The 113756-nt window shown below is 44.3% G+C and carries 112 protein-coding genes and 11 tRNA genes (1 of these 123 only partly in view); 56 read left to right on the top strand and 67 right to left on the bottom strand.

Annotation, left to right across the window (positions count from 1 at the left end; translation table 11 throughout):
* The coding region (locus tag G6R11_RS07410) for an integrase core domain-containing protein (RefSeq protein WP_163132426.1) at positions 1-243 on the top strand (243 nt) is incomplete at its 5' end.
* 40 nt (positions 244-283) lie between these two features.
* Here the strand turns inward: G6R11_RS07410 and G6R11_RS07405 are convergent.
* From G6R11_RS07405 to G6R11_RS07380, 6 genes are all read right to left on the bottom strand, one after another.
* Positions 284-1519 (bottom strand): cystathionine gamma-synthase family protein, encoded by a 1236-nt coding sequence (locus G6R11_RS07405; protein ID WP_163132425.1) that lies wholly within the window; start codon positions 1517-1519, stop codon positions 284-286.
* A gap of 93 nt (positions 1520-1612) precedes the next feature.
* Positions 1613-2755 (bottom strand): beta-aspartyl-peptidase, encoded by a 1143-nt coding sequence (gene iadA / locus G6R11_RS07400; RefSeq protein WP_163132424.1) that lies wholly within the window; start codon positions 2753-2755, stop codon positions 1613-1615.
* 52 nt (positions 2756-2807) lie between these two features.
* Entirely contained in the window at positions 2808-3527 is a 720-nt protein-coding gene (locus G6R11_RS07395) for an ABC transporter permease (RefSeq protein ID WP_163132423.1), read from the bottom strand.
* Between the two features lie 9 nt (positions 3528-3536).
* Entirely contained in the window at positions 3537-4235 is a 699-nt protein-coding gene (locus G6R11_RS07390) for an ABC transporter permease (protein WP_163132422.1), read from the bottom strand.
* Between the two features lie 57 nt (positions 4236-4292).
* Entirely contained in the window at positions 4293-5057 is a 765-nt protein-coding gene (locus G6R11_RS07385; protein ID WP_163132421.1) for a transporter substrate-binding domain-containing protein, read from the bottom strand.
* Between the two features lie 59 nt (positions 5058-5116).
* Positions 5117-5887 carry an ABC transporter ATP-binding protein gene (locus G6R11_RS07380; RefSeq protein ID WP_016403704.1) on the bottom strand — a complete coding sequence of 257 codons (771 nt, stop codon included), beginning with the start codon at positions 5885-5887 and terminating at the stop codon, positions 5117-5119.
* Positions 5888-6736: 849 nt separating this feature from the next.
* On the opposite strand from G6R11_RS07380, the gene G6R11_RS07375 reads away from it, so the two are divergent.
* The 4 genes from G6R11_RS07375 to G6R11_RS07360 all read left to right on the top strand — a co-directional run bounded on the left by G6R11_RS07375 (position 6737) and on the right by G6R11_RS07360 (position 12339).
* Positions 6737-8278 carry a DUF3360 family protein gene (locus G6R11_RS07375; protein ID WP_163132420.1) on the top strand — a complete coding sequence of 514 codons (1542 nt, stop codon included), beginning with the start codon at positions 6737-6739 and terminating at the stop codon, positions 8276-8278.
* Between the two features lie 125 nt (positions 8279-8403).
* Positions 8404-10686 (top strand): formate C-acetyltransferase, encoded by a 2283-nt coding sequence (pflB, locus tag G6R11_RS07370; RefSeq protein ID WP_163132419.1) that lies wholly within the window; start codon positions 8404-8406, stop codon positions 10684-10686.
* Positions 10687-10776: 90 nt separating this feature from the next.
* Positions 10777-11517 carry a pyruvate formate lyase 1-activating protein gene (pflA, locus tag G6R11_RS07365; protein ID WP_163132418.1) on the top strand — a complete coding sequence of 247 codons (741 nt, stop codon included), beginning with the start codon at positions 10777-10779 and terminating at the stop codon, positions 11515-11517.
* A 24-nt stretch (positions 11518-11541) separates the two neighbouring features.
* Positions 11542-12339: a putative RNA methyltransferase gene (locus G6R11_RS07360; protein WP_163132417.1), complete on the top strand. Its 798-nt coding sequence runs from the start codon at positions 11542-11544 to the stop codon at positions 12337-12339.
* On the opposite strand, the gene yfbV is transcribed toward G6R11_RS07360, so the two are convergent.
* Positions 12327-12788 (bottom strand): terminus macrodomain insulation protein YfbV, encoded by a 462-nt coding sequence (gene yfbV, locus G6R11_RS07355; RefSeq protein ID WP_163132416.1) that lies wholly within the window; start codon positions 12786-12788, stop codon positions 12327-12329. The two genes, G6R11_RS07360 and yfbV, sit on opposite strands and share 13 nt — an antisense overlap.
* A 304-nt stretch (positions 12789-13092) precedes the next feature.
* Here yfbV and G6R11_RS07350 point away from each other — a divergent pair, with 304 nt between their 5' ends.
* Both G6R11_RS07350 and pta read left to right on the top strand, forming a co-directional pair.
* Entirely contained in the window at positions 13093-14295 is a 1203-nt protein-coding gene (locus G6R11_RS07350; protein ID WP_163132415.1) for an acetate kinase, read from the top strand.
* Positions 14296-14362: 67 nt separating this feature from the next.
* Positions 14363-16498 carry a phosphate acetyltransferase gene (gene pta, locus G6R11_RS07345; RefSeq protein ID WP_163132414.1) on the top strand — a complete coding sequence of 712 codons (2136 nt, stop codon included), beginning with the start codon at positions 14363-14365 and terminating at the stop codon, positions 16496-16498.
* 66 nt (positions 16499-16564) lie between these two features.
* On the opposite strand, the gene G6R11_RS07340 is transcribed toward pta, so the two are convergent.
* The 8 genes from G6R11_RS07340 to G6R11_RS07305 form a co-directional block, all read right to left on the bottom strand.
* The gene (locus G6R11_RS07340) at positions 16565-17131 is read right to left on the bottom strand and encodes a hypothetical protein (RefSeq protein ID WP_163132413.1); all 567 of its coding nucleotides are present in this window, start codon (positions 17129-17131) and stop codon (positions 16565-16567) included.
* 1 nt (position 17132) lies between these two features.
* Entirely contained in the window at positions 17133-17648 is a 516-nt protein-coding gene (locus G6R11_RS07335; RefSeq protein ID WP_163132412.1) for an RNA polymerase sigma factor, read from the bottom strand.
* Positions 17649-17725: 77 nt separating this feature from the next.
* A complete protein-coding gene (locus G6R11_RS07330) occupies positions 17726-18631 on the bottom strand; it encodes a DoxX family protein (protein ID WP_163132411.1) in 906 nt (301 codons plus the stop codon).
* 395 nt (positions 18632-19026) lie between these two features.
* On the bottom strand, positions 19027-19380 hold the full coding sequence (locus G6R11_RS07325) for a P-II family nitrogen regulator (RefSeq protein ID WP_163132410.1): 354 nt from the start codon (positions 19378-19380) through the stop codon (positions 19027-19029).
* Complete coding sequence (locus tag G6R11_RS07320) at positions 19370-20167, bottom strand: DUF1538 domain-containing protein (RefSeq protein ID WP_163132409.1); 798 nt, start codon at positions 20165-20167, stop codon at positions 19370-19372. The genes G6R11_RS07325 and G6R11_RS07320 overlap by 11 nt, the downstream gene beginning before the upstream one ends.
* Positions 20164-20898, bottom strand: a complete 735-nt coding sequence (locus tag G6R11_RS07315) for a DUF1538 domain-containing protein (protein ID WP_163132408.1) — start codon at positions 20896-20898, stop codon at positions 20164-20166. The genes G6R11_RS07320 and G6R11_RS07315 overlap by 4 nt, the downstream gene beginning before the upstream one ends.
* 112 nt (positions 20899-21010) lie before the next feature.
* Positions 21011-21892, bottom strand: coding sequence for a class I SAM-dependent methyltransferase (locus G6R11_RS07310; protein WP_163132407.1), 882 nt, complete (start codon positions 21890-21892; stop codon positions 21011-21013).
* Positions 21882-22937 carry an AI-2E family transporter gene (locus tag G6R11_RS07305; protein WP_163132406.1) on the bottom strand — a complete coding sequence of 352 codons (1056 nt, stop codon included), beginning with the start codon at positions 22935-22937 and terminating at the stop codon, positions 21882-21884. The genes G6R11_RS07310 and G6R11_RS07305 overlap by 11 nt, the downstream gene beginning before the upstream one ends.
* A gap of 100 nt (positions 22938-23037) precedes the next feature.
* Between G6R11_RS07305 and G6R11_RS07300 the strand changes: the two genes are divergently transcribed.
* Complete coding sequence (locus tag G6R11_RS07300; RefSeq protein ID WP_163132405.1) at positions 23038-23517, top strand: 2-amino-4-hydroxy-6-hydroxymethyldihydropteridine diphosphokinase; 480 nt, start codon at positions 23038-23040, stop codon at positions 23515-23517.
* On the opposite strand, the gene G6R11_RS07295 is transcribed toward G6R11_RS07300, so the two are convergent.
* Positions 23476-24189 (bottom strand): SDR family NAD(P)-dependent oxidoreductase, encoded by a 714-nt coding sequence (locus G6R11_RS07295; protein WP_163132404.1) that lies wholly within the window; start codon positions 24187-24189, stop codon positions 23476-23478. The two genes, G6R11_RS07300 and G6R11_RS07295, sit on opposite strands and share 42 nt — an antisense overlap.
* A gap of 85 nt (positions 24190-24274) precedes the next feature.
* Between G6R11_RS07295 and G6R11_RS07290 the strand changes: the two genes are divergently transcribed.
* On the top strand, positions 24275-25177 hold the full coding sequence (locus tag G6R11_RS07290; protein ID WP_163132403.1) for a TIGR01777 family oxidoreductase: 903 nt from the start codon (positions 24275-24277) through the stop codon (positions 25175-25177).
* Between the two features lie 82 nt (positions 25178-25259).
* Here G6R11_RS07290 and G6R11_RS07285 read toward each other — a convergent pair whose 3' ends face one another.
* A complete protein-coding gene (locus G6R11_RS07285; protein WP_205472659.1) occupies positions 25260-25943 on the bottom strand; it encodes a DNA-3-methyladenine glycosylase I in 684 nt (227 codons plus the stop codon).
* A gap of 220 nt (positions 25944-26163) precedes the next feature.
* On the opposite strand from G6R11_RS07285, the gene G6R11_RS07280 reads away from it, so the two are divergent.
* Both G6R11_RS07280 and G6R11_RS07275 read left to right on the top strand, forming a co-directional pair.
* Positions 26164-27138, top strand: coding sequence for an acetylxylan esterase (locus G6R11_RS07280; RefSeq protein WP_163132402.1), 975 nt, complete (start codon positions 26164-26166; stop codon positions 27136-27138).
* The gene (locus tag G6R11_RS07275) at positions 27131-27859 is read left to right on the top strand and encodes an esterase family protein (protein ID WP_163132401.1); all 729 of its coding nucleotides are present in this window, start codon (positions 27131-27133) and stop codon (positions 27857-27859) included. The genes G6R11_RS07280 and G6R11_RS07275 overlap by 8 nt, the downstream gene beginning before the upstream one ends.
* Positions 27860-27923: 64 nt before the next feature.
* Here G6R11_RS07275 and G6R11_RS07270 read toward each other — a convergent pair whose 3' ends face one another.
* Genes G6R11_RS07270 through G6R11_RS21690 form a run of 3 tightly spaced genes read right to left on the bottom strand, consistent with a single transcriptional unit; the run spans position 27924 to position 28782 of the window.
* Positions 27924-28295: a hypothetical protein gene (locus tag G6R11_RS07270; RefSeq protein ID WP_163132400.1), complete on the bottom strand. Its 372-nt coding sequence runs from the start codon at positions 28293-28295 to the stop codon at positions 27924-27926.
* Positions 28295-28507, bottom strand: a complete 213-nt coding sequence (locus tag G6R11_RS21970) for a T6SS effector amidase Tae4 family protein (RefSeq protein WP_370525643.1) — start codon at positions 28505-28507, stop codon at positions 28295-28297. Before G6R11_RS21970 ends, G6R11_RS07270 begins: the two co-directional genes overlap by 1 nt.
* A gap of 8 nt (positions 28508-28515) precedes the next feature.
* Complete coding sequence (locus G6R11_RS21690; protein ID WP_205472651.1) at positions 28516-28782, bottom strand: hypothetical protein; 267 nt, start codon at positions 28780-28782, stop codon at positions 28516-28518.
* Positions 28783-29045: 263 nt separating this feature from the next.
* On the opposite strand from G6R11_RS21690, the gene G6R11_RS21875 reads away from it, so the two are divergent.
* Positions 29046-29315: a P-loop NTPase fold protein gene (locus G6R11_RS21875; protein ID WP_255494564.1), complete on the top strand. Its 270-nt coding sequence runs from the start codon at positions 29046-29048 to the stop codon at positions 29313-29315.
* A 5-nt stretch (positions 29316-29320) separates the two neighbouring features.
* Positions 29321-30496, top strand: a complete 1176-nt coding sequence (locus G6R11_RS07260; RefSeq protein WP_255494562.1) for a P-loop NTPase fold protein — start codon at positions 29321-29323, stop codon at positions 30494-30496.
* 42 nt (positions 30497-30538) lie between these two features.
* Here the strand turns inward: G6R11_RS07260 and G6R11_RS07255 are convergent, their stop codons facing one another.
* From G6R11_RS07255 to G6R11_RS07245, 3 genes are all read right to left on the bottom strand, one after another.
* Positions 30539-31543 (bottom strand): GTP-binding protein, encoded by a 1005-nt coding sequence (locus G6R11_RS07255; RefSeq protein WP_163132399.1) that lies wholly within the window; start codon positions 31541-31543, stop codon positions 30539-30541.
* Positions 31544-31564: 21 nt separating this feature from the next.
* Positions 31565-32026: a Fur family transcriptional regulator gene (locus G6R11_RS07250; RefSeq protein ID WP_163132398.1), complete on the bottom strand. Its 462-nt coding sequence runs from the start codon at positions 32024-32026 to the stop codon at positions 31565-31567.
* Positions 32027-32222: 196 nt separating this feature from the next.
* The gene (locus G6R11_RS07245; RefSeq protein WP_163132397.1) at positions 32223-34082 is read right to left on the bottom strand and encodes a TIGR00341 family protein; all 1860 of its coding nucleotides are present in this window, start codon (positions 34080-34082) and stop codon (positions 32223-32225) included.
* Between the two features lie 441 nt (positions 34083-34523).
* Here G6R11_RS07245 and G6R11_RS07240 point away from each other — a divergent pair, with 441 nt between their 5' ends.
* From G6R11_RS07240 to G6R11_RS07230, 3 genes are all read left to right on the top strand, one after another.
* Positions 34524-35318, top strand: coding sequence for a transporter substrate-binding domain-containing protein (locus tag G6R11_RS07240; RefSeq protein WP_163132396.1), 795 nt, complete (start codon positions 34524-34526; stop codon positions 35316-35318).
* Positions 35319-35417: 99 nt separating this feature from the next.
* Positions 35418-36365 carry an amino acid ABC transporter permease gene (locus tag G6R11_RS07235; RefSeq protein ID WP_163132395.1) on the top strand — a complete coding sequence of 316 codons (948 nt, stop codon included), beginning with the start codon at positions 35418-35420 and terminating at the stop codon, positions 36363-36365.
* 19 nt (positions 36366-36384) lie between these two features.
* A complete protein-coding gene (locus tag G6R11_RS07230; RefSeq protein ID WP_163132446.1) occupies positions 36385-37110 on the top strand; it encodes an amino acid ABC transporter ATP-binding protein in 726 nt (241 codons plus the stop codon).
* A gap of 90 nt (positions 37111-37200) precedes the next feature.
* On the opposite strand, the gene G6R11_RS07225 is transcribed toward G6R11_RS07230, so the two are convergent.
* On the bottom strand, positions 37201-38067 hold the full coding sequence (locus tag G6R11_RS07225; protein WP_163132394.1) for a LysR family transcriptional regulator: 867 nt from the start codon (positions 38065-38067) through the stop codon (positions 37201-37203).
* Between the two features lie 155 nt (positions 38068-38222).
* On the opposite strand from G6R11_RS07225, the gene G6R11_RS07220 reads away from it, so the two are divergent.
* Both G6R11_RS07220 and G6R11_RS07215 read left to right on the top strand, forming a co-directional pair.
* Entirely contained in the window at positions 38223-38945 is a 723-nt protein-coding gene (locus G6R11_RS07220; RefSeq protein WP_163132393.1) for a sulfite exporter TauE/SafE family protein, read from the top strand.
* Between the two features lie 166 nt (positions 38946-39111).
* Positions 39112-39603: a VOC family protein gene (locus tag G6R11_RS07215; protein WP_016403935.1), complete on the top strand. Its 492-nt coding sequence runs from the start codon at positions 39112-39114 to the stop codon at positions 39601-39603.
* Between the two features lie 78 nt (positions 39604-39681).
* On the opposite strand, the gene G6R11_RS07210 is transcribed toward G6R11_RS07215, so the two are convergent.
* Positions 39682-40185 (bottom strand): nuclear transport factor 2 family protein, encoded by a 504-nt coding sequence (locus tag G6R11_RS07210; protein WP_163132392.1) that lies wholly within the window; start codon positions 40183-40185, stop codon positions 39682-39684.
* 98 nt (positions 40186-40283) lie between these two features.
* Here G6R11_RS07210 and G6R11_RS07205 point away from each other — a divergent pair, with 98 nt between their 5' ends.
* Positions 40284-41168 carry a LysR family transcriptional regulator gene (locus G6R11_RS07205; RefSeq protein ID WP_163132391.1) on the top strand — a complete coding sequence of 295 codons (885 nt, stop codon included), beginning with the start codon at positions 40284-40286 and terminating at the stop codon, positions 41166-41168.
* A gap of 255 nt (positions 41169-41423) precedes the next feature.
* Here the strand turns inward: G6R11_RS07205 and G6R11_RS07200 are convergent, their stop codons facing one another.
* The 5 genes from G6R11_RS07200 to G6R11_RS07180 all read right to left on the bottom strand — a co-directional run bounded on the left by G6R11_RS07200 (position 41424) and on the right by G6R11_RS07180 (position 46203).
* Positions 41424-42092, bottom strand: a complete 669-nt coding sequence (locus G6R11_RS07200) for a hypothetical protein (RefSeq protein ID WP_163132390.1) — start codon at positions 42090-42092, stop codon at positions 41424-41426.
* Between the two features lie 208 nt (positions 42093-42300).
* Positions 42301-42897, bottom strand: a complete 597-nt coding sequence (locus G6R11_RS07195; protein WP_163132389.1) for a tyrosine-type recombinase/integrase — start codon at positions 42895-42897, stop codon at positions 42301-42303.
* Between the two features lie 242 nt (positions 42898-43139).
* Positions 43140-44321: an anaerobic sulfatase maturase gene (locus tag G6R11_RS07190; RefSeq protein WP_240352414.1), complete on the bottom strand. Its 1182-nt coding sequence runs from the start codon at positions 44319-44321 to the stop codon at positions 43140-43142.
* Positions 44322-44436: 115 nt separating this feature from the next.
* Positions 44437-45030, bottom strand: a complete 594-nt coding sequence (locus tag G6R11_RS07185; protein ID WP_163132387.1) for a response regulator transcription factor — start codon at positions 45028-45030, stop codon at positions 44437-44439.
* Complete coding sequence (locus G6R11_RS07180) at positions 45031-46203, bottom strand: GAF domain-containing sensor histidine kinase (protein ID WP_163132386.1); 1173 nt, start codon at positions 46201-46203, stop codon at positions 45031-45033.
* Between the two features lie 168 nt (positions 46204-46371).
* On the opposite strand from G6R11_RS07180, the gene G6R11_RS07175 reads away from it, so the two are divergent.
* The 9 genes from G6R11_RS07175 (at position 46372) to G6R11_RS07135 (ending at position 56607) form a co-directional block, all read left to right on the top strand.
* The gene (locus G6R11_RS07175) at positions 46372-47892 is read left to right on the top strand and encodes an arylsulfatase (protein WP_163132385.1); all 1521 of its coding nucleotides are present in this window, start codon (positions 46372-46374) and stop codon (positions 47890-47892) included.
* A 176-nt stretch (positions 47893-48068) separates the two neighbouring features.
* Positions 48069-49028 (top strand): MoxR family ATPase, encoded by a 960-nt coding sequence (locus tag G6R11_RS07170; protein ID WP_163132384.1) that lies wholly within the window; start codon positions 48069-48071, stop codon positions 49026-49028.
* A 15-nt stretch (positions 49029-49043) separates the two neighbouring features.
* Positions 49044-49958 (top strand): DUF58 domain-containing protein, encoded by a 915-nt coding sequence (locus G6R11_RS07165; RefSeq protein ID WP_163132383.1) that lies wholly within the window; start codon positions 49044-49046, stop codon positions 49956-49958.
* Positions 49959-49965: 7 nt separating this feature from the next.
* Positions 49966-50442 (top strand): DUF4381 domain-containing protein, encoded by a 477-nt coding sequence (locus G6R11_RS07160; RefSeq protein ID WP_163132382.1) that lies wholly within the window; start codon positions 49966-49968, stop codon positions 50440-50442.
* Complete coding sequence (locus G6R11_RS07155) at positions 50436-51431, top strand: VWA domain-containing protein (protein ID WP_163132381.1); 996 nt, start codon at positions 50436-50438, stop codon at positions 51429-51431. The genes G6R11_RS07160 and G6R11_RS07155 overlap by 7 nt, the downstream gene beginning before the upstream one ends.
* Positions 51424-53010, top strand: a complete 1587-nt coding sequence (locus G6R11_RS07150) for a VWA domain-containing protein (protein WP_163132380.1) — start codon at positions 51424-51426, stop codon at positions 53008-53010. The genes G6R11_RS07155 and G6R11_RS07150 overlap by 8 nt, the downstream gene beginning before the upstream one ends.
* Positions 53007-54323, top strand: a complete 1317-nt coding sequence (locus G6R11_RS07145; RefSeq protein ID WP_163132379.1) for a BatD family protein — start codon at positions 53007-53009, stop codon at positions 54321-54323. Before G6R11_RS07150 ends, G6R11_RS07145 begins: the two co-directional genes overlap by 4 nt.
* Positions 54324-54423: 100 nt before the next feature.
* Positions 54424-54801 (top strand): hypothetical protein, encoded by a 378-nt coding sequence (locus G6R11_RS07140; RefSeq protein ID WP_205472649.1) that lies wholly within the window; start codon positions 54424-54426, stop codon positions 54799-54801.
* A 114-nt stretch (positions 54802-54915) separates the two neighbouring features.
* The gene (locus tag G6R11_RS07135) at positions 54916-56607 is read left to right on the top strand and encodes an alkaline phosphatase family protein (protein ID WP_163132378.1); all 1692 of its coding nucleotides are present in this window, start codon (positions 54916-54918) and stop codon (positions 56605-56607) included.
* 184 nt (positions 56608-56791) lie between these two features.
* Here G6R11_RS07135 and G6R11_RS07130 read toward each other — a convergent pair whose 3' ends face one another.
* A complete protein-coding gene (locus G6R11_RS07130) occupies positions 56792-57388 on the bottom strand; it encodes a tyrosine-type recombinase/integrase (protein ID WP_163132377.1) in 597 nt (198 codons plus the stop codon).
* Between the two features lie 603 nt (positions 57389-57991).
* On the opposite strand from G6R11_RS07130, the gene G6R11_RS07125 reads away from it, so the two are divergent.
* Positions 57992-58738, top strand: a complete 747-nt coding sequence (locus tag G6R11_RS07125) for a hypothetical protein (protein ID WP_163132376.1) — start codon at positions 57992-57994, stop codon at positions 58736-58738.
* Between the two features lie 57 nt (positions 58739-58795).
* Entirely contained in the window at positions 58796-60259 is a 1464-nt protein-coding gene (locus G6R11_RS07120) for a hypothetical protein (protein ID WP_163132375.1), read from the top strand.
* A gap of 325 nt (positions 60260-60584) precedes the next feature.
* Here the strand turns inward: G6R11_RS07120 and G6R11_RS07115 are convergent, their stop codons facing one another.
* From G6R11_RS07115 to gltX, 8 genes are all read right to left on the bottom strand, one after another.
* Positions 60585-61580 carry a GGGtGRT protein gene (locus tag G6R11_RS07115; RefSeq protein ID WP_163132374.1) on the bottom strand — a complete coding sequence of 332 codons (996 nt, stop codon included), beginning with the start codon at positions 61578-61580 and terminating at the stop codon, positions 60585-60587.
* An 11-nt stretch (positions 61581-61591) separates the two neighbouring features.
* A complete protein-coding gene (locus G6R11_RS07110; protein WP_163132373.1) occupies positions 61592-62284 on the bottom strand; it encodes an iron-sulfur cluster assembly scaffold protein in 693 nt (230 codons plus the stop codon).
* A 134-nt stretch (positions 62285-62418) separates the two neighbouring features.
* Positions 62419-62820, bottom strand: coding sequence for a hypothetical protein (locus G6R11_RS07105; protein ID WP_163132372.1), 402 nt, complete (start codon positions 62818-62820; stop codon positions 62419-62421).
* 130 nt (positions 62821-62950) lie between these two features.
* Positions 62951-63026 (bottom strand) — tRNA-Ala (locus tag G6R11_RS07100).
* A 21-nt stretch (positions 63027-63047) separates the two neighbouring features.
* A tRNA-Ala gene (locus G6R11_RS07095) sits at positions 63048-63123 on the bottom strand.
* A 142-nt stretch (positions 63124-63265) separates the two neighbouring features.
* Positions 63266-64963 carry a fused response regulator/phosphatase gene (locus tag G6R11_RS07090; RefSeq protein WP_163132371.1) on the bottom strand — a complete coding sequence of 566 codons (1698 nt, stop codon included), beginning with the start codon at positions 64961-64963 and terminating at the stop codon, positions 63266-63268.
* A complete protein-coding gene (locus tag G6R11_RS07085) occupies positions 64963-65274 on the bottom strand; it encodes an STAS domain-containing protein (RefSeq protein WP_163132370.1) in 312 nt (103 codons plus the stop codon). Before G6R11_RS07085 ends, G6R11_RS07090 begins: the two co-directional genes overlap by 1 nt.
* A 611-nt stretch (positions 65275-65885) precedes the next feature.
* On the bottom strand, positions 65886-67373 hold the full coding sequence (gene gltX, locus G6R11_RS07080) for a glutamate--tRNA ligase (RefSeq protein ID WP_163132369.1): 1488 nt from the start codon (positions 67371-67373) through the stop codon (positions 65886-65888).
* 229 nt (positions 67374-67602) lie between these two features.
* On the opposite strand from gltX, the gene G6R11_RS07075 reads away from it, so the two are divergent.
* From G6R11_RS07075 to G6R11_RS07055, 5 genes are all read left to right on the top strand, one after another.
* A tRNA-Val gene (locus G6R11_RS07075) sits at positions 67603-67678 on the top strand.
* A 146-nt stretch (positions 67679-67824) separates the two neighbouring features.
* Positions 67825-67900, top strand: a tRNA-Val gene (locus G6R11_RS07070).
* A gap of 47 nt (positions 67901-67947) precedes the next feature.
* A tRNA-Val gene (locus G6R11_RS07065) sits at positions 67948-68023 on the top strand.
* Between the two features lie 48 nt (positions 68024-68071).
* Positions 68072-68147, top strand: a tRNA-Val gene (locus G6R11_RS07060).
* Between the two features lie 48 nt (positions 68148-68195).
* Positions 68196-68271: transfer RNA gene (locus G6R11_RS07055), tRNA-Val, on the top strand.
* A 394-nt stretch (positions 68272-68665) separates the two neighbouring features.
* Here the strand turns inward: G6R11_RS07055 and G6R11_RS07050 are convergent.
* Positions 68666-69004: a hypothetical protein gene (locus G6R11_RS07050; RefSeq protein ID WP_163132368.1), complete on the bottom strand. Its 339-nt coding sequence runs from the start codon at positions 69002-69004 to the stop codon at positions 68666-68668.
* A 66-nt stretch (positions 69005-69070) separates the two neighbouring features.
* On the bottom strand, positions 69071-69994 hold the full coding sequence (locus G6R11_RS07045) for a DUF1989 domain-containing protein (RefSeq protein ID WP_163132367.1): 924 nt from the start codon (positions 69992-69994) through the stop codon (positions 69071-69073).
* Between the two features lie 169 nt (positions 69995-70163).
* Here G6R11_RS07045 and G6R11_RS07040 point away from each other — a divergent pair, with 169 nt between their 5' ends.
* The gene (locus G6R11_RS07040) at positions 70164-71039 is read left to right on the top strand and encodes a LysR family transcriptional regulator (protein WP_163132366.1); all 876 of its coding nucleotides are present in this window, start codon (positions 70164-70166) and stop codon (positions 71037-71039) included.
* A gap of 12 nt (positions 71040-71051) precedes the next feature.
* On the opposite strand, the gene G6R11_RS07035 is transcribed toward G6R11_RS07040, so the two are convergent.
* From G6R11_RS07035 to smc, 10 genes are all read right to left on the bottom strand, one after another.
* Positions 71052-71987 (bottom strand): homocysteine S-methyltransferase family protein, encoded by a 936-nt coding sequence (locus G6R11_RS07035; RefSeq protein WP_163132365.1) that lies wholly within the window; start codon positions 71985-71987, stop codon positions 71052-71054.
* 91 nt (positions 71988-72078) lie between these two features.
* On the bottom strand, positions 72079-72801 hold the full coding sequence (locus tag G6R11_RS07030; RefSeq protein WP_163132364.1) for an ABC transporter substrate-binding protein: 723 nt from the start codon (positions 72799-72801) through the stop codon (positions 72079-72081).
* 136 nt (positions 72802-72937) lie between these two features.
* Complete coding sequence (locus G6R11_RS07025) at positions 72938-73378, bottom strand: DUF411 domain-containing protein (protein WP_240352413.1); 441 nt, start codon at positions 73376-73378, stop codon at positions 72938-72940.
* Positions 73359-73952, bottom strand: coding sequence for a cytochrome c (locus G6R11_RS07020; RefSeq protein WP_163132363.1), 594 nt, complete (start codon positions 73950-73952; stop codon positions 73359-73361). Before G6R11_RS07020 ends, G6R11_RS07025 begins: the two co-directional genes overlap by 20 nt.
* A gap of 84 nt (positions 73953-74036) precedes the next feature.
* Positions 74037-74417: a hypothetical protein gene (locus G6R11_RS07015; RefSeq protein ID WP_163132362.1), complete on the bottom strand. Its 381-nt coding sequence runs from the start codon at positions 74415-74417 to the stop codon at positions 74037-74039.
* A 109-nt stretch (positions 74418-74526) separates the two neighbouring features.
* Positions 74527-75837 carry a hypothetical protein gene (locus tag G6R11_RS07010; protein ID WP_163132361.1) on the bottom strand — a complete coding sequence of 437 codons (1311 nt, stop codon included), beginning with the start codon at positions 75835-75837 and terminating at the stop codon, positions 74527-74529.
* Positions 75838-76060: 223 nt separating this feature from the next.
* Entirely contained in the window at positions 76061-76903 is an 843-nt protein-coding gene (focA, locus tag G6R11_RS07005; protein ID WP_163132360.1) for a formate transporter FocA, read from the bottom strand.
* 168 nt (positions 76904-77071) lie between these two features.
* Positions 77072-79081, bottom strand: a complete 2010-nt coding sequence (gene ligA / locus G6R11_RS07000) for an NAD-dependent DNA ligase LigA (protein WP_163132359.1) — start codon at positions 79079-79081, stop codon at positions 77072-77074.
* 71 nt (positions 79082-79152) lie between these two features.
* Entirely contained in the window at positions 79153-80139 is a 987-nt protein-coding gene (gene zipA / locus G6R11_RS06995; RefSeq protein ID WP_163132358.1) for a cell division protein ZipA, read from the bottom strand.
* Positions 80140-80159: 20 nt separating this feature from the next.
* Positions 80160-83585 (bottom strand): chromosome segregation protein SMC, encoded by a 3426-nt coding sequence (gene smc, locus G6R11_RS06990; RefSeq protein ID WP_163132357.1) that lies wholly within the window; start codon positions 83583-83585, stop codon positions 80160-80162.
* 102 nt (positions 83586-83687) lie between these two features.
* Between smc and cysZ the strand changes: the two genes are divergently transcribed.
* Together cysZ and G6R11_RS06980 are read left to right on the top strand one after the other, a co-directional pair.
* Positions 83688-84449, top strand: a complete 762-nt coding sequence (gene cysZ / locus G6R11_RS06985; RefSeq protein ID WP_163132356.1) for a sulfate transporter CysZ — start codon at positions 83688-83690, stop codon at positions 84447-84449.
* The gene (locus G6R11_RS06980; RefSeq protein WP_163132355.1) at positions 84449-84745 is read left to right on the top strand and encodes a hypothetical protein; all 297 of its coding nucleotides are present in this window, start codon (positions 84449-84451) and stop codon (positions 84743-84745) included. Before cysZ ends, G6R11_RS06980 begins: the two co-directional genes overlap by 1 nt.
* Positions 84746-84750: 5 nt before the next feature.
* Here the strand turns inward: G6R11_RS06980 and G6R11_RS06975 are convergent, their stop codons facing one another.
* Together G6R11_RS06975 and G6R11_RS06970 are read right to left on the bottom strand one after the other, a co-directional pair.
* Positions 84751-86217 carry an HD-GYP domain-containing protein gene (locus tag G6R11_RS06975; RefSeq protein ID WP_163132354.1) on the bottom strand — a complete coding sequence of 489 codons (1467 nt, stop codon included), beginning with the start codon at positions 86215-86217 and terminating at the stop codon, positions 84751-84753.
* A gap of 188 nt (positions 86218-86405) precedes the next feature.
* Positions 86406-87686, bottom strand: a complete 1281-nt coding sequence (locus G6R11_RS06970; protein WP_163132353.1) for an alpha/beta fold hydrolase — start codon at positions 87684-87686, stop codon at positions 86406-86408.
* Positions 87687-87951: 265 nt separating this feature from the next.
* On the opposite strand from G6R11_RS06970, the gene cysK reads away from it, so the two are divergent.
* From cysK to G6R11_RS21870, 9 genes are all read left to right on the top strand, one after another.
* Positions 87952-88920, top strand: coding sequence for a cysteine synthase A (gene cysK / locus G6R11_RS06965; protein WP_163132352.1), 969 nt, complete (start codon positions 87952-87954; stop codon positions 88918-88920).
* 414 nt (positions 88921-89334) lie between these two features.
* Positions 89335-89592 carry an HPr family phosphocarrier protein gene (locus tag G6R11_RS06960; protein ID WP_163132351.1) on the top strand — a complete coding sequence of 86 codons (258 nt, stop codon included), beginning with the start codon at positions 89335-89337 and terminating at the stop codon, positions 89590-89592.
* 51 nt (positions 89593-89643) lie between these two features.
* Complete coding sequence (gene ptsI, locus G6R11_RS06955) at positions 89644-91371, top strand: phosphoenolpyruvate-protein phosphotransferase PtsI (protein ID WP_163132350.1); 1728 nt, start codon at positions 89644-89646, stop codon at positions 91369-91371.
* A gap of 44 nt (positions 91372-91415) precedes the next feature.
* Positions 91416-91925: a PTS glucose transporter subunit IIA gene (gene crr, locus G6R11_RS06950; RefSeq protein WP_163132349.1), complete on the top strand. Its 510-nt coding sequence runs from the start codon at positions 91416-91418 to the stop codon at positions 91923-91925.
* Positions 91926-92082: 157 nt separating this feature from the next.
* A complete protein-coding gene (locus G6R11_RS06945) occupies positions 92083-92448 on the top strand; it encodes an ArsC family reductase (protein ID WP_163132348.1) in 366 nt (121 codons plus the stop codon).
* 4 nt (positions 92449-92452) lie between these two features.
* Positions 92453-93595, top strand: coding sequence for a succinyl-diaminopimelate desuccinylase (dapE, locus tag G6R11_RS06940; protein WP_163132347.1), 1143 nt, complete (start codon positions 92453-92455; stop codon positions 93593-93595).
* Positions 93588-94277 (top strand): M15 family metallopeptidase, encoded by a 690-nt coding sequence (locus G6R11_RS06935; protein ID WP_163132346.1) that lies wholly within the window; start codon positions 93588-93590, stop codon positions 94275-94277. The genes dapE and G6R11_RS06935 overlap by 8 nt, the downstream gene beginning before the upstream one ends.
* Positions 94277-94978 (top strand): hypothetical protein, encoded by a 702-nt coding sequence (locus G6R11_RS06930; RefSeq protein WP_163132345.1) that lies wholly within the window; start codon positions 94277-94279, stop codon positions 94976-94978. The genes G6R11_RS06935 and G6R11_RS06930 overlap by 1 nt, the downstream gene beginning before the upstream one ends.
* Before the next feature lie 66 nt (positions 94979-95044).
* On the top strand, positions 95045-95191 hold the full coding sequence (locus tag G6R11_RS21870; RefSeq protein WP_163132344.1) for a DUF2897 family protein: 147 nt from the start codon (positions 95045-95047) through the stop codon (positions 95189-95191).
* A 35-nt stretch (positions 95192-95226) separates the two neighbouring features.
* Here G6R11_RS21870 and G6R11_RS06920 read toward each other — a convergent pair whose 3' ends face one another.
* Together G6R11_RS06920 and bamC are read right to left on the bottom strand one after the other, a co-directional pair.
* Positions 95227-95613: a hypothetical protein gene (locus tag G6R11_RS06920; protein WP_163132343.1), complete on the bottom strand. Its 387-nt coding sequence runs from the start codon at positions 95611-95613 to the stop codon at positions 95227-95229.
* Between the two features lie 186 nt (positions 95614-95799).
* On the bottom strand, positions 95800-96987 hold the full coding sequence (gene bamC, locus G6R11_RS06915) for an outer membrane protein assembly factor BamC (RefSeq protein WP_163132342.1): 1188 nt from the start codon (positions 96985-96987) through the stop codon (positions 95800-95802).
* A gap of 234 nt (positions 96988-97221) precedes the next feature.
* Between bamC and G6R11_RS06910 the strand changes: the two genes are divergently transcribed.
* A complete protein-coding gene (locus tag G6R11_RS06910; protein ID WP_163132341.1) occupies positions 97222-97749 on the top strand; it encodes a glycine cleavage system protein R in 528 nt (175 codons plus the stop codon).
* Positions 97750-97773: 24 nt separating this feature from the next.
* Positions 97774-98238, top strand: coding sequence for a thioredoxin-dependent thiol peroxidase (gene bcp / locus G6R11_RS06905; protein ID WP_163132340.1), 465 nt, complete (start codon positions 97774-97776; stop codon positions 98236-98238).
* Here bcp and G6R11_RS06900 read toward each other — a convergent pair whose 3' ends face one another.
* Positions 98239-99327 carry an AI-2E family transporter gene (locus tag G6R11_RS06900; RefSeq protein ID WP_163132339.1) on the bottom strand — a complete coding sequence of 363 codons (1089 nt, stop codon included), beginning with the start codon at positions 99325-99327 and terminating at the stop codon, positions 98239-98241.
* 10 nt (positions 99328-99337) lie between these two features.
* Entirely contained in the window at positions 99338-99565 is a 228-nt protein-coding gene (locus G6R11_RS06895; RefSeq protein WP_163132338.1) for a sulfurtransferase TusA family protein, read from the bottom strand.
* A 129-nt stretch (positions 99566-99694) separates the two neighbouring features.
* On the opposite strand from G6R11_RS06895, the gene G6R11_RS06890 reads away from it, so the two are divergent.
* Genes G6R11_RS06890 through G6R11_RS06880 form a run of 3 tightly spaced genes read left to right on the top strand, consistent with a single transcriptional unit; the run spans position 99695 to position 101893 of the window.
* Positions 99695-101134: a M48 family metalloprotease gene (locus tag G6R11_RS06890; RefSeq protein ID WP_163132337.1), complete on the top strand. Its 1440-nt coding sequence runs from the start codon at positions 99695-99697 to the stop codon at positions 101132-101134.
* 20 nt (positions 101135-101154) lie between these two features.
* Positions 101155-101505, top strand: a complete 351-nt coding sequence (gene arsC / locus G6R11_RS06885; protein ID WP_163132336.1) for an arsenate reductase (glutaredoxin) — start codon at positions 101155-101157, stop codon at positions 101503-101505.
* Positions 101498-101893 carry a DUF2069 domain-containing protein gene (locus G6R11_RS06880; protein WP_163132335.1) on the top strand — a complete coding sequence of 132 codons (396 nt, stop codon included), beginning with the start codon at positions 101498-101500 and terminating at the stop codon, positions 101891-101893. The genes arsC and G6R11_RS06880 overlap by 8 nt, the downstream gene beginning before the upstream one ends.
* Here G6R11_RS06880 and hda read toward each other — a convergent pair.
* The 3 genes from hda to upp all read right to left on the bottom strand — a co-directional run bounded on the left by hda (position 101890) and on the right by upp (position 104326).
* Positions 101890-102594: a DnaA inactivator Hda gene (gene hda, locus G6R11_RS06875; protein WP_163132334.1), complete on the bottom strand. Its 705-nt coding sequence runs from the start codon at positions 102592-102594 to the stop codon at positions 101890-101892. The genes G6R11_RS06880 and hda overlap by 4 nt on opposite strands.
* A 70-nt stretch (positions 102595-102664) precedes the next feature.
* On the bottom strand, positions 102665-103660 hold the full coding sequence (locus G6R11_RS06870) for a DUF2066 domain-containing protein (protein ID WP_163132333.1): 996 nt from the start codon (positions 103658-103660) through the stop codon (positions 102665-102667).
* Between the two features lie 39 nt (positions 103661-103699).
* Complete coding sequence (gene upp / locus G6R11_RS06865; RefSeq protein WP_163132332.1) at positions 103700-104326, bottom strand: uracil phosphoribosyltransferase; 627 nt, start codon at positions 104324-104326, stop codon at positions 103700-103702.
* Between the two features lie 173 nt (positions 104327-104499).
* Between upp and purM the strand changes: the two genes are divergently transcribed.
* Both purM and purN read left to right on the top strand, forming a co-directional pair.
* The gene (purM, locus tag G6R11_RS06860; protein ID WP_163132331.1) at positions 104500-105540 is read left to right on the top strand and encodes a phosphoribosylformylglycinamidine cyclo-ligase; all 1041 of its coding nucleotides are present in this window, start codon (positions 104500-104502) and stop codon (positions 105538-105540) included.
* A gap of 8 nt (positions 105541-105548) precedes the next feature.
* Positions 105549-106190 (top strand): phosphoribosylglycinamide formyltransferase, encoded by a 642-nt coding sequence (gene purN, locus G6R11_RS06855; RefSeq protein ID WP_163132330.1) that lies wholly within the window; start codon positions 105549-105551, stop codon positions 106188-106190.
* Positions 106191-106253: 63 nt separating this feature from the next.
* Here purN and G6R11_RS06850 read toward each other — a convergent pair whose 3' ends face one another.
* On the bottom strand, positions 106254-107018 hold the full coding sequence (locus G6R11_RS06850; RefSeq protein ID WP_163132329.1) for a class II glutamine amidotransferase: 765 nt from the start codon (positions 107016-107018) through the stop codon (positions 106254-106256).
* A gap of 37 nt (positions 107019-107055) precedes the next feature.
* The gene (gene lpcA / locus G6R11_RS06845) at positions 107056-107631 is read right to left on the bottom strand and encodes a D-sedoheptulose 7-phosphate isomerase (RefSeq protein ID WP_152779719.1); all 576 of its coding nucleotides are present in this window, start codon (positions 107629-107631) and stop codon (positions 107056-107058) included.
* Positions 107632-107846: 215 nt separating this feature from the next.
* Here lpcA and fadE point away from each other — a divergent pair, with 215 nt between their 5' ends.
* Both fadE and G6R11_RS06835 read left to right on the top strand, forming a co-directional pair.
* The gene (gene fadE, locus G6R11_RS06840; RefSeq protein ID WP_163132328.1) at positions 107847-110318 is read left to right on the top strand and encodes an acyl-CoA dehydrogenase FadE; all 2472 of its coding nucleotides are present in this window, start codon (positions 107847-107849) and stop codon (positions 110316-110318) included.
* A gap of 131 nt (positions 110319-110449) precedes the next feature.
* The gene (locus G6R11_RS06835) at positions 110450-111976 is read left to right on the top strand and encodes an HD domain-containing phosphohydrolase (RefSeq protein ID WP_163132327.1); all 1527 of its coding nucleotides are present in this window, start codon (positions 110450-110452) and stop codon (positions 111974-111976) included.
* Between the two features lie 93 nt (positions 111977-112069).
* On the opposite strand, the gene G6R11_RS06830 is transcribed toward G6R11_RS06835, so the two are convergent.
* The 5 genes from G6R11_RS06830 to G6R11_RS06810 all read right to left on the bottom strand — a co-directional run.
* A tRNA-Asp gene (locus G6R11_RS06830) sits at positions 112070-112146 on the bottom strand.
* Positions 112147-112185: 39 nt separating this feature from the next.
* Positions 112186-112262 (bottom strand) — tRNA-Asp (locus G6R11_RS06825).
* Between the two features lie 23 nt (positions 112263-112285).
* Positions 112286-112362: transfer RNA gene (locus tag G6R11_RS06820), tRNA-Asp, on the bottom strand.
* Positions 112363-112398: 36 nt separating this feature from the next.
* A tRNA-Asp gene (locus G6R11_RS06815) sits at positions 112399-112475 on the bottom strand.
* A gap of 146 nt (positions 112476-112621) precedes the next feature.
* Positions 112622-113756: the 3' portion of a TIGR03503 family protein gene (locus tag G6R11_RS06810; protein WP_163132326.1), read on the bottom strand. The gene runs 143 nt beyond the window's last position; only the last 1135 of its 1278 coding nucleotides appear in the window; its start codon lies beyond the right edge, outside the window — the gene reads right to left on this strand; the stop codon is at positions 112622-112624.

Genomic DNA, 113756 nt, shown 5'->3' with positions numbered 1-113756 from the left:
AACCAAATTCGACCCTCGATGACAGACGGTTATGATTGCTACCAAAATGCGTTGGCGGAAAGGATAAACGGAATACTGAAGCAGGAGTTTTTACTGTACCGATGTAAAACGCTTAAAGAAATGAAGATACTTGTAAAAGAATCGATAGCGATATACAACGCTATGAGGCCGCATCTGAGTTTAAATATGAAAACGCCCAATCAGGTGCACAATAGAAAAGGCCAGCTACTGGAGCTGGCCTAAAAATCGTCAACCTATCTTAGGACGGGTCATACTTTCTTTACTAGGAACTCGCTAATGCTTGCTCAAAGTCGCTGAGCAAGTCTTCAGTATCTTCAATACCAATTGAGCAGCGAATCATTGTTTCGCTAATCCCTGAGGCTTGACGCGCCTCTAAGCCCATTTCAAAGTAAATGGTTTGAGCCACAGGCAAGGCTAAGGTGCGATTATCACCTAAATGAGTAGCGTTAATCACAATGTTGGTTTTATCCAAAAACTCTGCGCAGTCGATGCCATCCACTAAATCAAAGCTCACCAAAGCGCCATAGTGCTTAAACAGCTCACTTGCTCGTTTATGCTGAGGGTGCGAGACCAATCCTGGGTAATAAACCTTAGCCACCTTAGGGTGTTCATCTAGCATCTTGGCTAAGGCTAAAGCATTAGCGCATTGACGTTCCATACGAAGTGCCATGGTTTCGGCGCCTACCGATAATAAATGCGCCGCTTGTGAGCTCAAGGCACCACCAAAATCTCTTAGGCCTTTTTTCTTGATTTGGTTGATTCCCCACATACTTGGATCGCCACTACGATAGCCTTCAAAAATATTGGGGAAAGTACTCCAATCAAATAAGCCTGTATCACTTACCGAGCCCCCCAGAGCATTACCGTGGCCACCAACATACTTAGATAAAGAAGTAATGATTAAGCTGGCACCTACCGATTTAGGCTGAAAGAGGTAAGAAGAAGTTAAAGTATTATCTACTACGTAAACCAAACCTCGTTGCTCACATAGCTCGCCAATTCCCGCTAAATCTACAATCTGAGTGGCAGGATTAGCAATGGTTTCAACAAACACCATTTTGGTGTTGTCTTGGCAAGCCTGTTCCACCGCTTCGCTACTGGTGGCATCAACCAAGGTCACCTCAATGCCATAACCTTTTAGTGTGCCAAATATGCTGCTGGTATTACCAAACAAGAATCGACTCGCAACAATGTGGTCGCCGGCTTTTAGCAAGGTTAAAAACACGGTACCAATGGCTGCCATGCCAGTACCAAATACTAGGCTGGCAATACTCTCGTCGAGCATGGCTATTTTGCGCTGTAAGTAATCAAGCGTAGGCGTTGATTGACGTGCATAAGCATGGCCAACTTGCTTGCCTTGAAAGACATCCACCAAGTCTTGGGTGGCGGCGTATCCATAAGGTACTGAGTTATGAATTGGCGCGTGAACAGCACCATCTTCTACGCCAGCTAAACGGTCGCAGTGAACCAGCTGAGTTGTGAATCCTTTAAAGCTCATAGGGCTACTTCTAGTAAAAACTAAGTGGCGCTATTATGCCTTAGCCAAGGCTTAAAAACGAGCAGCCCTTAGCGGGAGTCTCTTTGGAAAATACTACTTAGCCCAAATGCTCTTACCCATAGCAAATACTTGTTTGACATCTAAGGACTGCTGGTCAAGTACCACTAAATCAGCGTCAAAGCCCACCGCTAATTGACCTTTGTTTTTTAAGCCCAAAATCTTCGCTGGATTGCTAGAAATCACCGACAAAGCGATCTCTAAGGGCACTTGATTTGCCTGAACCGCCTCTTTAGCTGCTAAATACAAACTGTCTAACTTACCGGCTTGCATCCCCACTAACTCGCCCGCTTCATCAAACAGCGGTAAACTGGCATTGGCGTCTGAACTAAAGCTCACTCGTTGCCATGCAAGCCCTTGATCAACAATCGTTTTTAAAGCCTGAGCACAGCTTACTTCTCCGTCTTCGATAAACTGAGGGATTGTGCTGCTGGTAAAATCAATAGCCCCGCCTTCCTCTAGAAAGGCTAAAGCATCAGCAAATAGCTCAGCGTTACGGTTACAGTGCGTTGGGTAAAGCTGAGTTATCGACAAATCAGATTGTTCAACAATTTGCCTTAATAGCGCCAATTTTGTTTTGCCATCACCTACGTGGAAAAAACTAATACCTTTTTTACCCGCCAGTAAACCTGCGACACGCGCCTCTGCAACTACTTCTGTAAAAGCTTGAACCGAAGCCTGGCTAGCACGATGATCGGCAATGGCTATCTCTCCTACACCAATCATCTCTGGAATTAATACAATATCTTGCTCAATGCTTCCTGTGATAGTTTTAACCGGCAGGTGATAAGAACCGGTATAGCAATAGCAGCTTAAGCCCATTGCGCTTAACTCTCGTGCTTTACCTAAAACTTGCGCGGGCGTTCTAGTAACACTGTCGGTCCCTAGTGCACCTACCAAGGTGGTGACCCCTGTGGGTGCCGCGTCCTCAAAACTAAGTTCAGCAGTACGATAGCCAAAACCGCCTTCACCACCGCCACCAGTAAAGTGGACTAAGGCATCAACAAAGCCGGGGGCTAGAATGTTGCCTGATAAATCAATGCTGTCTACCAAGTCATGACTAGCCTTAAGCTCGATATTAGGTGCAACTTGCAAAATGCTGCCGTTAGCCAACAAAACATCCATTAAGCCTAAGCTTTCTGGCGCGTATACCTGAGCATTTTTAAGTAAAGTGAGCATAGCTATCTTCTTAATTCAAAACAAAAAAGGGGCCTAGGCCCCTTTATAAAACTTAACTTAGCGGCCGTAAATGGCGATGCCAGCGTTTTTCCCAATGCTTAAAGCCAAACACCAGTAAAAAGGTTACCGACAAGTAGATAAGCGCGGCGAAAGTAAAGGCCTCAAAGGGAGCGTAATACTTAGCATATACGTCACGCGCAGCACCGGTAAGGTCAATAATAGTTACCACACTGGCGATGGAGCTAGCGTGCAACATAAAGATTACTTCGTTACTGTATGCTGGCAACGCGCGGCGCAGTGCGCTTGGCAAAATAATTCTACGCATCGCTTTACCGTTAGACATGCCGTAAGCCTTCGCCGCTTCAATTTCACCTCGCGGTGTGGCAACAATGGCTCCACGGAAAATCTCCGTAGTATACGCAGCAGTGTTCAATACAAAAGCCAATAGACAAGGATAGAATGCTTCGCGAACTACCGGCCAAAACATTGAATCTTGAATGCCCTCAATGTAAGTCACACCGTAATAAATGATGTAAAGCTGAATCAGTAAGGGAGTACCACGGAATACGTAGGTAAATATCCAAACACTACGACTAATCAATACGTTGTCCGAGGCGCGCATAATGGCCAAAGGAATCGCTAGTATTAACCCCAGAATTAGCGATAAAAACACAAGTTGAACGGTCATAACTAAACCGTCCCAATACCCTAACACCGTGGTTAAGGTGAATATGTCGTTGTTGGCGAGCAAGTTCTCGATAGTTTCATACATAAGACGCGCTTACCTCACCGTGCCAGCACTAAAACGAATTTCTAATCGCTTCAGAAAAATTTCGGAAACACTAGTAAGTGCTAGATAAACAAAGGCAACCGGAATAAAGAATAAAAACGGTTCGTGTACCGCACCCGCTGCTTCTTTCGCTAGGCGCACCATGTCGGCTAAACCAATCACCGATACCAAGGCAGTGGTTTTAACCAACACCAACCAATTGTTACCAATACCGGGAATTGCGTGACGCATCATTTGCGGTACCGTGATACGGCGAAACACCTGTAAACTGCTCATGCCGTAAGCTTTTCCTGCTTCTATCTGGCCATTGTCTACCGCTAAAAAGGCGCCGCGGAAGGTTTCCGCCATGTAGGCACCAAATATAAATCCAATAGTAGTTACACCCGCAACAAACTCATTAATATTGATGTAGTAATCGATATCGTAGTTGTCGTATAACCAATCAGAAAACACATTCATCATGATTTGAGCGCCAAAGAAAATAAGCAGCATTAACACCAAATCGGGCACACCGCGAATCACCGTGGTGTAAACCACAGCAACGCCATTAGCAATACGGTTTTTTGATAAACGTGCCACCGCTGCCAACATGCCTAAAATTAGCGCTACAGCCAATGATAAGAAGGCAACTTCGATAGTGACTATCGCCCCCATAAATATTGAAGGGCCGTAACCATGAAGATCTAACATAATGAGTCTCTTAGAAAGTTAACCCGAGCAATGCTCGGGTTAATGGTAGTGCAAGGCTTACTTTTTAATACTGTAATCGAAGTATTTGTCGTTAATTTTGTCGTAAGTACCGTTAGATTTAACAGTCGCTAAAGCTTTGTTGAACATTTCAATCAGTTCGCCATCACGCTTACGAGCAGCAACACCAACACCTTCACCAAGTTGTACGTTGTCACCTAGAACTTTAAAGTCTGAACCTTTATCAACTTCTAAGATAGTGCTAACACCTACTGGGAAATCGATAACTACTACGTCTAAACGGCCACCGTGAAGGTCAACAACTAAGTCATCACCGGTTGTGTAACGTTTAATGTCAGCCACTTTAGAGTAGTTGTCAGTTGCGTAGGTATCTTGAATAGTACCGCGCTGAACACCAACACGTAGACCTTTTAGTGTATCTGGGTTTGCTGGGTCAACTTCGCTGGCTTTAGGGCCAAAGAAACCGGTAGGAGTATTGTAGTAAGGTTCTGAGAACAATACCTTTTTAGCACGGTCTTCGTTAATAGACATTGAAGAGAAAATTGCATCGTACTTACGTGCTAGTAGGCCAGGAATGATGCCATCCCATGCTTGAATTACCCACTCACATTTAACCTTCATTTCTTCACAAACCGCGTTACCTAGGTCAATTTCGAAACCAGTTAGTGAACCATCAGGTGCTTTGTACTCAAATGGTTCGTACGGTACGTCTACGGCTAAACGAACTACTTCCCAGTCTTTTGCTTCAACAGCTGTAGTACTTAGTGCAACTGCACCAATCATCGCGATTAATGTTTTTTTCATTTTTTACTCCGTGTTGTTTGCTTTAAGCGAATTAACGCTTGTCTTCCATAGTTATAATTTTAGTATTTTGGGGCTAGAAATTGCTTCATGCGCTCAGAATCTGGATTTTCGAATACTTTTTGTGGCGAACCTCGTTCTTCCACTATGCCTTGATGTAGGAATAACACCTGGTTGGATACGTCACGCGCAAAAGCCATTTCGTGGGTCACAACCAACATCGTGCGCCCCTCTTCTGCCAAACTACGCATCACTTTAAGCACTTCACCCACCAATTCAGGGTCAAGCGCCGAGGTTGGCTCATCAAATAGCATTACTTCGGGGTTCATGGCTAAGGCGCGAGCGATTGCTGCACGCTGCTGTTGTCCACCCGACATGTGAGCAGGGTAATAATCTTTACGGTCGTGCAAACCTACCCGCTCTAACAAGCCTTCAGCTTGCTCAATAGCTTCTTTCTTTGGAATGCCCAATACATGAACCGGCGCTTCAATGATGTTTTCTAATACGGTCATGTGAGACCAAAGGTTAAAGCCTTGAAACACCATCGAGAGTTTAGAGCGAATGCGTTCAACTTGTTTATTGTCGGAAGGTAAACGTTCACCATTGCGTAAGTGCTTGAAGCCAATCTTTTCACTGTGCAGTGCAATGTCACCTTGAGTGGGGATCTCAAGTAAATTCATGCAGCGTAAGAAGGTGCTTTTGCCAGAGCCAGAAGAACCAATGATGGAAATCACATCGCCTTTGTTAGCGGTAAGGTCAATACCCTTAAGTACTTCGTTATCGCCAAACACTTTGTGGATATTTGATGCTTCTAGTGCAGCCACATCACTCATATTTTATGTTTACCTTGTTAATGACTGCCTAAGCAACCAGCCTTGTTTCCTAAGGCGCGTAGTTATTGTTAAATAATTTGTTACACGTTCAACCCAACGAAAAGTATCATCGCAAAAGACAAAACTCAACATTTTATGGGGCAATTGGCGCTCTTATGATTACAAAACACCCTATTAAGCGATTTTATTAGCATCTTTATATTCAACCTGTATGCATAGATACGCTATTAAGCGCCCACGCGACGAATTTAATTTCAGTTTTAGAATTTTAGCTCGGTTTTTATAGATAATATGCCTTTTAGTGTAGTTTGCGGGCACAGCCGCATTTGCTGTTGCATAATTGTAAAATGCAGCGTAATTCTTAGTGATGATTAAGTGAGCCAGCTCTCATTACTTAGACCACAAATTTAGTAAGTAAATTACAGAATAAGGCCATCAACTACGATTACCTTCGGCTTTAAGCCACAAATAAGTAGTAAAATTACACAAATTATGGGCTTTTTTGACACAGATCAAATTCCAGATCTTGCTTACTTTGATACAATTTTGCTATCGAAAATAGCAGGTAGATGTTGTGGTTAAGAACAACAAAATAAGCGGCCAAAGTATTACCAACACCAATTTTCATCATTGCCAATTTTTTTGTTTCTTTCATATTTCTTTAATACAGTTAATCACTACAATTTTGAACTTTAGCTGCATACTGTTATTTCACACTTTATACTCACTATCCTTATATGTTGTTCGTCCCATTGAGACGATTATCGCGAGTGAGAAGGATCTCAGGCTTAACACACATAGTTAAGCATCTGCGGTTTACCGGTTTTTATATTTGTTTTTGAGGAAACTATGTCTAGTAACAACCACCAGTCTCAAGACGAAGAACTGAGCTATTCAGAAGCGCACCGCCCGGCTTCTGAGTTTGAAACTCGTTCCGACTACTTAGACCACGAACTAAAAATCATGAAGCCTCGTCGCTGGGGCTTAAATTTGCCAGGTCGTGACTTCCGCTTCGAATGGGAAGATTTGGTGCCAGCCATTGCCGGTACTATTGGTATTATTGCGATGTACTCTGCGGTAATGATGGCCTGGGCTGATGGCTTAACCGAGCGTTGGGACCACATCAACCTAGGTACTGAGTTTGCGATTGAAGTAGCGCGTGTAGAAATGCTTATCCCTGCGTTACTGTTCTGTGTATTGGCATCGGGAATATTCAATCCACGGGCTAACCTTGCGGGTAACCACGGCCCAATGATTCCATTGATTGGCGCAATCGCTTTAGCGGGTGCCCACCCACTTGCCCTAGCAATTTTGTTAGGTGTATTTGGTTTACTGCTTAGCTTCTTTAAAGGTGGTTCTAAACTGGTGAACTTAACCAGTGAAGGTGTTGCTGGCGGCTTACTGGTATTCCTTGGCTTTGGCGGCACGATGTCGATGATCGGTGACATCCAGTCTTGGTCTAAGGGGCTAGAATCAGTTGACGCAGGTATTGCTGCAGGTGAGATGGGTTACGTTGGCTTAGTAGTATTAGCCGCTACCATCGTACTTTACGCATTCTTGGCAAAAATTGGTAAACGTTGGTTAGCGATTCCAGCTTGTGCGGTTATGGGCCTTGCAATTGCTTTAGCCTTTGGCGCTGGTTTTGACCTTACCTTTAAGACCGAAATGGGCTTACCTAACTTAAACCCAGTTTACTGGTGGGGTTCTACTGAACAAGGTTGGCAGCTAGGTTTACCTAACGCAGAACACTTTATTGCTTCGTTACCATTTGCAATTTTAGCGGTAGCAATGTGGTCACCAGACTTCCTTGGCCACCGTATTTTCCAAGAACTAAACTACCCACGCGGTACTGACAAAGTATTAATGGATGTTGATGACACCATGACAACCTGTTCAGTTCGTCAAATCGTAGGTACTGCTGTAGGTGGTGGTAACATCACATCTAGCTGGGGTACTTACATGATCCCTGCTGCTATTGCTAAACGCCCTATTCCTGGCGGCGCAATTTTGCTTGGTTCATTATGTATCATCATTGCAATACTTGGCTTCCCAATGGATGTTGCAGTATGGCCTCCAGTAATGAAGATTGCTTTATTAGTAGGCGTGTTCTTACCGCTACTAGAAGCAGGCATGCAAATGATTAAAGACACCAAAGATTCACAATCTGCTGGTATCTGTATCTTTGCAGCAGCAGTAACTAACCCGGTATTGGCTTGGGCTCTAACTATGTTGCTTGATAACAATGGTCTAATCGGCGATAAAGAACGTCCGAAAAAACTATCTCTTGTAGACCGTATTGTTATCCCTGCAACCGTATTGTTGATTTGTTTTATCGCCATGATGGCGGTAGGTATGTTGGAAGGTAAATACGGCATTCCAGCATTGTTATAGTTTTAAATTTTTACCTCTTGGAACAGGCGCTATACTTGTTCCAAGGGAACTAGATAGTAGCTCTTTAGCTATCTGTTAAACCATAGAATATTCATTTGTATACCAACTTATAGGTGGGACAAAAAATGGCAGAGAAGAACGATGTTTTTGCTAGTGCTTGGACTGGTTTTAAAACCGGCGAATGGCAAAATGAAGTTAACGTTCGTGACTTTATTCAAACTAACTACACTCCATATGAAGGCGATGAGAGCTTTCTAGCTGGAGCAACCGAAGCTACGGATCAGCTTTGGGACAAAGTTATGGAAGGCATTAAAGAAGAAAACCGCACTCACTCGCCGGTAGACTTCGATACTTCAGTAATCTCAACCATCACCGCTCACGATGCTGGTTACATTAACCAAGATTTAGAGCAAATTGTTGGTCTACAAACTGAAGCGCCACTAAAACGTGCGATTATCCCTAACGGCGGTATTCGTATGATTGAAGGTTCTTGTAAAGCTTACGATCGCGAATTAGATCCAATGGTAAGCAAGATTTACACTGACTACCGTAAAACCCACAACCAAGGTGTATTTGACGTTTACACTGGCGCTATCATGAAGTGTCGTAAGTCAGGTGTACTAACTGGTTTGCCAGATGCTTATGGCCGTGGTCGTATTATTGGTGATTACCGTCGCGTAGCACTTTACGGTATCGACTTCTTGATGGCTGACAAAGTTAAGCAGCACCGTTCTTTAGAAGGTGACTTTGTAAACGGTTCTGACCTAGCTTCTACGATGCAGCTTCGCGAAGAAATCAGCGAACAGCACCGTGCACTAGGCCAAATTAAAGAAATGGCAGCTAAATACGGCTGTGATATTTCTCGCCCAGCTGAAAATGCAAAAGAAGCAGTACAGTGGACTTACTTCGGCTACCTAGCTGCAGTTAAATCGCAAAACGGCGCTGCAATGTCGTTTGGTCGTACTACTACTTTCTTAGATGTGTACATTGAGCGCGATATCGCTGCTGGCACACTAACAGAAGACGAAGCGCAAGAATTAGTAGACCACCTAGTAATGAAGCTACGTATGGTTCGTTTCCTACGTACGCCTGAATACGATGATTTGTTCTCTGGTGACCCAATCTGGGCAACTGAGTCTATCGGTGGTATGGGTACTGACGGTCGTACACTAGTAAGCCGTACAGCCTTCCGTTTCTTGAATACGCTATACACAATGGGGCCTTCTCCAGAGCCGAACATTACTGTTCTATGGTCTGAGCAACTACCTATTAACTTCAAGAAATACTGTGCCAAGGTATCTATCGATACTTCATCTATCCAGTATGAAAACGATGACCTAATGCGTACTGACTTCGACAACGATGACTACGCAATTGCTTGTTGTGTATCGCCAATGGTTGTTGGTAAACACATGCAGTTCTTCGGCGCTCGCGCTAACTTAGCTAAAACCCTTCTATACGCAATAAACGGCGGCGTAGATGAGAAGCTTAAGATCCAAGTTGGCCCTAAATCTGACAAGATCACTGACGAAGTTCTAAGCTATGACGACGTAATGGGTCGCCTAGACACCTTTATGGATTGGCTAGCAGAGCAATACGTGACCGCACTAAACTGTATTCACTACATGCACGACAAGTACAGCTACGAAGCTTCATTAATGGCACTTCACGATCGTGACGTTCGCCGTACAATGGCTTGTGGTATTGCTGGTCTATCGGTTGCTGCTGACTCATTGTCTGCTATCAAATTTGCTAAAGTTAAGCCTATTCGTGACGAAGACGGTATTGCTACCGACTTTGAAATTGAAGGTGATTACCCTAAATTTGGTAACAACGACGACAAAGTAGATGATATTGCTGTTGACCTAGTAAACCGCTTCATGACTAAGATACGTAAGCTTAAAACTTACCGTGACGCGATTCCTACTCAGTCAGTTCTTACTATTACTTCTAACGTTGTTTACGGTAAGAAAACAGGTACTACTCCAGATGGTCGTAAAGCAGGTGCTCCATTCGCTCCTGGTGCTAACCCAATGCACGGCCGTGATGAGAAAGGTGCAGTAGCCTCATTAACATCAGTAGCTAAACTGCCATTTGCTAACGCACAAGACGGTATCTCTTACACCTTCTCTATCGTGCCAAATGCACTAGGTAAAGATGACGATACTCAGAAGTCTAACTTAGCTGGCTTAATGGACGGTTACTTCTACCACAACGCTGACGTTGAAGGTGGTCAACACTTAAACGTAAACGTAATGAACCGTGAAATGTTGGTTGATGCGATGGAAAATCCTGAGAAATACCCTCAGCTTACCATCCGTGTATCGGGTTATGCAGTACGCTTTAACTCGCTAACACCAGAGCAACAACAAGACGTAATTACTCGTACTTTCACACAAAGTATGTAATTGAACGTTAAGTAGTTCTGCTTAGCAGAGACTACGGTTATAATTAACCTTGCCCAAGTTTTTGGGCAAGGTTTTTTTTTGGAGAAACAAATGTCAAAGATTGGGCGAATTCATTCTACTGAGTCTTGCGGAACCGTTGATGGACCAGGGATCAGGTTTATTGTATTTATGCAGGGTTGCTTAATGCGCTGCCAATATTGCCATAACCGTGATACTTGGGATTTACACGGTGGCAAAGAAGTCAGCGTTACCGAACTAATGAGTGACCTTACCCCCTATCGACGTTTTATGAATGCCAGTGGTGGTGGCGTAACTGCCAGCGGTGGTGAAGCAATTCTGCAAGCTGAATTTGTGCGGGACCTATTCCGAGAATGCCAAGCGCAAGGTATTCATACCTGCTTAGACACTAACGGATATGTACGCAAACATACCGATGTTATTGATGAGCTATTAGATGTCTCTGATTTAGTCATGCTCGACATTAAGCAAATCCACGATGACGTGCACCAAGACCTCGTAGGTGTTAGCAATAAACGTACTCTAGACTTTGCCCGTTACTTACACAAAGTTGGCCAAAAAACCTGGATCCGCTATGTAGTTGTGCCCGGCTTCACCGATGATGAAAAGTCTGCCCATGACTTAGGTGAGTTTTTAGCCCCGTTCGACAATGTAGAAAAAATTGAGCTCTTGCCTTATCACGAACTAGGCAAGCACAAATGGACAGCCATGGGTGAAAACTACCCGCTTGCAGGTGTTAAACCACCTAGTAAAGACACCATGGAAACCATAAGCGGTATACTAAAACAGTACCACGATAAAGTTATTTATTAATGGCACTGCGAGATTAAGCCTTAGATGATTATCTGCCCAATTTGTCAGCACTCTTTAAGCCTGCAAGATAAACAATGGTCCTGCGACAATGGCCATTGTTTTGATCAAGCAAAAGAAGGTTATACCAACCTGCTGGCGGTTCAACACAAACACTCAAAACAACCTGGCGACAGCAAAGCGATGCTGCAAGCAAGGCAAAACTTTCTCAATCAAGGACATTTTGAGTTTTTGGCAAACGCTATAAACCAAGTCATCAGCCAATATTCTGTCCAAAGTATTGTTGATCTGGGTTGTGGAGAGGGTTACTACACCCAAGCAATTCAAAGACAACAGAGTAACACAAACCCTGTGATAGGCATTGATATTGCGAAAGACGGCATTCGCATGGCCGCTAAGCGCTGTAAGCAGGCGCAATTTTTTGTCGCCAGCAACCATCGCCTGCCCATTGCCGATAACAGTATCGACTTTACGGTGAGAGTATTTGCGCCTAGTGATAACCAAGAGTTATTACGCATCAGTAAGGCTAAGTCTTACTTACTTAAAGTAGTCCCTGGGGCTATGCACTTATCTAAACTTCGTACTCTGTTGTACAAAGATCTTCAAGCTCACTCGGAGCAAGCCGAAGCTATGGCAGGTTGGCATTTATTGGAACAACAAAAAATCGCCCAAACAAGCCGCTTAAACCAAGCAGATATGAACGCATTATGTATGATGACACCCTTTGCATGGAAGAAAAACAAAGAGTTGGAACAGCATCTTGAACTAAGTGATAAGTTCGAAATGGACTTTGAATTTGTATTACAATTATATCAGCGAGACTGATCGCTAAAATCGTCAGTTAACACAAAACTCTTATCAAAACGTTTGAAAGCTTTTCGCAACAAATCTGCTAACTCTGCATAACGAGGTTGAGTAACAGCGGGGGCAATACTCTCACCAGCCTCGGCCAACTTGTGATGTAAGTCACGATACCAAGTAGCAAGGCTTGGTGGAAGTTGCGAATTTGCACGACGCCCCAACCAATACAAACCATGTAAAGGCATTAAAAAGATCACCATCGCCATCATTACAGATTGTGGTAATATTTCAGTCAAATTAGCCATGTACGGCATCATTACCGTAACCACAGCAATCGCAGGCATGGTTTTCATCGCTAGTGAAGTAGCAAAAATAACACGATTCTCAGGAAAGATAGGGGCCAGTACACGCTGATTAGGCCAGCGTTTCATGTATTCACGACCATCATTTAACATTTCAGAGAATTTGCCCATGGGCACCTCAACACTCAAAATTGACTTAAACCAATAAACTTGTAATTTTTTTACATTATTAGCTAGTTATTAGTATGACATATATGAATAGAATTTGCTTTCGGTTATCATTACCCCGGCAAACGGTTTCATATAGATCAGCTTATTTGTTAAGTGTAGCTTGATTGAGACCAAGGCACTAGGTCAAATCTAATTTGCCTTAGTCAGAGACTGAAAATCTGAAACGAAAAACGTGTCTCGCAATGCCCGACGTTTTTTCTTTCACTGTCTATAATTGAACAAATTCAACAACAGGTGTCTATAAATGAGCAACAAGCTGGTACTCGTTCTTAACTGTGGTAGCTCTTCACTTAAATTTGCAGTTCTTAATGCGTTAAGTGGCGAAGAGATTATTTCTGGTTTAGCAGAATGCTTTAATTTGGAAGATGCGCGCCTTAAATGGAAAGCGCAAGGTGAGAAAAACGAATCAAGCCTAGGTGCTTATGCATCTCACCGCGAAGCCATCGAATTCATCGTTAAAAATATTCTTGAAGCTAACCCAGAAATCTTAAACGACATCGTTGCAATTGGTCACCGCGTTGTTCATGGCGGTGAAAAATTCACCAAATCAGCAATCATTGATGAAGCGGTTGTAGAAGGTATCGAAGCCTGTTCTGGTCTTGCGCCTTTACATAACCCTGCGGCTTTAATCGGTATTCGAGCAGCTCAAGCTTGTTTCCCTAAACGTCCACACGTTGCGGTATTTGACACGGCTTTCCACCAAACTATGCCAGAAAGCTCATACTTGTACGCGCTACCTTACAAGTTATACCGCGAAAAAGGCATCCGCCGTTACGGCATGCACGGTACCAGCCACTTATTTGTATCTCGTGAAGCTGCGGCCGTGTTAGAACAGCCAATCGAACAAACTAACGTTATTACCGCTCACCTAGGTAATGGCGCTTCAATTTGTGCAGTTAAAAACGGTAAGAGCTTTGATACCAGCATGGGCTTAACTCCGTTAGAAGGTTTGGTAATGGGTACCCGCAGTGGCGACATTGACCCAGCCATTATCTTCCACCTTGTTGATCGCGAAGGTTACACCCTAAAAGAAGTAAACAACATGCTGCACAAGCAGTCTGGTTTAATGGGCTTAACCGAAGCAAGCAGTGATTGTCGTTACGCCGAAGACGGTTATGGCGAAGGTAAAGAACCAGCGATTCGTGCGATGAACGTATTCACCTACCGCCTAGCGAAAAGCATTATGTCTTACGCAGCCTCAATGGACGGTAAATTAGACGCCTTAGTATTTACCGGTGGTATTGGTGAAAACTCAGCGCTAGTTCGTAAACTTACTATCGAAAAGCTAGCCCTATTAGGCTTTAGCTTAGATGAGCAAGCAAACTTGGATGCACGTTTTGGTAATTCAGGTAACATTGGCACTAGCTCAAGCCGTCCAATCTTAGTTATTCCAACTAACGAAGAGATGGTAATTGCACAAGATGCAGTGGCGTTAACTCAAGCTTAATGCAGATTCTTATCAAGGCTGAGTAATACTCAGCCTTGTTCTATCACTTAACTTAAGAGGTACAGCCGTGGCTCGTACAATTATGTTAATCCCAGTTGGCGTTGGTGTTGGTGTAACATCCGTCAGCCTTGGTATGGTTCGCGCTATGGAACGTAATGGCGTAAACGTGAACTTTTTCAAACCTATCGCGCAGCCTAAAACGCGTGAGAAAGGTGCCGAACGTTCTACCGCTATTATCCGTCAAGCTTCAAACATTATTCCTCCAGAGCCTTTCACCCAGGCTTACGCAGAAAACCTCATCAGTGCCAACCAAATCGACGATTTACTCGAAGGCATTGTAGCGCGTTTTAACTCTGCAACTTCTGGGGCTGAAATTGTAGTAGTTGAAGGCTTAGTACCTACCTCAGAGTCGCCTTATGCAACCAATGTGAACTACGGTATTGCCAAGGCATTAGACGCTGACATGGTGTTTGTGACTAATCCGGGTAGCGATACTTCTCAGCAGCTAAAAGAGCGCATGGAAATTGCCTGTAACAACTTTGGCGGCTTGAAGAACAAACGCATTATTGGCTGCATTATTAACAAAGTTGGCGCGCCAATCGACGAGCACGAAATTACTCGTCCAGATCTGACCGAAATGTTCGATAACAAATCAGATCATTCAACCAACCTTGAAGTACTGCAAATGTTTGGCAAAAGCCCATTGCGTATCTTAGGTTGTGTACCTTGGAATGCACCGCTTGTTGCACCTCGTGCCCGAGACTTAGCTAACCACTTAAATGCCACCATCATTAATGAAGGTGACATGGATACCCGCCTAGGTCGCGTAACCTTCTGTGCGCGCAGTATTCCAAACATGGTTGAGCACTTTAATGCAGGCAGCTTGTTGGTAACGTCTGGCGACCGTTCAGACGTGATTGTATCGGCCTGTCTAGCAGCCATGAACGGCGTTAAGATTGGTGCCCTACTGCTTACTGGCGGTTACCAACCAGAGCCACAAGTACTTAAGTTATGTGAAGGTGCATTTGCTACAGGCTTGCCTGTTATGCTTATCAATTCAAATACTTGGCAAACTTCATTAGCGCTTCAAAGCTTTAATGCTGAAATCCCAGTAGATGACTCTCAACGCATCGAACTAGTACAAGATTACGTAGCTGGTCACATCGACAAACATTGGATTGAATCGCTGACTGCTATTTCAGCTCGCGCCCGTCGTTTATCGCCACCAGCTTTCCGTTACCAGTTAACCGAAATGGCACGCAACGCTAACAAGCGTATCGTGTTGCCAGAAGGCGAAGAGCCGCGCACTATCGCTGCTGCAGCTATCTGTGCCGAACGCGGTATTGCTCGCCCAGTATTGCTAGGTAACCCTGACGTTATTCAGCGTACTGCAAGTCAGCAAGGTGTTGTACTTGGTGAGAATGTGGAGATCTTCAACCCTGAAGAGATCCAAGGCAAATACGTTGCGCCAATGGTAGAGCTGCGTAAAGGCAAAGGCCTTACCGAAGTTGTTGCCAAAGAGCAATTAGAAGACAACGTAGTACTGGGTACTATGATGTTAGCCAACGAAGAGGTAGACGGTTTGGTATCTGGCGCGGTTAACACCACAGCCAACACCATTCGCCCACCGCTGCAGTTAATTAAAACCGCACCGGGCTACAACTTAGTAAGCTCTATCTTCTTTATGCTGCTACCTGACCAAGTATTGGTTTATGGTGACTGTGCGATTAATCCAGACCCAAGCGCAGAGCAATTGGCAGATATTGCCATTCAATCTGCGGAGTCTGCAGTTGCCTTTGGTATCGAGCCACGTGTTGCTATGATTTCTTACTCTACCGGCAGCTCAGGCTCTGGTTCAGACGTAGAGAAAGTGCGTGAAGCTACCAAAATTGCTAAAGAGCGTCGCCCTGAGCTAATCATTGATGGTCCGCTTCAGTACGATGCAGCAATCATGGAAAACGTTGCTAAAAGCAAGGCGCCTAACAGCCCTGTAGCAGGTAAAGCTACCGTGTTTATCTTCCCAGATTTGAACACCGGTAACACCACCTACAAAGCTGTACAACGTAGTGCCGACCTAATCAGTATTGGTCCTATGCTGCAAGGCATGGCTAAACCTGTGAACGATTTGTCACGTGGTGCATTGGTAGACGACATTGTTTACACCATCGCACTAACTGCAATTCAAGCAGGCCAAAGCAAGTAAGCTTATTATTAAGCAATAAAAAAGCCGATCTAGCGATCGGCTTTTTTGTGTCTGTTGATTAGATAGCTAAATAGCTAAACCAATAAGTAAGCCCTTTTCTTGCCATACTTTTACTTTAACACCGTCTACTTCTAGCTCTTTTTTCTTGGTGATATTTAGCCATTCTTCGGGTAACTTGGCTTGATAAAAAGTGTGTATTTGCAAGCTTTGGCGATTTCTTACTTTTAACTGTGCGGCAATTCGGCCGTCAATGCTGCAGTAGCGCCCACCGATTAGCTCCCACTTTTCCTTGTCTAATCGCTGCGATTGAATCAGCTTAAAATCTAAACGATTAAGGTGCTTTTGAATGTCGTTAATTGATGAAGACATAACTTCCATTTGCATCTGGCTGTTATGGTTATAAGCAATTTCTTTCGAAATAGCGGAATAATTAATGCCGGCAAAAAATGCCAAGTAGACAGTCACGGCCAACACACAAGAAACCGCCGTCGCCCAAGCCCATTGGCTTCCATCAAATTGCTTACTTCTGGCTAGGCCCTGCAATTTATTTACTTGTTTCTTAGAAAGCTGCAGCTCTTGAAAGTAATCTCGAGTTAGCTGCTTAAAGCTGCCATCTTGCGCACTAAAGCTCATCCTAAGAGACCTCCTCAATCAAGTGACCAAACTCATCACTTAAACGCTTTTTCAAGCGGGAAACTCTGGATAACAATGTGCCGCGGGCCACGCCGCTAGTGGTAGCAATTTCTTGAATGCTAAAGCCTTCTACCGCCCACAAATATAAAAGTTCGCGCTCATCTTCAGACAAACGTTCCATTACCAAGCCCACATGCTGCTGGTCAATAAGCAACAGCTCCATATCTTGTAGGCTCTCTTCCACAATAGTAGCGTCAATATACTGGTCTTCATCCACCACCAACTCGAGCTTCTTACGGCGAAAGTTGTCGATAAATTCGTTGCGAATCACTCGCATCATAAAGGGTTTAAGAGGTTCTGGCGGAGGATCTTTTTGCAGCACTTTTTCGCAACAGCTTTGCAATAGGTCATAGGCCTGCTCACTATTGTGGCATAGTGAAAAACTATAGCGATATAACTGGTTAAGCAGCGCGTCCGAAAATACCGGCCGGGCCTTACGTTTAAACAATTTCAGCATGCTATCTTACTGCTAACTATCCAGCAGACATTCCTTTGTTATTCAAGTAACTCGGCGCTTTCGCGCCGAACAAGCTATCACTTACTCACTGCACGGTTAAACAAGTAGTAAGACCTCACTCTGAGCAACATGTCTTGCAAACTAAAGCGGTTTCCTCCACCCAGTTTTGCTAACACTATGGCTGCCGCAGCTAAAGCAAACTCTCGTTTAACTCCGTTCAAGTTCTTAATCAGTGACTTATCGATAGAGAACTTCTGAAGCATAAACCAAATCATCACTAATACGCAGGCTACAGCTCCCATTTTTAGAGTTTTACCATGAGCAAAAATGAAAATTAGGCCCAAAACCAATAAAACCAGCTGATGAGTAGCGAAACTGGGAATTTTTGCATAACCTGCGAAAAAGCCAGCCACGATAAAAGTCACACCTAAGGAGAAGCGTAACAACAAGCCTAAAGTTTGCCAGTCTTGTGTTTTTGTACTCACCAAACCACGCTTACTACGCAGGCGTTCATCGATGCTTAACGCACCAGCTCCTAGGTTAAACAACACAAACATCATGCCCGAAAGGCTAATATCCCTAATCTGCACAAATATCGCTGGTGAAGTATAAGTGCTTACACCTACCGATGCACCAGGTACGGTATCAACGGGTAGCGAAACCACAAAGGTCCACAGCAAAAATCCGTAAAATAAGGCCAATGGCCTAACTAAAAAACCTGCAGCCAAAGCAACACCCGAAAATAACTCAAAAGCAGATAAGGTGGTTAGAAATGCCCAAGGGCTTAAGAATCCAGCAGAAAACAAATAATCTTGAAATAACTCATTAATATAACCCGTGGCTCCCATGTAGTTGGCCACCATTGCTGCTTCAGCACTTGGGTCTAACAACAAGCTTAGTTTTGAGCTACCACCAATAATAAACACTAAACCTAAGCCTACTCGCAACCACAAAGCTGCGTTGTCTAATTGTTTTGGTTCCATCTTTTTCCCTTTCCATTAATGACTTTGCTTAGCAGTAACGAATCAGCAGCGGCTTTGATTGCAGCTTTCTCAACTATTTTTTATTTTGTCACTAGTAAGTAGAAATTTATGTAGGGCTATAGAAGCCGGAAGGTAGAGAAGTGATAGAGCTTACAAATAATTTACCGCTAACAGTTTTCAGTAGAATGCAACTATTAAAATACCACCACAAATCATCGCTTCTTTTTTAGACAACAGAAAAAAGTCATATAAAACAATAAGATATTAATAAACAGTGGTTTCATACACACTTTAATCCACAGAATGTGTGGATAAGAAAATCAAAACACAACAGTTATGCACAGAGGTAGACAATTATTGAGCTCTGAATAACTATTTATTCACATTTAACTTGCTTACTCTTCATCTATTGGTACTTTATGTGTTAATGCCTGAATTTGATGGGCTACGCCAACCGCTTCTTCTACGTCTAGCAAAACAGCGATCCCCTGCCCCTCTTCTTGGTCAAACTCAGCCACCGCGCTAATGGTATTTAAAATAGGTTTGGCTAGGTGGCTCTCTACCACAAACAGCAATACGTCCCGCTGCGCTTCTAAATTCAAACCAAAAAAGGTCTTTTTGCGATGTACTCCTTCACCTCGCGCATTGTTAATTACCGTTGCACCAGTCGCGCCTGCAGCGCGAGCAGAATCTAGCACCAAGGTGGTTTTTTGGTCATCAACAAAGGCAAGAATCAATTTAAATTTCATCGTCATCTCCTGACAAACTAGAACTTGCTAAGAAACTAGTGACTTGCGCATAAGCAAGCACCGAAATGATTGGAAATAAGCTGGCAAAAGCAATTAAGCCAAAACCATCAAGCAAAGGGCTGCGCCCAGGTACTGATTCAGCTAAACCTAAACCTAGCGCGGTAACTAAGGGCACTGTAACCGTGGACGTTGTCACCCCACCGCTATCATAAGCCAAGGGGATAATCGCTTTGGGTGCAAACAGGGTTTGAATAACAACCAGTATATAGCCGGCAATAATGTAGTAATGCAGCGGGTCACCTACCACTATCCGGTAACTGCCTAAGGCTAAGCCTAGCGCCACACCAATCGCCACCGAGATCCGCAAACCTCCTATGGATACCGCACCGCCAGACACGCCATTGGCTTTTATCGCAACGGCTAAAAGGGAGGGCTCAGCGATAGTGGTACTAAAACCGATTGCCGCTGAAAACAAGTAAATCCAGGCATAAGCGGCCCAGTGTTCAGAGGCGATATACACCGAAGATTCTTCTAAGCCCAAAAACTCCGCGCTGGTGAGTTGCTTCGCCATAGATTGTCCCAGAGGAAACAAGGCCTGCTCCAAGCCCAGTAAAAACAGCACCATGCCCAGCACAACAAAAGCAGTACCTAACAACAACTGTTTTGGCTGGTTAATTGGCCTTTTAATAACTAAGTATTGAAACACCAATATAGTCACCACAATGGGGAAAATATCTCCCAAGGTAGCAAATAGAGTTTCTAAAAACCTTACGCTTGCGCTAATCAATAGACTATCCCGTAAAGCATCACAAACATCATTGGCGTTAGCGAAGCTAAAGCAATTAAACCAAAACCATCGAGCAAGGGATTACGGCCTTTAATGGCCGATGCCAAACCTACCCCTAAGGCAGTCACTAGCGGTACAGTAATGGTTGAGGTAGTTACCCCGCCGGAGTCATAGGCAATGCCAATTATTTCTTGTGGGGCGAACATGGTTAGCAACACAATTAGCATGTAACCGCCAATAATAATTAGATACAGTGGCCAGCCTTTTATAATTCGCACTACACCAATCACAATGGCTAAGCCAACGGCAAAGGCCACGCTTAGGCGCAACCCTGCAGCATACTCCTGCATGCTAGTTTCGGTATTTTCGATGTGTTTTGCTTCAGCGGCGACTTCAGCGGCTTCTTTAGCTACCGCCACCAGCGCCGGTTCGGCGATGGTAGTGCCAAAGCCTAAGCAAAATGCAAAACTTAGCAATGCCAATAAACTGCCTTTGTTAGCAAAGGCATGGGCGAGGTTTTCACCTATGGGAAACAAGCCTAACTCTAGGCCCATTACAAAAAAGCTTAAGCCAACTATCACCATTACCGCGCCAGCCAAAATACTCAAAACATTGGGCAAACTACTGTCGAGTACTCCCCATTGAAAAAACAGCACAACTACAACGATGGGCGAGATATCGCGAAGACTTTTAAGTAACGAAGAAAACAGGTGAGAAAAACGAAACCCCATATACGCTCCTTGTATTAAACCTTTGAATCAAAGGCTTAATACAAGCTTAGCAGAGCGTTAGTTTTCGCTTAGGTGCAAAGGCTAATAAAGGGCTAAATTGTGATATTTGTAGTTAGATTTGGTTTTGGAATATCAGTACTTTTAAACCATCATCGAGGCTTTTTTCTTGGACTGTGGCTGGCCTTTCTAGAGTTTCAAGCCACTTAAGCTGCGGCGCTTCACTCGCGACTGCATCCAACAAAAAGTCTCGGCTTAACCAAGGCGCATTTAAACACAGCATTGCTATACCGTTTTCACTTAACAAACTAGGTAGCTGGCGAATGATACGTGGGTAGTCTTTTTCTACTAAAAAGCTGCCTTTTTGCATCGACGGTGGATCGGCAATCACCAACTCATAAGGACCATGTTTACGCAGCTTACCCCAAGACTTAAACAAATCATGACCAAAAAAGCGCGCCTTTTTGTCATCTAACTGATTAAGACGCAAGTTATCGCGACCAACACTTAGCGCAGCTTTGCTCATATCAATATTCACCACCGACTTAGCACCGCCTGCAATGGCTGCCACGGCAAAGCCACAAGTATAAGAGAATAGATTAAGTACTTGCTTAGCCTCGGCATGCTGCTTCACCCACTCACGCCCTTTGGCCATATCCAAGAAAATGCCAAAGTTTTGATGGGTGCCTACTTCAACCTTGTAACGCAATCCAAGCTCACTCACCTCGGTAGGTGTTTGCTCACAACCCCATAAGTGATTCACCGGTGCCATGGCTTGGTCTCGCTGTTGCAAAAATATACCTTCAACCAAAGGTTCTGCACTTAGCTGCTGAACTAATTGATTAATTAGCTCATCACTTAAAGGGGCATAAGCAACAATCAACATTACCGGTGGCAGCCATTCAATGTTGAATGACTCAGCCCCTGCTATGCAGTGGCCACGGCCATGCACCGCGCGTAAGGCTTGTTGATTAAGTACAGGCAACTCAAGCTTCATCTACAGGTTCACTCTTTTTCTTTAGTTCGTCAGGGTGGCTAAGGATACGCGAGAACCAGTGTCCACTGTTACTCGATTCCAAACCAATTTTAATAATCATGGTCAGCGGCACCGACAACAACATACCTACACTGCCAAACAACCATCCCCAGAAGATTAACGACAGCACCACCACCAGAGAAGAAAGGCCTAAACCTTTGCCCATAATGCGCGGCTCTACAACATTGCCCATCACCAAGTTTACCGACACATAAAGGCCGGCAACCGCTAAGGCCTGACTAGGCCCCAGCTGCAATAAGGCCAGTAATACTGGCGGAATAGCCGCAATCAGTGAGCCCACGTTAGGAATGTAATTAAGCAAAAAGGCCAAAATCCCCCACAGGATTGCATAGTCTAAATCCAACAGGCTAAGCACAATGGTGATGGGAATAGCGGTAAACAAGCTAATTAAGGTTTTAACGGCAATGTAGCTATTTACCGCTTTAAGAAATTTATTCACCTGAGACATTCGCACGCCGGGATTATGAATGGCGTCGTGCATTCGCTGCGGCATGGTATCGGCTTCAAGCAACATAAAAATGGTAACCAGCAATATAATGAAAATATTGGCTGCGGCACCGCTTAAGCCAGTTAAGGTATTAGCAAACAAACCTAAAATAATCCCAGGGTCGAAGTAGTCGGTCACCACGCCCATCGACAGTTCAATATCAAATCGTGCGGCAAACTCGGTTAAACCGGCCAGTTGCACCAATAATTGTTCTCGATATATGGGAATTGATGCTCGAAAGTCGCTAATAGAACTGCCTACAACGCCTGCTAGCAGCAAGATTAAACACACAATCAGCATTAATACCAAGAACACCGACAGCACTCGAGGGATCCGAAGGCGAGTTAAAAAATTAACAATGGGACTAGCGATGATGGCAATAAACATCGACATTAAAAACGGAATTAATACCGGTGTTGCAGCTTTAAGCCCAGCCAACAAAACCACTAAAGCAGCCGCGGTTACCAAGCCATGGCGCATTGAGGTGGGTTGATTCACCACTCACTCCTAGAAATAACTGATTATGCTCAGCAGTTTAGCTTGCATAAGCGCTGGCGAAAAGGCTAAATAAAATTGAAACGTAAACAGGAGCAACCAGATGTTTTACTTATGCAGCCTTGGCAGCAACATTCAACCACATGAACATCTGCCCGCCGCGCTGTGCCAACTAAGTGAACGCTTGCACACTCTCACCATTAGCTCGTTTATTGAAACCACACCTTGGGACATGCAAACTGAGCATAAATTTGTCAATGCCCTTGGCTGGTTTGAATCTAAGCAAAGCCCCAGCCAACTAAAGCAATTTTTTAATCAGCTTGAAGCTAGGCATGGGCGTAACCGCAGCGATCCGCTCTCTAGCGCTAAAGACAGAAGTCTAGACATTGATTTAATTGGGCCGGTAGAACAACAAGCTGCCCTAGCCTATTTAGAGATAGATCCCTTTTTGCATTTGTTACAACAACAACTGTTTGCAACACCGGCTAAAACGCTCGCTGATGCCCTAGCAATAAACCTGCAGCTTAGCCCAGAGCGCTGCTTACCATTGGGTGAGCGACCTACCACCATCCACTTTAATTGAACAACCGGTTAAGTATTCATTATTAATTAGCAATTTTATGGTTTGCCACACAGGCTCTATGCCGCCCTCTTTGGCTAAGGGTGTTTGTGCCAATACTCGATCACGGTGCTGCTGATCATGTTCTTCTAAAAACAACATTGGCCCAGGTTCTATTCCATTCACCCTTACCTCGGGTGCCCAATGGCAGGCATAGGCTTTAAGCATGTTAGCCAAACCCGCTTTTGAGGCGCAGTAAGAGCGAAACTTAGCATGGGGTTGCTGAGCATAAATATCGCTCATCACCACCACGCAACCCTTAGCCTTACGCAAGGCTGGATACATGCATTCGTTAATCAGCTTTGGCGCTAACATATGCACCGCATACATGGCATCAAAAAAATTGGCTTGCTCCGCGGGGCTATGGCTTGGCTCATCACTCACAAATAGCGAGGCGTTATGAATCAATACATCCAGGCTTTCACACTCACTTGGTAAACGTTCAACAAAGCTTAATAGCTGGTCACGTCGGCTAAAATCGGCTTGTATTAGAATTACACCTAGCTCTCTTAGCTCGGCTAGCTCTGCGCGCTCACTTCGATATTGACCGATAACCCGATAACCTAAGCCAACAAACTGATGTGCAAGAAAAAAACCTAAACGCCGACCGACTCCCGTAATCAAAACCGTCTTCATCTTGCTTCCCATCCCCAAAAACTCTGCTATTGTTAACTAAATCAAAGAGTAACATGGCTAGCCCTGACAAGGACTGCTCAAAATTATGAAAATACTACTTACCGGTGGAACTGGCTTCATCGGCAGCCGCTTAGTAAAACATCTTCAATTTAGTCATGAACTGACGATATTGTCACGCAACCCGATTAAGGCTTACCAAAAACTAGGCCACAATTTACTGGCGATTCCTTCCCTTAAAGATCTCAACAACCTTAACGAATATGATGCTGTTATTAACCTAGCTGGCGAACCCATTGCCAACAAACGTTGGAGTGAACAACAAAAAAAGCGCATTTGCGATAGTCGCTGGGTCTTGACCGAACAACTAGTTGAGCTATTTGCCCAAAGTGACCAGCCACCTCAAACCTTCATCAGTGGCAGCGCCATTGGCTATTATGGTGAACAAGGCCAACAAGATGTAGACGAAGCCAGCATTATTGAAGACGACTCCTTCCCTCACCAAGTTTGTAAAACTTGGGAGCAAATCGCACTAAAAGCGGCGAATGAAAATACCCGCGTTTGTGTATTACGCACCGGAGTTGTTATTGGCATAGAAGGTGGAGCTTTGGCTAAAATGCTGCCAGCCTTTCGCCTAGGTTTAGGCGGCCCTGTGGCTAATGGGCAACAGCAAATGTCGTGGATTCATATCAGCGACATGGTTGACGCGATTATATTTTTGCTCAATCACCAGCAGTGCCACGGCGCTTACAATCTAACCTCGCCAAACCCAGTAACTAATCAGCAGTTTAGCCAAGCACTTAGCAAGCAACTCAACCGCCCTTGTGTGTTTCGCGCCCCAGCTTGGGTGCTAAATACTGCCATGGGTGAAATGGCCAGCCTAATCACTGGTGGACAAAAGGTATTGCCTAAGCGACTCAGTAACGAAGGTTTTAACTTTCGCTACAAAGAGCTAGACCACGCCTTCAAAGAAATATTGCTACGCCGCTAGCGCCAAAAGCCTATAGATAAATAACAATAAGCCCAGTTAAGCTGGGTTTGTGTTGTTTTTTCAACGCGAAATACTGTGGGCCTTATAAGTAGTTCTCACCAATTGAGTAAGCCACGGTTTGGCTAATAGCTGCCAAGGGCAAGCTACTTTGTAACTGCCAGCCGTTAAACACTTCTTGCACCGCTTTTAGCCCTTTTATGCTGGTTGGCGCTTTGTTCACCACACCACGATTAACTAAATAGGCCACCACATCGTTAGACAAAATAAAGGTGTCTTTACCCATGCGGCGCAAGGCATAAGACGCTGAGTTACCACCTAGGCGTGCACCTTGTTTTTTAAGCAATAACCATAAACCCACAATGTCGTCGCTTGGCCACTGAGCCACGAACTTGCCAAAGCTGCCATGCTCTTTAGCTAGATCTAGAATCATTTGAGCATTGTGAGGCACGGTTATAATTTTTTGCCGATTACGAATAATGCTGGCGTCGTTACATAAGCGCTCAATGTGGCTGTCATCCAACATCAGCATTTTCTCTGGGTCAAAATCGAAGAAAGCTTGTTCAAAATTAGGCCATTTATCTTCCACTACTCGCCACACAAAGCCAGATTGGAAGATGGTTTTAGTAAAAGCCGACAACCAACGGTCATCGCTTATACCTGCTAAATGTTCGCTACTTAAAGGCGTGCTAAGTAAGTGCTGCAAGGCTGCGTCACCACCTTTTCGCTCAGCCGCTCGTTGCCAAATAGAAGAAAAGTCTTCAACCACAATCAATCCTTATTTATAAAATCAGAAGATGCCTAAGCGAGAAATAATACTAAACCGTTTTGGAGCTACAGGCTAAAGCCTTTAGTTAGCCATTTCATCAGCAACAAGCATAGCGCCTCACCACGACTGATTCGACCACACTGACAAAAATATTTAACATTAGAAATTTGTAACATAAAAGCGTTATAGTTTTCATAAACCTAAATGAAGATAGCGAAATATGCCCAGCAAACTTAAACATGAATTTGAGTTTGAGCCAGACTACGGATACACCCTAAGCCAACTTAAAGCGCTGCGCCCTAATGATCGGCCCAGAGGCTTTAAAAGCTTTTGGCAAAACAAGTATCAACATGCTCTGCAAATTAGGCCCGATGTCGCTATTCAAGATTGCCACCAAGACTCGCCAAACTGGCGCATTTTTAAGTGCTATTACAACTCAACTAAGCAAATGCGTTGCGGCGGCTGGTTGCTGCTTCCCCACTCGGGTGTAATAAGCCAAGCCATCATTAGCGCCCACGGTTATGGCAGTATAGAGCAAGTAGACTGCCAAGTGCCGCTTGCCAATACAGCAGTATTAATGCCTTGCTCACGGGGCATAGGCCTAAGTGCCAAAGCGCCAATTTCAGACAACCCAATGTGGCACGTATTACATAACATTCAAGATAAAGAACGCTACATCATTGGCGGTTGTGTTCAAGATTTATGGTGTGGTGTCAGTGCCTTGCTGCGCCTGTTTCCACAAGTTGCCGACAGAATAGGTTTAATGGGCAGTAGCTTTGGTGGCGGGCTAGGTATATTCGCTAGCGCCTTTGACCCACGTATTCAGCGTGCTCATTTTCATGTTCCTACCTTTGGCAATGTGGCGCTGCGTTTAAAGCTGGCTACCCATGGCAGTGGCAAGGCATTACAAGACTTTTACCAACAGCAACCAAAACTCGCCTTAAGCACCCTGCGCTACTTTGACTCAGCTACAGCAGCTACTTATTTAAACTGCCCTAGCCATTGGGCGTTAGCTCTGTTCGACCCATTTGTCGCGCCGCCGGGGCAATTCTCAGCCTACAACAATGCCCCTAAACCTAAGCAGTTAGCCGTGCTAAGAGCCGGACATTTCGAGTACCCCGAACAACAGCAACAGCGCGAACAACTTAATCAACAACTCAGTGAGTTTTTTGGTGAACTAAGTAAGTATGAATAGAGAATATCATCGTTGGTGGAGCCCTAACCTGCACCGCGATATGGAGCTATTGGTATTTGGCCATGCGGGCGCCAAAGTGCTGGTGTTTCCCACTCGTGGCGGGCGTTTTTATGAATACGAAAACCTAGGGCTAGTTAACTCAATCGCCCACAAAATTAATGCTGGGCAACTGCAATTATATTGCGTAGACAGCATAGACATAGAAAGCATGTACTGCTTTTGGGCCCACCCTGCTGGGCGTATTCAACGCCACCAGCAATACGAAGAATACATACTGCGCGAAGTACTGCCCTTAATGGCGCAAAAAAATGATCACCCTTGTACCATTTCTCACGGCTGTTCACTGGGTGCTTTTCATGCCGCCAATATAGTATTTCGCCACCCTCACCTGTTCAACAAACTAGCCGCGTTTTCTGGCCGTTTCGACCTCACTTGGCAGGTAGAATCTTTTAGTGATTTATTCGAAGGCTTTTATGATGACAGCGTATATTTCCACACACCTACTCATTATCTGGTTAACCTAAACTGCCCCCAGCGCTTAGCTGCACTGGCCAATACCGACTTACTGTTTATTATTGGTAATCAGGATCCCTTCCTGCAAAACAATCACGCCCTAAGCCATATTCTTAACCAAAAAGGCTTAAATCATAGAATGATCGAATGGGAAGGCCGTGCTCATCGCGGGCGCTATTGGCGACAAATGGTGCCGCTGCATCTATAAAAGAGCACTATCTCTAAACACGAAAACTTGAGAGCCAATTTTGGAATGCACCCAGACTCATTGTTTAGCGCTCATCTTTAGCAAATATTTTATTGGCACTATCAAGAAAGCTCTTATCGACATCCAAAACGAAGCACTTGCCCAGTTGTAAATCAAGGTTTTGCTTAGTGCTAATTTCAGGAGAGTATTCTTTTACCAACATAGCTAAATCTTGATACTTGTCCGCTGAATATGTACTCATTTCTACAATACCAGAGCTTATTTTCCTAATATCGGTAGTGTCATAACCTTGTGATTTAAAGTACCAAAACAAACAATTTGAGCGAGCAAAGCTTAAAACTGAGTTATCGAGTTGACGTTGTTCTGATGAAACAACAGAAGAAAAACCAATCGTGCTAAGCGTTATTGCTAGTAGCGCGCATTTAGCAACCTGCATTATGAAGCCTCCCAAAAACTGATTTTATGAGAAGCATCTCCATAACCTTGATATACGCACTCCTTTCCATTCCAAAGATCTGCATGACCTGTCGCATCCGACCACCCATGAACTTCAAATATAATTATCCCTTTTCTCCCGGAAAGTGCGGCATCATATTCGGAAGGCAAAAACGTTTCCGGCTTCCCATATTTTTCCGTAAGGTATTTGATCAGAATCTTTACCCTAAAAATATACCAGTTTTATTTTTCCCAGAAGAAACTTGGCCTTCATATTTTCCATTCGGACCAACGGCTTTGTAAAAAGGTATCTTATGCAGAGAACCTGAACCATTTAGAGCTTTTGACACTCGAGTGGCACAAGCATTACCAAATATACCCATGTCATAATTTAACTCTACCTTCCCCCCAATTTGCTTAAATACCGTTGATGCCGGTAAGGAAGGGTAATTGGAACTCAACACGTCCCAACTAGGTAATTTAGCCATCTCTTTTTCATCCTTAATTTATTCAAAAACAACAATTACAACCACTTAACAGAACACTACCCTTAAATGACATTTCAATCAATATAAGATTATGTTGTAACTTGATGTTCGCCAATAGAGAGCTTCATAGTTGAAATAAAGTTAACCACACATCAGTAGGCAAATTAAACGACTAACTATAAAGTAAAGGGACTTTGCTCTTTCTCTACAAAGAGGTAGCATCCAATAGTGACTAGGTAATCAATTGTTGGTGAAACAACTCAATGTTAAAGCTGAACACTAAAAATGCTAAGTTTTACAATTGGCAAAAAACATACAATTTCGATAACTGTAAGCTAAAAAGAAAAAGCTACGGAGACTTCTTATCCAATTACATTACTGGTGAAAGGGACGGCTTCGTCCTAAATCTAAATGGTGCATGGGGTACTGGAAAAACCGAGTTTCTCAAGCGCTTCTATACTAAACTGCTCCGTAAGCAGCACCCTGTTATTTATATTGACGCTTGGGAAAGCGACTTCTCCAAAGACCCTTAACCGTAGTGACTAGTGAACTATTAACTCAGTTAGAGCAATTCAACGACGATATCGGTTCACAGGCAAGTGCTCAATCATTGAAGCTCTTTCTAGGCAAGGCACTCAAAGGGTCTTTAGTAGGCCTAGCGGGCATTGCTAGCGCTAAACTTCTAAACGACTCTAATATTGGAATGGAAACAGTTAAAGAACTATTGGAAGATGATTCAGATACTTTTAGAACACAGTTAACTAAAGATTATTCGGAACAAATTGAAGCTATAAAACAAATTCGTTTAGGCCTTGAGCAACTAGCAGAAGTTCTAGAAATCAATTTTTCAGCAAGCCTTCCCGTAGTCGTATTAGTTGATGAGCTTGATCGTTGTAGACCAACCTATGCAATAGAAATGTTAGAGGTAATTAAACACTTCTTTTCTACCAAAAACTTCGTATTTGTAGTTGCTACCGATACAGAACAACTCTGTCACTCAATCAAAGCAGTGTACGGAAACGACTTTGCGTCCCTTCAATATTTAAAACGTTTCTTCGATAGAAAAGCAAACCTACCAGAACCTGATATTGAGCACTATTTAAGTAACAAGGAGTTCAATTATCCTGACTTGGAGATTTTTCCTTATTTCTCCTATACAGCAACAAACAGTGTTAACAAACACCTCGCAATTTTGGCGAAAGCTTATGGCCTACAAGTTAGGGACATAGACCAATTGGTAAACAAAGTAGACGCTTGCTTAAGAACCGTTGAGGCTTTAAAACGAAAGAAAAATGAAGCCCAACATATAAACATAGTCGCGTTGATTATTGGCTTAATAGAACAAGATCAAGGCTTAGAGTCATATAATGAACGAAGCAATTATATTACTCCCAAATCACAATTTGTTTTCGTCAATAAGGATATCATCCCTGGCTTGTCACTAAAGGATTGCATTAGCAAATCGCTAAGCTGTGTAGTACTAAAGCAGGGAACAATTAAAGGCCCCTTTGGAAGAGATATCTCTCACCATTACTTACCGAGGGGAGATGACTTGGGTTTAAGCCAGTCCAGTTCAACGCCTGAAGAAAAACACTGGTGGATAATGTCTCTTTCTAAAAATACCGCAGCCTTTAACGAAGAAATACCTAATAGCAAATACTGGCTATGGGAAGATCTCAAAGGCCTGATCGAATTAGCTGGTAAACTAGAGTGAATTATCAGTGAAACCTCAAGCAGCGGTTTTGTTTATTCCCACCTACTCCACTAAACACTCTAACAATCTTGCCTCTAGGTTGTCATCGAGTTTATCTGCTATCACCTCTATGCGGCTTTCTAGGCAGTCATCTAGCTCGGCTTCGCTTAGGCCGTCGCTGGTGTAGTTGTAGCCAAATACGCCGCTGCTGGTGATAAACACCGCTTTAATCCGCTCTACTTTTAGGCTGAGTAATAACAAACAGAGCTTCTTGCGGTCGAATACTTTATTGGGCGCAAATCGCCAACCAATGCTATTAAACCCTTCGCCTTGATTGCTAGCTTTTAAATAACCACTGTCGGGAATAGTTAACTCAGAGGCTAGCGGTTTATCGCTTCCATGATGATGGTGATGATGATCATCTGGAGCGTAATTACTGCTTGTTGTTCCTTTTAAACAGCCAATGTCTATCATACCATTTTTGCTAAACAGAACTTGTGTGCCATCGCGGCCCTGCTGTACCACGTAGTCTCGAAGTTGCTGCTGTTCATCGCCTTGGTAAAGATCTAACTTGTTGCCAATCACGGTGTCGGCAATGGCAATTTGTTGGTTAAAGGTATCGTGGCTGGTGTAACGTGAATCGCTTAGGTTTCTAGCATCAACAAGCGTAATGGTTTTATTTAACGACAATACCTGCTGGTAATACTTAGACGACAGCACTTCCAGCACTTCTTTAGGATGGCCCAAGCCTGTAGGCTCAATCAGCAACCTATCTGGCGTAGATTCACTGAGCAGCTGATTTAAGGCAATTTGCATCGGCAAACCTGCGGCGCAGCACATGCAGCCACCGGGCACTTCACGAATATACACCTGTTGCTGCTGGTGTTGGCCTTGCAGCAAGGCGCCATCAATACCAATTTCGCCAAACTCATTCACTAGTATCGCCCAGCGCTCGTTGTCGGGTTTATTGCGCATTAGCTGCAAAATAGCCGAGGTTTTACCTACGCCCAAAAAGCCGGTAATAATATTGGTGGGTACGGCGCTGATGGTTTGGCGCTTACTGCTCATGTTGTGTTCCAGGTCTTAGGGTTAAGCGGCTTGGTTCAAGCAGTCATCACAAACACAGTTCATTTCTAACTGTTGGCTTACTAGAGTAAAACCCGCTTGTTGAGCGTTTTGCTTTAGCTCGTCGATGGTTGAAGCTGCAATGGTGATTTCTTTTACTTTATTGCATTTTCCACAAATCAGAAATTGCGGTACCCCATGGCCATGGCTGCAGCAAATATGGGCGCAAGCAACGTATTTATTGGCCAAACTAAGCTTGTGCACTAAATGCTCGGTTTCTAAAAACTCAAGAATACGATAAACAGACATGGCGGGAATGCTTTGGTCGAACAGCTCTTTGCAGTGTTCGATCAGCTCATAGGCCGACAGCGCTTTATTAGACTGCACCAATGCCGACAGTACTTGTTTTCTCTTCGTCGTTAAGCGCACACCACGTTGCTTACAATGCTGTTCGGCATGTTGAATAACGCTATCTATTTGCATCATATGAATACTCAAACTCTGTTTTGCTGGTTTCGAAACCGCTTAACGAAATGATACATTGCAACATTGCAACATAACAAGCATTCAAGGCTTATTTTCTGTTTCTGCCGGCCGTTTAGCCCTGTTTAAAGCTGCGTTAAACAAGGCTAAATGTGCTTGAGCAAGTGACTAAGCTTTGGCAATTGCAACAATGAGCTCACTAGCGCCGAATGATGATGGAAGCTTCTAGCTCAAAATCGCGGCCAAGCTCTTGCTTGATGCGCTCTTTAAGTGTGTCTAATTGCTGGTCGTTAAGTGATTTCTTACTGACGAGTTGCAGGCGTAAGGTAAGTGGTTTAGTGCTTTGAGCGCGCACTGTGCGCAGCAATACTTCATTAAAGGTTTTACCTTGTAAGCGCTGCACTATTTGCGCCTCTTCCGATAGGCGATTAAAGCTAAACACTAAAGGAATACTTACTAAGGCCACTGCCAACAGGGCGATGCTCAAACCTTTTTTAGCCCGAGTAAACGGGGCAAAGCCTAAGGACAAAAAGGTTAAAGCCGCCGAAAATACAATGCCGGCTAAGTTAGTTAAAAAAAGCAAAAAGGCCCCAGAGGCAACCCCAATATTAAGCCAGCCTAAACCAATACCGGTTACCGCCAAAGGCGGCACCAAGGCAACTGCAATCGCCACCCCAGCCAGACTTTTAGCCGCGTCAATCCTTGCGTGGGCATAGGCTCCAGCAATGCCCGAGATAATTGCTACGCCTAAATCGAGCAAATTGGGGCTTAGCCGCGCCGAAATCTCTGGCGTAATGACTTCCATGGGAATAACAAAGCTCGCGCAGGCAGCAAAGCTTAAAGCAACACAAAGGCCGGTAAACAAGGTTCTGATACTAGCAGTCATTAAACTGGGATCTTGTCGGGTGAGCGCCATAGACAGCGAGATAATGGGCGCCATTAACGGGGCTAGAATCATCGCGCCGATAATCACCGGAGCAGAGCTGGCATAAAGACCAATGGTTGCCAATAGGGTCGACAGTACCATTAAAGTTAAAAAGGCCGGCGAAGTGGTGGCATTGTCGCGCAGCAGTTGATACAGATCTTTAAACTCTTCTTTGGCTGCGTGGGCGATCCACGGTAAAGGCTTAGCGGCCATGGCATTTATCGCTTCACCTTCTGGCAAGTTGGCGATTTTTCGGCTCTCTTTTACCGCAGCGACATTGTCTTGGCAGAGCATGTCTGCTGAGGGCAAAATACTCAGAGCTCGGTGTTCGCATTCAATGTTTAAACTATCGGCCTTGGCGATTACCCCATCGTGCCAATACTCCAACTCATTCTCAGCTTTAACTTCTATCGATTTAGATTTGATTAAACTAAGAAATCGCGGCTTTTTCACCACCCGACCAAACATCGCCAAGACCAAAAAGCGAAACATTTCCATAATACTGCGCGGCGCTAACAACATACTTTCTAACATGCCGTCGTTACAGTGAGTATCGACAAGAATGCGCTTAGACAGCATAGAGCCTTGAGCATGCTCAATAATCACTAAACCCACCAAAGAGGTTTCTAAACAGGTTTCACTGCCGGTGGTTAAGCTGAGCTTTTGCGGTTTGATTTCGCCAATTTTGCGTATGTTTTGCCAAGTTTGCGCAATGCGCTGCCGCCATGAAGCATTGTGCCCACCAGGGCGAAGGTTAAAGCTATGTCCTACAACCAAATGATTTAACACCACTTGCTGATTACAACGCAGTACATCTATTTTGCTCACCTGCGCTTGGCTAAATTCTGCCAAGGCTTTGTCGGCTGTATTGGCCAAACTAAAGGCGCGGCGCGCATGATTGGCTTTAGGGTGTGGCAATACCGCAATCACCCATTGTTGCTCTACGGCCAGTGCAATAACGTGCGTTAAGCTCTCGTCGCTTAGGTAGCAATATACTAGGCTGTCGGCTTTAAACTCTGGCGGTTCATTGAGATCCCAGATTTTGGGGAGAATAACATCTTCAAAAAGCGGAACCAGCTTTTGACTAACCAAATCACTGGCATCGGGCTCAAATAATAAAAAACTATCGGCCATTCCTGTTTCCATACAAGAGTTTAGACTTCATCTCAGCATGGAGGCTGTCGCCTAAAACTGCAAGTAACAAGATTACTGATTAAGTAGCCATTTGTAGTAATCGAGTCACTTTGGCACTGCCTAAATATTCTACGTTTAGCCTTGATTACCATAGATTTTCTTTACAAGTTAAAATTTTTTTAAGCTTAATGACAAACCAAATATTTAAACAGGTATGACAACTAAAGCCTTAATTTGCGGGCATTTAGACGTCCATGCGGCCAATTAATCATAAAAGCATTGCTTATTTTACAATCAATATAGCGCAAACAGCCGCTATTTTTTTTTAGTGTATTCTGCTATAACTTCCCTGAAACACTAAGGGTTCGCGCTGTTTAGCAAGGATAGTGCAGAATATGAACTCAATAAAAATAACGAATTAAAAACACAACAAGGACCATTATGAAACGTGTCATTCAATCTGCGATTGCCGCAGTTACACTTTTATCAAGTGCCGCTTTTGCTCAGCAAACGCTGCTACAGGAAATTTCTGAATCTGGCGAGCTACGTGCTTGTTTTGATGCCGGCTACATGCCTTTTGAAATGAAAGCCAAAAACGGCCAATTCATTGGTTTTGACATTGACTTAGGCAAGCAAATGGCGCGTGCTATGGGCGTTAAATACGTACCCGTAAACACCGCTTGGGACGGTATTATTCCAACCCTACTAACCGGTAAATGTCACCTAATCATGGGCGGCATGACTATTACTCCTCAGCGTAACATGCAAGTTAACTTTGCAGACCCATACGTAGTAATTGGCCAATCAATCCTACTTAGCCCTAAACTAGAAGGCAAAGTAACTAGCTACCGTGATTTGAACAGCGACCAATACACCGTGGTAACTAAGCTAGGTACAACTGGCGAAGGTGCTATTAAACGCTACATCCCTAAAGCTAAAGTAAACCTATTTGAAACCCAATCTGAAGCGGTACTTGAAGTAACCAACGGCAAAGCCGATGCTTTCATCTACGACTTACCGTTTAACGCGATTTACGCGGCAGAAAACCAAGGTCAACTTACTCACCTAGACCAGCCGTTCACTTTTGAACCACTAGGTTGGGCAGTTCGCCAGGGCGATCCTGATTTCTTAAACTTCTTGAACGGTTACTTGCGTCAAATCAAAGGTGACGGCACCTACGACCGCATTTACGACAAGTGGTTTAAAGACGACGCTTGGTTAAAACAAGTTCAATAGTAAGACTTAAGTGGCTGCCTTAGCAGCCACTTTTCTTTACTAAGTGCGCCTTAAGTGTGCTTAGTAAAGTAAAACCAAATATTAATAAAAGAGCTTCAGATGCAAACTCAAGCAAGCAAAATTCTGTGGAATGGCGTTTTTGTTGCCATTTTACTTAGCCTGTGTGGCCTTATTTACCTCTCCGGCGAAAAAATTGACTATAACTGGAACTGGCAACGTGTTGTTCCTTACATCGTAAACAACGAAGCAGCCAGTATTACTGCACCGCAAGACGGCAGCATAGAAAGTAACACCGCTGGGCAACTTCAGCTGGTATCCGATGCGGGTGAGGTATTAGTAAACCTTGCGGAATTTGAAAACATTTCGGTATATGAAGGCGATCTGGTTTTTGAAGGCGACCAACTGGCCTCCTCGGAAGAGTGGCGAATAGGCCCGCTAACCGAAGGCTTAATTGTTACAGTTAAAATTTCTTTGTGGTCATTGGTATTTGCCATTTTGCTTGGCTTGGTGATTGGCCTAATGCGTATTGCCGACAACCCAGCACTGCGTAAGTTATCCATCACATATATTGAGATTATTCGCGGCACTCCCTTGCTGGTACAAATTTTTATTGTGTACTTCTTCATTGGCACAGTATTCGACCTAGAGCGCTTTACTGCCGGTGTTATTGCGCTGTCGGTATTTACCGCCGCCTATGTGGCCGAAATTATCCGCTCGGGTATTCAGTCTATTCCTAAAGGCCAAATGGAAGCCGCTCGCTCGCTGGGTATGAACTATCCGCAAGCCATGGTTAACGTGATTTTGCCGCAGGCATTTAAACGTACCTTGCCACCAATGGCTGGCCAGTTTATTAACCTAATTAAAGATTCTTCACTGGTATCGGTGATCTCGATTACCGATTTAACCAAAGCCGGTCGAGAAGTAGTAAGTGGTAGTTTTGCGCCCTTTGAAGTGTGGTTTACCGTTGCCCTGCTTTACTTAGTACTTACCAGCAGCCTGTCTTGGGCTATTCAACGCTTAGAAAAGAGGTTAGCTGCCAGTGACTAAAGATTATCAAGGCGACGACATGATCGTTGCAAAAAAGATTAACAAAATTTACCCCAATGGCTGTCATGCGCTTAAAGACGTTTCAGCCACGGTAAATCGCGGCGAAGTAGTGGTTATTGTCGGCCCTTCAGGTTCTGGTAAATCAACCTTTTTGCGCACCTTAAACCAGCTAGAAACAGTAAGCAGCGGCTCAATTACTATTGATGGCACCGACATGTATGCCAAAGGCACTAACATTAATAGCCTGCGTGAAGAAGTAGGCATGGTGTTTCAAAATTTTAATTTGTTCCCGCACAAAACCGCCTTGGGTAATGTAATGCTAGCCCCAATAAAAGTGGCTAAGCGCCCTACCCAGCAAGCCGAAGATGAAGCCAAAGCCTTACTGCTTAAAGTAGGCTTGGCCGACAGAATGGGCAACTACCCTTCTCACCTCTCTGGTGGACAACAGCAACGTGTTGCGATTGCTCGCGCCCTGGCGATGCAACCAAACATCATGTTGTTTGATGAGCCCACCTCGGCGCTAGATCCAGAAATGGTAGGCGAAGTATTAGACGTGATGAAAGGCCTAGCTGCCGACGGCATGACCATGGTGGTAGTGACCCACGAAATGGGCTTTGCCCGAGAAGTGGCAGACCGAGTATTGTTTATGGAAGATGGTGAATTATTGGTAGAAGAATCTCCAGAGAACTTTTTCGACAATCCTAGTCACCCAAGACTAAAGCAATTCCTGTCTATGGTTCTGTAATCGCATCACTAAGTAAGTGCTAAACAAAGGGAGCCTCGGCTCCTTTTTGTTTATTTGTTTGGTTGTTTGCCTAGTAAATCATAAAGGGCGCTAACTAAACTGTTGCCAAAAGGCGCGCACAATTTCTTTATCAGCGCGCTCTCGTAGCTTAATTAAATAAATCGGCACTTGGCTGCTATAGGCAAATTGTTCCACTTTTAAGGGTACCAGTAAGCCTTGCTCAAGCTCCTGCTGCACAATGTGCTCTGGCACCCTTGCCCAGCCCAATCCCGCTAACAACAGTTCTTTCTTTAAATGGTAGTCATTAACGTACCAGCGCTGGCCTCCGGCAATTACGTTTATGTTGTCTGAACGCTTCTCAGAGCCTGAATCGGCCAACAAGATATGCGGCTTATTACGCAGTTCGCTTTGCTTTAGCACTTGCTCATGCTGTTCTAACAAATGCGGCGCGGCCACGGTGATCATGCGAATACTTGCTACTTCAATAAAATCAAAGCGAGCATCTAAGCCGATGTTTGGCGCTAAGGCTAAATCTGATTGTTGCTTTAGCAGGGGCTCTAAAACCCCAGATAAATGGCCAGAGTCTAGTTTGAGCTGCAAGTTGGTAAATTGCTTGCCAAAGGCTTCTATCTTGCTCACTAAGGGTGGCAAATAGCACATGGGGCTTAGGGTGAGTGAAAGCTCGGGATCAGCGCCTTGGGCAAGCTCGTGGCCGAGTAATTCCAACTCATTCGCCTGCTTTAACAAGCTTTTAGCCTTCACTAAAAAGCGCTCGCCTTCTGCAGTAAGTGTGGGGCGATAGCTACTTCGATTAAACAACGTAATGGCAAAGTGCTGCTCTAAGCTTTTAACCGATGCGCTTAAGGTAGGTTGGGTTTTGTTTAAGTGCTGCGCTGCTGCGCGAAAGCTCCCTAGCTTGGCAACACTAACAAAGGCGCGTAGCTGCTCATAATTCATGGCTAATCTCGATATAAATAATCTTCACATCCAGCTTAAACTAGATAGACAAATACAATCAAGATTATCCAAATAAGTGATTATTTATCTTTCAGGGTATTTGTTATTCTGCGCCCACATTCACAAGCTCAATGGCTTACATTGAAAGAGGTAAAGTGGATAGCACAGTTATTATCTTGCACCTAGTTGCTCTGTTAACGGGTATTTCTAAATTCTCAATTGGTGGAATGGGCGCCCTTATTTTGCCCTTATTGTTAATGGCCTACCCCGACGGTCAGGCTCTGGCGATTCTCATCCCAATGTTTTTGTTCACCGACCTACTCACCATGGCGGTGTATCGTCATCAGATCGCTTGGCGGATCCTCGTTAGGTTACTGTTGTTTATGGTACTTGGCTGCGGGCTTGGCGCATTGCTTTTGTCCTACCTAGATACTAGCCAGTTCACTCTTGCCATTGGCAGTATCATTATTGGTATGTTGGTTTTGAGCATCTACTTAGAGCGCAGTAACTCCCAGTGTATGAAAACACCCACAGTGGCCGCTGGCAGCGGAGTATTTGCCGGTTTCATTAGCATGACTGCCAATTCTGCCGGGCCGATCATCAGCTTATATATGATGCAGCAGCAATTAGGTAAAACCAGTTATGTAAGTACTCGGGCTTGGGTAGCGGGTTTGGTAAATGTTGCCAAAGTGCCCTTATTAATGAGCATTGGTTTACTCAATCTAGAGACAGCAAAAACCAGTTTAAGCGCGCTTCCTAGCTTATTATTAGGCTGCGCATTGGGGTTTCTTATTCTTAAGAAGATAAACCTTAAACAAATGACCTGGGCCATTAGAGTGCTTATTTTGTTGGCAGCTATCAAACTGCTTATTAACTAAACAGCTGGTTAAGCAATGCCCCGTAATCATAAGCAAAAAATACATAACAATTAATTATCAAATTGATAATTTTTAATAATTTCATAAAACTTACCGAGCTGCATATACTTTCTCCATCGAAGCAAAACAACGCAACAGTTTACAAATTAAGGTTTGGAGAAGAATTATGAAAATGAATCACGTTGGCATCATGGTAGGCGATATGGACAAAGCGGTAGAGTTCTACACTAAAGCGCTAGGCCTTCGCATTGTAATGAACAACACTAAAGTAATCGAAGAGCGCGAATCTGCAATCGGTCGCATGTGTATCGCAGTATTTGGTGAAGGCTTCAAAGGCTTTAATATTGCCCACCTTGTTACTTCTGACGGTATTGGAGTGGAACTGTTCGAAATGAAAGAGCGCGACGAGCGTCACGAAGTAGACTTCTCTCGCCTTGGCATCTTCCACTTCTGTTTACAACTACCCAAAGAGCAGTTTGAATCAGCAATCAAACGTGTTGAAGAGTTTGGCGGTAAAGTTCGCATGGACATTCACCGTTATCACCCAGAAGATGATTCTAAACAAGCGCAAATGGTTTACCTAGAAGACCCATTTGGTAACTTATTTGAGTTCTACTCGCATTCTTACGAAGACACGTATGCCTCTGATTACGAGTAAGTAATACCGTAATATAGCTATCAAAAAGGCTTAGCAGCGATGCTAAGCCTTTTGTTTTTGGCTAATTCTAGCTATCTATTATTTAGCGTGGTAAGCCTTAGATACAGCATAGCTATCTTCAAACCAGTTCCAGCTTTTTACTTTGCCATCAACAACATGAACACGTACTGCCCAACTAAATTTACCTGTATCAATACCCGACTCATTGGCAATCGCACTCATAGTACCCATAAACACTGCTTGTTCACCATTGGCAAAGCTATAGTCGGTAGTCCAACTAGTTACCTTTAAACCCGCACCAAACTTAGGAAGAAAGCTGTTAAACACTGTCTCTTTACCCTGCCAGTTTCCAATCCAAGGAATGTTGGAATCACCTTCGTTATGCCAAACAAAATCATCGCTCATTAGCGAATCAAGCTTATCCGCATCACCGGAGCCAGCCGCCCATAAAAATGCCTGAGCTGTCCCTAGCGTTTTGGCAGAGTCAACCTGCTTCGCCACATCAGAATCGGCGTGTACAGCGCTTAACTGGAACATAGCAATAAGGCCAATTAACGTTAGCATTGAGTTTTTCTTAATCATGGTATTTCTCCAAATGAGTTTTTGCTGCTTGGTCCAATCACTATACCTGTGCTAATTTTTAGGTAAATTCGCCAAATAAGCACTTTGGATATGCAAAAATGCACAGCATTAGATGGGCCGACTTACAATATGTATTAGCCGTTGCCAATGAAGGCTCGTTATCTGCCGCAGCAAGGTCACTAGGTGTAAATCACAGCACAGTATTACGCCGACTAAATGCCTTTGAATATCGCCATAAGCTGCAGGTTTTTCATAAGCTGCCAACAGGCTATAAATTAACGGTGGAAGGCCGCCAGTTACTTGATTCTGCATTGTCTATCGAATCAACCGTTAAAAGCTTAGAGCGAAGAATGTTCGGCCAAGAAATGAAGCTGGAAGGAACGCTGCGCTTAACCACCACCGACTCGCTATTGCGCTTTGTTCTGGCCAAGCACTTGGCTGTATTTCATCGGCTTTACCCGCGAATCCAGTTAGAACTTAATGTAACGCCTCGCCGCTTAGAGCTTTCCGACCTAGAAGCTGATGTAGCCATTCGCCCAACTCAATCTCTGCCAGAAAACCTTAAAGGCATTAAGTTGTGCGACATGGCTTTTGGTGTTTATGGGACGCCTAAATACATATCCAGCTTGAAGGGGAAACATCCCTTAAGATCTGCGCATTGGTTAGAGATGAGCCAAGGCAGTGCCTCACACTTAATTTCAACATTCATTCCCGAGGAGCAAGTGGTACTTAAAGCAGATTCATTCGAGCCGCTTCTTATGGCCGCTGAGCAACATATTGGCTTAGCCTACTTGCCTTGTTTTGTTGGTGAGTCTTCAGAGAAACTGCAAAGAGTGGACTTGAAGGTAGAGCACGATCAAACAGGATTATGGATGATGACCCACATTGATCTAGAAAACTCCGCCAAGGTAAAAGCATTCTTTGAATTTATGGAAACAGAACTAAAGTCAGACCAAAACGTTTGGCGAACCTTGGCTATCTAATCGCTAATTGTTAAATGGTTTAATGCTGTAGCTAATTCACTGGCTCAAATTAGCGGGCTTTCAAGCAAACTCAGCTAAGGTAGATATTGATGCTAGAACGCTTTTGGACAAAAGCTTGTTAGCTCGCCTGATCTAACAAGCTATTAGGCGAAGCAAAATAGGGGTATATTTTGGTCCAATTATCAAGAGTTAATGTATATTGGTTGACAAATAACGTAACGATTACACATCCATTCTCCGATTTATTATATAAAATCAGCCACTAGCATAACTTTTAATAGTATTTCTCAATTCATTCAGATCTGTATCAGCTGATTTGAAATAATCATTAAAATTTTCTTGTTGTTCTTGCGATACAAGATCATAAATTAAGGACATATAATATAAGCCTGTTTTAGCATAAACCTTTTTAGAAGTAGCCTTATCTCTAATCATCTCAATGATTAACTTTTGAAGTCCAACAAACTGGCTAAGAAGCTCATATTCACTTTCAGTCTTTTCAAGACCTAAAGGCAATTTATACAGGTCAAGATCGATCCGCCATCCTTGTTGAGCCCAAATGATTACTATTTCACTTCCATCTTCACCTATATAAATTTCTCTTTCGTCATCTTTACCGTTACTCGAATATTGGTCGTAATCAATCAGTGAGGCTTCAAAACCAAAGGTAGATGAAAACTTATCATACTCATCTATGCCGTAGGACTCTATGTACAACTGTTTTAAGTCAAATGATACTTTTACAGCTTCAAATGGAAGTAGAAAATTGTTTATCTTATGGGGCTGACCAATAAGTTTTTTACGGCAATCATCTAAAGGTTTTGAAAGGCATAAATTGAAAATTTTTGATAGGTTACTTTCTTCGGCTAAAGAGGCTACTGGAAAGCCAAAAACCAAAATCAACAAAAAAAAATATACTTTCACAAGGTGAGCCTTTAGTTAAGCTTATTCTATGCCATCGAAATAGCGGCTAATATTGTTCCTTCAATATATTGCACACTATGAATTTTCCTTATTACTATATCAATAATTAACGTTCGCTTTTGTATAATACTTTGATGTAACACGTAATGGGGCAAAAAATTGTCAGAATAGTTGTTATAGGAACCCTACATAATAGGGTCCCTTTCGGCTAACAAGCAGTGCCTTCTGAAAGTAATAATGCGTCTTCTAATTCAACACCAAGGTAGCGGATCGTGTTATCTACCTTTGTATGTCCTAGTAAAAGCTGAACCGCTCTAATATTTTTCGTTTTTGCATAGACTAATGTAGCTTTAGTTCGTCTCATCGAGTGAGTGCCATACAGGTTTGGGTCCAACCCAAGATTGAACGCCCATTTTCTGACTAGGTATCGATAGTACGAATAGCTAATCGCTTGCTGCTTTCGCCTTTGACTTGGAAAAAGGAAATCACTAGTGCTTAGCGAAGCAACTAGAATCCATTTCATTAGACTTTGTTGAGTTCTTGCCGTTATCTCAAATTGAACTTCAATGCCTGTTTTTTGCTGAATATGTATAACACGATTAAATATCCTGTCTTGTGAGGATACGTCGCAAACCCTAAGTAGGAGCAAGTCACTTGCTCTAAGTTTGCTATCAATGGCTAAGTTGAGCAACGCAAGCTGCATTAAGCTATTTTCAATTTCTAATCTGGTTCTGATCCGCCAAATTTCCTCAAGTCTGAAAGGCCTTTTGACGCCACTTCGTTTCGTTTGGTTTAAAACAACCATGATGACCTCCTTCTTGTTTTGGTCATCACCATTGTAGTTAGAAGGAAATGGACAAAAGCTTGTTAGAGCATTCACTCGTAAAAAGATGTTTCGGATTAGCGAAAGTATGAAAGAATAAGAATTAACGTCGTATTAATGCCAAAATGTTCTGGTTATGTGCAACAGGACAACCTGCTGCTGTAGTGAGTTTGTTTTTCATTTACTTTGTTCCTTAATTATTGAAATTTATAGCTAACTCTAAACTACGCCGTAATCTGCTTTACGAATATGGGATAAACAGAAGCAGGGTGACCTAACTGGATTGCCTCTAACATAGCTGCAAAGTATGGCATGGCGTGCACAAAGAATTTTTTGTATCCAAAACATAGGTGGTTTAAACCTGGTTCAAGGTCTGCGGTATAAGAAGTGCGCTCTTTTGGGCAACCGCCATTACACATCGGCCTGAAATGGCACTCTCGACACTGTTTGGGTAGTGACTTCCATTTGTTTAAACCAAAATCAACTTGCTTTTGAGAAGAAGCCACAGCGCTTAAATCTACCGATTCGATATCGCCGACTTGATGGTTCTCGTAGCTATAGTGATCACACGAATAGATGCTGCCATCATGTTCCAGCATCATTTGTTGACCACAACTCTCAGAATGGAAACACATCTGACTTGGTTGACCTGCAAGAATACCGAGCGTATTTTCGAAAAACTGAATGTGTACCTTTCCCACGTCTTTTTTTCGCCACTCATCGAACACATCACACAAAAAGTGCCCCCACTGATGCGCAGTTAAAGACCAATCTTTATCACCACGACGATCAAGGGAGTGCTCTACACAGGGCTGAAACTGAATAACGTTAGATCCGAGTTCTTTTAGTGTCTGATAAGTTTGCTTACCAAGGTGCGCATTTTCGTTATGAACAACGGTCAGGGTATTGAACTGAACTTTATGTTTTTGCAGTAGTCTCAGGCCACGTATCACTCGTGAGTAACTGCCATTTCCTTTAACGTCTGGTCGGCCTGAATTATGGTTAAATTCATCCCCATCGATGCTAAGGCCAATTAAAAAGTTATTCTTTTTGAAGAATTTCGCCCATTTCTCATTGATTAGAGTGCCATTGCTTTGGAAAGTGTTAGAGATCGTCATACCTGAACGAGCGTGTTTTTTCTGTAGTTCTACCGCTTTTTCGTAAAACTCAAGACCGCGTAACGCAGGCTCACCACCTTGCCAACTGAAATCGACAAATTTAATGTGTTTTGGCTGAGCTGCAATGTATTGCTGGACATAGGTTTCTAATAGAGCGTCAGACATCTGCATTGTCGCCCCTGGCTGATAACGCTCCTCTTTTCTCAAGTAGTAACAGTAGTGACAATCTAAGTTACACTTTGAGCCAACAGGCTTAACCAATAGGTGGAATGGGTGTGGTGATGTCATCGTCATATCTGCGCTCCCGTTGGATTTAGCATAATTATCCTTAGATGGTCTAAATTAGACCACTAGGACATTTCCTAACGAGAGAAGATATGGATTAAAAAAAGGGAAGCTCTGATTAAATGATCTTACGACTGTGTGCCCAAGCGATAAGTTCAGATGCACTAGCCAGTTTGAGTTGTTCAATCATTTTGTATTTGTGGTATTCGACCGTTTTTGAAGAAATGTTTAGTTCCAAAGCAACTTTCTTTGCTGAAAAGCCTTGAGCTAACAATTTAAGAATATCAACTTGCCTAGCGGTCAAATCCGTCTTTTTCTCAATAATGCTTTTCAACTCATCGGGTATGTAGCGCTCTCCAGCGAGTACATTTTTCATCGTAGTTGCTAGCTCAAAACCGGCTTGATGTTTAAGTACATAGCCGTCAGCACCATATTCATAAGCAGCTTTAACGATCTCTGGTTCATCATGCATAGATAAGCAGACAATTTTACTGTTTGGCGAGGACCGCTTGAGTAATGAAAGTGTAGTGTTAAGTTGCATACCTGGCATAGAAATATCAGTAATGATTAAGTCCGGTTGATACTGCTTAACCAGCTGAAATAACTCTGTTGCGTCAACGCCAATTCCAACCACTTGATGGGTTAAGTCCACTAGGCGGGCAATACCTTCGCTGACGATTTGGTGATCATCTGCAATTACAACGGTGGCCATTTATATCTCACTTGTTTTTATTGATAATGTAACAGTAGTCCCCGCTTTTGGATCATTGCGTTTAATGACTAACTGACCACCGATTAATTCACCTCGCTCAATCATGGATTGAATGCCTAGCGAGGGAGACTGAGAGTATTCTTGCTCTTGCGTAATTCCAATTCCGTCATCTCGAATGGATAATTCTATCAAGCCGCTACTGAATGGCTTTAACCTGATATTGACGGCTGAGGCATTGGCATGTTTTACGACGTTGGACAACGCTTCTTGGACAATACGATAGACATGCAATGCAGCGTCATTATTGATTGTGATATTTTTATCAAGCTCCATCGACAGGTACAGCTTTGAACGCTCAGCGACTTGTTCAGCATGAGACTCAATGGCGGCATTGAGCCCCACTCTTTCGATTACCACAGGATGAAGATGGCGAGATAAATGTTGAACATCCTTGGTGATTGATGCTAGTTCATTGGCACACTTCATTATTGCTGGCCTTGTTGTTTCATCGCTAATACTAGAGGTAAGGCTGAGTTCAATTCCTAAAGAAACGAGACGTTGGCTGAAGTCATCATGCAGATCGCGCGCAATATTTTGTCGTTCTCTTTCTCTTTCACCAATGATGCGTTTATTTCTCTCCACTACGTCTTGGCGACTTTTTATCAACTGCTCATAATGACGCACACGCTCAATACTGGATGCAATCATATTGCCCAGCACAGTAGCTGCGTTTACAAACTCTTCTGAATAGCTTTCTACCTCACTGAAGTTTGCGCAAGCTAACAAGCCCCATGGTTTCCCCATTGCACTTATCGGAACCAATATATGACGAAGCGGTTTTTCATCCTGTAAGTGGCTAGCAAGTTCAAGCAGTTCTGGCGACTCATCACTTGATACAACAACACCTGCCTGGATATGACGACGATATTCTAACACCAAGGATACAGGCAGTTGCGTTTTGACTCTAGGGACGCCTTCTCCCGCGGCTTCATAAAATCGCCAGTCACGTATTATGGTTTGTTCTATAGGCACGCATGAAATACGGTCGACTTTTAAAGCCATTCGACATTCGTGCAGAACCTCTATGATGGTCTCTTCCATTTGTGCTGTAGGAGAGTTCAGTAAGCGGCTAGACATAGAAATTAATGCTGAAGTGATTGAATCAGAGAGCATTTTCAAACCCCTTTTCATTTATGAACGTCATTACCATAAACAGCAATGCCTCAAATGCCCAGTAAGTTTTAAGTAAGTGGCTCAACTTCAGCTCGTTTAGGAATTGTCCTAGTTCAGTTAGTTTTGGAAAAAAAACATACTGTGCTCGTCTTATTCCAGGAGCATCTTATGAAACCCATTTCTAAAAGCTTACTAAAAAAAACCATGCTAAGCACTGCTTTAGCGACCGTTGCTGCGGCACCAGCAATGGCAAAAAACACCTCTGAAAAACCAAATATATTAGTCATTATGGCGGACGACATCGGTTGGTCAAACACATCTGCCTACAACCTAGGCATGATGGGCTACACAACGCCAAACATCGACCGCATCGCCAATGAAGGCATGCTTTTCACTGACCACTATGGCCAACCAAGCTCAACTGCTGGTCGTGCTGCATTCCTAACTGGCCAACTTCCTGTTCGCACAGGACTTCTGAATGTTGGTCTACCTGGTTCTCCAGTCGGTATTCACCAAGATGATCCTACATTAGCTGAAGTTCTTAAAGAGCAAGGTTACTTCAACGTACAGCTTGGTAAAAACCACCTAGGTGACCGTGAGCACATGATGCCTCACCGTCGCGGTTTTGATTTCTTCTACGGTAACCTTTACCACCTAAACGCTGAAGAAGAGCCAGAGCATCCAGATTACCCACAAGATCCAGCGTTTTTCGAGCGCTTCGGTCCTCGTGGTATTGTAACTGGTACAGCCGATGGCCCTACTGAGTCGGCAGGCCCTTTAACTAAGAAGCGAATGGAAACGATTGACCGTGAGCTTACAGACATGGCGCTAGATTACCTAGACGACTTCGCGAAGACAGATGACCCATTCTTCATGTGGTATAACCCTTCTCGCATGCACGTATGGACTCACCTAAGCGAAGAGTGGCAAGGCAAAACTGGCTATGGTTTATACGCAGATGGTATGGCTGAGCTAGACCACTACGTGGGTGAACTTCTCGATAAGTTAGAAGAGACAGGTCAACGTGACAACACTGTCGTTATCTTCACTACCGATAACGGTGCCGAGAAAATGTCTTGGCCGGATGGCGGCAACACACCATTTAAAGGCGAGAAAGGTCTAACTTCGGAAGGTGGTGTACGTGTGCCATTCATGGTTAGCTGGCCAGGTCACATCCCTGAAGGTGCTCGTAACAACGGTATCCAGTCTCACGAAGACTTGTTCACTACTCTAGCAACAATTGCTGGTGTTAAAGATGTTCAAGAGTCGTTCAAGACTAAACATGACGTTTACATAGATGGCTACGACCATACTAATGCGTGGTTCAAAAACGAAGACACTGAGCGTAACGAAATTTTCTACTTTGCTGAAACAGGTAACCTAGAGGCGGTTCGCGTTGGTAAGATCAAAGCAACATTTATCCACCCGACAGAAGAGAGCTGGTTCGCTCCACGTCTAGCCTCTACCTGGCCAGAACTGGTTGACCTACGTGCGGACCCATATGAGGAAGCGCCAGAACACTCAGGTCTATACCTACGTTGGTACGCAGAACGTATGTTCCATTTCGTTCCAGTCCAAGTTGAAGTAGCAGGCCTACTCCAGACGTTTAACGAATTCCCACTTCGTCAGGAGCCAACTGCATTCAACCTAGAGCGTGTACTCTCTACGCTACCTTACCGCGAGGAATAAACCTCTTCGGTTATCAGGCAACAATAAAAAGGTGCGCTTAATGCTCACCTTTTCTGGTTCTGAGGTTCATTTAGTAATACTCCTAGTTCACCGTTATCTTAACAGTTATTACTCTATCGCTATCCAAATACTCCTACTCCGGCCTTCGGGCTAAACGATGTCCCCAAGGAAATAACATGAGCGCACAACGAGACAGCTTTATTACGTTACAAGAGAAGATTAACTTACGCGTGCTTGGGCAGGAGAAGTCTGTTGAGCAGTTAGTGATAGCTTTGCTTGCCAACGGCCATGTTCTTCTCCAAGGTTTACCTGGTCTTGCTAAGACTCGCAGCGTAAGCGTAATGGCCAACCAATTAGATTCCGATCTCAACCGTATTCAGTTCACACCAGATATGCTTCCTGCTGACATTACAGGTAGCGAAGTTTACGAAAGCAACACGCAATCTCTCACGTTTAAAAAAGGCCCAGTATTTACGCACCTTTTACTGGCCGATGAAATCAACCGTGCGCCGGCTAAAGTGCAATCAGCACTGCTTGAAGCGATGGCAGAAAACCAAGTTTCCATAGCAGGCGAAACACACCCATTACCCGAACTCTTCATGGTTCTCGCCACACAAAACCCGGTGGAACAAGAAGGAACCTACCCTCTACCTGAAGCGCAGATGGATCGTTTCTTAATGCAGATCTTGATTGATTATCCAAGCAAAAACGCCGAGAAGAACATGCTTAAACTGTTGCGCATTGAGAACCAAGACTCCAACGACAGCGAACCGCTCATGACCATCGAACAAGTGTTAGAGGCTCGTCGTCAGATTGACAAGATTCATGTCGCAGAACATGTAGACCAGTACATTGTCGATCTTATCGATACGACACGCTACCCAGAAAAATGTGATGAACAGCTTAGCCAGTGGATTGAGTTAGGGGCTAGCCCTCGTGCCACCATTGCATTAGACAAATGTTCGCGTGCTCACGCATGGTTAAACAGCCAAGATTACGTGACACCAGACAACGTAAGAGCGGTGGCCCACTCAGTACTTCGCCACCGTCTAGTTTTGAGTTTTTCGTCTCAAAATCAAGGGGTAGATGCTGAGCAAGTCATCGATCAACTTCTAAATAGCGTTGCATTTTCTTAATTATGGGGAGGCTTTATGACCGTCGACCTTCGTATCTATCCAACTTCTGAAAGGCTTGCTGAGCTGACGTTACTAGGTCGTAAGATCTCGTGGCAACCGCCTTATAAAAAGTTAACTCCTCTCACTGGTAAGCATCGCAGTCAACAACGTGGCAGAGGGTTGGATTTTGTCGAACTCCGTCACTACTACGCAGGTGATGATGTTCGTTGTATTGACTGGAAAGTAACTCAACGAACAGGTCAACCTTATTTGCGAGTTTACGCAGAAGAGAACGATAAAAATATCGCTCTGCTCATCGATCTTAGAACTCATATGTTTTTTGCTTCCAATGGGCACATGAAGTCTGTCATTGCTTGTGAAGCTGCCGCCATTGCCGCGGGCGCAGCTTGTCATCATGGCGATCGCGTAGGCGCTGTCATTCTCACCGATAGTGAAATAGTCTCGTTACCATTTCGACGTGGCGAAAAAGCGCTCATGGCGCTTTTATCTGTAATCATTGAGCAATCAAACAAACTCCCAAATTGGATAGTGTCTAAAAAAGCACCCAATTTAGAGGGCGCATTAAAGCACTTAGTCGATCTTGGATTAAAAGAGAGCCAGTGTTTTATTTTTAGTGACTTCAGCGACTACGACCAACAAAATTCTAGCGTGATGATTGATAGATTAGCTCGTCGAAATAGCCTAGTGGGTATCCGAATTACCGACCCGCTGGAAGAACAATTCCCGAACCAGAATCTAGTCATCGGTAATGAAAGCCATCAAGTCGAACTAAAGAAAAGCGATCACTCCACCAGAGATCGTTATGAGCAGTACGTCCAAGAGCAAAAACATTCACTTTCTGAGCACTTTATGCGTCATCGCTTGGCATTACTTGATATGTCCACGCAATACGATGCTTGGACACAATTACTTTCACTGACCAAACAATAGGCATTTTATGAGCAATTCTACTCAAGGCCAAATTGTCGAATTTGGTAGTCACCTAGTAAAACGGGCTGAATGGATTTCTCCGCCTCAAGCTATTTCATGGTTTCCACAAACGCTGATGTGGCAGCTCATTGGACTCGCCACCATCACCGTGGTATTTGGCTATATTGCTCATCGCTATCACCAGTATCTTAAACGCACCTACTTACGCGAAGCTTGGGCGCTGTTTCAACAATACGAATATGAACAGAACATTGCCGCCATCGCGCATTTAATGAAGCAGTTGGCACATCAACGCTGGCCTAAATCCAATGTCGGCACAATGACTAACCAGGAGTTTGCTCAATTCATATGTCAAAGCAGCGCGACCACTTTGCATTCAGTACAGGTATCTCAATTAATGGAGAGCAGCTATCGCGCATCGCCTAATCTCACTGCCGGAGATAGGCAAGCGATCAAACAGTGGTTTAAGGAGGTGACATGTTAACCTTCTCTTACCCTCTATTCGGTCTACTGATTTTGCTACCGTTAGTGATGTTTCTGTGCCCCAAACACTTCACTCCTCACGCCGCACTGCGTTTTAGCCACTTCGATAAGTTAGTTGAAGTCACAGGCTCTAAACCTACCTCTGGCGCTGTGGTGATTTCACCTATTTGGTGGCAACGTCTCCTTATTACAGTGACCTACCTAAGCCTAGTTATCGCTGCAACAAAACCTGTTTGGCTAGGTGAGCCCGTTTCAATAGAAAAAAGTGGTCGTGAAATGATGGTGGCGGTGGATCTGTCTGGCTCAATGGAAGCTCGTGACTTTGTCGATCCAGATGGCATCAATGTTCGCCGTGTTGATGGTGTAAAACTTCTGCTCGACGATTTTCTAGTTCAACGTGAAGGCGATCGAATCGGCCTTATCGCTTTTGGTGATGATGCGTATTTACAGGCCCCATTTACTGACGATTTCTCTATTATCACTCAGTTGCTCAATGAAATGGATGTTCGCATGGCAGGGGCAGGAACAGCACTCGGAGATGCCATTGGCGTTGCGGTTAATCACTTTGAACATTCAGACAGTGCCAATAAAGTTCTCATTCTTATGACTGATGGACGCGATACTACCAGCAATTATCCGCCCATTGACGCTGCGCATTTTGCTGGTGAACACGACATTACTATCTATCCCATTGCCATTGGTGACGCAACGAACGTTGGTGAAGATGGCATTGACTTGGAAATGTTAGAGCGTATTGCCAATTACACCGGTGGTCAGGTATTTGAAGCGCTCAATGGGCAAGATCTAGTTGATGTTTATAAAGCACTCAACGAGCTAGAAGAAACGCTTTTTGATAGCTACACCATTCGACCAAAAGTAGAGCTCTATTACTGGCCACTTATTGTCAGTTTAATTCTCAACCTGCTGTTGCTAGTTATGGCTGCATTGCGTAGGCAGAGCAACAAGAATAAAGGAGACGACAATGGCTGAATTTCATTTCATTCGACCATGGTTACTATTGTTAGCTATTCCTTTAGGCGTTTTGTTCTTCACCCTTAAGCGAAAAGCTAACAGCAGTGAAAAGCAGCCTATCGCAGCTCACTTATTGCCATTTCTCAATATAGGAGAAAACAATGCACGTTGGTTTTCTCCTCAGCACTTGCTACCGCTCTTTCTTGCTTTGATGATCTTTATTGTTGCGGGGCCAACATGGCAGCCTGAACCCAATAGCCATGCAAAAAACCAAGCGCCGATTCTATTTGTGGTTGATTTATCACGCTCTATGGGGGAATCTGACATTGCACCTAATCGCCTTGAAAACGCTAAGCTGAAGCTATCTAACCTATTAGAATACAAACCTGATGGGGTAATTGGTGCGTATGTCTATGCAGGCAGCGCTCATATGCTCATTCCACCGACAGAAGACCGGGAAGTGCTTGAGCTGTATCTTTCTTCTTTATCAACAAACCTCGTTCCTAGACAAGGGAAAAACCTGCCTGCTGTCTTGGAGCAAATTGCCCATCAACACACAGAAAGCAATATTCCTGCAAGCATTGTCGTCGTTACCGACAGCCTCGATAACAGTGCAGTTCAAGCAATAGAGCGTTATGATCGTGATTTCCGTGATCAAGTGATCGTTTGGAAGTTTGGTTACAGCGAAACTGTCGATGCACCTTCGGGGATCCGCCTCATTCAAAATACTCCAGACAATAGCGACATTAAAAGCATTACCCGCTGGATCGACAGTTTCAGTTACTTCGACCCGACGGATGAAGAGATACAATGGCAAGAGGCCGGATTTTATCTCGTTTTACCTACACTAATGTTTAGTTTACTCTGGTTTCGCCGAGGCTGGAGTATCCGTTGGGTTCCTAGCGTATTGGTCGGCGTTGTTGCACTCAGTGCCTTTCAACCAAGCCCCGCTTTAGCAAAGGCATCAACGGATCTCGCTACCTGTGATTCATTGTCGATGAGGCTCTTCCTCACTCCAGATCAACAAGGGCAATGGTTTTATAATCAAGGCAATTATGCATGCGCGGCGCAAGCCTTTATCGATCCTGATTGGAAAATTGAATCCCTCATGCGCAATCAGCAGTGGGAATGGGCACTCACTATGCTCAACAATCAGCCAGACTCGATCGAAAAACGCTTCAAGGTGGCTCTGAGCTATTTGCATATTGACCGCTTTCGTTCATCAGAGCGTTGGTTCGAACAAGTGCTGGAATTAGAACCACAGCACCCGCAAGCTTTGCACAACCTAGCTCTACTTCAAGAGATTTTCGACCTCATGGCTGATCGTGCGCAAGGCCAAGGCACTGCAGGAGAAGACATGACTGCCGATGTTATTTCCACCCTAGAAGAAGATATGGGAATTGAAGAACCTGAAGACAAAATTGAGGTCATCAATAGTGCAGATTTAATGGCAGAAGAGCATTTAACCAAAATTTGGCTGGAGCAAGTTAAATCCAACCCTGAAGTGTTCCTTCGCAATAAGTTCTCCATCCAACTTCAGCAAATGGCCGAACCAGAGCTGCACATCGAACACTTTCCACAGGAGGTGAAACAATGAGCACGTTATTTCGCAATACACGCCTCATCAGTCATTTAGGTACCGCCATTGCATTTAGCATGGTACTCATGGCAAGTTTAAATGCGAAAGCATCAATCACTACAGATGATCCTCTCTCTGTTACCCCCTCACAGCAACTAAGCACCGTGAACACACAGTATCATGCCCGCTGGGCGCTGGGTAACGAGACCTTAACAGAGAGGCAACGTCATACCGTTTTCCTTGAGCTTTTGAGTGATACAGCGATTACTGACGTTATCAACGTTGACGATGTTTCAGCCAAAGATCTCTTTTTTGAGCAAACCACTACATTTTGGCAATACACCAGACCTATAGAAAATGGCAAACGTGTTGAACAAGCGGCATTAAAGTTAGAGCTATTTCCAGCCAAACCTGGAGAATTCACTTTACCAAGTATCAACATCACCCTTGGCCGTGGTGACAACAAAATATATATTCCGACACAGCCCTTAAAGATAACGGTTAACGCACTTCCTGAGGCGGCAAAGGGTAAGATTGCCTCTCCTAAGGTCACGGCAAACCAAACGGTTAGTGACGTAGAGATTACCGAAGGCGGCGCGGTAACCCGTTCTATCTTTCTCAATGTTACTGATCTACCAGGGCAATTTATTTCAGAGCTACCGTTTCTAAACCAAATTGAAGGTGTAGAAATTCGCACAGGTAATAGCCAGACAACAACCCAATCATTCCGCGCGGATATGACGGGAACACGCAGCACTGATATTCACTATCGTTTTGTTAACAAAGGGCAATACACCCTGCCCGAGCTGTCATTCCAGTGGTGGAACACAACAAAGAATAAAGTTGAAGAAATTTCGCTGCCAGCCATTAAGGTGATGGTCAACTCTGCACCACCTTTGCCTTTGGATCAGCGCATTGATCTATGGACTTCAAATGTAAAACAATGGCTGGTAGGACAACGTAAAAACCTCATTTTAGGCTTGTTACTTTTGATTGGCTTATGGCGTTTACGTTTTAAGTTTTCTTGCTTATGGAAGGCGTTTAACGTGCAGATTCAAACTGCAATTCACTCTTCTTCTGTAAAACGCTTAATAACTCTTTTTTGGGTTGCTATTGGTACAAAAAAACGTTCACGCCGAGCACTCTATCAATGGTTGTCACATCGTGGCATTTATGACCTAAACCATTATCCGACGCTGAAAAACGGCGTCCACACCAACAAACAAGGTCACTGGCGGTTAAAGCGCAGCATGGTGGTATGGGTGTTAACGAATGAAATAAGACAAGAGTGGCGTGCGAAGTACCGATTGAAACCAATCAATTCCGCGTAAATGGGTAAAGCTCAGATTAGGGAAAGTCCTAGTTAATCTCTTTAGAAAATCCATGTAGTGTTCCAGTTACTTACACGACCAACCATTGAGGGTTGTTAATATGACATTTAACAAAATCCTAGTTTTGCTTGCTGCACTCATCTGCACCAATGCACTTGCAAAAGAGACCGCTACGCCTGATACAGAAGCAAAGCGGCCAAACAAACCACTCGTTATTACTGGGGATGAGATTCAACCACTCTCCGATACTCACTGGCGAGAGAAAGTCTCGTACGCTGAAGCTGTCAAAGTTCGTTGCGTCGCGTTTGATGAAAACGAGCAAGCCGTTGCTATCGACTCCATCGCTGTGATTCCTCCTTTCTCTGTATCCGATATGTACACCCGAAAAGAGGACGGTAAGATAGAGGAAGTGAAATGTTGGATCACCAGTACCCGAACGGAAGATCTAGCCAAAGACTACATTCGTCATGATGCTTAGAATGCACCAAAGCTTTTTGTGATTGTATACGATTACAGCGTGCAGTGATGAATCTAACCGTAAATAGAAAAGCTCGTTTTGGAGCATAACCATATCGAAAACTGGACTAACAATATGAAGAACCTTGCCGTTAGTACCCTTGCACTCAGCATGTTATTTTCTTCAGGTGCTGTCATCGCAAACGGAACCCAGCCAAAACTCATTCTGCAGCTTACCGTTGACGCTCTACGTGGTGACTTACCCAATCGATTTAAAAACAACTTTGGTGAAGGTGGTTTTAAGCTGCTCTTAGATGAGGGAGTTCACTATACGAATGCACACTACCAACATGCGAACACAGAAACGATTGTAGGACACGCAGCCCTTGCAACAGGTGCCCATCCTGCCGTAAACGGTATGATAAGTAATGTGTGGTACGACCGCACTCAAGGACGCGTGGTTTACAATATCGAGGATGCCAATTACAACTTACTGGCAACAGGTGCTGACGTCGATCAATCAACAGAGATCGATTCTACCCAGCGCGTAGCACAAGGCGATGGTCGATCACCGCTCAATATTCAAACTTCTACAATTGGAGACGAAATTGTTAAAGCCTATCATGGTAAGTCTCGTGCTTTTTCCGTCTCTTTTAAAGACAGAGGGGCTGTGTCTTTAGGTGGTGAGTTAGGTAAAGCTTTCTGGTTCTCTAAATCTGCCAGCGCATTTGTAACAAGTGATTATTACTACGACAAGAATCCAGCTTGGGTTGACGAATGGAATGCCAAGGACTTTACTCAACGATACAGCGGCAAGCGATGGGAACTCAGTCTACCCCAAGAAAAATATCTATTTTCTGGTGATGGTGATGTCGAATATAAAGTTGACCTAGCTAATTTTAGTCGTAGCTTCCCTCACCCTTATGGTCCTGCTAGCTACCCATACTTCACTACACTATTGAGCTTAAGCCCAGCAGGCGATGAAATCGTTGCAGATTTTGCCAAAGCTGTCATTAACTCAGAAGCTTTAGGTCAAGGTAAATACCCTGACTATCTTTCGGTTAGTTTCTCAGCGACCGATTATGTCATCCATATGTATGGCCCTTCTAGTATCGAAGCAGAAGACAACCTAATACGTCTCGACCGCACATTAGCAGAACTATTCGCTCACGTAGATAAAACGGTAGGGCTTGATAACACACTGATTGTGCTGTCAGCAGATCACGGAGCCCCAGACGTACCGGGCTACGTGAATGCGTTAGGTGGCAATAAAGCTGACTATTTTGGCATTGAAAAAATGAAACAATCAGGCATTTTTGAATCAGTAAAGAAACGTTTTGGGCTAGATGAGGATGTCATGCGTCAATATGCTGATCCGTATCTATACCTGAACCATGAACTGATTGAGGCAAAAGGACATAAAGTGTCAGAGGTTCAGACTTTTATCGCCAGCGCATTAGAAAACATCGATGGTATTAGTCAAACAATTACAGCAACAGACATCATGAAAGGTCAGCTTGCGGATACCCGTATTAATCGATTAGTGGCTAACAACCACCACCCGACTCGCTCTGGAGATATCTATGTGGTGTTCGATCCAAATGTGTATATTAATAACTTTGACGGTTTGAAAGTAGCCTCTGTTCATGGTTCTCCATGGCGCTATGATACTTTCGTTCCTATCTTTTTTGCAGGAATGGATATAAAAGGTGCTAAAGTTCACCGGGAAGTCACCCCTTACGATATAGCGCCAACCATCTCTCAATTTATGAAAATAAACTTTCCGTCGGGTTCGACAGGAAACGTACTTATAGAGGTAGTTCCTTAACCTCTAAGTTTCAGTTATGAAATATGTACCAGAATTGACCACATGGCTAGAGAGTTTGTCATTAGAAAAAATAAGTCAAATCGCGCAACTTAAAGTCAGGTTCAACCCTGCTCTGAAGCACTTTGGGGCAAAAAATAGTCAGAATAGTTGTTATAGGAACCCTACATAATAGGGTCCCTTTCGGCTAACAAGCAGTGCCTTCTGAAAGTAATAATGCGTCTTCTAATTCAACACCAAGGTAGCGGATCGTGTTATCTACCTTTGTATGTCCTAGTAAAAGCTGAACCGCTCTAATATTTTTAGTTTTTGCATAGACTAATGTAGCTTTAGTTCGTCTCATTGAATGAGTGCCATACAGGTTTGGATCCAACCCAAGATTGCACGCCCATTTTCTGACTAGGTATCGATAGTACGAATAGCTAATCGGTTGCTGCTTTCGCCTTTGACTTGGAAAAAGGAAATCACTAGTAATTAGCAAAGCAACTAGCATCCATTTCATTAAACTTTGTTGAGTTCTTGCCGTTATCTCAAATTGAACTTCAATGCCTGTTTTTTGCTGAATATGTATAACACGATTAAATATCCTGTCTTGCGAAGATACGTCGCAAACCCTAAGTAGGAGCAAGTCACTTGCTCTAAGTTTGCTATCAATGGCTAAGTTGAGCAACGCAAGCTGCATTAAACTATTTTCAATTTCTAATCTGGTTCTGATCCGCCAAATTTCCTCTAGCCTGAAAGGCCTTTTGACGCCACTTCGTTTCGTTTGGTTTAAAACAACCATGATGACCTCCTTCTTGTTTTGGTCATCACCATTGTAGTTAGAAGGAAATGAACAGAAGCCTGTCAGAGCATTCACTTATTTGAAGGCGTTTCGGATTAGCGAAAGTATGGAAGAAGCGGAGTTAACGCCAAGCCTAGGGCAGCACTGTTGCGAAGCAACTTTTTGCTGTCCAGCCGCAGGGCGCGCGATGTCGGCTCACCTGTTTATGTGTACCTTCTCACTCTTCTCTTTATGATGAGCGAGTTGCAAGTCTTATTCTTTCCTGCCTAGCTTAGTCCCTTTCTAGTAAGCCATGCTGGCACTAAAGGGAAATGAAAATAAGTCTCAGTGTCAGATTTTTTTACATATTGATGTTTTTCTTAATCATCAAATGAGTTATTTATCACTACCCTCAGAGGCTTAGTAACTTTGGCCTTTTCCTTGCCTTCTAATTACCAGTGTTCAGAAATACACACAAAGCAATTCATCAAGATATTACTGCTGGGCCCAGTCAATTACGGTCAGTATCTTGGGGAGGTGATAAGTCGTGGTGGGTGTTTCAAGCCGGTGTGCATAACCAGCAAGAGAAAACGTTAGCCTTTACACCTTACAAGGAGTACCACGATGAGTGACCCTGATAACAGCATTGAAGATCTATTAAATAAGGTAATCAAAAAACTACTTCCACTGGTCAATGCCAGCATACCTCGCTTGATGGAAGAGCTAGATATGGACCCTATGGTCGACGTTGCTAGTGACAAAGAGACCTTGCCTGAATTTCCCTTTCCAGTGCCTTCTTGGCCGCCTTACGTTTGGGTAAAACCAGAATTGAGTTACGCCATTTTTGACATGGTCGGTTTAGCCTCCTTACGCATCGATACCATGACAATTGAAAAAGTGAACTGTAGAGCAGATTTTGAAGAAAGTGATACCCAACACTTAAGTGAATATGCCGGGGAGTTGGAGTTCGTGGGCAACCTCGAAAGAGACATTTCAACAAAAGTACTCGGCCGAGTGCGGGCGCAGGCAAAAATGCCCTGGCCATTTCCTGATGTTAATGCAAGCGTTGCCGTGAAAGGCAAAGCCACCGCGCAAGGCGGTGGCGCTAATGGGAAGGCGATTTTTACCGCGTCCATTAAGGATGGTCAAGTGTGTTTCAACAAGCTTGATATCTACCTCATCCATTTAACTTACAGCAACATTACGATCAAAATAGACGGTCTGGGTATCTTCAATGAGCTTCTCAAACCGGTGGTATCCATCATCGAGTATTTCTTTGGCGAGCAATTGCGCACCCTGGTTGCTTCATTGGTTCAATCCGCTCTAAACCAAGAGCTTCGCGATCTCTTACCCGTTTGTACCAATGAGTAAGGTTCTCTACCACTAGCCCTCGCGCATTGCGAGGGTTTATAGGCAAGGAAGAACAAAATGAAAAAGATAACTATCGCGTTGACTGGGTTTGCTGTGCTCAGCTGTAGCTATGTCGCCGCTGCCGATATTAGATCCGTGCAATTCCCTAATCAGAAATTGAAAGACAAGCAGAGTTCTGAAGCTTGTCCTGACAATGTCTGTCCAGGGTTGGGTAACGCTTTCTATTTGCCAAGCATTAACACCTTGAGCTTACTTAAAGGAGGAAAGGTATTTTTTAAAGACACAAAGCTAGGCACCTGTGCAAGTGTAAGTGCCGTCCAACAAGCATCAAGGGAAATAGCTACCTACGAAAGCATGGAGAAAATGGTAAATAAAGTCATGACGTCGGCCGACTTATCTGGGAGCTACAACACGGCGGTACTGAGCGCTAAAGGGTCTGTTAATGCCATGACAGGCAGTGATTCGACACTCTCATCTAGTTTCCATTCATCAATACTGGACGTTACGTTAGTAAAAAGCAGTATCGACTTTATTCACGACACCAATTGCTTCGGACTTGAGAATATTGAACCCAGCTATTTGGATGATATTGGGTCGCTACCGATGATTGAAGCTAAAAATGTGGGTGACCCAAACATATGGGGACAATACTTAAGCTTTATGCAATCTGTAGGCTCCCACATCATGATGCAGCAAATGATAGGGAGCCGTTTCCAGCAATGGGAAAGCTCAGAATCACAAAGCTCTGACATCCAAAATACCTTAAGCGCGAAGGCTTGTGCTGATGTGGAAGGGGTGTCAGCAGGAGGGGGCTGGAGTGTGAATAGTTGCGGTGCTTACTCAAAAGATGAGAAGGAAGCGGCTGTTAAACAACAAGCAACTACCAAACACGTGATTTTTGGGGGATCGGATGAAGCACGAGCGAATATGCTCAAAGAGGTAAGCAAAGAGACATTAGACGCGTTTATTGACAGCGCCGACAAAGGGACTCAAGCCGTTCGGTATACCTTCAAGCCGATTTGGGAACTACTGATGGAGGTGTACCGTTCACAATGTGAAAAACGAGGCAAGGGTTCTAAAGCCTGTGACAATCTGCAGCGCGCGTTCAATTTGCAAGCTACTTACGATGGATGGACTGCGATAGGGTGTGAACAGAGGAAAAGCAGCTCAGGGGCAATTTATCAACAGATGGTGATTGTGAGTACCGTGGATGGGCTGCAGACTTATGGTTGCGAAGCGCCTAAAACAGGTTGCAGAAATGATGATTCATGCCATATCGGAGGCACTTTTGGGACGCAGTGCTATTGCTATGGCCCGGATTGCTTGGATCGAGGGGACCAAGTGCCTTTTACCAAAAATTTTAGGGACAAGGTGGTCGGTTCTAAATCGGGCAGCTATAACCAGGGCGTAAATAACTCATGCTATTACAAATTTGGAGCCTATTGTGATTGCGATGCAAAGTGGGCAGGCGGAGAACCTTATCGATATTTGTACTTACAAGGGCGCCCTAGTGAGGATTAAACTTCTCGTGATGCGCCAGAGCAAGGCAGCCCTAACCCTGCTTTTATAGGCAGGGTTTCTAACTTATCAAGCTACCTTGTATGGTTGGGTTAGAGCTATTAGAATGTCGAACGAATAAATTGTACTAGGGCCATCTTTACTAGAGTGTGGCCTAACCGTACAACCGACACTCTAAATTACCAACTCATTTTGGGGCAAAAGCTTGTTACAACACCAGCCTTCAGCTCGCCTACAATTCAGGCCTTTAACTGTTCGCTTGAGTTTCTAAACAACAAAAAGCCGACCAAGAGTCGGCTTTGATATTTCCATAGCTGGACAACCCGTATTACTGCGACTGCTCAACTGCCACACTTACCGCAACACTGGCACCTACCATAGGGTTGTTACCCATACCTACCAAGCCCATCATTTCTACGTGAGCAGGCACTGAGGAAGAACCTGCAAATTGGGCATCGCAGTGCATTCTGCCCATGGTATCGGTTAGCCCGTAAGAGGCAGGGCCAGCGCCCACGTTGTCGGGGTGCATAGTGCGCCCTGTTCCACCGCCAGAAGCAACCGAAAAGTACTCTTTGCCGAGTAGTAAACGCTCTTTTTTATAAGTACCAGCAACCGGGTGCTGAAAGCGTGCAGCGTTAGTAGAGTTACCAGTAATAGAAATATCCACACCTTCGTGATGCATTACCGCTACACCCTCTACTACATCATCGGTGCCGTAGCAGCGAATAGTGGCTCGGTGGCCTTTGCCAAATACCTTTTCTCGGGTGATATTCAATTCGCCCGTTTGGTAATCAAATTGGGTTTGCACGTAGGTAAAACCATTCATCCGAGCAATCATATAAGCCGCATCTTTGCCAAGGCCATTAAGAATAAGGCGCAAAGGTTTGCTTCTTACTTGGTTAGCATACTCAGATATTTTAATTGCCCCTTCTGCGGCGGCATAAGACTCGTGCCCCGCTAAAAAACAAAAGCAATCCGACTGAGTTGAAAGCAAACGAGAGGCTAAGTTTCCGTGGCCTAAGCCCACCTTACGTTGATCAGCTACCGAGCCTGGTACACAAAAACTTTGCAGAGCTTCGCCAATAGAAAGCGCGGCTTGCTCGGCGGTTTTATCTTGCTTTTTAATTGCTATCGCGCCACCTAATACGTAGGCCCAAGCGGCATTTTCAAAGGCAATAGGCTGGGTGGTTAAGGTAATATCGTGTGGATCAAAGCCACGTGATTGGCATAGCTCGCGCGCGGCTTCTAATGATGTGAGTTGGTATTGCGCTAAAGTTTGCTCGATCCGCTCAATTCGGCGCTCTTTTCCTTCAAATTCTGCCATGTTGTTACTCCCTAAACTTTTCGCGGGTCAACGTACTGAACACCGTCTTCAAAGCGTCCATAGTGAGATTTACTGTCATCTAAAGCTTGATTGGCGTCTACCCCATCAGCAATGGCGCTCATCATCTTGCCCATTTGTACTATCTCGTAGCCAATAATTTCGTTGTCTTCGTCTAAGGCCATTCGCGTAACGTAGCCTTCGGCAAGCTCTAAATAGCGTGCCCCTTTAGCTCTGGTGCCATAGGCAGTGCCTACTTGAGAGCGCAAGCCTTTGCCTAAATCGTCTAGGCCAGCCCCAATGGGTAAGCCACCTTCAGAAAAAGCGGTTTGGCTTCGCCCATAGGCGAGGTTTTCGAAAATTGAGCGCATCGCTACATTAATTGCATCACACACTAAATCGGTATTAAGCGCCTCTAATAGCGTTTTTCCGGTAAGGATTTCTGATGCCATTGCTGCAGAATGGGTCATGCCCGAGCACCCCACCGTTTCAATTAAGCACTCTTCTATAATGCCATTTTTCACGTTAATCGATACCTTGGTTGCTCCTTGGTGTGGGGCGCAAGTGCCAACCCCATTAGACAAGCCAGAGATGTCGGTCACTTCAATGGCGTTTACCCATTTCCCTTCCATGGGGATGGGTGAGTTTTGATGATCTGGCCCGCGAGCAATAGGACACATCGACTCGATGGTATTGGTAAAAGACATACTTAACACTCCTCAATTCACACGTCTTATCAAGAGGATAGACGATAAGTAAACAAGCAAGCGGTCAATTGCTCAGTTACGAGCAATTAACTACTTTAACGATGATGTTCTTTAGTAATCTCTAAGGGACGGTATTAATAAGGCAAACGGGAGCAGTCATTGTCACTTTGAATCGCTTGATACAGCGACTCGCCATTGCTGCGGTTTATCACCAGTTTTACTCTTACTCCACGATACAAAGACTGCTGGTCTACTTTGCAAATATCGGCTCTTACTTGTTGGGCCAATAATTCGATGTCTTTAGCACTAGAGTCTTGCTCAGCTAAGGTTAAATGATAGTGAACCAAGTCTCCTTGCGCGCTGGCTGTTGCGTTAACTGACTCAAGCATGAACTGCCGTTGTTGTTGGTTATAGCTAGCTGCTAAAGCTTGAGCAGCTTGGTCTCGAGTGGGGAGCGGTTCGGCGAAAGAGGCAGAAGTAAAAATAGTTAAACTAGCAGCCAATAAGCACTGTAAACCAAGATTGCGGATAAACATAAGCGGTACTCAATATAATACATCAGACTTTGAGTGTAGTAAGTAGCGGCTTAAAGCAACAATAGACAGAAACAGAAAATCACAACTAAGTGTTAGTTGCTCAATACAGGATAAGAGTAGAAGAGAAAATTGGTGGAGCTACGCGGGATCGAACCGCGGACCTCTTGCATGCCATGCAAGCGCTCTCCCAGCTGAGCTATAGCCCCGATAAACGGTAGGGTGTGAATTGGTGGAGCTACGCGGGATCGAACCGCGGACCTCTTGCATGCCATGCAAGCGCTCTCCCAGCTGAGCTATAGCCCCAAAGTCACACTACTTTCAACACAATATCTGCCGAAAGCGAGCAGAATTCTAAGCAGCGGGAACTAGAGTGTCAACCGTTTTTCCCTAGAAACGAGCCACTTGCTCATTTAGCCAACAATTCAAGGCAAATTAAGCAAGTTTATTAATGCTGGCAGCGGTAAACCGCAGTAACGCTGTTGCCTCGTGAGTTAAACTCCACACTCTCGCAAAGAGACTCAAGCAAACCTAGCCCCCTACCTGAATATTGCTGTTCAGAGCTTTGCTCTGCGGCTTTTGTCACTTCAAAACCACTACCACTATCGGCCACTTTAATAGTGAACTGGCGAGTTTGCTTTCCATCAAACTCAATGGCAATACTCACCGACCCTTCGCTAAGCTCTTTAGCTTTGTGCTTACGTTGTCGATAATACTCTTCAAAACCACTGGCCGAGGTTTTGATTGCCGAATCCAAACCTAAGACGCCGTGTTCAAAAGCGTTGTTAAACAGTTCACTAACCACGGTAAATAGAATATTACGGTCGGTTTGGTGTACCGATAACTCTTGTAGAGTCGTCATCAGTAATGGAATAGGAGTAAACTTTTTAAGGCTAGTGGCGTCTAATTCAAGCGCCCAGCTCCACTGCCCTGCCGCTAAAGGACCGGCTTTATAAGTATTGGCAGATTGTTGATTTGGCCTATTCAGTAAATCGGGAATTTCGACCATGCTAATATCGTCTAGTTGCTCGGCACCCTCACAAAATAGCTGCAGTTCGTGCTGAATACTGGCAATAAACGAGGGGTGTGCGGCTCTATTAGCGATAGCATTAGCCAAGCGCTGATCACCAAACATTTCGCCACTGGCACTAAGCGCTTCGGTTACCCCATCACTTAGCATTACCCCATGATCATAAGGTAACCAGGGCAGAGTTTTAAGGTTAAGTTCTACTTCGTTTTGAATCCCCAAAGGAATTGATGCTGAAGTTAAACGCTCACGTATTGCTTGTTGCTGAGCATTATAAATAAGCATCTCGGGCATACCGCCATTCCACACCGTTAAAGACTTTTGCTGAAGCGATAGCTCCACAAATATACCCGCCATAAACATACCGGTAGGAAGCAAGCGATGCAGGCGACGATTAATTTGCCGAAGAATGGCTTCACCAGTGTAGCCTTTTCGGGTCATACCTCTAAAAATGTCGGCAACTGGCATTGCTCCAATTGCAGCGCGCAAACCATGCCCAGTAAAGTCGCCCAACAAAACATGAATATCGCCATTGGGGCGATATTCGGCAAAAATTACATCACCTGAAAAGGTAGAAGCGCTGTCTAGCGAGACCAGTAATTCTTGATCAGCACATTGCGAGTTAGCCACGGCGCTGCTAAACACCCGCTCGGCGAGCTCTTCTTCTTCTTGAAGTTGGTTATGCAGTCGGCTTATTTCATTATAAATGGCTTTAGTGCGCTCAAAGCCAAGCGCTTTGGCTTTGAGCACCGCCTGGTGAACCGGCTTAAATAAAATGTCATCACCACCACATGCTATGCACTTAACCAGCGCATCAACATCATTTTGAGCAGTCACAAATAAAACGGGAGTGAATTTTTGGGTGCTTAAACGCTTTATTTCGGCAGTTGCTTGATAGCCATCCATTACTGGCATCAATACATCCATGAACACAATATCAATATCTTGTTGTTTAAATAGCTCTACCGCTTGTTGACCATGTTCTGCAAATACCACTTGATAGCCAATATCACTGAGTATTTTCCCCAACAACAACCTGTTTATGCGGGTATCGTCAACCACAAGGGCTGTGCCTTTAACCGCCTTGTTGAGAAAGCTTAGCGTATCAACTTCAAACACTAATTTTCGATTTTAAGTAGTTTATCGAAGTTGGCTATTTCTAAAATTTTCAAAATCGCCGGTGAAGGTTTACGAATAGTAAGGGCTTCGGCTTGGCTTTTTTCGGCGTGCTCTTTAAGTAATAACATCATGCCTAATGCCGAGCTATCCATGTATTCTGCACTGCTTAAGTCAAGAATCAGCTGAATGCCCTCGACTGAAATGTGCTCATAGCAGGCTCTAAAGTCACGGTGTAGAGAATAATCGAACCTGCCAGCCACACTGATAATAAGCTGCCCAGAATCTTGATCTAACTGACTACTAATAGACATCGAATCTCCTTGTAACGATCACTATCGGTTTATGCTGAAACCTAAATTTAGTGTATTTGCCCTTAAGCAAGCATTAAAGCTTTCCTTGCTTTATAAACACTTGCGCTTGCTTAACTATGGTTTGTTAGTTTGTATCCACAAAACTAACCCTGCAACCACCATAGCAAAAAAAAAGCTAAATACTAGTTGCTTAAGCCTTTATTTATAAATAAGTCATTTGTAAATAAAGGCGCTACAAATGGGCCTAAACAGCACAGCCTAAATAGGGCCTACAGCATGTTATGCCATTGTGTCAATTTGGTTACAAGATTGGCATTAAAAGGCAATATAAATGAGATCTAAGAAGGATTTTTAGCGCATAAAACGTGGTTAAAAAACAAACTGTGAGGTAATTCAAGGTAATCGTTGCTGAGCTTGGGGCAAGATGAGTTCACTACTGATGCACAATAAAGGAACACGATGAGTATTAGACTTCAATTGCAGTTCTTGCTGGCGCTAGGTTTACTAGTTGCGGCCTGTGGCAGCATGTTATTGGTATAAACAAACTATTTGCGCTAACAAATAAAAAAAGCCAACTCTAAGAGTTGGCTTTTTAGGTTTTATCTGCTGGCTTACCAGCTAGCTTTATAGGCGCGGTAAGCTTTATCTAAAGACTTAGCTTGTTTTTTACTTACGCCAATATGGCTAAGCGCAAAACGCAAACGCGCGCGGCTCATATCCGAGCCTAAGATAGCCATAGCATCAACCACCGAGGTTGAGCTAGTTTTACCGGTGATGGCTACAAAAATCGGCTCTAAGAAGTCACGAATTTTAACATCTAGGTGAGTAGACAATTGCTTAGCTACCGCAAATACCGTGTCTTTATCCCACTGACGCTGCTCTTCTAATTGCCAAATAAACATTTGTAACAAGCTACGAACTTGCTCTTCTTCTAGCTTACCGCCAGTAAGTAGCTCTGGCGCATATTCCGGCATGCCTGAAACAAAGTGCCCTGCAAGCGGTGCTAAGTCACTCAATACATCTAAGCGCGCCTTAGCTTGAGGAATGATGCCCATTAGCGTTTCTTGATTGTAGGCCCACTCCACTAGGCGTTGCGCTAGCTGCTCGTCACTTAATTCTTCGCGGATCCATAAACCGTTTAACCATTTTAGTTTTTCAACATCAAATACTGGACCACCAAGCGATACACGCTTCATATCGAAGTGTTCAATCATCTCAGCTAGCGTGAACTTCTCACGCTCGTCAGGCATAGACCAACCCATGCGGCCTAAGTAGTTAAGCATCGCTTCTGGTAAAAAGCCCATCTTACGGTAGTAATTTACGCTGGTTGGGTTTTTACGCTTACTTAGCTTACTCTTATCTGGGTTACGCAATAATGGCATGTGGCCAAGTACCGGCGCTTCCCAACCTAAGTCTTGATAAAGCTTAAGCAGTTTTGGCGCTGAGTTTAGCCACTCTTCACCACGGAATACGTGGGTAATGCCCATGAGGTGGTCGTCAACAACGTTAGCCAAAAAGTAAGTTGGCAAGCCATCGGCTTTAAGTAGCACTTGCATGTCTACCTGTTCCCAAGGGATCTCAACGTCACCACGTAAATAGTCGTTAAAGCTAAAGCTGCCAGACTCTGGGATTTTCATACGCACAACGTAAGGTTTGCCTTCGGCCAGGTTAGCGGCAATTTCTTCGGCGCTAAGTTTTAAGCCACGACCATCATATTTAGGTTGTAGGCCTTCTGCCATTTGCTGCTTACGCATTTCATCAAGCTCTTCAGAAGTAGCAAAACAATAAAACGCTTTACCTTCATCAATAAGCTGCTGGGCGTATTTTTTGTAAATATCGCTTCGCTCACTTTGGCGGTAAGGGCCAGCGGATCCGCCACAATCTGGGCCCTCGTCCCAGCTCAAACCTAACCAGCTAAGGCTGTCGTATATAGCTTGTTCAGATTCACGCGAACTACGTGCTTGGTCAGTATCTTCAATACGCAGAATAAATTCGCCACCATGTTGCTTAGCGAAACAGTAGTTAAATAGTGCGATATAGGCGGTACCTACATGAGGGTCACCCGTTGGTGAAGGTGCTACGCGAGTACGAACTGTCATGTTTATTCTCTAGTTAAATAGTTGACCGAGTTGAATGGCGCGGATTTTACCACACCCAACAAAATTCGCTAGCTAAGAGCCACACTCAAACAATGCTTAATTTGCTAACAATTTAGCCAACACAGCAGCCTAAATAAGCATTTTGACGAGAATTTGTGCAAGCAGTCAGTTTCCTTAAAATTTGCGTTGACACACACGCAGACCACCCTATAATACGCCCCCACAAGACGGTCGCTTAGCTCAGTTGGGAGAGCATCGCCCTTACAAGGCGAGGGTCACTGGTTCAAGCCCAGTAGCGACCACCATATTTAAACACTAAACAATTAGTGTTAGTGGTTGGTAAGGGCATCGCCCTACTCTCTACATGGCGAGAATCACAGATTTAAGCCAGTAGCGACCACCATATTTAAAGCAAATGGTTCGATGAACGGTTTGTTAGTAAGAAAAATTCGGTCGCTTAGCTCAGTTGGGAGAGCATCGCCCTTACAAGGCGAGGGTCACTGGTTCAAGCCCAGTAGCGACCACCATATTTAAAGCAAACGGTTCGATGAACGGTTTGTTAGCAAGAAAATTCGGTCGCTTAGCTCAGTTGGGAGAGCATCGCCCTTACAAGGCGAGGGTCACTGGTTCAAGCCCAGTAGCGACCACCATATTTAAAGCAAACGGTTCGATGAACGGTTTGTTAGTAAGAAAAATTCGGTCGCTTAGCTCAGTTGGGAGAGCATCGCCCTTACAAGGCGAGGGTCACTGGTTCAAGCCCAGTAGCGACCACCATATTTAAAGCAAATGGTTCGATGAACGGTTTGTTAGTAGGAAAAATTCGGTCGCTTAGCTCAGTTGGGAGAGCATCGCCCTTACAAGGCGAGGGTCACTGGTTCAAGCCCAGTAGCGACCACCATATTAGAAAGGCCTGCATTATTTGTAGGCCTTTTTGCTTTCTGACAAACAGTAAATTCAGACTTACCGCTTAGCCATTAAGAGCGGGAGAGCACCGCCCTCCTCTTTGCTAGGCTGCTTTGCTAGTCGATGCTCACTGGTTCAAGCACCGTAGCGACCACCATATTAGAAAGGCCTGCATTACTTGCAGGCCTTTTTGCTTTCTACTAAACGATAAACTCAGACTTATCGCTTAGCCACAAAGAACGGGAGAGCATCGCCCTCCTCTTTGCTAGGCGAGGGTCACTGGTTCAAGCACCGTTGCGACCACCATAGTAGAAAGGCCTGCATTATTTGCAGGCCTTTTAGAACACGCTTGGAAGTTAAGCAGATTAGTCGCTAATTTATACATTAGATTAATTACTTTGAACGCTTTCATTACTGCTAGGATTGCGAATTAACTTAAGCAAGTTCACTTTAATAACTTGAAATACAGGCTTTCCTAGTACTGCAATTGAAGAAAAAAACAGTACTTCACCCACCAGCCAAAGGCTAGCACCTAAACTTGCAATTTCGATTGCTGAAAACGCAAGTATCCATCCAATCCCTCCAGCGATTGGCAGAAACAAAAAGATTAGTAATTGGCTAATCAACAGCATTATGGCCGCCAACACCTTTAGCTTTGTATCTAATATGTTGCTCAAGCTACCAGTTGGTAAGGTCTTAATGGTATTAGTTGTTTTGAAACTACTCATGCGATTCACCAGTTGGAGTTAAGATAAGCGCCAGATTAGTAGACCCGGCGCTAAATATAGTGATGCTTACTTAATCGAATTGTCTTTGGTCGCGATGCGCGCATAGATATCTTCTTCCCAGCCACCTATATCACCTAAATGACCCACTTCAGGCTTAATACCAGTGTCAAAAATGCTTACGTAAACTGGGTTAGGTTTAGCTTCAGGATATGGCAAAGCTTGGTCTGCATAAGGGCAGTTGCTCACTACGATATATTGATCTTTTTCCGCGTAAAACTCACAGCCAACGCCGTCCTCTACTCCTGGCGAAGGTGCTAGCATACAGCGCGTTATCCCTTGCTCGTCTTGTGAGAATTTGTTCGGCTGGAACATATTTATGTCATTTCGATCTGCGAACTGTTTAATCACCGCTCTGCGCTCAACAATATTCTCGATATTCGCAATTGCTGGAATGCGACCAAAGGCATGAATAAAGTTTTCTTGGCAGCTGTTTACGTTCCCTTCCTTGCCGTAACACATGTTCAGCCATTCAGGACAACAATGTGCAGCAAAAAAGATATGACTCCAGCTTTCGTCTTGTAGCTTTTCGTAGGGGAATTCATCCTCTACCAAGGTCACCATTTTTTCCATGAAGCCACTTTGAGACCAAACTGCACTATATAAACGCTGATTCAAGCCATTTACCGCCGATGTGTTTAAGTGGTCTCCCCATTGCTCTAGATTAGGCGTAACAAAATGAACATCAATTATCTGTGTACGATGATTATGTAAGCTAGGGCGCTGCTCAAAACGAATAACTTGCCCTGCTTTCACAAAATACGCATCACCTGTATGTGGCAGCAATACTTCATCACGAACATGTTTACGAGTTCCCTCTGCTTTGCTTGCTCTTACACTTTGATAAAAATTTACATTTGGCGATACTTTACGCTCATACGTTTTAGCTGGGTCAACATCTTCGTTATAAGTTGATTCAATTGCCTTAGACATGGTTTTATCTCACTATTTTGTTTGAGTTAAAACGCATCCTTGCCTGCAAGTGCAGTTAGGCTAGTAGCCTTTAATCACCATCTTTGTTCTCGGTGACTCACCTTGTGCTAGCTAATATACCTGCTAATCTAAAAGAACAAAGTCAGATACCTTTCAAAAAAACAGACAGATGGTTAATTTTAATCTAAATCAATTGAGTGCTTTTACTCTTGCAGCAGATCTAGGTTCATTTTCAGCTGCGGCAAGAAAGCTCGGAAAAGCCCACTCGGCAGTGAGCACAGCCATTGCGAACTTAGAACTAGATTTAAACGTAGAATTGTTCGAGCGTTCGGGGCGCAACCCAATACTTTCTCCTGCAGGAGAAGCGCTATACGCAGAAGCAGAGCAAATATTGCTGCGTTGTGAACAATTACAAAATCTTGCGAATCAACACAATCCTCAATTAGAAAGCAGCTTTACTTTAGTTGTTGATGATTTAATCGGGTTGCCAATGGAGCAACAGTTTTTAAACTCAATTGGCGAGCAATTTCCCAACTTACAACTCACCATCTCCGAGGCTTTAAGCCAAGATGTTATTGCACGCATTGCGAAAGACCAAGCCGATATAGGCATTGCTATAGTCCAACAGCAGTTAGCGGGGAGCCTGCACACTTTGCCATTGTGGTCTCAAGAGATGAGTTATTTTTGCTCGCCCAGCCATCCATTAACAAAGCTAGAAGTTGTGAATACTCAGCACCTCCAGCAACATCGGCAAGTATTGTTGGCTCGCAGTGAGCTATTTGAGTCATTAAAGATTTCGCCATATGTTTGGAAGGTAGACACATTAGCGGCTGCAAGCACGGTTGCCGAAGCCCAACAAGCCTGGCTAGTAGCCCCAGAGCACTACTTACAAGAACGAGTATCACAAGGTAAGCTTATTAAGTTAACGGTAAACGATGAGTTAAATACACCATTACAAATAGTGTTAGTTTGGCGCGCGAATAAAAGCCAGGGTTTAGTACATCAAGCGATCATCAACTGGTTTAAAAAGGCTTTAGCTGAGTAAACTAAAAATGCACTAGCCTCTCGCTTTCACCGCTTCAAATATAGACCTCATGTGACGCATATCGGTGCCGCAACAGCCGCCTAGAATATTGAGCTGGGGGTAGCTACGATGAAGTTCAGCAACTTGTTTACCTAATTCAGCTGGGTTGCCTTCGTCCAACTCAGTGGCTTGCTCAAGTGTTTGATGGCTACAGCAAGAGGCATTAACAACCAAGCCACGCAAGCGCTGCATCCACGCTCCACCATCTAAAATGTGAGAAAAATGACTCGGATGGGCGCAGTTTATTAAGTAATAAAGCACTGCTGAGTCTGTCTGAGCATCAACCATAGCGATGGCTTTTTGCAAACTCATACCCGTAGGTAAACGACCATCTGTTTCTAAGGTAAATGCTACTGCTACGGGCATCGTATATTTTTTCGCAGCTTTAACTATGCCTATCGCTTCCTCGGGGTAACAAATGGTAAATGCACTAATAAGATCTACTTCAGTGCTAGCACACACCGCTATTTGCTCACTGTGATAATCAAAGGCTTGGTGTACATTCATTAAATGACTGGGTGCATAACCATCATCACGCGGACCAACTTGCGCAGACAATACTATTGGCACATCAGGATTCTGCCGTTTAATACCAGCAATAAACTCTATTGCTTCTATGTTGAATTGCTTCAGCTGCTCAACAGTGATCCCAAGAGCTGCTGCTCTGTCTCGATTTGCCGTCCAAGACACTGAATCAAGAATACATCCCACTCCCAACTCGCTAGCTAACTGGATTAGTTGCTTGTAATAATCACCAAGCAAAAGTTTATCACTGGGAGTAGCTAGCAAAGGGTAAGCAGCAAAACCGGGCAAATTGAAGCCACGGCGATAAACCAGCTCGGTTTCTAGTCCGGTGTAACAAGCAAACAGCTTATTGCGATGGTGCGGGAAAAAGGCTTGGTGTTTCACTATGCTCACCTAAGTTAGCTTGGATTTATTGCTCACTTTAAAGCTGAACTACCGGCACCTTGCTTAGTGTAAAAGGCAAGAGGTATCAGTCTCAATGCGCATTTTTTAATAGCTCATTAATGACTTGCTTTCTAACAAGCTCAAGCTCGCCACTCTCTTGCATTTCTTGAAATACAGCGTCGATTTTATCGACTAAATCAGCATGCTTCTTGTGAACATAGTGATAGAGCAACTGACGACTTATAGGAGGGCCCACAACATGAACATTGTCTATATTCATAGATTTTCTTAGCCACATTCCATTAACCCAAGAAGAAACAGCAAAATCAATTTTTTGCGCACTTAACAAGGCCATCATCCTAACGTCAGTGTTAAAAACCCTTTGAAGAGGAAGATCTCGAGTGCATTCTTCAGCATGCTTCACCCCTCTTACTATGCCAACGGAATAAGGCGCTAAGTCTGCGCACTGTTTTATTTCTGCATTCTGTATCGAACCAAATACCACTTGGTCTATATAATTAATCGGAGTGGGAACACGGATTAGATTTGGGTAGCTATCGGCGATGCTCCAAATCCGGTGAATCTCACCATCAACCTTACCTTCATTAGATTGTACTAATGCGCGTTTAGTGGGCATATCTACAAACTCGACCTGAATACCCAGTTTTTGGTATGCAACCTTAACCACTTCTGCACCAATAGACGCGGTAAAATTATTAGGAAGATTAGTGAAATACAAGGTCGATACGTCGGATTGAGGCTTGGCATATATCGGCCAACAAAACAGCAGAGCTACAAGCAAAAACAGCTTCATTCGAAAGTCTTCAATTCCTATGAGTGACTTATTTAAAGCTTAATTCACTCCTTTAGTTATTGCGAATAATTGGCTTTACGAGTTTGCAATATAGGCCAACGCTGGGCTGGCCTAAGTTAAGATCACTTTAAAGGCTCTAATACTCCTTGTAGATACTTAAGCCATCCTCTGAAAAAGCGATAACTTTAAAGTCCTTATAGGCCTCACCTTCTCGAGCCATACCCGGAGAATGTTGCGGCATACCGGGCGCAGCTAAACCTTTGATGTTTTTAGGGCGCTCTTTTAACAAGCGGGCTATATCACTTTCAGGCACATGGCCTTCTATCAAATAGCCATCAATCACAGCGCTATGACAAGACTGCAACTGAGCAGGCATGTCGTAGCTTTGTTTTAGTACATTCCACTGCTGTTTGTGATGCACATTCACCTGATAACCTTTTTGCTCCATGATTTCGGCCCACTCGGTACAACAACCGCAGGTAGGTGACTTATAAAGCTCGATGCTAGTTTTAGCCAATACCGAACTGCTGAAACAAACCAATAGGCTTAGTAGTAATTTATTTAGTATTTTCATCATTATTCTCATATTCATTTACTGTTAATTGTAGAACCTGCTCTTCCACTTGTAGGTTTACCAAGCTTGCTGGCGCAACAAATTGCACGGCTTGGGTATCTAAAGGTTCTATATCTAATGTTTGTTTTATTGCCAAGGGGCTAAGATCGACCGCTACAGCAGCCAAGGTGTCGTTTTTAACAACCAGTTGGCTCAACTGTTGAGGTATGAGCTGCTGGAATTTAATGTTGGTATCATCACCTATGTTCCATTCCACCAGCGGCATAGCACCTAAGCTGGCTAGATATTGAATCACTTGCTCTCGTTGCCCTGGCGCGAAAGCGTCGCCTAGCAACTTCATAGTAGGTTCATTTTCTAGGGCTTGATTGAGCTGCTCTAAGCTGGCGCCACGAATGTTTCCACCCACGTTACCAGCACCATTAGCGTATTTGCCATGGCAAGCTGCGCATCCATAGCCACCAATAGTTAAATACAGATTTTGGCCAAGCGCATTGGCATTCGGCTCTGCATAAGCCAAGTTTGCATAGGCACTAAGCAGCATCGCTGCCGCCAATTTATAAAAAGAAATGTTCATCATTGTTCCACTTTTACCCCAGCTCGCTAGGGCTTAATGTTTCCACTATCGAACCAAAGGCTGATAGTGCGTAAATATAGTGGGTACTTAACTGATGGGAGGGCGGTAAAGAGGTTCTGCTGTATTAGTTGGGGCAATACTGCGCATAGCTAAGAAAGCTAATAGGCTGCTCGGAGATTCAGCTATGTTGAGCCCAAACAGGTTAATCAGAGGCGGAGCCATGCAGCTTACTGTGCAACAACTGGCCCCAATAGGCATTGTATGGCTGTGCGCATGTTCTTCGTTATTTGAAGCAGCAAAAGCGCCTAGACTGACATGACAATCTTGCATCGTTGAATGACTGATTGCCGAGAACTCTTCAGCCTTGCTTTGCGGCTCGATAATCGGGCTAGCACTGGCATTAATGCTAGTTAAAGCAAATGCCAGAACGGTATAAACCACTATCGATAAACGCGCTAAACTCAACAATACACAACCAACAACTTAATTTAAGAAACACTCTAGCGCCACCAATATGCCATTGCAAGCAGGCTCGCTAGCTTGATGGCGATATCAGACATGCCGCAGACTTTATGGCTTAAGCCTCAATCTGTTTTCTGAAAAATTGAATCATTTCATCACGGGTTTTACGGTGATTTAAATGAAAAATGTCCATAGGGAATAGCAGCTCAATGACCCCTGTGTCGAACATTCTTTTTACTTCATACTCGTTGTGCGCCACATCTTGCTGGTACATATAGTTAAGCCAAGTACGGTTGGTATGAATAATAAACTCCACCCGCATCCCGCCTAAGCGAGCAAAAAACTTCATCATTGGCGTTTTTTCACTAGAGCCCACCGCCCTGCCACGATATTCAGACCGTTCGGTTAAGGTGTCGGATATATCTTCAAGCACCATTAAAGAATTAGCACTAGAAGCACTGCGTGTGAGGTGCTTTTGAAAAGCCTTAATATCACTAACTGAATCTAGCACCGCCATAAGCCCTAATTCATCATCAACCGCAACCGCTGGATTCTTTTGGTTTTTGCGAAGCAGTTTTAATACTTTGGCTTCTGGCGGCTTTTTGCGAATAGATACGTAGATGGGAATTTTACGCTCGCCCACACTAAAGCTACGGCGTTTAAGAAGAGTTAGCTTCTCGCGCTCACCACGTTGAATAAGCTTAGCTTGCTGAGGATTTAATACTTTAACCTCACTACAAGCGTAGTCTTCACTTGGATGTTTGGAATGCAAGTACACTGGGTCTAACTCACCAATCTTGAGTTCCTTGCTCCACACATAACCATTTAAAAACTCGAGAAATGCCGAGAATTTATTTTCAATTTCGGTCTCTCGCTCACGCTGCTCGATACTACCAGCCAAGGTCATTAGAATCAGTTTACGCCGCGCTTCAAAGCGGGCTTTTTTGTGGTAGTCATCGTTGAACATAATCAACAATAGCTCTACCGGATTATTGGTCACTTCAATTTCGTTGGTATTTTCAATATGCGAAGCATAAGGAGAAAGAATTTTCCCCTTAATTGAGTGAATCACCGCGTCTGCAGTACGCGCATATTCATCAATTCGGCTCTCAATTTCATTCAAGTTGCCATCAATACCAAACATATTCCCCAATAGAGATAAGGCTCGCTCACTGCGCTGTTTACGCAAGCTTACATCGTCTATTAAGTTTTGGATTTGTGAGAAGCTGTCGATGCCCAAAAACTCAAATATTTGGCTGCGCAGCGCGCGATACTTAGACACATTATTGCTGTCTTGCTGCAAGCGTTTTACCCAGCTGCGAACGCTAGTAGAAAATGGGTGCGCCACAAAGGCATCACGGCTCACCGAAAAGGGGCCATCTTGCTGAAGCGAAGTAAAAACACTGTTTGGGGAAAGAACCGACATAAACAACCTAAATCACGAAGTACAACAACTAAACTCAAGAATTAACGAAGCAAAATATACACCAAAAGAGGTAAAAATTCAGAGGAATCACTCTTTACTCTTGGTTCATATAGCAATGCTTAGCACAACTAAGCTGCAACCATGTTAAGCACAGCAAATATTGACGAGCCACAGGCTTAGTTAAGTGATGAACAATCGCACCTAAACGATGCAACAACAGCGATTAATCGGGCTTTCGTAGGTAAATAAGCCAATAACCTAAACCCACAAATACCCCGCCACCAATAATATTACCAAGAGTAACTGGAATTAAATTATTGATGAAGAAGTTGCCAAAAGTGAGGTCGGCAAAGTCAGCGGGGCTTAAACCAGTAGCCTGCCAAAACTCGGGGCCAGCAAGGTTTTTAATGCCAATGGCCATAGGTACTTGAAACATATTGGCGATACAGTGCTCAAAACCGGCCGATACAAACATTGCTACCGGTAGAATCATAACCATAACTTTGTCGGTTAAGCTGCGGGCGCTAAAGGTCATCCACACCGCGATACATACCAGTACATTGCACATAATGCCCAAGGCAACCGCTTGAAAGAAATCATGATGGAGCTTGTGTTGAGCAATCCGCATGGTATTGATGCCAACCTCCCCCTCTGCAAAGGTATATTGCTTGGTCATTAGCATTAGCGATACCAACAGAATAGCCCCCGCCAGGTTACCTAAGTAAACCAAAGACCAGTTAACACATAAGCTTTTCCATGAGATTTTACCGCTAGCTCTTGCCACCAGCGTCAATACAGAGCTGGTAAACAATTCACCACCGGTAATAATCACAAAAATCAGGCCTAAGCTAAATGCCATGCCGCCAATTAAGCGGGTGAATCCCCAAGGGTACTCACCAGCTCCAGTGGTGACAGTGGTATAAAAAACAAAGGCTATGCCGATGTGTGCACCCGCAGTAAGTGCCAGCATAAAAGCTTTAAGCGGATCTTTGGTGGCTTTACTTACTCCAACGTCGGCTGCGCGCTCTGCCATTTGAGGTGGGAGCAAAGAATCAAATTGGCTCATAGGGATCACTTTATTGATGGTGGTTGATTAAGCGTAGCTGAATCCATGCATAGCAAGCCATTTAACAAAATCAAAGGCTTTGCTAGGGTCGGTTGACCTTAATGGTTATTCAACAAGAAAGGCCCGCTAGTAATCTAGCGGGCCTCTATAGTAGTGGGAGAATTAAGCTTAGCTTTGCAGCAAATCAACTAATTGTTGTTCGTTCCACACTTCTATGCCTAAGTCTTGGGCTTTGGTCAGTTTAGAGCCTGCAGCATCACCGGCAATCACAATGTCGGTTTTTTTAGAAACGCTGCCAGTTACTTTAGCGCCCAAGGCTTGCAGGGCTTGTTTCGCTTCGCTACGCCCTAATTGGTTTAAGGTGCCGGTAAGCACAATCACTTTGCCGTTCATGGCTAAGTCTTCTTCTACCTTATCTTCTATTGCTGGCCAGCTGAGTTGTTCGGCCAGCGCATTGACTAATTCTGCATTTTGCTCTTGAGTGAAGAAGAAACGCAGATGCTTAGCAACAATTTCACCCACATCGGGTACATCTTGCAATTGCTCGAGGCTAGCGTCTTCTATCGCCTGTAAGTTCTTAAAGTGTTGGGCAAGGTTACTAGCAGTTGCTTCGCCTACTTCGCGGATCCCTAAAGAATAAATAAAGCGCGCTAAAGTAGTTTCTCGCGCTGCTTCTATACCTGCTAGTAGTTTATCTACTGACTTCTCGCCCATGCGCTCTAAGCCTAATAAGGCATCGCGTTGCTGCGCGAGGTGAAACAGTTCTAAAGGAGTTTGCAGAAGCTCAGCTTCAACCAACTGCTCTACCAGCTTGTCGCCAATACCATCTATATCTAAGGCTTTACGGGCAACAAAGTGTTTAAGCGCTTCTTTACGCTGTGCGCCACAACGCAAGCCTGCTACACAACGTGCTACAGCTTCACCTTCGATGCGCTCAATAGCGCTATCACACACCGGGCAACTTTCGGGAAATACTATCTCTTTAGCATCTTCTGGACGACGCTCCAGTATTACCCCTGCTACCTGCGGAATCACATCGCCAGCTCGGCGTACAATTACGCTGTCACCAATACGCACAGCTAAACGTTCAATTTCATCGGCGTTGTGCAAGGTGGCATTACTTACGGTTACGCCACCAACAAAAACCGGCTCCAAGCGAGCAACAGGAGTAATGGCTCCGGTTCGCCCTACCTGAAATTCAACATCTCGCAATAGGGTAATTTCTTCTTGAGCAGGGTATTTATGCGAAGTAGCCCAACGCGGTGCTCTCGCAACAAAGCCCAGCTGTTGCTGCAAGGCTACAGAATCAACCTTGTACACCACACCATCAATTTCGTAAGCCAAAGTATTACGTTTGTTACCAATTGCTTGGAAATACTCGAAACATGCCTGGCTACCTACAACCGTCTTAATCTCAGGACAAACAGGTAAACCAAAGGACTTAATGATTTGTAGGTTTGCGAAGTGGCTATCACTTAATTCCTGGCTCACTACACCTAAGGAGTATGCGTAAAACGCCAAAGGACGTGTTGCGGTTATTTGCGAGTCTAACTGTCGCAAACTTCCCGCCGCTGCGTTGCGCGGGTTGGCGAAGCCTTTTTCACCCTTTTCGATGGCCAGCTGATTAAGCTTGTCAAAACCCGCCTTAGGCATGAAAATTTCGCCGCGCACTTCTAGCCTTTCTGGCCAGTTGTCGCCTCGTAAACGCAGTGGAATTGAGCGAATGGTTTTCACATTCTCGGTGACGTTTTCACCAGTGCTGCCATCTCCTCGAGTGGCCGCTTGCTGCAATACACCGTCCACGTAAAGAATGCTCACTGCCAAACCATCTAATTTAGGTTCAACACAATAGCTAATTTCATCTGCTGTAACTAAGCGCTCTTGCAGGCGTTTATTAAAGGCGCTGAGCTCTTCTTCACTGAATACATTGTCCAATGACAGCATTGGCATTTCGTGCTGAATTTGATCAAAGGCAGAGAGCGGTGTGCCGCTAACGCGCTGAGTAGGAGAGTCGCTGCGCAGCAGCTCTGGATGCAGCTTTTCTAAGCGCTGCAATTCGCGAAATAAGCGGTCATATTCTGCATCAGGAACCGAGGGTTCATCCAATACGTAATATTGGTAATTGTATTGCTCTAGTTGAGTTCTTAACTGCTCAATTTGTTGTTCTGGCTTGTCCATGAGAGACCTTTCAAATAAAAAAGCCTTCCCAAATACATGTCTTGGAAAGGCTTAAAAATACACACAATTTATTAGTTTACGAGCAGTTGCTTACGCTCGTATTCACGCACCCGTTGCTCATAGTGATTAACGGTCTGCTTGGTTAAAGGGTTACGCTGGTCATCTAGCATGATCGCGTCTAAGTCTTTAGCCAAAGTCATTGCTGCGTTATACATCAAGGCAAAGTTTTTAGTTGGTTCGCCCTTACATGGCACAGTCATAAATATGCTCACGCCACGGGTTTCCAGCTGGTCCATGGCATCAATATCAAAAGTGCCAGGGTTAACCATGTTAGCCAAACTAAAAATCACCGGACCAGTGCCGCTGTTATCTAAGTGGCGATGAAAAATATCCATATCACCATGGCGCAAACCAATTTTATCTAAACTAGCTAAAAGAGCTGCACCTTTTAAGAAACGGCCACTTTGCGCCATTACATTTAAAATAAACACGTCATCGGGTGCGTTAGGATCTTTAACCGGCTCTTGTGGTTCTTCAACCGCAGGCTCTACCAGCTCTTCTTTAGCTTCTTCCATATCAAAGGCAAACTCTGGTTCGCTAGCTAAAGAATTTTGCTCTGGCTCAGCACTAGCTGGCTCTGAATTGGCTTTAGGCTCTAAACTCTCTAAACCTTGGCTGTCGCTGATGCTTGGTGCTTCGTCTACCGCAGAAAAGCTGAACTCAGGCTCTTTACGCTGAACTGGCGCGCTAGGCTCTACCGCAAACTCTGGGCTGTTATTTGTCTCAAGCGGTTTAGCTGCTGGTGCCGCAGCTGGCGTTACCTCTTGCTGAGTAATGGCTTCTTCAATAGGGTCACCAATCACTCGCGCTTGCCCTACTCCTAGGTCGTCAAAACCTTGGTCGTCACGTGTTGCAGAAGATTCTTGAGCCCCTAAAGATTGTTTGGGACTCACCAGTTTTTCAGGTCGTTGTTTGCGACTACTCCAAAAACCATGTGCGAGCAAAGCAATAATTAAAATGATTCCAACAACGATAAGTACGATGCGTAATTCCTGCATTTAACTGTTCTCTAAAGCTATTATTCCACCATGGCTATCGCTTCTGCGATATCCACTGCTACCAAGCGTGATACACCTGGCTCCTGCATTGTTACCCCAGCAAGTTGCGAGGCCTTTTCCATTGTCACTTTATTGTGACTGATAAATATAAATTGAACCGTATCAGACATACTATGCACTAAATCGGCAAAACGTCCCACATTTACTTCATCTAGCGGCGCATCTACCTCATCAAGCATACAAAATGGCGCAGGATTTAAGCGAAATATAGCAAAAACCAAGGCCAGCGCAGTGAGCGCTTTTTCTCCGCCCGACAATAAACTAATGCTAGCATTCTTTTTACCGGGAGGTCGCGCCATTATGGTTACGCCGGTTTCTAGCAAATCATCAGAAGACAATTCAAGCCAGGCTTTTCCGCCACCAAAAACTTTGGGGAAAAGCTGCTGTAAGTCTGCGTCTACTTTAGCAAAAGTTTCACTAAATTTAGAGCGGGTTTGACGGTCAATTTTGGCGATTGCCGTTTGTAGCACTTCAATGGCCGCCTCTAAATCAGCAAGCTGCGTGTTTAACTCTTGATAACGTGCATTCTGCTGTTCAAATTCTTCTTCTGCGGCAAGGTTCACCGCACCTAAGCGTTTTAAGCGCGCATCTATTTGATTTAGCTCTGCGGCATAGTCATCTTCCAAACTGGCTTCTGGAAGAGATAACTCAAGGTGTTTTAAGTTTTCACCTTGTTCGGCGAGTTGTTCTAGTAACACCGTGCGCCGCGCCAATAAGCCTTGCTGCTCTATACGCTGTTGCGTGCCTTGTTCTATTAAATGTTTTAAACGCACTTGAGCGTCTTTAAGCTGCTGCGCCAAAGCTTGTTGTTGCTCAACACTTTGTTGGTGCGCTTCGCTAGCACCCGCCTGCTGCTCTTCCAATTCTAGGTGTTGCTCTAGCAGCTGTTCAATTTGCTCGCCAAGCAGAGCGAGTTGCTCATCGTGCTCTTCTGGCTGCGTCTGCAACTGCTGCTCTAGCTCCGTCAATTTTTGCTGCTGATAGCCTTGCTGTTGCAGTTGCGCTTGATATTTCGCTTGCTGTTGCTGCAATAGTAATTGCTGCTGATGACCAGCCTGTTGCTGTTGTTGCAAGCTCAAGCGTTGCTGCTTCAATGCATCTGTCGTCAGCTCAGTTTTTTGTTGCAAATATTGTTGTTTTTCACTTTGCTGGTTTAACTCTGCTTGATGCTGCTCAAGCTGTTCTTCAAGCAATAACTGCGATTCTTGATCTTGCTCCAGCGTAATCTGCAGTTCAGCGATTTGCTGCTGCACTTGCTCGGCTTGTTGCTTAGCAAATGCCTGCTGCTGTTCTAATAAAGCTAAGCGACTGCGCCAATCAGCAAGCTCGCCTTTCACATTCACTAAGTCTTGGCTAAGCCCTTTGAACTGTTCTTCTTGCTGCTGAGATTGCTGCTGCAAATCTTGCTGTTGAAGCGTTAGCTGTGTTGAGCGTTCTTCCAACTGCGCTAACAACTCGCTTAATTGCTGTCGCTCTTGTTGCAGGCTTAATAGCGAATGCTGATAGTTAGGAGGGCTTAACTGCTGCCAGTATTTTCCTATCCATTCGCCCTTAGCGGTTATCAATGATTGCTCATCGCTTAGTTGCTCACGCAAGCTTAGCGCCTGCTCGAGACTCTCTACCACTAGTACTTGGCCACATAAGTATCCGAGTTCAACATTCTCAAGCTGCTCAGCCAAGCTGTTTAAGCCTGCTAACTGAGAAGCGAGCTGTTGGTTTACTGGAGGCGCAACAGCGCTTAATGCCAAGGGAAACTGGGCATCTAGTTGCTCGCACCATTCGGCTTGTAACCACGCGCCTAGAACTACGTCTGCTGCCAATTCCCACCCAGCTTTAACGCCCAGTACTTCAAGCAGTGGCTGCTGAGCGGTTTGCTCAACCTGACTAAGCAATTTTTCTACACCTTGTAGACGGGTTTCTTCGGCAGCTTGCTGCAGTTGGGTTTGTTGCAGTTGTTGTTGGCAACTCGTTAGTTTGTCGGCTAAGTGCTGTTTAGCCTGCTCAGCCTGTGCTAACTGCGTCTCAAGCACTTGTTGTTTAGGTTCGACTTCTTCAAGCTGCTGAGTTAATTGCTGCAGCGCCACTTCATCACCATCGGCGGTGTGACTTAAGGTTTGCTCTAATTGAGCGATCTGCTGCTGATGACGCTGCTGCATTTGCTGACAGTGGCGCAATTGGGCTTCGCACTGCTGCACAGTGTGACGCGCCTGTTGGCTAGCCGCTAAAAAGGCATTGTTCTCTGTTATAGCATCGGCATGTTGTTGTTCAGCATCTTCCAGCTGAGGCTCAAGCTCTAACAGCACTTGCTGCTGCATTTCCAACTGCAATTCCAGCTCTTCAATCGTTTGCTGCTCAAGCTCTAGTTGCTCGCTCAACGCCATTAAGCTTGTGTTAATTTCGGCTTGTTGGTTTAAGTTACGCTCACGACTTTGTTGCGACTGACTTTGCTGTTGCTTGGTATGCAGTTGTTGCTGCTCTAACTTAGCCAGTTCGGTTTTTAGCTGATAGCTTTGCTGCTGCAAGCTTTGAATGTTCTCTTGCTGCTCTGCAATCTGGTTATTAAGCAAACTCAGTTGGTTTTCGGCTTGAGTAATAAGGTGTTCTTCGTGGCGTTGCTGCTGTTCAGCCTGGTCGTTGCCTTGATTACCGCTATCAATGTTTGCGTCTAATTGACGCAGCTCTTGAAGGCAAATAAGCGCCTTTAGCTCACGGTGCCGCTCTCGATACTGACGATAACGCTTAGCCGCTTGCGCTTGAGTTTTAAGCTTAGAAACCTGTTGAGCAAGTTCTGATTCAATGTCGCGTAGTCGAAGGATGTTTTCGTCGGTGTGCTTAATCCGCAGCTCGGTTTCACGTCGGCGTTCTTTGTATTTAGACACACCAGCAGCTTCTTCAATAAATACCCGCAGCTCTTGAGGTTTAGACTCAATTAAGCGACTAATCATGCCCTGTTCAATAATCGCGTAGCTGCGCGGGCCAAGCCCGGTACCAAGGAATAAGTCGGTAATATCACGCTTGCGGCATTTAGCGCCGTTCAACAGGTAATTATTTTGACCATCGCGGCTAACTTCTCGGCGAACCGCAATTTCGCTGTAGCTGGCAAACTCGCCGCCAATTCGCCCTTGCTGATTATCAAAAATCAACTCCACCATCGCTTTTGATACAGCGGCGCGCTTGGTTGAACCATTAAAAATAACATCGGTCATTGAACCACCACGCAAATGGCGAGCATTGCTCTCACCTAATACCCAGCGAACAGCGTCGATCACGTTCGACTTACCACAGCCGTTTGGCCCTACTATGGCGGTCATATCGGTGGGAAAAGGGATGGTGGTTCGGTCAACGAAAGATTTAAACCCGGCTAAGCGGATTTGTTTCAAGCGCATAAATGATTTTGCTTAATTTGTTACTATTGTTATGCAAGACTTTACCAGAGCTATCAACGCTTTGTAATATATGAGTCCATAAACAAACGAGGGATCACAACAATGACGCAGCATTCGCTTGCTTCTCGCAGCGGAATATCTTACATCGCCCAGGGTTTTGGCTTAATTACTCAACCTGGTCTTCGGCTTTTTGTGATGATTCCTTTGCTGGCCAACATCCTGCTATTTGGTGCTGCTTTCTATTTTTTGTATCAACAGCTAGGTACTTGGGTTCAGCAAATTATTGATTACCTGCCTAGCTGGTTAGATTGGCTAAGCTGGCTGATTTGGCCCAGCGCGATTATTGCCATCCTTATGGTGTTTGGCTTTACCTTTAGTATCATTGGCAACTGGATAGCAGCACCCTTTAATGGCCTATTGGCTGAAAAAGTGGAAATGCACCTTAGCGGTAAAAAAGTCGACGATATGTCGATTGTTGATCTGATTAAAGATTTACCACGCATTTTCTCTCGTGAATTACAGAAACTATGGTACTGGCTACCCAAGGCCTTGGGTTTATTGCTGCTGTTTTTAATTCCAGCTATTGGTCAAACCGTTGCGCCGATACTATGGTTCTTATTCTGCGCTTGGATGATGTGCATTCAATACATTGATTACCCCTTTGATAATCACCGTATTCCATTTGCCACCATGCGTGACCAACTTAAACAAGATCGCATCCGCAACAGTGGCTTTGGTGCGATCGTTTTATTTTTTAGCACCGTACCCCTATTAAACCTAATTATCATGCCTGTTGCGGTATGTGGCGCCACTGCCATTTGGGTCGATAGTTATCGCGACCAATTGATTGAGGAGAAGCAGTAATGAAAATCAATAAACTATTATCAGGCTTAGTATTAAGCGCCAGCTTATTTAGCACAGCTTCAGTATTAGCTGAAAGCAGCTCACTGCAAAAAATAACCTACGGCGAAGCTCAAGAAATGAACTTATCTAAAATTTCCCAAAAAACCTTTTTGAGTAACATAGATTTAGATTTAGCAGAAAAAGATGCCGTGGAATGGGCGAGTACCCAAAACGCCAGCCACTACTCGGTTTATACCGTAGAGCGCAGCCCTAAAAGAGATCGCTACCGCGTATCGATTGTGGTTTACAGCAACTAAGCTGCCTACTCTGGTTTATCACTGTATTGAGCAGCAATCTCAACGAATTGCTGCTCACATTTACAAAATGCTTCAACCACTGCAGGGTCAAAATGCGATCCCTTTCCTTCTAAGATAATTTGCCTAGCTTTGTCGTGAGAAAAAGCTGGTTTGTATACTCGCTTAGAAATGAGCGCATCGTAAACATCCGCTAAGGCCATTAATCTCGCACTTACGGGAATGTCACTTGCGGCTAACCCTTCGGGGTAACCACTTCCATCCCATTTCTCGTGATGAGACAAGGCAATTTCTTTAGCAAATTGCAGGAAGGCCGCATCCTCGCTACCAAATTGGCGCTCCGCTTCAGCTAAAGCATTTGCACCTATCTCAGGATGCTGGCGCATAATTTGCCATTCTTCATCATCAAGTTGACCTGGTTTGAGCAAAATAGCATCGGGAATGCCGACTTTGCCAATGTCATGCAAGGGTGCTGATTTATAGATTAAATCAATAATCTGAGGGCTTAACAAAGTGCTAAAACCTTGCTCATTTTGCAGCGTCTCAGCTAAGGCTTTAACGTAGTACTGAGTACGTAGAATATGCGCACCAGTTTCGTTATCTCGGGTTTCTGCCAGTGTCGCTAAACTGTGAATGGCAATATCCCGCGTTTGCTGAAGCGACAAGGTGCTGCGTTGTAAACTGGCGATCATTGAATTAGTTCGCTGGGCGATTAAGCCAAATTCATCACTACTACTAATGGTGACTTGAGTATCTAATTGGCCAGCTTGTACCATTGCCAAGCTACGGTTTTCGTTTTCTAACAAACGTTTCAGATTACGTGAGTAACTGCTTATTACTCGCAGCACATAAGCCAATACCACCAGCAATACAAAACTCAACTCGATAACAATATAACGTTGGGCCACGTCTATGGGATAGAGATCTGAACCGACATTGACCAACCAATCCAGATCCTTGTTAATCACCAAAAAAATTACACCTGCCAGTACAACAGCGCTGGCCGCTGCAAAAACTGCAAATTTTTGACTCAGCGAATTGGGTTTCGCTTTAATGAGTAAGTGCTGACCAGCCTTCTCTAAGTCTTGTGCAATTTGCCACTCTTTAAACAAGGCTAAGTCTGCCGCGACATAAAAGCCTAAAGCTGCTAAACCTAAGATAACTTTTAAGTTTGACTCCCAAGGCGGCTCAAACATCATCAAGTTATAGCTAACAATGCTTGCGCTCATGATTAAAAATAGCGATAAATCGAGAGTAAATTGGGCGCTTACTTGCTGTTCCTTTGGTTTCCTTTCAATTGCCAAACAGGCAAAGCGCCTCGCCAACAAGGTGACCAGAAAACTAACAATAATAGGAAGCAGTAGCTGGAGTGGTGTTTGCGCCTCTAAAAACGGACAAACTTGAACGCCATATATAGAAAACAACACCATAGCAATGAGCCAGTGCTTACTTGCTAAACGCGCAACCTTTTCCATTCGCTCTCCCACTGCCAAGGCTAAGTTTGTTAATAGTTTCAAACCCCTTAAACAATAATCAAAGAAACCCAAATAAGTAAAGCTATCAAAGCATTAATAGTGATGCGAGTTAGGCCCTTAGATCTAGTGACATAAAAATAGCCAGCACCTAGACCTTGAGCTCACTTAGGCGATAACAAAACCAAGGTTTATAAAGCTTGCTGTATACAAAAGCCCTGTTCATTGGCAAACAAGTTTGGAGTATCGAAATCAATAAACTCCATGGCTTCGCTATAAAAGCGACTTAACCATAGTGCCTCCATATTAGCTAAAGCAGAGCTATGTACATCAACAACGCCCTCATCGGCCAATACAATGTTGTCATATTTCGATATGAAAGAGTGCGGCACAATCGTACCGTCATACAAACAGTAACCTGACGCCTGCTCTCCAACTAAGCTATTCAAACGTTCCGCCAGAATTTGAATAGCCAGTGGGTCTGCGCCGTTATCATTTTCAACAGCCACCAGTTGAATTTGCAGCTCAAGTGAGTCGGCTTGTTGATAAGCTTCGAGGGTTTCTCGGCCAAAACTGTCTACGGCAAACAAATTGCTTATCTTAAAGTTACATATTCCAGCTCTACCTGCCATGCGTTCATCTTCGCAGTCTGGGCCCCAGTTATAATCTAATTGTGGAATAAAGATGCTAAGCTTTAGCAGCGCCAATAAAGACTGCGCGACACCGGTTCTAAATTGCTCTAGTAACTGGGCAAACTGCTGCCATAGTTGTTCTAACTGCTCAGAATTATCTGTTTCAGAATTAAGTAAATCCAATAAATCTAGCTCTTCTTGTGGGCTTAGCGGTTCAAGTTGGGGACCCTCTTCTGGGGAGTAAGTCATCGGTATCGCCAAAAAAGGTGCCATAAGCAAGGCTTTATCAAAGGTCTGCTCTCCGCGTATTGCAACCGCAGCCGCCACTGCGCCACCAACACTTAATCCAGCAATAATTTTTGAAGGGCCGGGAGATAACTGCCCGAGCAAGACCAGCTGATCAGCAAAATCTGAATATACTTGGGCGCTATTAGCCAAGCCACTAGACTCCAACAGCAAATCTTGCTGTTCACCCACAAGGCCGTGACCAGGCAGAGCCGGCAACACAACATGGTAACCGGCAGCCGCCAACTGCAAGCCCCAATCAAAAAGTTGTTGGTTACATGCGGTAAAGCCGTGCACCATAATGATGGTACCTTTTACGGCTAGCTGAGAGTTGGCTTCAATCACTTGAGGTGTGCAAGCGGCTTGCAAAGAGTACTCTGCTGGAGGCTCACTGGCCTCAACAACTTTTTGCCACTGGGCAACAAATTCTGGCTCAAAGCTATTTAGTAGCTCAGAACTTTGCTCTACATCCTTGCAAGCCAATAGAGCACTGGCAAGCAATAAAACAAAGGCTATTTTGGCGTTACATCGCAATACACACTCGCGTACAAACATAAATTCTCCGCTCACAGCGACCAAAAGCTTTAGTGAATAAACTCAGCTTAGTAGATACCAGCCTTGTCGTAGCAATGCTTCTTCACAAGTTTTCAACAATACTGCGCCTAATGGCATATCAATTTATCTCTTAATTACATAACGTTATAAATAAACGTTACTTCACCTTACCAAATAGCGCGTTATGCTAGTAACACAGTAATGCTGCTAAGTGCTGATAATCACTGATTGTAGCAAGCCTATAAACCTTAAAAAGGACGTTTCAATGAGTAAGATTTACGAAGACAATTCCCTGACTATTGGTCGTACACCACTAGTTCGCCTTAACCGCGTAAGCAAAGGTAACGTACTGGCTAAAGTAGAAAGCCGTAACCCTAGCTTCAGTGTTAAATGTCGTATCGGTGCAAACTTAGTATGGGACGCAGAAAAGAAAGGTTTGCTTGGCCCAGGTAAAGAAATCATTGAACCTACCAGTGGTAATACCGGTATTGCACTAGCATTTGTTGCTTCATCACGTGGTTACCCAATCACGCTAACAATGCCAAACACCATGAGCTTAGAGCGCCGTAAACTGCTTAAAGCATTGGGTGCAAACTTAGTACTAACTGAAGGTGCTAAAGGCATGAAAGGCGCTATTGCTAAAGCAGAAGAAATTCGCGATAGCAATGCAGAAAGATACGTATTACTTGGTCAATTTGATAACCCAGCTAACCCAGAGATCCACGAAAAAACCACTGGTCCAGAGATCTGGGAAGACACCGATGGCGAAGTTGATGTGTTTGTGGCGGGCGTAGGTACCGGTGGTACTATTACAGGTGTTAGCCGTTACATTAAACTGGAACAGGGCAAAAACATCACTTCTGTTGCTGTAGAGCCGGTAGATTCACCGATTATTGCTCAAGCTAAAGCGGGTGAAGAACTTACTCCTGGTCCACACAAAATCCAAGGTATTGGTGCAGGTTTCATTCCTGGCAACCTTGACTTAGAAATGGTTGACGCTGTTGAGCAAGTAAGCAACGAAGACGCCATTGCTATGGCACAACGCTTAATGGAAGAAGAAGGCATTTTAGCGGGTATCTCTTCAGGTGCCGCTGTTGTAGCTGCTAACCGCATCGCTGAAAAGCCAGAGTTTGCCGATAAAACGATTGTTGTAATACTACCAAGTTCAGGTGAGCGTTACCTATCAAGTGCTTTATTTGCCAACATCTTTACTGAACAAGAAAACGTTCAATAAGCAAATAAAACCAAGCAATAACTAAGCAGCCTGCAATAGGTTGCTTTTTTTTGCGACCAAGACTTTATTTTCAAAGAAAATTAACCATTAAGACTTGTGCAACAAAACTGCAAAATCTATACTCCAAACCGCTAAATAATGCGCTCCACAATGTATCAATTTGTAACAAAAGGTATCAAAATAGATACATTGTTCACTTCGATAAATTAGTATTATTTATTAAATTACATAGAGTTATACTAAAAACCCTTATGTAATATTAAGTAACATTGTACAACTAAATAGGAAAATTTGACGTAGATTAAACTTTACTCGAGGTTTTTACGTTATTTTTTTCTCGAAAACGTTTTACTAATAAGCGTCTAAGCTTATATCAAGCTATAGGCGACATAATTTAATTTGAGGAATGATTGTATGTTTGAGAAAAGTGTTGTTATCACCGCTGAAAATGGTCTTCATACTCGCCCTGCGGCACAATTCGTAAAAGAAGCAAAAGCATTTTCTAGCGATATCACTGTTGAGAGCAATGGCAAATCAGCCAGTGCAAAAAGCCTTTTTAAACTACAAACTCTTGGCCTAACCAAAGGCACTAGTGTGGTAATTCGTGCCGAAGGCGAAGACGAAGCTGCTGCAGTAGAAAAACTAGTTGCGTTAATGGATGAACTTGAATAAGTCAGCATTTTTATAAGTCCGTTAATCAGTTCAACTAAATAGGTGTAGGTTATGATTTCAGGTATTCTGGCATCTCCAGGAATTTCAATTGGTAAAGCACTGCTACTTGCGGAACAAGAAGTAGTGATTAACCAAACTAATATCGACGCAGCGCAGATAGAAAGCGAAGTACAACGCTTTTTCGATGGACGAAATAAAACGTCTGCACAGCTCGAAGAAATTAAAGTAATGGCAGGTAAAACCTTCGGCGAAGAGAAAGAAGCTATCTTCGAAGGACATATCATGTTGTTAGAAGATGAAGAGCTTGAAGAGGAAATTCTAGCCTGCATTAAAGATAACTTAGTTAGCGCAGACAACGCAGCTCATACCATTATTGAGCAAAACGCGCAGATGCTAGCTGAGTTAGACGACCCTTACCTAAAAGAACGCGCTACGGACTTTCGCGACATAGGTTCTCGTTTAGTTAAAAACATTCTAGGCATAGAAATTGTTTCTTTAAGCACCATAACTGAAGAAGTAATTTTAGTTGCCAACGATTTAACACCATCAGAAACGGCGCAAATTAACTTAGACAAAGTGCTAGGTTTTGTTACCGATATCGGCGGTCGCACTTCACATACCTCTATTATGGCTCGCTCATTAGAGCTACCCGCCGTAGTAGGTACCAACGATGTTACCCAACAAGTTAACAACGGTGACATCATTGCGCTAGACGCACTTAACAACGAAGTGATTATTAACCCTAGCGACGAACAACTAGCTACTTACAAGCAGCGTCAACAAAGCTACATAGACGAAAAAGCCGAGTTAGCTAAGTTAAAAGACTTGCCAGCGGTTTCTTTAGATGGTCATCAAATTGAAGTATGTGCCAACATTGGCACCATTAAAGATGTCGACGGCGCTCACCGCAACGGCTCAGAAGGTGTGGGTTTATACCGCACTGAGTTTTTGTTCATGGATCGCGATTCACTGCCAAGCGAAGACGAGCAGTTCGAAGCTTACAAAGCTGTAGTAGAAGCGATGCAAGGCCACCCTGTGATTATTCGTACTATGGATATTGGTGGCGATAAAGACTTACCTTATTTAGACTTGCCAAAAGAGATGAACCCATTCTTGGGTTGGCGTGCGATTCGTATTTTCTTCGACCGTGAAGAAATCATGAATGCTCAACTTCGCGCACTATTACGCGCTTCAGCTTTTGGTAAAGTGCGCATCATGTTCCCGATGATTATTTCGGTTGAAGAAATTCGCAAGTTAAACGGTGTATTAGATACGCTAAAAGCCGAGTTACGCGCTGAAGACATCGCCTTTGATGAAGAAGTTGAAGTTGGCGTAATGGTTGAAACACCTGCGGCGGCTGCTATTGCTCACCATTTAATAAAAGAAGTAGACTTCTTTAGTATTGGAACCAACGACTTAACTCAGTACACTCTAGCAGTAGATCGTGGTAACGAGCTTATTTCGTCACTCTATAACCCAATGTCACCGGCAGTTCTTACTTTAATCAAACAAGTTATTGATGCTTCCCATGCGGAAGGTAAGTGGACTGGTATGTGTGGTGAGTTGGCTGGTGATGAAACTGCCACCTTGTTATTGATGGGAATGGGCTTGGATGAATTTTCAATGAGTGCCATTTCTATACCAAGGATCAAAAAACTGATCCGTAATTCAAACTATGCTGATGTGAAGCAGTTAGCCGACCAAGCTTTAGCGTTGCCAACAGCCGCTGAGATTGAAACGCTAGTTGACACTTTTGTTAAACAAAATTCCGTCTGTTAAGATAGTTACAACTGCACAATACATAAGAATTTAGGAGCGCCACAATGGGTCTATTCGACAAATTCAAGAAAATGGTTTCAGATGATAGTTCAAGCAAAGGCGGGATCGATATTATCGCCCCACTATCAGGCGAAATCGTTCCTATTGAAGAAGTGCCTGATGTAGTATTTGCTGAGAAAATCGTGGGCGATGGTATCGCGATTAAGCCAAGCGGTAACAAAATGGTAGCGCCATGTGACGGTACCATTGGTAAGATTTTTGAAACTAACCACGCGTTTTCTTTGGAATCAACCGACGGTGTAGAACTGTTTGTTCACTTCGGTATTGATACTGTTGAGCTAAAAGGTGAAGGTTTCACTCGCGTCGCGGCTGAAGGCCAAGAAGTGAAACAAGGTGATGTGATTATTGAGTTTGATCTAGCAGTGCTAGAAGAAAAAGCAAAATCAACACTAACTCCTGTGGTTATCTCTAACATGGACGAAATTAAAGAGTTAGTGAAAAAATCTGGCTCTGTAACCATTAGCGAAACGCCGGTACTAACCATTATTAAATAAACTGGGCTTTGCCTAAGTGATGAAACCACGCTAGTTAGCGTGGTTTTTTTTGCCTTAAATTCGCCTTAACCCTACTAATTCCCCTACCAGCTTAATTGGTCGATGAGCTTTGCCCTCAGCTCTGGTATTCTTAGCCAAAATAAAAAAGGGAACATACATGTCTGCAACAAACATAGTGATGTTCGGGATCCCCAACTGCGACACCATTAAAAAAGCTCGCCGTTGGTTAAACGAACACAACATAGAATTTAGCTTCCACGACTATCGTAAAGATGGAGTAAGCCTTGAGCAAATTAGCCATTGGTGCGAGCAACTAGGCTGGGAAGCCGTTTTGAATAAACGCGGCACTACCTATCGCCAGCTAAGCGACCAGCAAAAGGCTGAACTAAATAAAGATTCAGCCATTCAATTGCTAGCCGAGCATCCAGCAATGATTAAGCGCCCATTGCTTCAAGTTGAGCAATCATTCACGCTTGGCTTTAAAGCCGACCAATATCAACAACTCTTTTCTCCGGAAGCATAAATCCATGTCAGATAGTCCCGTTTTACATTTAGCAAAAGATCTCATTAGCCGCCCTTCGGTTACTCCGGAAGATTGTGATTGCCAAAAACTAATGACCGATAGGTTATCCGCTGTTGGTTTTAAAATTGAAGAGATGATATTTGAAGACACTACAAATATGTGGGCACGCAAAGGTGATAGCGGCCCATTATTTTGTTTTGCTGGCCATACCGATGTAGTGCCTCCAGGACCTGCCGAAAAATGGCATACCCCACCCTTTGAGCCCACGGTTATTGATGGTGTTTTACATGGGCGTGGCGCCGCTGACATGAAAGGCTCATTAGCAGCAATGGTGGTTGCTACCGAGCGGTTTGTGGCTGACTACCCTAATCACATTGGCTCTATTTCTTACTTGATCACATCTGACGAAGAAGGCCCATTTATCAACGGCACTACCCGCGTGGTAGATACCTTAATGGAGCGCAACGAAATAATTGATATGTGTTTGGTGGGTGAACCATCATCTACCCATCAGGTAGGAGATGTAGTTAAAAACGGTCGCCGCGGTTCACTAACTGGAGACCTTAGAGTAAAAGGTATTCAAGGCCACGTAGCTTACCCTCACCTCGCTAAAAACCCAATTCATGATGCAGCTCCTGCGCTTGCAGAATTAGCGGCTATGCATTGGGATAATGGCAATCAGTTCTTCCCGCCTACGAGCTTTCAAATTGCCAACATTCACTCTGGTACCGGCGCATCAAACGTTATCCCTGGTGAATTAGATGTTCAATTTAACTTCCGATACTCCACCGAGCTAACAGACAGCGACATTGTAAAACGTGTGCACAATATCTTTGATACCCACGGTTTAGATTACCAGTTAGATTGGACCTACAACGGCCAACCATTCTTAACCGAAGAAGGCGACTTCTTATCAGCGGTAAGTAATGCGGTAAGCAAAGTAACCAAGAAAGCGCCTGAGTTACTCACTACTGGAGGTACTTCAGATGGTCGTTTTATCGCCAAAATGGGCACCCAAGTTGTTGAGCTTGGCCCTGTAAATGCCACTATTCATAAAGTGAATGAGTGCGTTAAAGTGGCCGATTTAGAACAACTGGCTGACATGTATTACGAGCTATTAGTTAACGTACTTGGTGGCAATGAGTAACCCTGCCAATCCTCTAGCCCTTTATGGGCTAGACAAGGCCGAGCTAATTGATGACCCCAAGCTTGCTTGGGTTCATCAATTAGTATTGCCTGATCTAAATAAGCTTATCAAAGCTGCAGCACAAGCTGGATTTAACTTAAGCATTTTTAGCGGTTATCGAGATTTTAACCGCCAACTTGCAATCTGGAATAACAAGTGGAATGGCCTGCGACCGATTCTAGATGCCAATAGTCAAGCGCTGGACATCTCTACCCTGAGTGATGAGCAAAAGCTGCATGCTATTTTGCGTTGGTCAGCTTTACCGGGCACAAGTCGCCATCATTGGGGCACTGATTTTGATTTTTATGACCCTAAGTTATTACCGGCAGGCAGCAGTTTAGAGCTTATTCCCCAAGAATATGCGGAGCAAGGTTGCCAGCACGCTTTGTCCTTATGGTTAAGTGAATATGCTCAAGATTTCGGTTTTTTCTACCCCTACTTAAGCTTTAAGGGTGGCGTGGAATTTGAGCCTTGGCATTTAAGCCACCTTGCCACCAGCCAAACCATGATGAACAAGCTAGATGCCCGCCAAGTAATAGAGCACTTAAGTAACAAGCAAGTGGCAGGCTTTGCTTGTATTGAGCAACACATCGAACAAATCTTTAGCCAATACGTTACTAATATCTGTTTACCGGAGACCTAATGCCCAGCTTGTACACCACCTTGTTTGTTAGCCTTGTTAGCTGCTCTGCACTGGCGTTTTTGGTATTGATGCTGGTTTTACATAAAGGCGAATTATGCCCGGGACAAACAGGCAGAATTCAACGCCAATTGAGCACGCTGGTTAGCTTTATAACTTTAGCGGGATTAAGTGGCATTGAAAGCCAGCAAGCGACTTGGTTGCTTGGCTTAGTCTTCACGAGTGCTTTAATCGGTTGGGTATTAACTTACAAAATCAACAAGCTTAAACACAAACGTAGCTTGAATCTAAACTATTGGTGGTTAATGGGTGCGCCACTGTTATTAGCTAGTGCAGTTGTTTTATTGCAACATAGCATCGCGATTTTTAGCTTTATGGCCTGCGCGGCAGCAATTGCTCATTGGCTAATGGTTAAGGCTAAACACCGTTTAACCAGCTTTGATAATCTGCTGCCTTTTGCCGGGCTCGCAGCAGCAATGTGTAGCCTTGTAGCAGTTTGTATTTACCTGGTTTTAAACCAAACACTCTTGGAACAAGGCGATACAGTTAAGCATTTTGTAGTCATGAGCAGTTTATTATTGCTAGCTACTTTGCTGTGGTTATTCCCTCAACTAAAGAAAACCGCCCCGCCAGCGCCCTTGTTACTCGCTGTGGCGTTTATCAGCTTTATTTCTAGCCTTAACCTTCAAGCACTCAGCGTTTAACTGGCCAAACCAACTCTCGCTGAGCTAGATTAAATAATCTGCGATAACACGTTTTGGAGACTTACTATGGCAATCGGCTACGTTATTCTGATCATTGTTCTGGTTCTAGGCTTTATCCTCGGCAATTTGATGCTGCTCAAGCACATGGACCGATTTGATATCAAGAGAAAGCTACCTAAAACAAAAAAGTCGCAGGACTCAAAGCCGCGCTAAGTCCCCCAGCTACAGTTAACACCCCAAGCCTACTATTACTGTTCTAAAGCCTGTAAGTAAACATCTCTGGCTGTAAGTGAACCCGCTTCTTCAGCATCTTCTACAAGCTTTAAAGCCTGCTGTTCATTACCGTTGGAAATAGATTGTCGAATGAGCTGCCCAAACATAGCGTCTACTTCAGGATCTATAACCGGCCTTGTCGTATCGCTAGTCGCCTCATTTGCGCCAATAGTATCTACACTCGAGTTACTCGCTTCCCCGGCACCACTACTGGTAGCCACTTCTGTAGAGTTAGCGCCTACGCTTTCCACACTAGAATAGCTAGGTTCAGCCGGCGTACCAACGTCACTTGAATCACTGCTCGGACTATTGCTGCATGCGCCGAGAGTCAGCGCCAGACTAACTAGTAATAATGCCTTCATAATAGATACCTTATTTGGTGAAAAACACTTTGTGATTAACAGTTCTTAAGTGTTAATGCATGACTTGGAGGCCCATAGTGTTAATAAAAAATCCCTTAGCGTAATTAGCTAACATCATTAACAACAGGCAATAAAAAAGGCCTCTAGTTAGAGGCCTTTTAAGTTTAGCTCAAGCTGTGTTTTTTGTTAACGAGACAAGCTATCGCGAGTATCTAAGCCCATCTTCATCAAGATAGCCAGGTAAGGATACAAGCCTTTTACTTCACTTGGCTTAAGCACTACCCCTTCGTTATCACTTAGGGTTATTTGGGTCACATTGCCATTTGAGCCAACCGTAAAGATGTAATCTTTTTCTTCGAACTCCATGGTGCTTAGGCCATAGTTTTCTAGAACCTCTTCAGGTGGGCGCTCGTAGGTTAGATATAAACTGCCAGAATTAGCAATGTAATCTGTAATGGTGAAGCCCGCCAAAGGCAATACTAAACGCAAACGCTTCATGGTTTTTTCCATGTTGGCTCGCGCTTTATAGTAAGCAGCACCACTGTCGTTCACGAGTACCAAACTAACCGTTTCATCGAACAGTTGTTCTTTCTCTGTTTCACTCATAGTGGCTATGCGTGCTTCTTCACGTTGTGCCGCCAGCTGAGCTTCTAACTCTTCGCGTCGGTCACTTACGTAACCAATCAAACGATTCAATTCAACAATCGCCAGACGCTGTTTATCAAATTCGTCTAGATCAATCGCTAAGTCACCGCCATCACGGTAAATTTCACCGTCTACAAAGCTTACTCTTAAGCCAGCAGTTCGACCATGAGGCTTAACTTCTAACTGATAAATAAATTTTTGGCGTTGCTCCATAACTGTATCGCTGGAAAAGAGCCACCAGTTACCTTCAACGGTTTCTGCATCAACCAACCAATTAGACTCAATTAACGACAGTTGGTCGTCACGACGAGCGATGGAAGAATTACGATAAGCGATATAGTCGCTAATGGTTTGCATCATTGTTTCGGAGGTTTCGATAGCCGTTTGCGCTTGCAAAATATCAAACCAGAAAATCAAACCGTCATCGGTGTTTTCAATACGGCTTCCGGCAATCAGCGGAATAATCTGCACTGGTGCGCGAACATCCACCGCCGAACCCACAAAAACCTCATCTTTAGCTTGGGGTGTTGGAATATTAAATTCAGTGCTTTGCTCAGGTGGTGTAATCCCATCAGGGATCACTAAAGGCTCAACTTGGGTAGCGTCTAAATACTCAAAACCACGCTCTGCTTGGCGGTGTTTATCGCCACTATTAGAGCACGCTGCTAGAGTGGCTACTAGGCTGCCAAAAAACACGACTTTCATCGTTGGAAAAGAAACTAGTTGCATATCCCACTACATCTACAAACAAAAACATTTACTGGTAAGTGGTTTCATTCAGCGAAAACAATCCAGAGTAAGGGCGCTATACTACTTAGCCACTTTCATAAACACAAGGCGAAAACATTCAGGGCTTGATACAAACTCACCTTTTGCTTTGTGCTAATTTTATATGCGCTAGAATTCCCTGCTTTAAGCAAGTATCCTGACAGACTAAATCTTGCTAAATATATAAAACGGAATATGAGTCAACATCTTGTGGTCACCGCTGTTGGCAGTAATCGGCCAGGCATCGTAAATCAACTCACTCAGCTAGTATCTAGCTGCGGCTGCAACATTGTGGATAGCCGCATGGCGCTATTTGGCTCAGAGTTTACCTTAATTATGCTGATTGCAGGTTCGCACAATGCGGTGATTCAAATAGAAACCCGCTTACCCGCTACCGCCCAAGAACTGCAACTGCTCACGGTAATGAAAAAAACCTCTCGCCACGAGTTGATCGATTACTCACATGCTGCCGTTTTGCAACTGACTCTGCCCGACGCCACTGGGGTTATTAGCAAAGTGACGCAGTTTATTAGCGATCATCAAATGAATATGGTGAGTTTAAAATCTAACCTATTCACTAAAAACAGTATTGAGATGTTACACGCTGAGTTCGACGTAAAACTCAACCAAACACATCAACCTGAACAAATAGAGCAAGCGTTCGCCCGCCTATGCCAAGAATTAGGCAGCGAACAATTTGATCTTCAAATTTTGTCAAATTAAGTACCACTACAAAGGACACCCTTAATGAACACATTGACGGCCGGAGCTGCTGCTCCGCAATTTGATTTGCCAAACCAAGATGAAAAACGCATTAAACTTAGCGACTACGCAGGCAAAAAGGTATTAGTGTATTTTTACCCTAAAGCCTTAACGCCTGGTTGTACTACTCAAGCGTGCGGCTTACGTGACAGCATTGAGCAACTTAAAGACGCAAACACGGTTGTATTTGGTGTAAGCCCAGATCCTGTAAAACGTCTGCCTAAATTTATCGAAAAACATCAGCTAAACTTTGACTTATTGTCAGATGAAGACCACGCAGTTGCTGATCAGTTTGGCGTGTGGGGCTTGAAGAAATTTATGGGCAAAGAATATGACGGTATTCACCGCATTAGCTTTTTAATTGATGAGCAAGGCCAGGTTGAACATGTATTTAATAAGTTTAAAACCAAAGAGCACCACCAAGTAGTGCTCGATTACTTAAACCAATAATTATTCCGCAGAAGTTGAGGGCTCGCTGTCCTCAACTTTTTCTATATGATGTGGCCAGGCATTCATTACCGCTTTCACTAAAGTGGCTAACGGAATCGCAAAGAATACTCCCCAAAAGCCCCACAAGCCGCCAAATACCAGCACCGCAACGATAATCGCCAAGGGGTGCAAATTTACCGCTTCTGAGAACAAAATAGGCACTAATACGTTGCCATCAATCACCTGTATTATGCCGTAAGCCAAGATAAGGTAACCAAACTGAGGGCTTAAACCCCACTGGAATAAACCCACCATAGCCACTGGTAGAGTTACAGCGAAGGCGCCAATAAAGGGGATAAGCACCGACAACCCCACCAATACGCCAAGCAGTGCTGAGTAACGTAAATCCATAATCGCAAATACGATGTAACTGGCCCCCCCCACTAGCAAGATTTCAATCGCTTTACCGCGAATATAGTTAATTACTTGGCCATTCATTTCCGACCAAACCTGAGTTAGCAAACGACGGTCATTAGGTAGAAAACGCGACACACTGCTAAGCAATACTTTCTTATCGCTTAACATGAAAAACACCATTAACGGCACCAATACGCTATACACCAATACCGTGGCCAAATTTATAATCGACGAAAGTGAAGACTGTAATAATTGTTCCCCTACGCCCATTAAGCGGGTTCTTACATTATCCACCACACTTTCAACTAAGGCTCCGTCGATAAACTCTGGGTATTGCTGCGGTAAAGACTCTAGCCATTGCTGAGTGCTATTGAGCATCACCGGATATTCACTCAGCAAGTTCATGCCTTGCCCCCACACGGTGGGTAGAATGCGCAATACGGTAAAGGTAGCAATCAGGAAAAAAATAAGCAGCACTAAGGCGCTGGCAAAGCCTCGTCGAAATCCGTGATTAGCTAAAAAGCTCACCGGCCAATCAAGTAAGTAAGCCAAAACTAGGGCAATCAGTAATGGCGCTAATAAGTTGCCAAAAAAGTACAACAGTACAAAACCAATGACCAACACCAGCGCCATCGCCACCGCTTCTGGATCAGAAAACATGCGGCGGTACCAATTTGATAAGACTTTAAACATAGTTACAGCTTCAATCCTTTAGCGGTTGGACAGTAATGGTGACACAAAAACCACGGGCACTTTGCTCTATACTTACGCCATGCCCTAGTCGACGAAAGTATTTGGGGATATCACTACGTGAACCACTATCCCCCAGCAGCAACTGAATTTGATCACCCACTCTAGCTTGCTTAAGCCAAAGCTTACTTTCCAATAATGGGTAAGGACAGTTATGTTTTTGTAAATCGAGGCAAAGCATTTGTAATAATTACCATAAAATAACCATGGCATTATTACAGGCTATTGATCAGGACTCAATTTATAGCTTTTGAATAACAAACAAAATCGGGGTATTCTCGCGATACAAATGGAAAGTTATCGGATTTCAATGACGCGTTTCGCACATTTTGTTCTCGCAGGCCTGCTTTTCGGCTACGCCCCTCTAATGTCTGCTAATAATCAATTGCCTGAAATAGGGACTGCCGGTGCCTCGGCTTTATCCATCGACAAAGAAATTATCTACGGCAATGCCTACATGCGAATTATTCGCGCTAGCAGCCGCATGACCAATGACCCGGTGTTATCTGAATATGTTACCGAGTTAGGCAACCACCTTGTTGGTAAAGCAGATTTAGTACGTACTCCTTTCAACTTCTTTTTAGTCACTGATAACGAAATTAACGCAGCAGCCTTTTTAGGTGGCTATGTAAAAATTCATACCGGTTTATTTTTATATGCTGATACAGAAAGCGAATTTGCCTCGGTAATTGCTCACGAAATCGCCCACGTTACTCAACGCCACATTGCCCGTAGTATTGAAAACCAAGCCGCTGCACAAAACCTGTCAATGGCTGGTATGTTAGGGTCTTTATTGCTGGGCCTTGCTAACCCAGTTGCAGGTATCGCAGCACTGCAAGCTACCATGGCGGCAGGTGTGCAAAACTCAATTAACTACACCCGTGCTAACGAATTTGAAGCAGACCGAATTGGTCTACGCACCTTGGCTAATGCCGGCTACGACCCTATAGGCATGGGCAACTTTTTTGGTAAGCTCTCTGAGAAGTACCGTTATGCTAGCAAACCACCACAAATGCTCATCACTCACCCATTACCAGAAACTCGGGTTAGTGAAGCACGTGCTCGGGCAAACCAATATCCTAATCGCTACGTTGCACCTTCTTTGTCGTTCCAGTTTGCTAAATCTCGGATTATTGTGCGCCATGGCACCTTGTCTCCTTCAGAAGCCTTAGAGCACTACAATCGTGTAATTAAACGCAAAGAATATCGAATTGAAGATGCAGCTCTCTATGGCAAAGCCCTGGCACTATTTGGCATGGGCAAATATAAAGAATCAAAAGCAATCGTTGATGGCCTAGCCAAACGCCATTCCGACAACCTGTTTATCATCGATACCCAAACCGACATCGATTTGGCGATGAAAAACTACCAACCTGCAATTAAACGTTTGCAAGTAGCGCAGACTCGCTACCCGAATAACCAAGTTATTGTGCTCAACTTAGCCCATGCATTTAGTGAAAATGGCCAATTTGAAGAAGGTGCTAAACTGCTTGATCGTTACTTACGCGAGCGCCCCAACGATGCTCTCGCTTGGGGAGAACTTAGCCGCAGCCAACGACGCCTCAAAAATATGGCTGCTAGCCATACTGCACGAGCCGAGTATCTTTCATTGCACTCAGATTATCGCCGCGCCGTTGACGAACTGCATAGCGCCTATAACCTAACAGAAAACAATCTCGAGCAAGCTCGCATTCAAGCAAGAATTGAACAATTTAAAGCTGCTGAGCAAGAGCTCGAGTCGCTCAACTAAGATTTATACAAGGAACCAACATGTCTAGTATTCAGATCCTGCATAATCCGCGCTGCTCAAAAAGCCGTCAAACTCTACAGCTTCTTCAAGAGAAAGGCATCGAGCCAGAAATAGTACTTTATCTGGAAACGCCTCCAAGTGAAGCCGATATCGCTAATATGCTGGACATGATGCAGCTTGAGCCTCGCCAGCTAATGCGCACCAAAGAAGCACTCTACAAAGAATTGAACTTGGCCGATGCTTCACTCACGCCGGCTCAGCTAATTGCCGCTATGCACGCTAATCCAAAACTAATTGAGCGCCCAATAGTGATCAACCAAGGTCAAGCACGCATCGGTCGTCCACCAGAGCAGGTGTTAGAGATTGTCTAAGCTCACTACTTCCCAGCTATTACTGCTAGCAAAAAGCAGCTATTTGTTGCTGCTAGCCTGGGTATTGTTATGGCATTTATGGCTATCACCGCCTGTGGATATTAGCCTAACTATGATGCTGGTCTTTTGGGTTGTTCCCCTACTATTTCCACTAAAAGGGATACTAGCGGGTAAACCCTATACCTACGCTTGGAGTTGCTTTGTACTGCTGTTATATGTACTGCACAGCACTACGCTATTAGTGGTATCAGACACAGAGCGCTGGCTGGCAGCGGTAGAGCTAGTATTAGTACTGAGCGCTTTTTGGTTTGGATTACAATACGCCAAGTTTCGCGGTAAAGAGCTGGGAATAGGCTTAAAGAAGCTAAAAGATAAAACTAAAGACTAAAGCTCTAGAATCTCTTTTACAAAGGGAACGGTTAGCTTACGTTGCGCAGTAATTGAAGCTTGGTCGAGCAGATCAAGCTTGTTCAGTAAGGTAGGCATATCACGAGATAAACGCTTCAGTAAAAATCGGGCAACCTCTAGTGGCATTTTCAAGCCGCGTAACTCTGCTCGTAATTGTAAGGCGCTAAGCTTCTGCTCATCATCTAGCTCATGCAGCTTGTAAGTGACGCCCCAATTTAAGCGAGACTGTAAGTCAGCCAAACCAAAAGACAATTGAGGAGCTGGCGCATTGGCGGTAACGATTAAACGGGTGGTAGAGGCTAACTCTTTACGACGATTATAAAAATCAAAAATCGCTTCTTCCCAAGCCGAAATCCCCACTATCGCATCAATGTTGTCTAGGCAAACCAATGCCATGCTCTCGAGGCCTTCGAGCATTTTAGGAGACATTGCAGCATGCATCTCTAAGGGTAAGTAAGCACTTGCCGCGCCCACGTCAGCCATTTCGGTACAGCTAGCATGCAACAAATGGGTTCTACCCGATCCCTCACTGCCCCACAAATAAAGCATCCTCTCGCCTTTATCTAAAGCAAGATTACGCAGTGCACTTAATAACTGTTGATTATCGCCCGGGTAAAAACTTACCAAGGTTTCATCGTCAGGTAGTAGTACAGGAAGTGATAATTGCGGGGAAAAACTCAAAGTGATAAATCAAAGCTGATACAAAACTAGGTGCATTGTACCAGCTCGCTATTAAGATGAAAAATTTTTGCTACTGGTAATAGTAGTACTTTGTTCGCGTTTCATCCGCTTGTAAGCGCGGAGCGATATCAAGTGAAGATTTAAGGTCTTCCCACGGGCTAAGCAATTGCACCTCAAAGGTAAAGGTATCCTGTTTTACGTTGTGTAAGGTGACTCTTGCCACGCTAGGTTGCTGGTTTAAAAAACGTTCTAACTCAACATATTTGTTCATGCTAGTTACGTTAGCAAAACTCACTAACATTGCTTCGTCGGCATTTTCGCCAAGTACCACACCATAACGCTCAGCCAAGCTAGCACTGACTGCGCTCATCGCCTCTGCACTAACTTCCTCTAAAGGAGCTTGAACTTGGCCACTATCCAGTTGAGTTTGACTGGAGCTGTCTAACAAGCGCCATTGGATCTGCCAGTTTTGCCCTTGCGGATACTGACGAAAGCTAAGCACCAATGGCACCGAGTAACGCTCGCTAGCGGCGTACAACGGGCCATCAAAGCCGCCCCACACATCATTAACAGTTACCGCCATGCTATCTTCTAAATCCATAACTGGCAGGCGCACTGGCAAACCTAGGAGTTGAGCTTGTTCGCGACCTTTAACTAACCAGTCTTGCTGAGCACTATCGGCCAACAATTCACGGTTAAAGTTCTGCTCATTGGCATACCATAAAATGATGTCAGGACGCTGCTTACCCCATAAACGCAATTGCGCCTGCATTAGCAGCTGATTAACTTTCGCTTCGTTAAACAATACTGAGATAGCATCATCTCGGTAAGCAAATTGCTGAATATAAGGGTTTATATTGGCTTTTGCTTTAGCTACCAAAGGATTAGTGTTGCTGGCTTGCTCACCGGTTAGGCGCAGTACTAATAACTCAAAAGCCTGTTGTTGATCTTGTTGGGTATCGCCTGTGGCCTGTGCTTCAACGCGGTAAAGCTCCTCTTGCAAGGATGCTTGAACCGGCAAAATCACAACTGCCAAACTAAGTACCAACAACCACTTTTTAATCACTGCGCTCTCCTAGAGATTCTATTAACTATTTTTGACGTACTATTTAGTACCAAAAATCTTATCGCCGGCATCACCCAAACCAGGAAGGATGTAACCTTGCTCATTTAGCTTTTCATCAATTGACGCAGTATACAAGACCAAATCGGGGTGTGCAGCTTCCAAGGCTTTTAAACCTTCTGGCGCAGCTACCAATACTAATACCACGATGTCTTTACAGCCTTGCTCTTTAAGTAAGTCGATAGTGGCAATCATAGAACCGCCCGTGGCCAGCATTGGGTCAACCACCAGGGCTAATCGCTCGTCAATTTGGCTCACTAGTTTATGGAAATACGGAACTGGCTCTAGGGTTTCTTCATCACGGTAAATACCCACTACGCTGGTTTTTGCTGAAGGCATATGCTCTAGCACACCATCCATCATGCCTAGACCGGCTCGTAAAATAGGCACTACCGTAGCCTTTTTGCCTTTGATCTGTTCTACCTTCACAGGGCCATTCCAACCGGCAATTGTCACTTCTTCAATGTCTAAGTTGGCTGTTGCTTCGTAGGTAAGCAGAGCAGAAACTTCGCGGGCTAATTCGCGAAAACGCTTTGTGCTAATGTCTGCTTCGCGCATTAGGCCAATTTTGTGACGAACTAAAGGATGCTTTACTTCAACAACTTTCATCTCTATTCCTTTGATTTACCGAATTGTGAGCCGCTAGTTTAAATCAGGCTCAATGAGGATATGTTAGCAAAAATCAACAAAATGTCTTAGTTATCGTTTATTACTGTTACCGAACCGCTAACACTGCTAAAATGTCGCGAAATTTTTTTCCATGTTCGTTGCAAGGTAATCCCGTGACCAAACAAAACACCCCTCTGAGTTATAAAGATGCTGGCGTTGATATCGAAGCTGGTAATGCATTAGTAGAACGTATCAAAAGTGTTAGTAAACGTACCCAGCGCCCAGAAGTAATGGGTGGACTAGGAGGCTTTGGTGCATTGTGTCAATTGCCAACTGGTTACAAAGAGCCTGTATTAGTTGCTGGCACCGACGGTGTGGGTACTAAATTACGTTTAGCGCTAGATTTGGAAAAACACGACACCGTTGGTATCGACTTAGTCGCAATGTGTGTAAACGACCTTATTGTTCAAGGTGCTGAGCCTCTATTCTTCTTAGACTACTACGCTACGGGTAAACTTGAAGTTGATACCGCAGCCGACGTTGTAAAGGGTATTGGTCAAGGTTGTGAGCAATCTGGCTGTGCCTTAATTGGTGGTGAAACTGCAGAAATGCCAGGCATGTACCATGGCGACGACTACGACATCGCTGGTTTCTGTGTGGGTGTTGTTGAAAAGTCAGAAATTATTGATGGCACTAAAGTCGCTAGCGGTGACGCACTAATCGCACTAGCGTCTAGCGGTCCTCACTCAAACGGCTACTCGCTAATTCGCAAGATTCTAGAAGTATCTAACGCTGACCCTAAGCAAGTATTAGGTGAAAGTACTTTAGGTGAAACCCTATTAACACCTACCAAGATCTACGTTAAATCTGTATTAGCACTGCTTAAGCAATGTGAAGTACACGCTTTATCGCACATTACTGGTGGTGGCTTCTGGGAAAACATTCCTCGCGTTTTACCTGCTGGTGCAAAAGCCGTTGTTGATGAAAACAGCTGGCAGTGGCCTGAAGTATTCAACTGGTTACAAGAAAACGGTAACGTTGCTCGCGAAGAAATGTACCGCACTTTCAACTGTGGTGTTGGCATGGTTATCGCGCTACCAGAAGCTGAAGTAGAAGCCGCTCTTGCTTTATTAGCAGAACATGGCGAAACGGCTTGGAAAATTGGCCACATTGAAGATGTAGCTGAAGGCGAAGGCCAAGTAGAATTTAAATAGGGTAAGTAATGGCACGCAACATTGTTGTACTGATTTCAGGTTCAGGGACTAACCTGCAAGCCATTATTGATGCCTGCGAAGAGGGGCGTATTAACGCCTCTATTTCTGCAGTAGTGAGTAACAAGGCCGATGCTTATGGCCTTGAACGCGCTAAACAGGCAGCCATTAACACGGTAGTTGTAAACCCTAAAGAATATAGCGATCGCGAAAGCTACGACATGGCTTTAGCCGAGGTAATTGAACAGCATAATGCTGACTTAATTGTTATGGCTGGCTTCATGCGTATTCTTAGCCAAGCATTTGTGGAACGTTTTAGCGGCAAGATGCTAAACATTCATCCCTCTTTGCTGCCTAAGTATCAGGGTTTAAATACTCACCAGCGCGCCATTGAAGCGAAAGACCAAGAACACGGTTGCAGTATTCACTTTGTAACACCAGAGCTTGATGGAGGCCCTGTTATTTTACAGGCCAAAGTGCCAGTGTTTAGTGAAGATGATGCCGACGCTTTGGCCGCCAGAGTACAAGTACAAGAGCACGCCATTTACCCCTTGGTAGTAAACTGGTTTATTGAAGGACGCTTGAACATGGAAAATGATAGCGCCCTACTCGATGGCAAGATACTCCCAAGCAGCGGTTACGCTAACTCATAAAAAAAAGCGCCTTAAGGCGCTTTTTTTAACTGTTCTTCAGCATATATAGCAACTAAATCTGCCCTACTGCACTTCACCATCTTTAAACAACACGTATGAACCACTGGCAATTTTTTGCCATTGCTCGTTATTGGTTAAAGGTTGAGTGGCAATCATCGTCACCACATCGTTTGGTGTAGTTTCTTTGTAGAAGTCGATAGTAACATCTGCATCTGCTAACTGAGCCTCGCCAAATGGCGCACGACGAGTAATCCAATGCAGATTAGTTGAGCAATAAGCCATTACAAACTCGCCATTGCTCAACAGCATATTAAATACGCCTTTTGCACGTAGTTGATCCGCTAAACTCGCCACAAACTTAAACATGGCCTTCATATTCGCAGGTTTACGCGGGTATTTAATTCGCAACTGCTCCAAAATCCAGCAAAAAGCACGCTCGCTATCAGTAGCGCCAATTGGCCTAAAGAAGCCAGTATCAAGCGTTTTATAGCCCTTTAGCTGACCATTGTGTGCGTAAGTCCAGTTTTGTCCCCACAACTCGCGAGTAAAAGGGTGGGTATTCTCTAAAGACACACACCCGCGGTTGGCTTGGCGAATATGCCCTACCACAGCTTGGCTTTTAATCGGAAAGGCCTGCACTAATTCTGCAATCTTTGATTTGCAGCTAGGCGCAGGATCTTTAAAACTGCGACAGCCCTTACCTTCATAAAAGGTAATGCCCCAGCCATCCACATGCGGGCCTGTCACGCCACCGCGCTGCACCAAACCGGTAAAAGAAAAGCAAATATCAGTAGGAACATTAGCACTCATTCCTAATAACTCACACATACAACTACTCGCTACTTACAATACTTATGTAACAGGCTTATTCAGCCATGTATTTTTCGATTAACTGAATCAAGATATGAATCACTTTAATGTGAATTTCTTGAATGCGGTCAGCAAAACCAAAATGTGGCACGCGGATCTCTACGTCGGCTTGGCCGGCCATTTTGCCACCATCTTTACCAGACAAAATAATCACTTTCATGCCTTTGGCTTTAGCCGCTTCTATGGCCTTAATGATGTTACCCGAGTTACCACTGGTGCTAATGCCAAAAAGAACGTCACCCGCTTGACCCAAGCCTTCAATATAACGAGAGAATACATACTCATAGCCATAATCGTTACTTACACAAGACAAGTGGCTTGGGTCTGAAATAGCAATGGCAGGATAAGCAGGGCGGTTTTCTCGATAGCGGCCGGTTAATTCCTCGGCAAAATGCATGGCATCACAATGAGAACCGCCGTTACCACAAGATAATACTTTGCCTTGTTGCTTAAAACTGTCGGCTAACAAACGCGCAGCTTGCTCTATCGCGTCAATATTCTTCTCGTCGGCAATAAAAGCATTTAGAACAGTTACCGCTTCTTGTAACTCTTCAACTATCAAATTTTTCATCTAGGTTCCCTTATCTGGGCAAGGCTTATTAGCTGCACACTATAACGTTTTTTTTAGTCATGATCAGCGTTCTATTTGGCTCATATCTCAATTTGTTAACTAAAAAATACAGCTAAACTTATGTTGATATTTTGTAAAAGACTTGAAGTTTGTTAACCACTGCGTTACAAATACACCAAAGAGGTCAGACCTCTTATAAGTCCAAGGAGAGATTGATGCAAAGTTACTTACCCCTTTTTGCTGCCATCGGCGGCCTATTACTGATGGGCGGCCTCGCTTATTTTAGAGCTTCATTACTAGCATTTAGCTTAGTGCTAACCGCTTCACTGGTTGCTTACAGTTTTGTATCGCCCTTTAGCGAGTTATTCTGGCTAGCTTATTTGTTAATTGTAGGTGGATTAAACTTTAAGCCTTTGCGTCAACAACTGATCTCAAAGCCGCTGTTCAAAATCTTCAAAAAAATCATGCCAGAGATGTCACGTACCGAGAAAGAAGCCATCGATGCAGGCACAACCTGGTGGGAAGGCGAGCTGTTTCGCGGCGCTCCCGATTGGAAAAAACTACATAGTTACCCTGCTCCACGCCTCAGCGCAGAAGAGCAAGCTTTTCTAGATGGTCCGGTTGAGCAAGTATGTGCAATGACTAAAGACTGGGAAATCACCCATGAACTAGCAGACTTACCAGAAGAAATTTGGGACTTTTTGAAACAACATAAGTTCTTCGCCATGATCATTAAAAAGAAATACGGTGGTCTGGAGTTCTCTGCTTATGCCCAATCTTGTGTACTACAAAAACTAGCCAGTATCTCAGCGGTGCTTTCTAGTACCGTTGGGGTACCTAACTCTTTGGGGCCAGGTGAATTGCTGCAACACTACGGTACAAAAGAGCAACAAGACCATTACCTTCCTCGCTTAGCAGAGGGTAAAGAAATCCCTTGTTTTGCCTTAACTAGCCCAGAAGCTGGCTCAGATGCCGGTTCAATTCCCGATGCCGGCGTAGTTTGCATGGGCGAATGGCAGGGCGAACAAGTGCTTGGGATGAGAATCACTTGGAACAAGCGCTACATCACCCTAGCGCCAGTAGCCACTATTTTAGGTCTAGCTTTCAAACTGTCTGATCCCGATAAGTTGATTGGTGAGCAAGAAGAGCTGGGGATTACCTGTGCACTTATTCCAACCGATATCGAAGGTGTTGAAGTAGGCCGTCGTCACTTCCCACTCAATATTCCTTTCATGAATGGCCCAACCCGCGCTAATGAACTGTTTGTTCCTATCGACTTTATCATTGGTGGTAAAGCGATGGCCGGTCAAGGCTGGCGTATGCTAGTAGAGTGTTTGTCTGTTGGCCGCGGTATTACTTTGCCATCTAGCGCCACTGGCGGCATTAAAAATGCTGCTTTAGCAACCGGTGCTTACGCCCGCATTCGTCGCCAGTTCAAACTGCCGATTGGTAAAATGGAAGGTGTTGAAGAACCATTGGCCCGCTTAGCTGGTAATGCTTACATGATGGGCGCGGCTTCTGATTTAACCGTAACCGCTATCGACTTAGGCGAAAAGCCATCGGTGGTCTCGGCGATAGTAAAATACCACCTTACTCACCGTGGCCAGCGCGCTAGCATTGACGCAATGGATGTAGTGGGTGGTAAAGGCATTTGCTTGGGGCCTAAAAACTTCCTCGCGCGATCTTATCAAGGTGCACCTATTGCGATTACGGTGGAAGGGGCAAATATTCTTACCCGTAGCATGATTATTTATGGGCAAGGCGCTATTCGCTGCCACCCTTACGTGCTTAGCGAGATGGAAGCAGCCCAACATCCTGATTTTAACCAAGGCTTGAAGCAGTTTGATAAAGCACTATTTAGCCATCTAGGTTTTGCCACTAGCAATTTTGTACGCAGCTTTTGGTTTGGCCTAACCAGCAATAGCTTAATTAGCACGCCTTATTCCGACCAAACAGCACCCTACTACAAACAACTAACCCGCTTTAGTAGTAACTTGGCACTGCTATCTGACGTAGCGATGGGGACCCTAGGCGGTAACTTAAAACGTAAAGAGCGTGTATCGGCTCGTTTAGGCGATATGCTCAGCCAACTTTACTTAAGCTCAGCTACATTAAAACGCTTTGACGATGACGGCCGTAAGCAAGAAGATTTACCGCTACTTCACTGGAGTATGCAAGACTCGCTGTTTCAATTACAAAACGCCTTAGATGAATTGCTGCTTAACTTCCCTAACAAATGGGTAGGCAAAGCAATGCGTTTAGTCATGTTCCCACTAGGTAAGCCTTTCCACGCGCCAAGTGATGTACTCGACCATAAACTTGCTCGAATCCTCCAAGAGCCAAGTGAAACCCGTAATCGCGTAGGACAAGGTCGCTTTGATAGCCGCGTTGAAGGTAATGTGTATGGTGAACTAGAGCAAACCTTAGAAGATGTACTAGCTTGCGAAACACTGTACGACAAAGTGTGTAAAGCACTGGGCGAAAAGCGTCCCTTTACTCAGCTTGATAAACTGGCCGATGAAGGTATTAAGCTTGGCGTCATCAACGCTGACGAGGCAGCCTTAATGCGTAAGACAGAGCAAGGCAGGTTAGCAGCAATTAACGTTGACGATTTTGACCATCAACAGCTAGAGAATCGCCCCAGCATACCAAAAGCAGAAGCTGCGGATTTAGATTCAGTAGCCTAAGGTTTAACTTCACAAAAGCCCAAAAAGCGAGCTGAGTCAGCTCGCTTTTTTTATCACTATCGCAAGCAAGGCATTGAATTTGAGTCTAAAATACACTTAACTTAAAGAAAAGCGTAAGCAATGGATAGCGCATGAGCGACGACATCTTTTTACTAGATGACACAGCCAACGAGACTCAAGAGCAAGGCGAGCAATGGAAGTTGTTAGTGGTTGACGATGAGCCAGAAGTTCACCACATCACTAGCATGACCCTGTCACAGTTTGTTTTTGATAATAAATCGATACAGTTTCTGCATGCTAACTCTGCTCAAGAAGCAAAAGGTATATTGGCAGAACATGCCGACATTGCTTTAATCCTGCTTGATGTAGTCATGGAAACCGACGATGCGGGCTTGTGCCTCGTTCGTCATATTCGCCAAGAACTAAACAATCAAAGCGTTCGAATTGTTCTGCGCACTGGTCAGCCAGGACAAGCCCCCGAAGATGAAGTAGTAGAAAACTACGATATTAACGACTACAAAGACAAAACCGAGCTTACCTCGCAAAAACTACGCACTCTAATCAGAGCAAGCTTACGCTCTTACCGTGATATTTGCTCACTAGAAAAGCACAAACTCGGTTTAGAAAAGGTAGTTAAAGCCTCTCGAGGCATTTTCGAAAAAAATGCTTTGTTTACCTTTGTTGAAGGCGCTTTAGAACAACTGGCAGTAATACTAAATTTAGAAGACAGCTGTATTTATCAAGTTGAACAATACGCCTACCAAGTTAATGCGACCCAACTGCAACTACTGGCTTACCAAGGACAGCAGCGCCCCAGTAAAGCCCACCAACAATTATCAGAACTTCCTAACACCCAGCAACAAATATTCAGCCAAGCAATCGAGCAAAAGACCAATGTGTTTCAAGATAAGGCCTTAGCAATTTACTGTGAAAACAGCGCTTATAACTTATTGTTTTACATCACGAGAAACACCTCTTTTAATCAAGCAGATCAGCACTTCATCGACCTGCTTAGCGAAAATATTGTGGTTGCCCTAGAGAACATTCGCCTTAACGAGGTGATTAGCACCAACCAAAAAGAAGTGCTTTATCGCTTAGGGGAAATTGTAGAAACCCGCTCTAAAGAATCAGGCATGCACGTTCGCCGTGTAGCACTGTTTACCGCCTTGCTGGCCGAGTTACTGGATTTACCCGCAATGAGGGTAGAACAGCTAAAATTAGCGTCTCCGTTACATGACGTGGGCAAGGTAGCCATACCCGATGCAATACTGCACAAGCCGGGTAAGTTAACGGCCGAGGAGTGGGAAGTAATGCAAACCCATGCAGCGATTGGCGAAAACATGCTGAAAGATTCAAACATCGAGGTCATGCAACTGGCCTCTGAAATCGCCGGCTCTCACCACGAGAAATGGGATGGCAATGGTTACCCAAGAGGCTTAAAAGGCGAAGATATTCCGATTAGCGGGCGACTCACCGCTATAGCTGACGTATTTGACGCCCTAGGCAGTATTCGTTGTTACAAAAATGCTTGGAATGACCAGCAGATTATTGAGTACTTAGAAGAACAACGTGGTAAACAGTTTGATCCAAAGCTGGTAGATGCCCTACTCAACAACTTTGCACAGTTTGTGCAAATTAGAGATAAGTACCAAGACTAGTTAATTACTCAAGATCTTGAGCGAGACTTAAAGCCCGAAAACTCGAATCGCAGATACAAAAAAACCTCGATAAACGAGGCTCTTGTTTAGTAGTGGCGGAGTGGACGGGACTCGAACCCGCGACCCCCGGCGTGACAGGCCGGTATTCTAACCAACTGAACTACCACTCCGCATATACTAACGTCACGATTGTATTACTACTTTAATGCTGGCGGAGTGGACGGGACTCGAACCCGCGACCCCCGGCGTGACAGGCCGGTATTCTAACCAACTGAACTACCACTCCTACGCATTAAATTGTTTCGTCGTTGGCGGAGTGGACGGGACTCGAACCCGCGACCCCCGGCGTGACAGGCCGGTATTCTAACCAACTGAACTACCACTCCGCTACATCGAAACATTACACACAGACTAAACAGACTTGGCGGAGTGGACGGGACTCGAACCCGCGACCCCCGGCGTGACAGGCCGGTATTCTAACCAACTGAACTACCACTCCGCAGAACCATCTCGTCTGGTGCGGCGCAGATAATACGGTTATGCCTATTACGAGTCAACAAAGAATTGTCTTATTTCTTTAAAAATCCGTTCAAGCGCTGATGTTTTAGCCAAAGCGTCGAGCTTTTAGCCAAAGCCGCCTACAAATCACTCTGACGGCATTTTTAAGCTGTTGGCTTCGTCCATTTTTGGTTCTGCACTTGGCTCTGCTGCAGGTGCTTCTCTAGCCCCTTTTAAAGCTGCCTCAAAAGCCTTGCGTTTCCGCCACCAAATAAAGCCAAAGGCTGAGCCTGCTAACAATAAGAAGCCAAATACGTAAAGCAGAATTACTAGCCATAAAGACATCTCAGGCTCTGGAACCACTACCTCTTTTATTTCAACTGGCTCTGGCGGCGGTGGCGGCGGTGGAAGGATCACAAAATCCTCCTCTGGCAAGTCGATCACAATCTCTCTATTTTGAATTGTGGTAGCAAGCAAGGTACCCATAACGCGATAACGCCCCTGCTCGGTCGGCGTAGGTAGAGCTACCGTAAACTCATCGCTTTCAGCATCGGTTCGAAAATCCTGCTCCCAACCCACATTGTTATAAACCTTACCGCTAATCACTACCGATTCGGGCCGAATTTCATCGGTATCTATGGTTAACCCCATACGCGCTTGACGCTCTTCATCTTTTGGCGACATCACATTTATTTCAACAGGATTAGGGTATATCAGTACCGGAGAGATTTGAGCGCGAGTAAAAATCTGGTTTAAGGTGCTGACGATCATTTCGTACTTGCCGGGGCGTGCTTCTAGCTCAATAAAAGTGGTAAACACGCCGTCATCAGCATATTCATCATAATCTTTACCATCATCAAAAAATTTACCCAACTCATCACGGCGTACTTCTACGGTTTGATCTTCAAGCAGCTGCTGGCGCATTAACGACACATTCATTAAGGCTTCTTGTAGCATTACCTCTAAATCAATCCGCTCTCCTTTGCTACTGAGGCGTGCCGTTACGCGCAAACGCTCTCCTTGATATAGCTGGTGAGGAATAGGGTCTACTGTTAACTCAACATCGCTGAGGATACGAATACGGTTACGGCCTTTGTTTTCGGCCACAGCCTGCCATGGACCACGCATCGGCTTTTCAATGGTCACAATGTCGAGTTCGTCAGTTTCTAACCAACTAACGTTTTTGGGCACGTCCCAAGCGTAAATTTTGCTGCCATCGGGGCGCACCAAAATAGCGGCGGGAGAACCAGGAGAGCGGTATAAAAGAAAAGTCGCCTTATCA

Source organism: Agarivorans sp. Alg241-V36, from assembly GCF_900537085.1.
Lineage (GTDB): Bacteria > Pseudomonadota > Gammaproteobacteria > Enterobacterales > Celerinatantimonadaceae > Agarivorans.
The sequence above is the reverse complement of the archived record's forward strand: the minus strand, read 5'-3'. Positions and strand labels throughout refer to the sequence as shown.

Coding starts and splice junctions, on each gene's coding strand:
- G6R11_RS07405 (WP_163132425.1), bottom strand. CDS start 1,519: ATGAGCTTTAAAGGATTCACAACTCAGCTGGTTCACTGCGACCGTTTA.
- iadA (WP_163132424.1), bottom strand. CDS start 2,755: ATGCTCACTTTACTTAAAAATGCTCAGGTATACGCGCCAGAAAGCTTA.
- G6R11_RS07395 (WP_163132423.1), bottom strand. CDS start 3,527: ATGTATGAAACTATCGAGAACTTGCTCGCCAACAACGACATATTCACC.
- G6R11_RS07390 (WP_163132422.1), bottom strand. CDS start 4,235: ATGTTAGATCTTCATGGTTACGGCCCTTCAATATTTATGGGGGCGATA.
- G6R11_RS07385 (WP_163132421.1), bottom strand. CDS start 5,057: ATGAAAAAAACATTAATCGCGATGATTGGTGCAGTTGCACTAAGTACT.
- G6R11_RS07380 (WP_016403704.1), bottom strand. CDS start 5,887: ATGAGTGATGTGGCTGCACTAGAAGCATCAAATATCCACAAAGTGTTT.
- G6R11_RS07375 (WP_163132420.1), top strand. CDS start 6,737: ATGTCTAGTAACAACCACCAGTCTCAAGACGAAGAACTGAGCTATTCA.
- pflB (WP_163132419.1), top strand. CDS start 8,404: ATGGCAGAGAAGAACGATGTTTTTGCTAGTGCTTGGACTGGTTTTAAA.
- pflA (WP_163132418.1), top strand. CDS start 10,777: ATGTCAAAGATTGGGCGAATTCATTCTACTGAGTCTTGCGGAACCGTT.
- G6R11_RS07360 (WP_163132417.1), top strand. CDS start 11,542: ATGATTATCTGCCCAATTTGTCAGCACTCTTTAAGCCTGCAAGATAAA.
- yfbV (WP_163132416.1), bottom strand. CDS start 12,788: ATGGGCAAATTCTCTGAAATGTTAAATGATGGTCGTGAATACATGAAA.
- G6R11_RS07350 (WP_163132415.1), top strand. CDS start 13,093: ATGAGCAACAAGCTGGTACTCGTTCTTAACTGTGGTAGCTCTTCACTT.
- G6R11_RS07340 (WP_163132413.1), bottom strand. CDS start 17,131: ATGAGCTTTAGTGCGCAAGATGGCAGCTTTAAGCAGCTAACTCGAGAT.
- G6R11_RS07335 (WP_163132412.1), bottom strand. CDS start 17,648: ATGCTGAAATTGTTTAAACGTAAGGCCCGGCCGGTATTTTCGGACGCG.
- G6R11_RS07330 (WP_163132411.1), bottom strand. CDS start 18,631: ATGGAACCAAAACAATTAGACAACGCAGCTTTGTGGTTGCGAGTAGGC.
- G6R11_RS07325 (WP_163132410.1), bottom strand. CDS start 19,380: ATGAAATTTAAATTGATTCTTGCCTTTGTTGATGACCAAAAAACCACC.
- G6R11_RS07315 (WP_163132408.1), bottom strand. CDS start 20,898: ATGGGGTTTCGTTTTTCTCACCTGTTTTCTTCGTTACTTAAAAGTCTT.
- G6R11_RS07310 (WP_163132407.1), bottom strand. CDS start 21,892: ATGAAGCTTGAGTTGCCTGTACTTAATCAACAAGCCTTACGCGCGGTG.
- G6R11_RS07300 (WP_163132405.1), top strand. CDS start 23,038: ATGTTTTACTTATGCAGCCTTGGCAGCAACATTCAACCACATGAACAT.
- G6R11_RS07295 (WP_163132404.1), bottom strand. CDS start 24,189: ATGAAGACGGTTTTGATTACGGGAGTCGGTCGGCGTTTAGGTTTTTTT.
- G6R11_RS07290 (WP_163132403.1), top strand. CDS start 24,275: ATGAAAATACTACTTACCGGTGGAACTGGCTTCATCGGCAGCCGCTTA.
- G6R11_RS07280 (WP_163132402.1), top strand. CDS start 26,164: ATGCCCAGCAAACTTAAACATGAATTTGAGTTTGAGCCAGACTACGGA.
- G6R11_RS07275 (WP_163132401.1), top strand. CDS start 27,131: ATGAATAGAGAATATCATCGTTGGTGGAGCCCTAACCTGCACCGCGAT.
- G6R11_RS07270 (WP_163132400.1), bottom strand. CDS start 28,295: ATGCAGGTTGCTAAATGCGCGCTACTAGCAATAACGCTTAGCACGATT.
- G6R11_RS21690 (WP_205472651.1), bottom strand. CDS start 28,782: ATGGCTAAATTACCTAGTTGGGACGTGTTGAGTTCCAATTACCCTTCC.
- G6R11_RS21875 (WP_255494564.1), top strand. CDS start 29,046: ATGTTAAAGCTGAACACTAAAAATGCTAAGTTTTACAATTGGCAAAAA.
- G6R11_RS07255 (WP_163132399.1), bottom strand. CDS start 31,543: ATGAGCAGTAAGCGCCAAACCATCAGCGCCGTACCCACCAATATTATT.
- G6R11_RS07250 (WP_163132398.1), bottom strand. CDS start 32,026: ATGATGCAAATAGATAGCGTTATTCAACATGCCGAACAGCATTGTAAG.
- G6R11_RS07245 (WP_163132397.1), bottom strand. CDS start 34,082: ATGGCCGATAGTTTTTTATTATTTGAGCCCGATGCCAGTGATTTGGTT.
- G6R11_RS07240 (WP_163132396.1), top strand. CDS start 34,524: ATGAAACGTGTCATTCAATCTGCGATTGCCGCAGTTACACTTTTATCA.
- G6R11_RS07235 (WP_163132395.1), top strand. CDS start 35,418: ATGCAAACTCAAGCAAGCAAAATTCTGTGGAATGGCGTTTTTGTTGCC.
- G6R11_RS07230 (WP_163132446.1), top strand. CDS start 36,385: ATGATCGTTGCAAAAAAGATTAACAAAATTTACCCCAATGGCTGTCAT.
- G6R11_RS07225 (WP_163132394.1), bottom strand. CDS start 38,067: ATGAATTATGAGCAGCTACGCGCCTTTGTTAGTGTTGCCAAGCTAGGG.
- G6R11_RS07215 (WP_016403935.1), top strand. CDS start 39,112: ATGAAAATGAATCACGTTGGCATCATGGTAGGCGATATGGACAAAGCG.
- G6R11_RS07210 (WP_163132392.1), bottom strand. CDS start 40,185: ATGATTAAGAAAAACTCAATGCTAACGTTAATTGGCCTTATTGCTATG.
- G6R11_RS07205 (WP_163132391.1), top strand. CDS start 40,284: ATGCACAGCATTAGATGGGCCGACTTACAATATGTATTAGCCGTTGCC.
- G6R11_RS07195 (WP_163132389.1), bottom strand. CDS start 42,897: ATGGTTGTTTTAAACCAAACGAAACGAAGTGGCGTCAAAAGGCCTTTC.
- G6R11_RS07190 (WP_240352414.1), bottom strand. CDS start 44,321: ATGACATCACCACACCCATTCCACCTATTGGTTAAGCCTGTTGGCTCA.
- G6R11_RS07185 (WP_163132387.1), bottom strand. CDS start 45,030: ATGGCCACCGTTGTAATTGCAGATGATCACCAAATCGTCAGCGAAGGT.
- G6R11_RS07180 (WP_163132386.1), bottom strand. CDS start 46,203: ATGCTCTCTGATTCAATCACTTCAGCATTAATTTCTATGTCTAGCCGC.
- G6R11_RS07175 (WP_163132385.1), top strand. CDS start 46,372: ATGAAACCCATTTCTAAAAGCTTACTAAAAAAAACCATGCTAAGCACT.
- G6R11_RS07170 (WP_163132384.1), top strand. CDS start 48,069: ATGAGCGCACAACGAGACAGCTTTATTACGTTACAAGAGAAGATTAAC.
- G6R11_RS07165 (WP_163132383.1), top strand. CDS start 49,044: ATGACCGTCGACCTTCGTATCTATCCAACTTCTGAAAGGCTTGCTGAG.
- G6R11_RS07160 (WP_163132382.1), top strand. CDS start 49,966: ATGAGCAATTCTACTCAAGGCCAAATTGTCGAATTTGGTAGTCACCTA.
- G6R11_RS07155 (WP_163132381.1), top strand. CDS start 50,436: ATGTTAACCTTCTCTTACCCTCTATTCGGTCTACTGATTTTGCTACCG.
- G6R11_RS07150 (WP_163132380.1), top strand. CDS start 51,424: ATGGCTGAATTTCATTTCATTCGACCATGGTTACTATTGTTAGCTATT.
- G6R11_RS07145 (WP_163132379.1), top strand. CDS start 53,007: ATGAGCACGTTATTTCGCAATACACGCCTCATCAGTCATTTAGGTACC.
- G6R11_RS07140 (WP_205472649.1), top strand. CDS start 54,424: ATGACATTTAACAAAATCCTAGTTTTGCTTGCTGCACTCATCTGCACC.
- G6R11_RS07135 (WP_163132378.1), top strand. CDS start 54,916: ATGAAGAACCTTGCCGTTAGTACCCTTGCACTCAGCATGTTATTTTCT.
- G6R11_RS07130 (WP_163132377.1), bottom strand. CDS start 57,388: ATGGTTGTTTTAAACCAAACGAAACGAAGTGGCGTCAAAAGGCCTTTC.
- G6R11_RS07125 (WP_163132376.1), top strand. CDS start 57,992: ATGAGTGACCCTGATAACAGCATTGAAGATCTATTAAATAAGGTAATC.
- G6R11_RS07120 (WP_163132375.1), top strand. CDS start 58,796: ATGAAAAAGATAACTATCGCGTTGACTGGGTTTGCTGTGCTCAGCTGT.
- G6R11_RS07115 (WP_163132374.1), bottom strand. CDS start 61,580: ATGGCAGAATTTGAAGGAAAAGAGCGCCGAATTGAGCGGATCGAGCAA.
- G6R11_RS07110 (WP_163132373.1), bottom strand. CDS start 62,284: ATGTCTTTTACCAATACCATCGAGTCGATGTGTCCTATTGCTCGCGGG.
- G6R11_RS07105 (WP_163132372.1), bottom strand. CDS start 62,820: ATGTTTATCCGCAATCTTGGTTTACAGTGCTTATTGGCTGCTAGTTTA.
- G6R11_RS07085 (WP_163132370.1), bottom strand. CDS start 65,274: ATGTCTATTAGTAGTCAGTTAGATCAAGATTCTGGGCAGCTTATTATC.
- gltX (WP_163132369.1), bottom strand. CDS start 67,373: ATGACAGTTCGTACTCGCGTAGCACCTTCACCAACGGGTGACCCTCAT.
- G6R11_RS07050 (WP_163132368.1), bottom strand. CDS start 69,004: ATGAGTAGTTTCAAAACAACTAATACCATTAAGACCTTACCAACTGGT.
- G6R11_RS07045 (WP_163132367.1), bottom strand. CDS start 69,994: ATGTCTAAGGCAATTGAATCAACTTATAACGAAGATGTTGACCCAGCT.
- G6R11_RS07040 (WP_163132366.1), top strand. CDS start 70,164: ATGGTTAATTTTAATCTAAATCAATTGAGTGCTTTTACTCTTGCAGCA.
- G6R11_RS07030 (WP_163132364.1), bottom strand. CDS start 72,801: ATGAAGCTGTTTTTGCTTGTAGCTCTGCTGTTTTGTTGGCCGATATAT.
- G6R11_RS07025 (WP_240352413.1), bottom strand. CDS start 73,378: ATGATGAAAATACTAAATAAATTACTACTAAGCCTATTGGTTTGTTTC.
- G6R11_RS07020 (WP_163132363.1), bottom strand. CDS start 73,952: ATGATGAACATTTCTTTTTATAAATTGGCGGCAGCGATGCTGCTTAGT.
- G6R11_RS07010 (WP_163132361.1), bottom strand. CDS start 75,837: ATGTCGGTTCTTTCCCCAAACAGTGTTTTTACTTCGCTTCAGCAAGAT.
- focA (WP_163132360.1), bottom strand. CDS start 76,903: ATGAGCCAATTTGATTCTTTGCTCCCACCTCAAATGGCAGAGCGCGCA.
- ligA (WP_163132359.1), bottom strand. CDS start 79,081: ATGGACAAGCCAGAACAACAAATTGAGCAGTTAAGAACTCAACTAGAG.
- zipA (WP_163132358.1), bottom strand. CDS start 80,139: ATGCAGGAATTACGCATCGTACTTATCGTTGTTGGAATCATTTTAATT.
- smc (WP_163132357.1), bottom strand. CDS start 83,585: ATGCGCTTGAAACAAATCCGCTTAGCCGGGTTTAAATCTTTCGTTGAC.
- cysZ (WP_163132356.1), top strand. CDS start 83,688: ATGACGCAGCATTCGCTTGCTTCTCGCAGCGGAATATCTTACATCGCC.
- G6R11_RS06980 (WP_163132355.1), top strand. CDS start 84,449: ATGAAAATCAATAAACTATTATCAGGCTTAGTATTAAGCGCCAGCTTA.
- G6R11_RS06975 (WP_163132354.1), bottom strand. CDS start 86,217: ATGGAAAAGGTTGCGCGTTTAGCAAGTAAGCACTGGCTCATTGCTATG.
- G6R11_RS06970 (WP_163132353.1), bottom strand. CDS start 87,686: ATGTTTGTACGCGAGTGTGTATTGCGATGTAACGCCAAAATAGCCTTT.
- cysK (WP_163132352.1), top strand. CDS start 87,952: ATGAGTAAGATTTACGAAGACAATTCCCTGACTATTGGTCGTACACCA.
- G6R11_RS06960 (WP_163132351.1), top strand. CDS start 89,335: ATGTTTGAGAAAAGTGTTGTTATCACCGCTGAAAATGGTCTTCATACT.
- ptsI (WP_163132350.1), top strand. CDS start 89,644: ATGATTTCAGGTATTCTGGCATCTCCAGGAATTTCAATTGGTAAAGCA.
- crr (WP_163132349.1), top strand. CDS start 91,416: ATGGGTCTATTCGACAAATTCAAGAAAATGGTTTCAGATGATAGTTCA.
- G6R11_RS06945 (WP_163132348.1), top strand. CDS start 92,083: ATGTCTGCAACAAACATAGTGATGTTCGGGATCCCCAACTGCGACACC.
- dapE (WP_163132347.1), top strand. CDS start 92,453: ATGTCAGATAGTCCCGTTTTACATTTAGCAAAAGATCTCATTAGCCGC.
- G6R11_RS06935 (WP_163132346.1), top strand. CDS start 93,588: ATGAGTAACCCTGCCAATCCTCTAGCCCTTTATGGGCTAGACAAGGCC.
- G6R11_RS06930 (WP_163132345.1), top strand. CDS start 94,277: ATGCCCAGCTTGTACACCACCTTGTTTGTTAGCCTTGTTAGCTGCTCT.
- G6R11_RS21870 (WP_163132344.1), top strand. CDS start 95,045: ATGGCAATCGGCTACGTTATTCTGATCATTGTTCTGGTTCTAGGCTTT.
- G6R11_RS06920 (WP_163132343.1), bottom strand. CDS start 95,613: ATGAAGGCATTATTACTAGTTAGTCTGGCGCTGACTCTCGGCGCATGC.
- bamC (WP_163132342.1), bottom strand. CDS start 96,987: ATGCAACTAGTTTCTTTTCCAACGATGAAAGTCGTGTTTTTTGGCAGC.
- G6R11_RS06910 (WP_163132341.1), top strand. CDS start 97,222: ATGAGTCAACATCTTGTGGTCACCGCTGTTGGCAGTAATCGGCCAGGC.
- bcp (WP_163132340.1), top strand. CDS start 97,774: ATGAACACATTGACGGCCGGAGCTGCTGCTCCGCAATTTGATTTGCCA.
- G6R11_RS06900 (WP_163132339.1), bottom strand. CDS start 99,327: ATGTTTAAAGTCTTATCAAATTGGTACCGCCGCATGTTTTCTGATCCA.
- G6R11_RS06895 (WP_163132338.1), bottom strand. CDS start 99,565: ATGCTTTGCCTCGATTTACAAAAACATAACTGTCCTTACCCATTATTG.
- G6R11_RS06890 (WP_163132337.1), top strand. CDS start 99,695: ATGACGCGTTTCGCACATTTTGTTCTCGCAGGCCTGCTTTTCGGCTAC.
- arsC (WP_163132336.1), top strand. CDS start 101,155: ATGTCTAGTATTCAGATCCTGCATAATCCGCGCTGCTCAAAAAGCCGT.
- upp (WP_163132332.1), bottom strand. CDS start 104,326: ATGAAAGTTGTTGAAGTAAAGCATCCTTTAGTTCGTCACAAAATTGGC.
- purN (WP_163132330.1), top strand. CDS start 105,549: ATGGCACGCAACATTGTTGTACTGATTTCAGGTTCAGGGACTAACCTG.
- G6R11_RS06850 (WP_163132329.1), bottom strand. CDS start 107,018: ATGTGTGAGTTATTAGGAATGAGTGCTAATGTTCCTACTGATATTTGC.
- lpcA (WP_152779719.1), bottom strand. CDS start 107,631: ATGAAAAATTTGATAGTTGAAGAGTTACAAGAAGCGGTAACTGTTCTA.
- fadE (WP_163132328.1), top strand. CDS start 107,847: ATGCAAAGTTACTTACCCCTTTTTGCTGCCATCGGCGGCCTATTACTG.
- G6R11_RS06835 (WP_163132327.1), top strand. CDS start 110,450: ATGAGCGACGACATCTTTTTACTAGATGACACAGCCAACGAGACTCAA.